Origin of the sequence: Niallia taxi (genome assembly GCF_004005475.1) — a bacterium.
Classification (GTDB): domain Bacteria; phylum Bacillota; class Bacilli; order Bacillales; family Cytobacillaceae; genus Niallia; species Niallia taxi.
The window spans coordinates 1-100,161 of the sequence record NZ_RZTZ01000015.1; the positions used below are offsets into that span (position 1 = coordinate 1).

Below are 100,161 nucleotides of genomic sequence, written 5' to 3' on the forward strand. Positions count from 1 at the left end.
ATTATATGTACGAATATAACTATAAAAGATTCCAAAAACGACTCAACCAGTGTGCTCCGGTTGAATACCGAGTCACACTGGCTGCATAGTCTTTTTTATGGCTGTCTACTTGACAGGGGTAAGACCAGGTTTATGGGGGTCTTTTTTTAGGGGCTTAGATTTTTAAAAGTAATTGTCTATTTCATCTTGATACATTTGATTGTATGCACTTGTTGCATCAGACTCCGAGTGAAAGAGTGCATCATCATCTTCAATCGTATGAAATGTATCGTTTAAAAATAATGCTAGTGCATTAGGGTCTTTTGGATGCTGCACAATTTCTGCTGGCTTCACATTGGAAACCGATGGTGTATGTGGGTTATGGTAGATAACATATACTTCGTCACCAAGTTGAAGGTCTTTTGGGTCTACTGTGTCCATAGTTAGTCTCCTTTTTATTAAGAGTTTTCTCGTTGTTGTCCGATTTCTTTTTCGGCAATGAAGCTGTTGGCTGATTCAAGTCTGGCGAGCTCGTCGACTGAATCTCCGCGATCGTTTGTACGAAGGTGTTGATTTATTTCATTTTCTTGCGTTTTTTTCATGTTATCTTCTCCTTTAAAAACAGTGTTTGTAAGTAGAAGGATATTTATGATGGAAAATGACAGCAAAAAAGCAGCTATCGTTTATAGCTGCTTCTAAAAACCTAATTAGTAAGGTGCTTTTTAGTTAAAGCTGTCTGCTAGTTCGTCAACTAATGTGCCGACATAGGCAACGGCTTTTTTGATTGCATCTGGTTTTGACATATCCACACCTGCATCGTTCAGCAATTGTAGTGGAGTTTTTGTTCCGCCTGCACGGAGGACATCGAGCCATTTTTCGACTGTTTCTTGGCCGTTTTCGCGAATGCTTTCTGCGACTGCTGTTGATGCTGTTAAACCTGCAGAGTATGTGTATGGGTATAGTCCCATATAATAATGAGGCTGGCGCATCCATGTCATATGGTCCTGCTCTGTAATTTCAACAGAATCTCCCCAGAATTCCTTTAAGATATTGCCTTTAACATCATTAAAGACGCTTGCTGTTAATGGTGTACCTTCTTCAGCGAGCTTATATATTCTGCGTTGGAATTCACCTTCCAGCAAATGTGTAACAAAATTATGATAATAAGTGCCCAAGAGCTGAAGAATTGTCCAACGTCTCATTCTATTGTCATCAGTACGTGCAAGCAGATAGTCTGCAAGCAGCATTTCATTCATAGTTGATGGTGCTTCAATAAAATAAGTTGATGGTCGTGTATTTACGATTCTTTGGTTTTTGTTTGCCAAGTAGAAATGACCTGCATGACCAAGCTCATGTGCCAGCATAAATGCACTTCTCATTGTATTGCCCCAAGTGATTAAAATAAATGGGTGAGAGCCATATGGGCTTGAGCAAAAAGCACCTGTGGATTTCCCTACATTATCAGCTAAGTCAACCCATCTTTCTGTTAACGCTTTTTTCATGATTTCCGAATATTCTGGTCCCATCACCTTCAGGGCTTCCAAAATAGTTTCACTAGCTTCCTCATAAGTTGTCTTTGGGTTGAAGTCAGGATCTAATGGTGCCTTTAAGTCACAGAAAAGCATCTTATCTAGCCCTAATTGCGCCTTTTTCAAATCAGCAAATTTTCTCATTATCGGTGCAAGCTCGTTAAAGATGACACTGATTTGATTATGATACATTTCTGTTGTTACTTCCTGTGGCTCCAATAGCATATCTGTGACGGAAGCATAACCGCGAATATTTGCAATGGTCACTTGTTTTTTTACTTCTGTGCTGTATGCTGCAGCGATTGTATTATTATAGTTAGATAAACTATCTGTGAATGATTTATAAGCTTTTCTTCTAATGGAAGGATCTGGAGAGAACTCATATACATCCTCAAACAAGGCGAAGGATACAGGTAACTCGTTGCCTTTCTCGTCTTCAATCGGAGCGAAGCTCATATCTGCCAATTTACTGTTTTGATACACTAAATAAGGAGAGGCGTGAATTTGTCCTAAAGATGCAAGTACTTTTTCTGTTTCACTCGACAATGCATACTTTTTAGCGGACAGAATTTTTTTAATATTTCGTTTATATACCTCGAGCTCTGGTTCTTCCGCAAGAAATTTCTCTATTAACTCTTCTGGCATCTCGAGAATTTCAGATTGAATGAAGGAAAGAGTACCGTTTACTTTTGCGTTTAATGCAGCAAAAAGGGAGGAGTTCGCTTGATTTTCAGGATTTGTTCCATCTTCTGATTGCTTTAAGGACGCATATGTACTAATTAGAACTAGCTTCTCAAGTAACGTTTCTTGAGCCTTCAAGCATTCAAGGAGGGTGGAACTGCTGGTATGCAGTTTTCCTTTAAAATTTTCAAATGCAGGAATGCTGCTTTCCGCCTGTGTCAGCGCTGCTTTCCACGCTTGTCCATCAACAAAAAGGTCTTCTACCTTCCATTTCAATGCATCTGGCACATCTTTTCGAAATGGCCTTGTTTGTTTTGTGATTTGCAATATAATTCCTCCCCAATTATGGTATTTAGTGATACGAAATGATTATATCACATTATTTAGAATAGTAAGTATTTATTTGATTTAGAAACTTTAAGCATATTAAACATTATTAATTAATCAGAAAGGACCATTTCCATGGAAAGATGGGGAAAAACACTTTCATCTATATTACATTTCCATTACAATCATAAGTGTTGTTAAATTGTCATAAACTTTTCATTTTTAATTTTTAAAATGGTATGGGAGGATCAATTTTGTATAACTCCATTCTAGTATTCATTAGCATAATATTAATTTATATGGCTAGTTACACTTCATTCGATTTGTTTCAACTCGTTAAGGCGTCTGAAAAGAATAGCCGGTTTTTATTTTTAGCGAGCACTTTTTCGCTAGGCTTTGGTTTTTGGGTTATGAGCTTTGTTATTTTGATGGCCAATAATATATATGCAACAGCAACCTATGATATCCCAATTGCAACATTATCTATGTTAATTGGAATATGCTTTGCCGGTATGGCTTTTTATTCTATGCTGGACAAAGAGAATAATAAGCATCGGATTTATGTTAGCAGTTTGTTTTTCAGCTTTTCGATGCTGTCAGTATTTGTATTAGGGCTGTATTCAATCGGAAATTCCGTTCAAGCAGAAAATATCCCTGCCATTATTATTAGTTTTCTATTATTATTTAGTGGCTTTTGTTTTTCCGTTAAATTATCTTTTTATCCTAATAAAAACTCTAAGATAAAACAAAGTATTATAAGACCATTTTGCAGCTTCATCATCACAAGTGTTTGTTTTGTCAGTCATTTGATTCTCATGTTCGGCATGACACCAATCGAATATGATCCATCTCATTACGATGACAGCTTTATCGTATATGTCGTTTTATTTATTACCATCTTGATACTTGGTGGACTAATAGGAACAAGTACATTGATACGGGAGAAGCTGGCAGTAAATGATATAAATGTTCGGGACATGCAGCATGCTTTAGATGAATCGTCCATTGTAGCCTTCACAGACAAAAATGGCATGATTACATATGTGAATGATAAATTTGTCGAGATATCTAAATACAGCCGTTCTGAATTACTTGGGCAAAACCATCGCATCATTAATTCCGGCTACCACTCACCAGAGTTCTTTAAGGAATTGTGGAAAACCATTAGCTCCGGGAACATTTGGAAAGGGGAAATCCGCAATAAAGCAAAGGATGGCAGTCATTATTGGGTGGATACCGTCATTGTTCCATTTATGAACAAAAAGGGTGAACCATATCAATATGTATCTATAAGAAGAGATATTTCAGAACAGAAACAGGATCAATTAAGAATAAAGGAAATGGTTCAGGAGGTAAGCGATATAAAGTTTGCTCTTGACCAATCGAGCATTATTGCCTTTACAGATAAGCGTGGAATCATCTCAAATGTGAATGATAAGTTTTGTCGCATATCAGGATACACTTCGGAAGAATTAATCGGACAAACACACCGAATTGTCAATTCTGGCTATCATTCAGCCGCTTTTTTCGAAGAGCTGTGGAATACCATATCTACCGGAAATGTTTGGAAGGGAGAAATTCGTAATAAAGCGAAAAACGGCTCCTACTATTGGGTAGATACCACCATTATTCCTTTCATGGATAAGCAAAACAAACCTTTTAAATACTTAGCAATCAGAAATGATATTACGGAAAAGAAACGGACAGAGGAAATTCTTCATCGTCAAGATAAGCTTGCTGCTGTCGGTCAGCTTGCTGCAGGCATAGCTCATGAAATTCGGAATCCATTGACGTCCATTAAAGGGTACACAGAATTTTTGAGTATGGATGAAACAGGTAAAGACAGGCAGGAATTGTTTTCCATCGTTCTAGAAGAGATTGAGCGTGTCAATTCAATCGTTGAGGAGTTTATGGTGCTTTCTAAACCAACAGCTGCGAGTTTGCAGAAAAAGGAAATCATTCCGATTATCACTAATGTACTTTCTGTTTTGGATTATCAATTAAGAAAAAGCAAGATAACAACACAGTTAACCTTTGATGATAGTGAGTCATTAGTAGAGTGTGATGAAAATAAGCTGAAGCAGGTTTTTCTTAATTTCATTAAAAACGCTGTGGAGGCAATGCCAAATGGCGGGAACTTACTAATAGCTGTTAAATCCTCTGAGGAGATAAAAGTTGAAATCAAGGATAATGGAGTCGGGATGACAGAAGAACAGCTCCAAAAAATAGGTGAGCCATTCTTTACAACAAAAAATGATGGAACAGGTTTAGGTTTACTTGTTAGTTTTAAGATTATTGAGAGCTTTAAAGGGAAAGTATATATAGAAAGTGAAAAAAACAAAGGTACATCCTTCCATATTTCATTTCCAAAAGCCAATAATACTCTAGGTGAATGAACCTATTAATTTCAATATACTTCCAAAAGGGTAAGAGCAAGGATATATAATTTTATACTATTCTGACAATTAGACTTGTAACTGTTAAGGCTTTGTCATATTAGTAATGGAATTGGTATCTCCTTGTTCTTTTTATTTGCGCATTTCATGTTAAGATAATACCCGTTAGCTTGTTTAAGCTAGTTAGGAGGTAAAAAGTAAATGAAAAAATTATTATCATTTATTGCATGCGCAACAATTGCCACTTCCATTGCGACTGAAGCGAAGGCGGCAGAAGTCACAGTTAAAGAGGGAGACACACTTTGGAGCATATCCAAAGACTATGATGTTTCCACAGAAGACATAAAAACTTGGAATGACCTTAATTCTGACATAATTAAAGTAAACGATACATTAGATCTCCAAGTGGAGAAAACGCATAAAGTTAAAAAAGGCGACACGCTTTGGAGCTTAGCGAAGGATAACGACAATACAGTTGATGATTTAATGAAGTGGAATAAACTCCCTTCTGAAAAAATCTATGTTGGTGAAGAACTGATTGTCGATAATGGCATCGAGAAAAAAGATGCTGACAGCGCAGTGAAAGAAGAAAAACAAGAAGAAAAACAGGAAAAAAAGGCAGTGAAAACAGCTTCTGCACCAGTTGAAAAAGACGATTCCGGCAATGCAGAAACAGTTACTGTTTCAGCTACAGCCTATACAGCGGACTGTAAAGGTTGTTCTGGTATAACAGCAACAGGTATAGATTTGAAGGAAAATCCTAATAAAAAGGTCATTGCAGTAGATCCAAAGGTCATTCCACTTGGTTCAACCGTATATGTTGAAGGCTACGGAAAAGCAGTAGCAGGCGATACTGGTGGAGCAATTAAAGGAAACAAAATTGATTTATTTATGTCTTCTGAAAAAGATGCTTTAAACTGGGGAAGAAAACAAGTTGAAGTCAAAATCATTGACTAATAAAGCACAAAAAAAGGATAGCATGCCGCTATCCTTTTTTTGTGCTTTATTTCTTTTCCTTCTCATTTGTTTTAACAAAAAATTTTTGTACGGGAATAACCATCGATTTTAAATTGTCCTCGAACTTTGCAGCTAAAAATTCGATTCTTTCAAAAATAACTTCTTTTAAATAATCCATTTGTCTCGACAATTTGCTGATTTTCCCATCTGTATCCTCGACTTTTTCTAAGATAGTCTGTTGGAATATTTCTTGAAGCTCTAATTTTTCTTCGATTTGCTGCTGTGTTTCTTCTGTTTGATTTATTTTTTCCTGTAAGGCAGCTGTGGTTTGTTTAAAATCCTCGAGGGTTTCTGTAAGATTACTGATTGCTTTATCCTGAAATACGAACTGATCGAGAATGGCAGTATGAACATTTTGCTCATCTGAAAGCTTTTGGGCATTTTCTTTTGCTAATTTTTCTGCAGTAAGAGCAGATTGAAGAACCGCCTTTAAATGATCCTGATTATTTTTTGTTTCTTCTAGAACCTGATCAGTAACGTTTCCCTGAATGTAAAGTAATTCCTCGAGCTGCTGCAGCTTTTCTGCTTGTTCTTGCGTATTATTATTAGCTTGCAAATAAATATCCTCTAATTTCATCCGCAGCATTTCGTTTTTTGCATGTTGTGCTGCCATATATGCCTCTAAATAGTTGTACTGGAAAACAGATTGCGAAGTAGCTGCCGTTATATTTGTCTCTGGCAAGTAAACGGGTGAACTTTGTTTAAGGTCAGGCAAATTATTTCCTCCTCTTTTTTCGTATCATTACAGCTTATGAACAAATGTTAAAAAAGGTTGCAAGTGGAATAGTCTGAATAAAAGGCTTGGACTAAACTAGAGACCAAGATGTCCGATATAAAGATGTACTATTTATATTGGGAGGTAACATATGTCTTTAAAAAACAAGATGATTGGCATAACAAGCGTAATCATCATTGTGCTTATAGCAGCATCCAGCCTTTTGCAGTTTGTTGAAACAAATAAGCTAAAACAAAATACAGAATTAGTTATACAGCAGTTGGAATCAAATTCAAAAAAGGATGTAGAATCAAAACTGACTGGGCTGTCAACGGAAATTTCTCAGCATGTTATGGTTTTGGAGCAGCAATTAGATGAAAGTATGGCTAATGCTGCATACACACTCCAACAGATTGATGCACAACGCAATGTTTCAAACGAAGATTTGAAACAAATTGCCAAACAAACAGAAATGACCGATTTCTTATTGACCAATGATAAAGGGGTGTTCACCCATTCCACGGATAAGGCTTCCATTGGTTTTAACTTACTTACCTTCGATCCAAATGTAAAAGGACTTATAACTGGTGATATGAAAATGTTGGAGGGACCTTTAACAATTAAGAAAGAAAATGGAGAGATTTTTAAATTCACCTCTATTCCGAGACTTAACGGGAAAGGAATATTGGAAGTCGGACGTAATGCAGAAGTATTTGAAGACTCTCTTTCTAAATTCATTCAGCAGGGTAATGGTGTTCAATCCATATACTTGATTAGTAGCAGCAATGTTGTATTAACAGAGTCGTTGAAAACAGGGCAGGAATCTGTTCTTAAAAAGGGTTCCACAACAAAAGATGACACAATCAAAAAAGTGGTTGATTCAAAAGAACCGACATTAAACATGGAAGACAAAAAAGCTGAAATTTATTATCCAATCATCGTGGACGAAGAAGTGAGATATGTACTGCTTGCACAGGTAGATACCACATCCTATTTCCAAAATGCAAAAATTGCGAGTGGGACATTAAATGATGTTCAAGACAGCTTAACAAAAACAAATATAACGTCCATTTTCTTGTCATTAATACTATCAGCAGTCCTAATTGCTGCATTAGTTTACATTATTAGAAGAAGCTTAAAGCCGTTAGATGATATTAATCTGCAAGCACAAAATATCGCTCAAGGTGATTTGCAAAATGAGAAGGTTCTGATTCAGTCAAAGGACGAAATTGGGGAGCTTGCATCATCCTTTGGTATGATGACTGAGAACTTGCGAGGAGTTATTCACAAGGTGAGAGCAGCTGCAGAACAGGTTGCTGCCTCAAGTGAGGAGCTCTCTGCAGGTACAGAGGAAATGAACGCAGCGTCAGAGCATATTTCTGCAACAATCCATGAAGTAAACCACGCGATGGACAAACAAGTTTCAGAATTAGAGGAAACAGACAAATCTGTGGCAAGCATGTTAAACTATGTCCAACATATAGCTGTGAGCTCAGACAGTGTAACAAAAAGATCTGTTGAGGCGTCAGCTAAAGCAGCTAATGGAAATAAGGCAATTGGCACAGTTGAGACACAAATGGATAGGATAAGTAAGCGTGTGAAAGAGTCAGCGACTGTGATTACAGAGCTTGGAAGCTATTCAAGTGAAATAGGTGAAATTTCTCAAGTAATAACAGCGATTGCCGATCAAACAAACTTGCTTGCATTAAACGCAGCCATTGAAGCGGCGAGAGCAGGTGAACAGGGCAAAGGCTTTGCTGTTGTGGCAGAAGAGGTTCGCCATTTGGCAGAACAATCCTCTGACTCAGCAAGTAAAATCAGTGGGCTTATCGGCAGAATTCAAAAAGAGACAGCTAAAGCTGTGGAATCAATGAATGATGCAACGGCCGAAGTGGACGGCGGCATTGTAGTAGTGAAGCAAACGGGAGAAATCTTCGGTGAAATAGAAACTGCTGTTGATGAGGTCAGTGAACAAATCACTTCTGTATCACAATCTGTTAAAGAACTGAATAACGGCATGGAAAAAATCGTTCAGGCAATTAATCTTGTTAAGCAAATGGCAGAGCAAACAGATCAAGGAACACAAAACGTATCTGCTGCAACAGAAGAACAAATAGCATCCATGCAGGAAATATCAGCATCAGCCATAGGTTTAAGCAAAATGGCAGAAGAGCTGATGCTGGTAATAAATAAATTTAAACTGTAAAAAGCTTAAAATAGAAGCTGAGACATACGTATGTAAGTCCAAATAAAAACCAAACTATCTTATCATATTGATTAATAGTTTGGTTTTTTGTGTTTCTGTTTGAGAACAATAATCATTGTAGCAGAGGACGCTCCGAATGCTTGGGAAGTAGAGATAATTTAAACCCACAGACGAAGATGCCTTCTGAAAAAAGTATGCGGTTACAATAAAAGGAAACAAATTAATGAATAAGTCCAAGATTCTTGTTCAAGGGTATATGAAATAAACTTATAATTCATGTTTAGGAAATAATGGAATGAAACCGATGCAAACGAAGGAAGATTAGTATATTCAAAGAGGAATTACACATTTTATTTCTAATAAAAAAACTTATGTAAGCAGCATTTTTCTGTATGTATAAAACGGGTTAGCAGAATAAAGATAGTATAGGAGGGGAGTTCATTAACTAAGCAAAGTGGATAAGAAGAGCAAGATGTTTGCTCCTCTTCATTTGCTTTTTGTTACATGAACGGAGGGATGCCTTTAGTAAATTCAGAGATAATTGTAGTGATGGACTGAATGTCCTGATCATCTATGTTAAATGCCGTTTTTACCTTGTTTTCAAGCTCTTTGCTGACATTTCTTTTGCCAACTTCTACAAGGGCAATCAAAGCAAAGCTACAATTGACAACCTTGGCAAAGTCTCTTTGTGTCATTTCGTAGTTCTTTCTAATAAATTTAATAATTTCTTTGTTCATAATGTTCACCTCGGTTTTACAAGCAAATACGATGAACCAGGTGTTCGCCGCCTGATTCAAAAGCAAAATTGGATTTTTAACTATTGTCATCTATCTTATATCGGATAGATTGCTACATTCATAATAAAAAAACTAAAGAAATTATTCAAGGAGTATTTAGAAACTGTAAATAAAATAACTTAAAATGGTCTTTTTTGAAAGAGAAAATAATAAAATTTGTGTAAATTTATTCTAATGTTGTATAATTCACTTGGATAAAAATAACATTTTATATAAAAAACATGGATGGTGGTATGTTGCTAGTTTTATATTTAATCTGCGCTTATTTAGTTGGTAATCTCTTATTTGGTTTTATAGTAGGCAAAATGCAAGCTGGAGAGGACATTCGGGCAGAAGGAAGCAAAAATCCTGGAGCGAGGAATGCTGGAAGGCTTTATGGGAAAAAGGCTTTTGTGCTTACATTTCTAGGAGACGCCATGAAAGGAGCGGCAGTCATCATCATCGGTCGCCTGCTTGGCTTTTCAACAGCTGTCCAGCTTTGCGGCTTGCTGTTTGTTTGTATTGGTCACATAAAACCAGTCTTATTTCAATTGAAAGGAGGGAAAGGGATTTCCACATTAATTGGAGGATTGCTAGCTGTTAATTTTTGGTTTGTTCCTATTATTATTATCAGCTTCTTCCTATTTTATTTATTATATAAAGGCTTTACAGTACCTGGGCTATTAAGTCTGCTTGTTTGTGCTGGCGCGTTATTCTTTATCGAGAAGGAGTTTATGCCAGGGATAATTGCCCTGCTTGTAGTGACTATAGTGATATGGGCACATAAACTTCATTGGAGACAATTTCTGTTAATAAAAAACTAACATAACGTTCATGTTGACTAATTGCTTGGAGAGGGGTTCTTTATATGGCGAAAGCATCGTCCTATCTTTTTAAAATTGCTTCACATCCACAGGAATTCGAACAGATATTTAGGTTAAACCATGAAACATTTGCAGAGGAAATTCCACAGCATGAGAAAAATGAGCAAGGGCTGTTAGTAGATGCTTACCATGAACATAATACATATATTATTGCTTTGAAGGAAAAAGAGGTAATCGGAATGATTTCCCTTGCGGATAATCGTCCATTCTCCTTAGATAAAAAGCTTGGGGATATTGGTGATTACCTCCCTAACCAAATGAACATCCATAGACTTTGTGAAATACGGCTGCTGTCTGTAAAGGGAAAATACCGGAAAACAAAGGTGTTTATCGGCTTACTGCGAATGCTGCATCATGTTTTTAAGGAGAAGGGGTATGAGGGAGCAGTCATAAGCGGAATTTTGCGAGAAGAAAAGCTGTATCGACATATCGGTTTTATTCCTTTTGCACATCAGGTAGGAAGTGCGGGAGCGATTTATCAGCCGATGTATATAACGAAGGATCATATCCTCTTGACAGAGAAGCTTCTCCCATCACCTGTATCGTTTTTGCCTGGGCCTGTACGTGTTTCAGAGGAAATTCTCCAGACTCTCGGACGCCAAGCCTTCTCACACCGTGATGCTGCCTTTATGGAGCTGATAAGGCGAGTTCAAGCATCGCTGACACAAATGACGCAAGCGAATTTTGTACAAATTATGATTGGTACAGGAACACTTGCTAATGATGCTGTCGCCGCGCAGCTGGCATTATTAAAAGGAAAGGGACTTGTTTTAAGCAACGGAGAATTCGGTGAACGCTTAGTTAATCGAGCAAAAAGGTATCAATTACAATGCCGAATAGTAAGAAAGACTTGGGGTGAGCCTTTTACAGAAACAGAGCTTGCTGCTGAGCTAGATTCAGAAATTGATTGGATATGGTATGTACACTGTGAAACCTCAACAGGCACTGTCAACGAGATTGAAAGGATAACGAGGATGATTGGCGGCAAACCGATAAAACAGGCTGTGGATTGTATAAGTACAATAGGAGCACTGCCTGTCGACCTTAAGAATGTATACTTAGCAACAGGGGTGAGCGGCAAAGGCACTGAATCAATTTCAGGCTTAGCGTTCGTGTTTCATAATCATGAGATTCAACCAAATGAACATATTCCGCCGTATTTAGATTTAGGGTTATACTACCTGCATGATAGTGTACCTTACACCCATTCATCCTCCTTGCTAAGTGCCCTTGAACAAGCGCTCACCAAGGATTTTACGAAAAAATACAGCGATGTTGCTAACATGTATGCATACACTTATAAAAGATTAACAGACTCACAGTTCGAATTATTACCAAAAGAACAGCAACATTCCTCTCCGATCATCTCCATTCTTCTTGATAAGCAGATATCAAGTGTTGAAATTGGGGAATGGATGAGAAGACAGGGCTATTATCTGCATTATCAAAGTAGTTATTTACAAGAACGAAATTGGATTCAAATTTCCATGTTAGGAAATGTATCGCTTGCTGAAATACTCGATATGCTCGATTTATTTGAGTCGATGTGTTTATATTTACGGAATTTACAGGATGAAATCACCGAGGCATTGTTGGATTAAAGATAAACCAACTTGAAGATTTGTATAATTTAGCTAATTTTGAATAAATTTATTATTCATATATGACAATGACTTTTTTTATTTAGGAAGATAATATTCTTTAATAACAAAAGATGTTATATTTATTAACATGAAAGGTTTTTTGATTATGATCATGAAACTGTCGGGAAATTAACCAGTCGTCAAACAGTTGTATGCTGCAATATTAAGGAGGTCTTGTTAGATGTCATCAGATGAGTATTCTGTCTTAGAAACTATTGTAGCAAGTGAGCCAGGTGGCTATTTAGCAACAATTATTGATGTTACAGGTTCTGCCTATCGAAAGGAAGGAACAATGATGTACTTTTCTGAAAATAATCAGGAAAGGGGTTTATTAAGCGGCGGTTGTGTAGAGCAAGATATAGTAGCAAGAATGGAGATTTGGGAAACAGGAATATCTTCTGCTTCCGTCCATTATGATATGCGCTCAGAGGATGATTTATCATGGGGGCAAGGAGTTGGCTGTGACGGAAGCATTACGGTTTTGATGGAAGAACTCGATGATAAAGCTTTGAATACTATTAAAATCGTAAAGAAATGGTTGGATAAAGGCCTAACAGTTGAACATATAAAGGTGCTTAAAGAGGATTTAAGTTCTCAAGCCTCCTTATTTAAGAATGAAACAGGAGAACGGATTGGTAATTGGGAAACTGTTAACCTTGCCGCGATTCCAGAAAAAAAGCTTATGCAAAAAAGTGATGGTGGTTATTATTTTCGGCAAACCTTTCGGGCACAGCCGCGCCTGATTATTTATGGTGCTGGTCCTGATGCAAGACCAGTTGCTGATATTGCTAAAAAAGCAGGTTTTCATGTTATAGTAGCTGATTGGCGTCCGGCTTTATGTATGAAGGAGCATTTTCCTGATGCCGATATGCTTGTTATTGGCAATCCTGTAGAGCTATTGGAAGATATCAAGGCAGGGTGTACAGATTATATTGTAATCATGACACATCACTTTCAAAAGGATAAAGAGCTAGTAAACTATTTGCTCGAGAGGGAATATGCCTTCGCTGGTATTTTAGGATCTAAAAAGAGAGCGGACCGCTTGTTGGATCAAAAAACAAAACCAGTCTGGCTCCATGCTCCTGTTGGACTCCCTATAAATGCAGAAGGACCAGAACAAATTGCCATTAGTATCGCAGCACAGTTAATCACTGTTAAAAACAGCATAGTTTGCACTTCAGGGCTAAAAGGATGAATGTGATTTACTTGGCAGCAGGTCAAAGCAAACGAATGGGCTGCAAAAAAATTACCATGCCAGTTAACGGAGAAGCCTTAGGTATGAAAGCACTGCGAACAATACTTACTATACCATCTGCTTATGTGTTTATTGTTGTGAATAAGCAAGATGCATTGGAATGGATTTCCGCAGATATTAAAGAAAGGCTTTTAAAAGGCTGTGGTGAAATTGTTATAGCAGAGGAAGCAGATAAAGGTCAGTCATATTCATTAATGGCAGGAATCAGGCAAGCAATGGAGCATAGAGCTTCCAGTGTAATGATTTGTTTGGCTGATCAGCCCTTTATAACAACAGATTTGCTGCGGCACATTAGTTCTGCGCCAATAGAGGGAGAGCAAAAATACGTCGCTTGTGTCCATAATGGCGAAATAAAACCGCCAGTAGTTCTTTCATCGTCCTTATTTCAACAGGTCCTTTTATTGACTGGTGACATGGGCGCAAAAAAAATTTTACAGAAAAAAGACGTAAAAGGAACAGAACTTTCCATAACAGATGAAGAGTTATTTATTGATATTGATACAATCGAGGAATACAAGCAATTTTGTGTGAAAAGGGAAGGAGGGACAAAAGATGAGTAGCTCACAAAATGTAGAGCAGCCAATTGTTGATATACCCGTTACTTTAGAAGAGGTATTTTCGTTACAAAGAGAAGAAAGTGTATTTGTTGCAGGTGGAACTCTTTTGCAATTAAATTGGGAATCAGGCCAGCATAAACCTAATCATTTAATAAGCTCCCATAAGCTTGATAGATTAAAAGGAATAACAGAGGAAACGTTAAACGGTGAAAACTATTTGCGAATTGGCTCATCTACCCTTCTGTCTGCGTGTATTTCTGATATAAATATTCAGAAAAGAGCGAAAATTATAACGGAAGCATGCGCAAAAATTGCTGCGCCTGCTGTGCGCAATAGAGGGACAATAGGAGGAAATGTCTGCAGCAGAGTCGGAGATTCCATCCCTGCACTGCTTGTATTGGATGCTAAGCTTGAGTTTTTTAATGGTACTTCCACCTACATTATTACGATGACAGAATGGCTGCAGGAAAGCCAATTGGCAGGACCACCTCTTTTACTGAGTATTCTCATTCCGTGTAATAAGAGCGGGCAGAGCTGTTCGTTTTTTCAAAAGATAGGCAGAAGGGAAAGCTTTACGGCAGCCATCGTTTCTACTGCGGGCTTTATGAAGCTAAGAAATGAAATCATCACAGATATCAAGCTTGCGATTGGAGGAGGAGCTCATCTCCCGCAAAGGCTGGCAGACGGTGAGGCTTACTTACTTAATAAAGATTGGAAAAAAACGAATTGGCAAGAGTTTCGAGCACTACTTGAAACGAGCTTCCAATCATATTCTGATCCCTTTATTACTGACAGCTACAGAAGAAAAGCAGCTGCCAACATGATCACCGCAAAGATTCTTCAAATCCTAAAAAACGACAAGGGAGGTGAAGCTAAAAGATGCATTTAACGAGAGAAAGCTCAGGTGAGAGATGGAAGGCGAGAAGGGATGGCATCCAAAAGGTGACAGGAGAATTAAAGTATCTTACAGACATGTCATTTCCGAACATGCTGTTTGGAACAGTGTTGCGCAGTGAACATGCTTATGCAAGGATAACCAGTATCGATACGACAGAGGCCAAAGAACTTCCTGGTGTAAAAGCCGTTTTAACAGCTGAAGATATTCCTGGCTTAAATGGCTTTGGAATTGTGATACAGGATCAGCCGGTATTTTGTGATGATGTGGTCAGATATGTTGGTGATGCCATTGCGGCTGTTGCAGCAGATACGTTTGAAATAGCAGAAAAAGCGGCAGCTCTCATTAAAGTTGACTACTCCCCGCTTCAGCCGATTACAGACCCTGAAGACAGTTTGAAGGAGGAAACAGTTAAGCTGCATGATAATGGAAATCTACTTCATAAGGCGGTTTTTGAAAAAGGCGGAAATATGGAGGCAGCTTTTGCAGCTAGTTCTTATATTTTAGAAGAAGTTTACTATACTCCAAGACAAATGCATGCCTATATGGAGACAGAAGGCGGAGTCGCAGTCCCTGAAAAGAATGGGATTTGTGTTTATGCACCAACACAGCATGGATTTAAAGACCAGAGTCAGCTTGCGAGAATATTAAATATCCCCGAAAGCAGGATAAGGGTTGTATCAAGTCCAATTGGAGGTTCGTTTGGCGGTAAGGACGAATTAAACATCCAGCCATACATTTGTCTGCTTGCAATGGTGACAGGGCAGCCTGTGAAAATTCACCAGTCAAGAAGAACTTCTGTTAAGGCAGGCTTAAAACGACATCCAATGAAAATAACCATGAAAACAGGTGTTGATAAGGAAGGGAAAATCCTTGCCCATAAGGTGCGGATTTTGGCGGATACAGGTGCTTATGCCACATTAGGACCAGCTGTTCTTGATTTCTCTGTTGAGCACAGTGCGGGTCCTTACATGATGGAAAATATACAGGTAGAAGGCTATTCTGTCTACACGAATAATGGTGTTGCTGGAGAATTTCGGGGTTTTGGCGGCAATCAAGTCACTTTTGCTCTTGAAAGCCAAATAGAAAAAATCGCAGAAGCCGTAAATATGAGCAGTACGGAGCTTCGCAAAAGGAACTTGCGAAAAACAGGAGATCCTGGCCCAGTAGATCAGCCAATTGTCCCTACTGCAGGTGCCCGGCATGTTTTGGATGAAATTCTGAAATCACCTATTTTGCAGGAACGCTCTGGCTTAGTGGATGAAAGTCGGCCATTTGTTCTAAAGGGAAGGGGCTACAGTATCACGATGCATGGCGGTGGTCTTGGTTATGGGAGATCAGATCCCTCTGGTGCGAGGTTATCGTTAAATGAAGAAGGAAAGCTCGACATTTCTTTTGGGTTTGAGGAATGTGGTCAAGGCCTGCTGTCCACGATTGAAATGATTATGACAGAAGCGTTCGGCTGTTCTCCTGATGATATTGACATAACGATTGGCGATACAGCAAAAGTTCCTCATTCCGGTTCCTCTACTGCCTCAAGAGCTACAAATATGGTCTGGACCGGCATAAAAAAGCTGAAAGGTGAATGGACGGAACAATTACTTTCCTTTGTTTCTGAAAAATCAAGTGTTGAGAAAGAATGGTTGAAGACAGGTGTTGGCGGTGTGTGGAAGTATAGCGAAAAGGAGACTGAAACACTTGTAATGACATATAAACAGATTGCAGACACAATAGAAAAACGCCCGCAGGTTACTGTTAGCTATCACTTTCCAACAACGTCAAAAAGCATAGATGGTGGCCATTATCTTTATACCTTTGCAGGAGCAGCTGCTGAAGTGGAGATCGACGCGTTGACTGGCAGAGTCTATGTGAGCAGGCTTGACCATACTATTGCTGCTGGTCCAGTTGTTAATCCAATGGGTTATTTAGGCCAAATTGAAGGTGGAGGCAGCATGGCACTTGGTTTTACAATCATGGAGGATGCTGTAATGGAAAACGGCAGGTATATGACAGAAAATTTTGATTCCTATTTAATTCCCACTATTCTAGATATTCCAAAGCAAACAAATGTCACAGCAATTGAGCATTTAGAAGCTGGAGATGACTTTGGACCAAGAGGTGTCGGCGAAATAGGCACGGTTGCTGTCGCTCCTGCGATTGTAGCGGCGATTCATGATGCTACGGGTCATTGGGTTAATAAGCTCCCTATTAGCTCAGAGGAAATAATGGGATATGCCATGAGTAGAATAAATAAGGATGTCACACACGAATGGATGGGAGGAAACTCTTTATGAAGGAGCAGCTTAAAGCAGAGAAAAGGATCAAATTTCATGTGAATGGACAGTTGGTCGATATTGCTGTTCCTGCAACATACCGGCTCGTGGACATTCTGAGACAGGAGTTAAGCTTGACTGGAACGAAGGTTTCCTGTGAAGTAGGCAGATGTGGTGCGTGCTCTGTCATATTGGATGGAAAGCTTGTTAATTCCTGCCTAGTCATGGCCTATCAGTTAGAGGATACAGACATTCAAACAATTGAAAGTGTCAGCACAGAAGCCTTGCATCCAATCCAAGAGGCCTTTTTACAAGGAGGTGCACTACAATGTGGGTACTGCACACCTGGGATGATTATGGCATTAAAAAGCCTGTTAGCTGAAGAACAGCAGCCAACAAGAGAAGAGGTGCTACAAGGCCTTTCGGGTAATTTATGCAGATGCACAGGCTATGAAGGTATTTTGCGGGCGGTTGACATCTTGCATAATACGCAAAAATAACAGCTGACAGAAGGAAAGGCGGAAGCTTATGTATACATTAGAAGAAATAAATAAAATGGATAAGGAACAGTTTATAGCAAGAATCGGCTGGGTTTTCGAGCATACCCCATGGGTTGCGAGTAAAGCATGGGATTTATTTCCTGCCATACATTCACTTAATCAATTACATGAGGTGATGGTGCAGGTAGTAAAGGAAGCATCAAAGGACGAACAACTGAATTTAATTCGAGCACATCCTGATTTAGGCGGCAGAATCAAAATGACAGATTCCTCTGTGAAGGAGCAGCAGGGAGCAGGTCTGGATCAGTTGTCAGAAGCGGAATTCGAAAGCTTTCTGCTGCTAAATAAGGAGTATCGACAAAAATTTGATTTTCCTTTTATTCTTGCTGTAAAAGGGCATACGAAAGACACTATTTATCAGGAAATGGAAAGACGGATGAAGCATTCAATAGATGAAGAGTTTGCTACAGCCTTATCACAAATTTTCAAGATTTCTTTCATAAGGCTTGAGGGTATCGTGAAGGATGCACTTGAAGCATAAAGCGGTGAGGAGGCAGGAGATGAAGACAGGAATAACAACACATGTATTAGACTTGGTTCAGGGATTACCGGGAAGTAATATACTTGTAGAATTGTGGCAGTACAAAGATTTGGAGCGATTGCTTCTATCGAGTGCCAATACAAATGCAGATGGCAGGGTGGAACAACCACTTTTGGACGAATTGATTCCTGGAGAATTTGAATTAGTATTTCATCTAAAAGACTATTGGCAGTGCACGAAAACAGCTAATGTTTTATTTGAAACTGTACCAATTCGGTTTATTGTGAAGGAGGGAGAGACCCATTATCATATACCACTACTTTTGTCAGCATGGGGTTATCAGACATATCGAGGAAGCTGAAAAATCCACAACAATAAAAGTACAGCATTTTTTAAAGAGAGGATGAAGCTCATGAAAATGTTTGATGTGGTAATAAAGAATGGGAATGTTGTGCTTGAAAATGTAGTGGAAATGGTAGACATTGGCATTAAGTCTGGAAAAATAGTAGAGATAGCGAAAGAAATAGATTGTAATAATGCAGCAGAACTTATTGATGCTGCTGGCCTGCATGTTTTTCCTGGGCTTATAGACACACATGTTCACTTCAATGAACCAGGCCGAACCGAATGGGAGGGCTTTGAGACAGGCAGTAAAAGCTTGGCAGCTGGCGGAGCAACTACTTTTTTTGACATGCCTTTAAACAGTCATCCACCAACTATCGACTTGGACGGCTATGAGCAAAAGGATGCTTTAGGGAAACAGAAAGCTCTTATTGATTATAAGCTTTGGGGTGGCCTTGTTCCGCAAAATATCGAGCGGTTGGAAGAGTTGCATGTCGCTGGTGTCATAGGGTTTAAGGCATTTATGTCCAACAGTGGGATAGACGATTTTCAAGCTGCAGATGATAAAACATTGTATGCTGGAATGAAGAAAATAGCAGCGCTTGACAGTATTCTTGCAGTTCATGCAGAAAGTGACATCATTACAGAGGAATTAGGGAAGCTGGTTGAAAACGAGGATGGTTATTCCTTTTCAGCATCTCGGCCGATTTATTCTGAATTAGAAGCAGTAAACCGCATTCTCTCCTATGCAGAAGCAACGAAATGCAAGGTTCATATTGTACATATAAGCAGCAGTGAGGTGCTAAAACCAATAATTGCTGCTAAAAAACGGGGAGTTGACGTGTCTGTGGAAACTTGCCCTCACTACTTATCACTGACCGTCGATGATTTGGATAAACTCGGGGCAGTTGCCAAATGTGCACCGCCATTAAGAACAGCCCAAGAAGTGGAGGGGCTATGGCAGGCTATTAAAGCAAAAGCAATTGACATAATCGGCTCCGATCATTCGCCTTCATTAGAATCGATGAAAAAAGGCAAATTATCTGACGCTTGGGGAGGAATCTCAGGCTGTCAGTCGACATTATCTGTTTTACTAGAGGAGGGCTATTGGAAAAGGGAGGTAGATCTGTCGATTATCGCTAGCCTCACAAGTAGTAATCCTGCTAAACGCTTCGGATTGTACCCACAGAAAGGAAAAACTGAAGTTGGAAGTGACGCAGACTTTTGCTTAGTCGATTTAAAAAAGGAATATACATTAAAAAAAGATGATCTTTTTTATCGAAATAAACAAAGCCCTTATATTGAAAAAACATTTAGGGGAAAAGTGACGAGAACTATTCTAAAAGGTAGGACGGTCTATGAGGAACTAGTTTAGTATGTTCATTGCTTGTATGTAAGAAATCTTACTGAAAAAGAGTGCTATGCGCTCTTTTTTTATTTTGGTTTTGAAAAAATGCGATTAGTAAAAGACGAACTATATTTGATAGTATTTAAAAAATGTTCGTAATTTTTCTAAAAAACCCTTGAAATATATAGCTGATTTACGGTATTATGCTCAATAAAGGAACGAAAGTTTGAGGGGGATGATTTAATGTTCGGAGCTCCGACTTCCAAACATACGAAAAAAATAATGCTTCTTGGTGCAGGAGAATTAGGAAAAGAAGTAATTATAGAGGCACAAAGGCTAGGAGTAACGACCATTGCTGTTGACCGCTATGAAAATGCGCCGGCAATGCAGGTTGCCCATCGGTCATATGTGGTAGACATGCTGGATGGACAAGCATTGAAAGAAGTCATTATTAGGGAAAAACCGGATTTTATCGTACCTGAAATTGAAGCAATCGCTACAGAAATGCTTGTCGAATTAGAAATGGAAGGCTTTAACATCATTCCAACAGCTAATGCCGTTCATCTGACAATGGACAGAGAAGGAATCAGAAGATTGGCGAGTGAGAAATTAAATGTGCCGACAGCTAAGTATGAGTTTGCAGATAGTTTGTTAGAATTAGAGGATGCAGTTGCAAAGATTGGTGTACCTTGTGTCATTAAACCGCTTATGAGTTCCTCAGGAAAAGGACAAACCATTTGCAAAAGTCCAGACGAAGTTGAAAAGTCATGGCAGGAAGCGGTAGAAGGCGGACGAGGCAGGAAGACTAGGGTTATTGTCGAGGAATTTATCTCCTTCACTTCTGAAATCACGCTGCTTACCGTTCGTTCCGTTAATGGAACTCACTTTTGCCCGCCGATTGGCCATATTCAAAAGGATGGTGATTATATAGAATCGTGGCAGCCGCATCAAATGTCAGCAGACCAGCTTGCGCAAGCTGAATTAATCGCCAAACAAATTACGGATTCCCTTGGTGGATACGGCCTATTCGGTGTAGAGCTTTTCCTTACAGACAATGGTGTATATTTCAGTGAGGTTTCACCGAGACCACATGACACTGGGATGGTGACGATGGCCACACAGGAGTTGTCTGAATTTGCACTACATGTACGTGCTGTGCTGGGGTTGCCAATTCCGCACATCAGACTAAATTCACCAGGTGCGAGCAAAACGCTTAAGGCTGTAGAAGATAAAGTCGATTACGAAATTAGTGGTGTGGAACAAGCACTAGCTTCGCCTGACAGCCAAATCCGGATTTTTGGGAAACCAAAAGCAACGGTTGGAAGACGCTTAGCTGTTCTTCTCCAAAAAGGAGAAACAGTAGAGGAAGCACTTGAAAATGCTCGTAACGCTGCCTCAAAGCTCACTATCTTCTATGGTAATTAAACTAGGACATATATTCATCTATGAAAAAACGACAACTTAAAGCAGGGAGACTACTATGAAAACTAAAAATCGCTGGTTAATTGCCCTTTCAGCAGTGGGTATCCATATTTCAATTGGATCTGTTTATGCATGGAGTGTGTTTACAAAGCCTTTAGAAGAAACGTATAATTGGAGCTTAACAAGTATTTCTTGGACTTTCAGTATCGCTATTTTATTTCTAGGTCTTTCCGCAGCTTTTTTAGGACATTTTGTGGAGAAGTTTGGACCAAGAGCTGCAGGAACACTTTGTGCCATATTGTTCGGAATTGGCATGGCAGGTTCAGGCTTTGCTGCAAGTATCGAATCCTTACCGCTCCTTTATATGATGTATGGTGTTTTTGGTGGAATTGGTCTTGGAGTAGGCTATATTACTCCTGTATCGACCTTGGTAAAGTGGTTTCCCGATAAGCGTGGTTTAGCAACAGGTTTAGCTATAATGGGTTTTGGTTTTGCTTCAATGGTGAGCAGTCCAATCATGAATAAGTTAATCGGAACGGTTGGAATACCTTCGACTTTTTATATTTTAGCAATTGTATATTTTGTTATCATACTAGCTTCTGCTCAATATTTAGCACCGCCACCACAGGATTATGTGCCTGCAGGCTACCAAAAAGCTCTTGAATCAGGTAAGTCTATAACAAAAACAGACTTATCACAGCTAACAGCAAATGAAGCAATTAAAACAAAAAGATTCTGGGCTTTATGGGTTATGTTGTTTATTAATATAACATGTGGAATTGCGATCCTCGCTGTAGCATCTCCGATGGGTCAAGAGCTTGCTGGAATGTCTGTTACAGGTGCAGCTCTTTTAGTTGGCATCATGGGTGTCTTTAATGGAGTTGGAAGAATAGCTTGGGCTTCAGTCTCTGATTATATCGGGCGTCCAAACGTATATACATTGTTTTTTGCGATTCAGATTGCTGCCTTTTTTGTTTTGCCTCATTTACAAGAGGCAGTATCGTTCTCTATAATAGTATTTATCATTATGTCTTGCTACGGTGGAGGCTTTGCATCCATTCCTGCCTATATTGGAGATATGTTTGGAACAAAGCAGCTTGGTGCCATTCATGGGTATATATTGACAGCATGGTCTGCAGCAGGTATAGCAGGTCCAAGATTCGTCTCATGGATAAGAGATACAACAGGCAGCTACGGCGAAACATTAACTGTATTTTCATGTATGTTTATCGTATCTCTTGCAATCTCTTTATTAATCCGTCTGGATATTAAAAAAATTAAACTAATGAACAAAGAAATTAACGGAGGCAATAGTATTTAATAGGTTGGGGGCTTCCCCTGACCTTTTTTTAGTTTATCCTCCTATGAATGGAGATTTGTAAGAATGGAAAACTTTAACGCTCAGTTTGTCATATCCTTCCTTATTATTGCTTTAGGCTATTGCTTAAAGAAGTGGAATATTTTAAAGGAAAAAGACGGAGAAGCAATGGCACGGCTTATTTTTAATGTAACATTGCCAAGTTTAATCATTGTGACCTTTCACAGTATTACCATCGATTCCTCGCTAATGATGCTGGTTGTACTTGGGTTTGTGTATGGAATTATTGTAGCAATTTTAGGGTTGTTTATTTTCAGGAAAGAAGAAAGACGGAATAAAGGGATGCTTGGCATGCTTATTCCAGGGTTTAATATCGGATTGTTTGCTTACCCATTAGTGCAAGGAATATGGGGCGAGGTAGGTATAAAGTACTTCGGGATGTTTGATATCGGTAATGCCATAATTACGTTTGGTGTCAGTTACTTAATCGGCAGTTATTATGCGAAAGAGGATGTAGTGCTTAACTTTAAGCATGTAGCCGGAAAAATGGGCAGGTCGATTCCTTTAATGACATATGTAATCATTTTTATCATTAATCTTACAGGCTTGTCCTTGCCGGGTACAGTCATTGATATCACTTCCGTTATATCAAAAGCCAATATGCCGCTTTCCTTGCTGCTTCTTGGAATCTATTTAAACTTCTCCTTCCAAAAGAGCTACTGGAAGGGAATCGGTAGAGTTCTTGGTATCCGCTATGGGGTCGGGTTGTTCTTTGGATTATTAGGATTCTTTCTTTTGCCTGTTGATGACATGTTTCGCTATACCGTATTAATCGCACTAATCCTGCCAATGGCCACATCTGTATTACCTTATAGCGTCGAATTCAAATACAATCAAAGATTCGTCGGCACAGCAGCAAACCTGTCTATCTTGATTAGCTTTGTCCTGTTGTGGGTTATTGGCAATATGATTGTTTAACAAAAAAAGAGGCTGGGACAAACAAAAGATAAGCTTTCTAAACACGAATAATAGAATTACAACTAAATTTGAAAAATGAAGGTTGTGTCTAAATAGAATGTTGAGTTAAAGTGAGTTCGTTTCATTGCGCTGCACCCACTCGCTTTCCGCGGGGGCTCATCCTTTCCTCTATTTCCCTTAGTAGTCGAGTGGCCTCCGCTTCATTCCACTAAAATTTCTAATTTTTTGTATTTAAACTAGAAACAAAAAACCGAACTATTTAATCAATAATTGATTAAGTAGTTCGGTCTTTACGCTGGTTCACATACTTATGTCCCAGCCTTTTTTATTTCGTTATAAAATTCTCCGTATAATACGGCTGTTCATCTTCATTGAAAGCTACACCTACACCTAAATAGGTGAATCCTTCTTGCAGGATATTCTCTCTATGTCCGAGAGAATTCATTAAACCTTCATGTGCGAAAATACTGCTGTATTGACCATAAGCAAGATTTTCGCCAGCCATTGTGTATTTAATGCCATCATCAAGCATGCGGTCAAAGGGAGATTCACCATCCAAGTTTGTATGGTCAAAATAATTATTAACAGCCATATCCTCACTATGCTTTTTGGCAGTTACCTTCACATTATCCTCCCAAGTCAAAATACCTAATTTATTATTGACCCTGCTTGCATTCGTTAAATCAAACAGCTGGTATGCGAAGCCTTCCTCGAGCTCTTTACTTCCATCTGTATAAAAGTCCTTTTTGCTGTCTTCTAATGTTTCGGTAACAATCTGCATGGCCGTAACCGTATTATTCTCATGTTTATCGAAGAAAACAGTGACATAATTGCCATCTAGTTTAAATACCTCGTAATCTCTGTCATCTGGAAACTTATAGCGGACAAACCCTTTTGTCAGCTCATCAAGAGGATCGCCTAACGTCTTCAAGACACTGTCCTTACTGCTGCCGCTTTTTATACCATCAGTAGATGAAATCAAATCCTGATTCGTATAAAGTGCAGCTACTTTATTATTCGAATCATAACCGACCATCACAAAATTTTGATAGTTTTCATGATAGGTATTCCATGATATTCCGTACTCATTCAAAGACACACGCTGCGGCTTACCTTGACTTTTCTCAACAGATTCCTTTGTATCACCCATTTGGATATTATAAATCGAGAATGTTTGCTCGGAAGGAGTTTCTAACTGAGGTTTTTCTGCCTGCTTTGTTTGCTGGTCAGATTCAGCAGAAGTATTCCAGTCAGGAAGAACATCTTGTGTGTCTTGAAAAAGCTCTCTACCTTGTGTGATGAGATTTTCAAAAAAATCTGCAGCATCCTGTGCATTCACTTCTGTTTTCATATGATCAATAGCTGAAGGAACAGATTCAGCGCCTGTTTTATGTTGTATATATTGCACACCGGCATAAACGATTAAACAAAGTAATGCCAGCTTAAAAAGTCTTCTCAACATATTTCCCTCCATTCATTTACATGATTGCCGTATTTAAGAAAAAACATAAGCAGAATATTAATTATTCGCCTTATAAAGAGTATAAAAACTCGTAAAAGAGGGGAATGGTTCATTAAAAGTATAGCATTTTCCTTGAACTGATTCACCTTTTGACAAAAGGAAAAATCTTCTTGTTTCTATCTTTGCAAATATGTTTCAACAAATTAATCGTGTAATATCGCTGTAATTTACACGTAATGGGCTAGGAGAGAAAAACATGCTATAATGGGGATGTAACAAAAAGCATGGATATGGTTTCCAAGCTATAAAGTGCTCCATATTAGTGATGCAGGATCGTTTTAAATGATTTTTTGTTTAAGATTAATTTTGAAAGGGCATTACTAACGTGAATAGTACTAAAGGAGGCTACAATATGCATTTAGTTAGGGCCGATATTGATCAGCTTTTGCAGGATACGCTCGATATGGCAAGCGGTATCAGTAAATGGGACATCAAGAACATTGAGATTGATGATCTATTAGAAGATACAAAAAACTGGAATTAAATTTATTCTTATAAAGTCTAAATCACTTTTGAAAAGACGATGCTTCTTTTCCGAACTGATTTAGATTTTTTTGTGAATAAAACAATTAACTTAATTTATAAAATATTTAGAATAATTGCAGGAATTTTTCTTCGTTTGCCGAAACAATAAGATGAGTAAAGAATAAAGGAGATGGAATAGTTGGGGACAAGCGATTTAAATGCCATTCAAGCAAAAACAAAGGAAATTTTGGAGGAATCCTTTGCGATTTTAGAACAATATTTGCAATTGGAAACAGTATCCGCACAAAGTAAGGCGATTCCGAAAACAGTAGCTTATATTTCTTCTGTAATACAAGACTTTGGTGGTGAAGTGAAAGTGTTAGATGACCTTGGAGGAAACCCCGTCGTTTATGGATTTTTTCCTGCTGGGGAAAAAGGCGATGCCTCCAAAACACTTTTATATTACAACCATTATGATGTGCAGCCAGCAGAGCCGCTTGAGGAATGGGTAACAGAACCATTTTCACCTGCTGTTTATGACGGTAAGCTGTTTGCAAGGGGTGTTTCTGACAATAAAGGAGATACTATTGCAAGGCTGACTGCATTAAAGGTCCTCCAAGAAGCAGAAGGTGGCTTGCCTTGTAATGTGAAGTTTTTGATTGAGGGCGAAGAGGAAATCGGCAGTCCTAATTTAACTCCTTATTTAGAGAAGTATGCAGAACTGTTTGAAGCAGATGCATGCATTTGGGAATTTGGCGGAAAGGATGAACAAGAGCGAATCAGCATGGTTGCCGGTATTAAAGGAATGGCTTATATGGAGCTGACAGCTATTGGTGCAGATATAGATATGCACTCTTCCGTTGGTGCATATGTAGATAATGCGGCATGGAGACTTGTGCATGCGTTAGCCTCCATGAGAAATAAGCAGAATGAAATTATTGTGGAAGGCTTCTATGATGGCATTATCCCACCGACAGAACTAGAAGAGGAAGTGGTTAAATCATTGCCATTTAATGGGAAGGCTGTACAAGAACTCTATGGACTGAAAAGACCGTTAATAACAAATGGTTTGGGACAAGACCCTCGTTATGCAATGGTGTTTGAACCAACGATGACAATTTGCGGGATGGAAAGCGGCTATACAGGTGAAGGAGCAAAAACGGTGTTACCGAAAAGTGCAAAGGTAAAGCTTGATTGCCGTCTCGTTCCAGGACAGGATCCAAATCATATTTTGGAGAGTGTTGAAAATCACTTGAAAAAGCATGGTTTCCATGATGTGTCCGTAAAGTTAATCAATGGTCAAAAGGCATATCGTTCCGATTTCAGTCATCCATTTATCAGCCATGTAAAAAACACTGCGAAAGAAGTGTATAATCGTGATGTAGTGCTTGCACCAAATTCAGCAGGCACTGGTCCAATGTTTGACTTTGGCAGGGTGCTGAAGCTGCCGATTGTCAGTACAGGAGTGGGCTGGGTCGGAAGCAAGGCTCATGCACCAAATGAAAGCATTCGCTTGAAGGATTATGAAGAAGGTATTATATATATGGCTCAGATGCTCAAAGGCTTTCCAGCAGCTTTAGAAGCAGAAAAGTTAGAGCTGTAAAAATCGTATACAAGAAATATATGTGTGCCCTTTAGGCTAGCATATATTTCTTTTTGCTTTATGCGTGTTATTGACTGACTAAATGGAAAACTTTTAAAAAAATATCAACCATACCTCTTTCCCTCCTGAAAAGTTGCGTTATAATAGATAGAAATAATAATTTACATATGAAGGAGTTTTTCAACGTGAGTGAACAAACAATCACAGTAACATTAGCGACAGAAAAAAAACCGAAGCCAGATCCGTCTAAACTGGAATTCGGGAAAGTATTTACAGATCATATGTTCATGATGGATTACACTGTAGAGAATGGATGGCATAATGCACAAATCCTGCCATACCAACCAATCACGTTAGATCCTGCTTCAGTTATTTTCCACTATGGACAAGCAGTATTCGAAGGTATGAAGGCATATTTAACAGCAGAAGACAAAGTATTATTATTCAGACCTGAAAAGAATATGGAGCGTCTTAATAAATCGAATGATCGTCTTTGCATTCCTGAAATTGACGAAGAATTTGCCCTTGATGCATTAAAGCAGCTGATTAACGTGGATAGAGAGTGGATACCTACTGGTGAGGGAACATCTCTTTATATTCGTCCATTCGTAATTTCTACACAACCATTCTTAGGGGTTGCTGCTTCAATCAGTTATAAATTTATGATCCTCCTTTCTCCAGTAGGATCATACTACAAAGAAGGGGTAAAACCTGTAAAAATCTTTGTTGAAAACGAGTATGTTCGTGCAGTTGCAGGTGGAACGGGATCAGCGAAAACAGCTGGAAACTACGCATCAAGCTTAAAAGCACAACAAATCGCTACACAAAAAGGTTATTCTCAAGTTCTTTGGCTTGATGGTGTCGAAAAGAAATATATTGAAGAGGTTGGGGCGATGAACGTCTTCTTCAAAATTGGTGATGAAGTAGTAACACCTGTACTAAACGGAAGCATCCTTGAGGGTGTAACGAGACGCAGTGTTCTTGACTTGTTGAAGCACTGGAATGTTCCAGTGGTAGAACGCAAAATTTCTGTTGAGGAAATTTTCGAAGCTTCAAAAAATGGCGAGCTGAAGGAAGCGTTCGGAACAGGTACAGCAGCAGTTATTTCTCCAATTGGTGAGTTCCTTTGGAATGAAACATCCATTACTTTGAACAACGGAGAAACAGGCGAGCTTGCGAAAAAAATCTATGATACTTTGACTAATATCCAAAACGGAAGAGAAGAAGATCCGTTTGGCTGGACAGTGGAAGTTTAATTGATAAAAAAAGATGGTGCTTTTCATAGCACCATCCTTTTTTTTATGAAGTTGGTGTTTCCCTGTATAAAGGAAGTGTGCAGCACCGGAAAGCTCCGCCAGATTTAATGATTTCTGTAATATCCACTTCAATCACAGTAAAACCCCGCTTGCGTAGCTCAGCATTAACCCTATTATTAACAGGCAAGCTAATTACTTTATTGTGGCCAATAGATAATACATTTGTGCCAAGTGTCGCTTGTTCTTCCTTTGTTACCTCAATAAGAGAATACCGCTTTTTCAACAGCTCTAATTTTTGCCTTTCAATTTCTCCTGGATAAATCAACGCATCGTTTGGCGACAGGATATTAAAGACACAATCTAAATGCAAAAAGCTGTCAGTGAATGGAATATCAATGACTTCATAATTCGGTAGCAACGTTTTTATATGCTCGATTGATTTCTTGTTGGTACGATTGCTGACACCAATATAAATAGTGGATCCATCGATAAGAACATCTCCGCCTTCAATTTTGTCACTATTTAATTTTGTAAAGGAAATTTCCTGTTCATTCAGCCAGTTTAACAATACATGCTCCTCGCCCTTACGAACATCATGTCCCATTTTAGCAACAAAAGTATGATTGCCTAATGTAAACCCAATATCCCTAGTAAAAACCTGTTCAGGAAACTGTTTTTCTGCAGGCAGGAGCACTACTTCAATGCCTTCCTTTTTCAAAACGTCCACAAATGCCTGATGCTGCTCAGATGCTAATTTAGTATCGATATTTTCTTTTAAATATTGCTTTTGAATGTCATTAATCGGTTCTTTAATTGTCATATATAATGGAGATGTTAAAATCACTTTTTTCAATGGGTCATATTCATTATGGCTCCCAATTAAGAATTGATCATTTTTCATAGTATACCCTCCATTATTTTAAAAGTATTTTCAGCATGCTGACATATAACTTTATTTTAACAAATCAAGCATTTAAAATAAATTTTTCAACTGCTTTCGCAACACCGTCATTATTGTTTGTATCTGTCACGTAATCGGCAATTTGCTTAATATCATCTGGTGCGTTGCCCATAGCAATGCCAAGGCCGGCGAATTCAATCATAGCAGCATCATTATAGCTGTCACCCATTGCAATTACTTCTTCCCTTTTGATGCCAAGACGGTCAATTAAAATAGATAAGCTAGTTCCTTTCGTCACACCTTTTTCGGTGAATTCAAGGAAAAACGGTTTAGAGCGCATAACGCTTAATTGCTCAGAAAGCTCTGTCTGCAATACTTTCTCCACATTTACTAAAATATCCGCTTCCTTTACCATTAATACTTTAACAACAGGATCTTTTATGTAATCAACAAAGTTTGGTACGGTTTTAATCGGTAACCCAGTAATTTGTGCTTCAATTTCTGTAAATGGGTTATTTTCTTCCGTAATAATAGTATCTCCTACATATGTATGAAGCCAAACCTTTTCCCTTTTACTCAATTCAAATAATTGGTGCACAACCTCAGGAAGAAGTGTACTGCTGAAAATTTCTTCATTTGTTCTGCAATTTGTAATCTTAGCACCATTAAAAGAAAGAATATAGCTTCCGTAATCAGACAAATGCAATTCCTTTGCCGTCTCCCACATTGCGTAAGTTGGTCTGCCAGAAGCAAGGACTACCTTAACGCCTTGTTCTTGCGCTTTGATCAGCGCTTTTTTTGTTGCTTCAGAGACTGTGTGATCATCCTGAAGTAATGTGTCATCCATGTCTAGTACAATCATTTTATATTTCATTGTTTTCTCCTCAAAAAAGTTTTTTCTACATATTAAGAATACATGAATATGTATGGATATTATAGTTGAAACGTGGATTTTTTTCTAATTTGAAAAAGGGATAAATTACCTTTAAAAAGTATTTGAATTATCAGAAAATTGTTGTTATACTATAAAAAAGCAAAGGGGTTGATTCAAATGGAAAAGTATTTATTAAATGCACCACAACAGTCTGAGGGAAATGTTGTTGATTCTTTATTAGCTGAGATGGTCTTGGAGAAAGCCCTTTACAATTTCCGGAAAGAGAAAATTGAAAAACAAATTGATGAAACATTGATTGCTGGGGATAAAGAAGAGTTCTTACGTTTGACGGAGGAACTGAAAAAATTATCTTAATAGTCGCATTCTATACAATACATTATATATGAAAGCATGGCTCACTTAAAAGTGGCCATGCTTTTTTGTTACGAGAATAAAAATAAAAAGGACACCATAAATGGTGTCCTTACGTTATTGAGGCAATAAACTGCGCTCCACATAGCGCATTAAATGTTCATTGACTTATTCAATAGAGCTCATCGCAAGAATTAATATATCATAACTATTTAATGAAAGCAATTGATTATTTTTTCAGAATAATCAATTGCTGTTAATAGTTAGAAAAGTACTAACATGTAAGCCCTTTTTACGGTATAATTTTTATATACTTTTTTAGAGTAGAGGGTGGATAATAGATGACAAAAATGTCCCAAGTTGCTGCATATATAGAAGAACATACAAATGTCCTTGCTCTTGAAATAGTAGAAGGTGTTCTCGACAGCTTGGATATAAGCATTTCAGATGAAGAGAGAAACAGTGCCATTATAATGTATAAGGAATTCTTAGGCTTTTTTGGTCAATCGTTAGCAGATCAAAAAACAGGAGTGCCTAATGATTTACTAGCGTGGAGCAAACAGAATGCAGAACAGCAACTGTTATCAGGTGGAAGAATATCAGAAATTGTTATTAGATACCAGCCAACACGGAGAATATTCAATCAATTATTGACAGATTTGAGCAGTGAATTTGGACTAGAGTTGCATGAGAATGCTTCATTAATTAACAAGGTTAATGAGCTGTTGGATATTAGTTTAAATGAAACAGTATCCACTTATGAATGTCTGTCAGAAAGCTATCGTCAACAAACACAGCAGGAAATGGCGGAGCTTTCAGCGCCGGTTGTGCTTGTCAAAGAAGGTGTCGCTGTTTTGCCGCTTATCGGCATCATTGATTCTTACCGTGCTGCCTATATTACGGAAAAAGTAGTACCGTATATTGGGAAATTACAGCTGGAATACTTGATTACCGATTATTCTGGTATAAAAAATATTGATACAGAAATTGCAGCATATCTAAATCAGTTAGGAGAAACTCTTTCCTTGCTTGGAATAAAGGTAATTGTTACAGGCTTACGTCCTCAACTTGCGCAAACGGTTGTTGAAACAAAGATGAACTTAGGCGCAATAAAGGTGTTTCGCAATTTAAAACAAGCGCTGGAATATTTACAATAACTGCATTTGTTAAGAATATATTTTATTTAAAAAATAAATTAGCCCCCCTTGTTTAACAAGGGGGGCTTTTTGTATTTAAAAACTCGAGCTCAATTGTTTGACGAATTGGATAGGGAAACTATAAGATGACATTACTTCATTTTTTTTACCTGTTACAGGCAATACTAGATAGGTGCATAGGAAGTGTTTTCACGTAAAATTATTATGTGAATATAATTACAAAGGAGTGTTTATTTTGAGTAATCAATACGAAAAGCTGTTTAGCCCGTTGAAGCTGAACAATAAATTAGAGCTGAAAAACCGTCTAGTGATGGCACCGATGACTAACTTTTCATCTAATGAAGATGGCACTGTTACAAAGGCTGAGCTTGATTATTATGCAAGACGTTCTAAAGGTGTTAGCATGGTCATCACTGCTTGTACATATGTTACAGAAAACGGCAAGGGCTTCCCTGGAGAATTTGCAGCATATTCAGATGAATTTATCCCAAGCTTAAGAGAGCTTGCTACAGCAATCAAAAAGGAAGGATCAAAGGCGATTCTTCAAATTTTCCACGGCGGCAGATCATGCCCTCCAAACCTAGTGCCTAATGGTGAGCTTGTGAGTGCAAGTGATGTAGCACAGGAAAATAATGTGGCACCAAGACCTTTAGAAGAAACAGAGATTGAAGAAATCATTGCTGCTTTTGGTGAAACAACAAGACGTGCTGTAGAAGCAGGCTTTGATGGAGTTGAAATTCACGGGGCAAACGGCTATTTGATCCAGCAATTTTATTCTCCACACACAAATAGACGTGAGGACAAGTGGGGCGGCACTGTAGAAAAAAGATTGGCATTTCCACTTGCAGTAGTTGACGCTGTAAAAAAAGCCGCTGAAAAAGCGACAAATCCGTTTATTGTTGGCTATCGTTTCTCTCCAGAAGAGCCAGAAACACCTGGTTTGACTATGGAAGATACATTTACACTTATTGATGCACTTGCAGACAAAGAGCTTGATTATATTCATGCTTCCCTAATGGAGTTTGCGTCAGAGCCAAGAAGAGGAGCGGACACAAGCAAATCAAGAATCGAATGGATTGTTGAGCGTGCAAATGGGCGTGTTCCTGTAATTGGTGTTGGAAGTGTTTATACTGCAGAGGATGCAAAAAAAGCGTTTGACACAGCAGATATCGCATTGCTTGCGATTGGCCGTGAGCTTATTATCGATCCAGATTTTGTTCAAAAAATCGAACAAGGCAAAGAAAATGAAATTGTTTCTGTTTTGGATAAAGATAAACAAGCAGAGCTGGTTATCCCAGATCCACTATGGAATGCAATCATAAACTCTCCAGGCTGGTTCCCGGGAGTATAACGAATCAAGGCTCCCGGCTGAAACTCCGGGAGCTTTTTCCTTTAAATAATACATTGCTATTGGTAAATCTGCATAAAATAAGAAACTAAGGCTATTTTTAAGACAAGATACGCTGCTAATCCATCTATTGGTAAAAAGTTAGTGTTCTTTTTGGACAGAAGCAATGCTATCCAGTATCATGGAAGAAATAATATTATTTAAGGAGGATGCAAATGAATTCTTTTAAAGATCGAAATGAGGTTAAAGAAGCAGAAAAATGGAATCTTGGTGATCTCTATGAGACAGAACAAGAGTGGAAAAAGGACTTGCAATTTGTGGAGGAAAAGGTAAAAGAGATTGCAGGGTTTAATGATAATATTAAGGATGCCGCAGGCTTGCTTGCATACTTAAAACTTTCAGAAGAAATCGGTTACATATATAGGAAGGTTTACGCTTATGGGATGCTCCTTTTAGATACAGATACGAGAAATAATAATGCCCAAAGCCTTGTTGACCAAGCAAGAAGCGTTGGACAAAAATGGAGCAGTGCAAGCTCGTTTTTTATGCCATTTCTTTTAAGCCTTGAGGAAAGTCAATTAAAGGCATACATTGATGCAGAAGATGGGTTGAAGTATTTTGAAAAGGACTTATTAGAGTCTTTCTCCTATAAAAAGCATGTGTTGAGCAAAGAGAAGGAAGAAATATTATCAGAATTAGGAGAATCGCTGTCAGTGCCAAGCCAGGTGTTTGGAATGATTAATAATGCCGATATAAAGTTTGGTGAAGTGACAGATGATGATGGCAACAAAATAGAGCTGACAAGAGGTATGTACTCTAAGCTAATAGAAAACGAAGATAGAGAAAAAAGGGTAGAAGCCTATAAGGCATATTACCAGCCATATGTATCCTTGAAAAATACGATTGCAGCTACCTTTTCGTCTGCAGTCAAAAACAATGTGAAAACCTCGAAATTGCGCAATTATCCATCAGCATTGGAAAAAAGCTTGTTTGGTGATAGAGTTCCAAAGGAAGTCTATGAAAACCTAATTGCTGCAACGAGAGATAATCTTCAATATATGGACGAATATATGCAATACCGCAAGAAAAAACTGGGTGTCGATGAACTGCGTGCATATGACTTAAGCGTACCCCTTGCAGGAGATGCTGCCAAGCAGGAAATTTCGTTTGATGAAGCATTTGATATTATGCTGAAAAGCTTAGCTCCACTTGGTGAAGAGTATATTTCGGTATTAAAAAGCTTTAAAGAGAAGCGGTATTTTGATGTAAGAGAAACACCAGGAAAAAGATCTGGAGCTTATAATTTAGGTGTTTATGGAGTTCACCCATTTATTTTGCTGAATCACCGTGATGACCTTGACAGTCTTTTTACATTAACGCATGAATGCGGTCATGGAATGCATTCCTACTTGAGCAATAAGCATCAGCCGGCAATAAGTGCAGGCTACAGCATTTTCGTGGCAGAGGTTGCTTCAACGGTTAATGAAGTCTTACTGATTCGCTATTTGTTAAAAACAGAGACAGACCCGCAAAAACGAGAGCATTTATTGAACCACTTTATTGACAGTTTTAAAGGCACGTTTTTTACACAAGTAATGTTTAGTGAGTTTGAAAAAGAGGTACATGAAAAAGCAGAAAAAGGCGAACCGCTAACTTTAGATTTCTTTAATGAAACATATGAGTCACTTTTTAAAGCTTATAACGGCAGTGAGCTAGTGCTTGATGAAGAAGTGAAGTATGGGTGGTCGAGGATTCCTCATTTTTACCGTCCATTCTATGTTTATAAATATGCTACCGGTTTTGCTTCTGCGATTACAATTGCAGATAGACTTTTGGAAGGAAAACAGGAAGATCTTGAACAATATTTAGAATTCCTGAAAAGCGGAAGCTCTGATTTCCCGTTGGAATTGCTGAAGAAAACAGGTGTTGATTTAACTTCGCCTGAACCAATCAATCATGCCATGTCCATTTTCCATTCACTAGTGGAGGAAATGACGAAAAAATCGTGATGATTATTGGAAAGCCGTATACGAGTGTATACGGCTTTCTTTAAAGGTTGCATAAAAATTAATGGAATTGCATAAAATTTTTATTGGTATTTTTCGAGAATGGAGAAAAACTCAATTACAAATTGATAAAATGTTTGCACAGACGGTGGCAGTTCGCGGTTTTTCGGGACAATAATACCGACAGTCCTGCTGATTGCCGGATTTTCAATCGGCATTTTTTCCGTGAATTTTGGAATGTTTTCATAAAAGCTGCTTTCTGGCAGCAGTGTAACACCCATTCCAGCAGACACCAGCCCTTTAATTGCATCTAAATCTTCTCCCTCTGAGCTGACATTCGGCAGAAAACCTTCTTGTTTACACGCATCATAAGCAATTTTTTGTAAAATATATCCCTTCGGAAACAAAACAAATGCTTCATTCCGTAAATCCTTTAATCGCAGTGTCCTTCGTTCAGACAAAGGGTGATTACTTGGAAGGAGTGCAAAGATTTTTTCTGTAAATAAAATATTACCTTTTAAATCAAAATCATCTGTCGGAACTGGTCCTAATAGTGCTAAATCCAAATCACGATTTTTAACGGCATCAATTAAAAAACTGTAAGAGCCTTGTCTCAATTGAAAAGTAATATTTGGATGTCTTTCTTTAAATGCAGATATAATGGTCGGCAGCAAATAGCTGGCAAGGCTTGTCGGAAAACCGATTTTTATAGAGCCTCTTTCCGGATCTAAATAGGCATCGATTTGTTCCTTTGCATTGTCCACTGCCTTCATAATAGCAAGAGAATGAGTTAGAAAAATTTTACCAATTGAGGTTAACTTTACATTTCGTCCTTCCCGTTCAAACAGAGGGACACCTAGTTCGTCTTCTAGATTGGCAATCTGTCTGCTTATTGCTGATTGGGCAACATGAAGGCGTTCAGCTGCTTCTGATACATGCTCTCTTTCTGCTACTTCGATGAAATATTTCAGCTGTCTTAATTCCATTTTTTAGGATTCTCCTCCAATTCATCTCATTATTAGATTACTTCTATCCAAATAATATATTGTATATATGAATTTGCATAGTATAATTGGGTTATCTGAAGAAAAAAAAGTGTTAGAAAATCTGACAGGGGTGGTTGAAATGACGTACAACCAATTAGCTAAAGCACAAGGTCTATACCGACCTGAATTTGAACATGATGCGTGTGGAATCGGGTTATTTGCTCATATTAAGGGGATGGCAACTCACGACATCGTTTCAAAAGGACTAAGCATGCTTTGTAAACTAGATCATCGCGGCGGTCAAGGTAGCGATCCGTTAACAGGAGACGGCTCAGGATTAATGGTTCAAATACCAGATGCTTTTTTCCGCAAGGAGATAGTGGATTTTGAATTGCCTGAACGAGGACAATATGGTGTCGGAATGGTTTTCTTTTCAAAGGATGATCCAAACAGACATGAAATTGAGAATAAAATCAATGAATATATTGAGCTTGAGGGCCAGGAGCTTCTCGGGTGGAGAACAGTACCTACAGATGTCAGAAAAATCGGAAAAGTCGCTCAAAAGAGCTGTCCAGTTATTCGACAAGTATTTATAAAAAATAATAATGGGTTAGAGAAGCTTGGTTTTGAACGCAAGCTTTATATTATCCGTAAATTGTCTGAAAATTGGGGCAAGACTGAAGAAAGAGACTTTTATTTCGCAAGTCTTTCCACAAGCACAATCGTATATAAAGGGCTTTTAACATCAGATCAGGTGGAAACATTTTATCTTGATGTGCAAGACCCGGAATTTGTTTCTGCATTCTCAATCGTTCATTCACGTTTCAGTACAAATACATTCCCAAGCTGGGAAAGAGCCCATCCAAACCGCTATTTAATCCATAATGGTGAAATAAATACACTGCGCGGTAACTTTAATGGGATGAAGGCAAGAGAGCAGCAATTCGTTTCCGAAGCTTTCGGTGATGACCTGCAAAAGATACTTCCGATTTTGGATGCAAACGGAAGTGACTCATCCGTATTTGATAATGCTTTAGAATTCTTTATCCTTTCAGGACGCAAGCCGGCACATGCAGCAATGATGCTTATTCCTGAACCTTGGACAGAGAACCCGCATGTAACAGGTGAAAAAAGAGCATTTTATGAGTTTCATAGTGCAATGATGGAGCCTTGGGATGGACCAATGGCAATCACATTTACAGACGGAAATCAAATCGGAGCAATCCTTGACCGAAACGGCTTACGTCCAGCACGTTATTATGTAACAAAAGATGATTATATTGTATTTTCTTCTGAAGTGGGTGTTATCCCTGTAGAAGAAGAAAATATTCTTTATAAAGACCGTTTAAGTCCAGGTAAGATGCTGTTAATCGACTTAGAGGAAGGCAGAATTATTTCCGACGAAGAGTTGAAAGGACAAATCGCAACAGAGCATCCTTATGAACAGTGGCTTTCAGAGGTTGTTAAACTTGAAACACCAGAAAAAGAAGAAGCAGAAACTTTCCAAGACTTACTGATAAGACAGAAGGCTTTCGGTTACACATATGAAGACATTCAGAAGAACCTTTTACCAGTTGTATTGGAAGGAAAAGATCCAATCGGTTCAATGGGTAATGATACACCGCTTGCTGTGTTGTCTGATAAATCTCAATCATTGTTCAGCTACTTCAAGCAGCTGTTCGCACAAGTAACTAATCCTCCTATTGATGCTATCAGGGAGCATATGGTTACATCCACATTGACATGGTTAGGAGCTGAGAGTAATCTCTTGCATCCAACCGCAGAAAATTGCCATCGCATTCAGCTGCAGGGGCCAATCCTTTCTAACGGGGAAATCAGTCAATTAAAAGCAAATAAGCTTAATGGCTTTACTGCACAAAGTTTTTCGGCAATTTTTACAGAAAATTTAGAAGAAAGTCTACAAGCAATATTAAAACAGGCTGAAGCTGCGATATCAAATGGTGTGAGCTTGCTTGTATTAACAGATAGAGAAATGAATAAAGAGCAAAAGGCAATTCCTGTTCTTTTGGCAGTCAGTGCACTGCATCAGCATTTAATTGATAAAGGGCTTCGCTCTAAAGCTAGCATTATCGTTGAATCCGGAGAAACAAGAGAAGTTCATCACTTCGCCAGCCTAATTGGATTTGGAGCAGATGCAATTAATCCATATTTAGTGTATGCGACATACCAAAAGGCAATAGAGGACGAATTACTCAACATCTCCTATGAGGAAGCTGTATCACGCTATAATCAAGTTATTACTGAGGGTGTTGTTAAAGTAATGTCCAAAATGGGCATCTCAACAGTGCAAAGCTATCGCGGCGCACAAATTTTTGAGGCTGTCGGAATTGGTCAGGAAGTGATTGATAAATACTTTGCAGGAACAGTATCGCAATTAGGCGGAATTGGTATGGAAACAATCGCTAAGGAGGCAGCAGATAAACATAATGCTGCATATACGAACACTTACGATGAAAGCTTAGATTCTGGAAGTGAATTCCAATGGAGAAAAGGCGGAGAGCACCATGCCTTTAACCCGAAGACCATTCATACATTGCAATGGGCATGCAGAAGAGCAGATTACGGCTTATTTAAGCAGTATTCTGATGCAGCTAATGAAGAAAGACTGAGCTTTTTAAGAAACTTGTTTGCCTTTTCTTCCAATCAAAAATCGATTGCACTGGAAGAAGTCGAATCGGTTGAATCAATCGTCAAAAGATTTAAAACGGGGGCAATGTCCTTCGGTTCATTAAGCAAGGAAGCGCATGAAACATTGGCAATTGCTATGAACCGTCTTGGCGGAAGTTCAAACAGTGGTGAGGGTGGAGAGGATCCAGCTCGCTATGAATTAGATATGAATGGCGATAATAGAATCAGCGCAATTAAACAAATAGCATCAGGCCGTTTTGGTGTAAAAAGTCATTACTTAATTAATGCAAGAGAACTGCAAATTAAAATGGCACAAGGGGCAAAACCTGGAGAAGGCGGACAGCTTCCAGGCAATAAGGTGTACCCATGGGTTGCTGATGTGAGGGGTTCAACTCCTGGTGTTGGTTTGATTTCACCGCCGCCGCATCATGATATTTATTCAATTGAGGATTTGGCTCAGCTTATCCATGATTTAAAAAATTCGAATCGTGATGCTCGTATAAGTGTCAAGCTTGTTTCTAAAGGTGGAATTGGCACAATTGCTGCAGGTGTGGCAAAAGGTGCTGCAGATGTCATCGTTGTGAGCGGCTATGATGGTGGTACTGGTGCATCACCAAAAACTAGTATTAAGCATACGGGTCTTCCTTGGGAGCTAGGGTTAGCAGAGGCTCATCAAACATTGATGCTGAATGGATTAAGAAGCAGAGTTGTCTTGGAAACAGACGGCAAGCTGATGACAGGTAAAGATGTTGTGCTTGCAGCATTGCTGGGTGCAGAGGAATTCGGTTTTGCAACTGCTCCGCTTATCGTTTTAGGCTGTGTTATGATGCGTGCATGTCATTTGGATACTTGCCCTGTCGGCATTGCGACACAAAATCCAGATCTTCGATACAAGTTTGCTGGCGACCCAGATCATGTAGTGAACTTCATGCGTTTTGTGGCAGAAGAGGTTAGAGAGCTTATGGCTCAATTAGGCTTCCGCACTGTTGATGAAATGGTAGGAAGAACAGACGTGTTAACTGTCGGTGAAGCAGCGAAGAACCACTGGAAAGCGAAGGATTTAGATTTGACTAAACTTCTTTACCAAGTGGAAGGACAAAGAACATTCCAAACACCGCAAAATCATAAAATTGACGAAAGTATTGATATGAGAAAAATCCTTCCTGCAGTGGAAAAAGCAATCCACAGCGGGGAAGCAATCGATTTGCACTATCATGTGCGTAACACAGACCGTGTTATCGGGACGATTGTCGGAAGTGAAATTTCCAAGAAATACGGTGAAAAAGGGCTTCCAGAGGATACAATCAATTTGCATTTATCTGGTTCTGCTGGCCAGAGCTTAGGTGCGTACATTCCAAAAGGATTGACAATCCGCTTGAACGGCGATGTGAATGATTATGTAGGAAAAGGTTTGTCAGGCGGAAAGATTTCCATTACTACACCATCTGTTGAGTCGTTTTCAGCACAGGATAATGTTATTGCAGGAAATGTGGCATTTTACGGTGCAACTAGCGGTGAAGCGTTCATTAATGGTAAGGCAGGTGAACGTTTTGCTGTCAGAAACAGTGGTGCAAGCATCGTTGTTGAGGGTATAGGCGATCACGGATTGGAATATATGACTGGTGGAGAAGTAGTTATCCTTGGAGAAGCAGGCAAAAACTTTGGTGCAGGTATGTCTGGTGGAATTGCTTATGTACTTCCAAGCGATAAAAACAGCTTTGAAAAGCTTTGCAATATGGAAATGATTTTGCTTGAGGACTTGACAGAAGCAGCTGAAAAGGACAGAGTAAAGTCGCTAATCAAAAAGCATGCAGACGAAACAGGCAGCTTCGCTGCAAAGCAAGTGTTAGGCAATTGGGAGAAATATATTCACAAGTTCGTGAAAGTAATTCCGAAGGACTACAAGCGTATGATGAATCAAATCCAAGCAGGAATTAATCTAGGATTATCTCAAGATGAAGCGGAAATGAAGGCATTTGAAAGCAACTCAAACCAAGGCAAAAAAAAACAGCAAACTACTAAAATGACAGTAGCAGTTCGGTAAGAAAGGAGAGATACAATTGGGTAAAGCGACGGGGTTTATGGAATATAAAAGAGAGGAAGCGGAAGAACGGTCTCCACTCTCCCGCATTAACGATTTTAAAAAGTATTCTGCTCCTTTCTCAGACGAGGCGCTAAGCAGACAGGGCGCAAGATGTATGGATTGTGCAACACCATTTTGCCATATCGGGATGGAAATCGGAGGAAGCACCTCCGGTTGCCCGATTCATAATTTAATACCAGAGTGGAATGATCTTGTTTATAGAGGCAGATGGAAGGATGCACTTGACCGTTTGTTAAAAACAAATAATTTCCCTGAATTTACAGGAGCAGCCTGTCCGGCACCATGTGAAGGCTCATGTACTGTTGCCATCTCAGATCCTGCAGTAGCAATCAAAAATATTGAAAGAACGATTATTGATAAAGGGTTTGAAAACGGCTGGATTTCACCAAGAATTCCACAAAAGCGCACAGGCAAAAAAGTCGCAATTGTCGGAAGCGGTCCTGCTGGTCTGGCTAGCGCTGATCAGCTTAACCAGGCTGGCCACTCTGTCACAGTGTTCGAACGCTCTGACCGTGCTGGCGGTTTACTGATGTATGGGATTCCAAACATGAAATTGGAGAAAAAGGATGTAGAAAGAAGAGTCAATCTTTTGACACAGGAAGGTATTGATTTCGTTACAAACACAGAAATCGGCAAGGATATCACAGCAGAAGAGCTTAAGGCTCAATTTGATGCAGTAATCCTATGTACTGGTGCTCAAAAGCAGAGAGACTTAAAGATAGAAGGCAGAGAATCAGATGGCGTTCATTTTGCGATGGATTATTTAACACAATCAACGAAAAGTCTGCTTGATCCAAGTGTCGGAACTCCAGAAATCAATGCAGAAGGTAAAGACGTAATTGTTATCGGCGGCGGTGATACTGGGGCAGACTGTGTTGCTACAGCTCTTCGTCAAAAATGTAAAACAGTAGTTCAGTTCGGTAAGCATCCACAATTAGGATTAGCACGCGCTACTGAAAATATGTGGCCTGCTTTCCCGCATGTGTTCACATTGGATTATGCTTATGAGGAAGCACAGCAGAAATTCGGCAGAGATCCAAGAGAGTACAGCATCCAAACAACAAAATTAGTGAGTGATGAAGAAGGAAAACTGAAGGAGCTTCATACTGTGCAAATGGAAAAAATCAGACAAGAAGACGGCAGATTCCTTTTTAAAGAAGTACCAGGAACAGAAAAAGTTTGGCCAGCACAGCTAGTGTTTATTGCAATCGGCTTTGAAGGTCCTGAACAGCCTGTACTTGCGCAGTTCGGTGTAGATACATTAAATACGAGAATTGCTGCTAAATATGGCAATTTCGAAACAAATGTAGAAGGTGTATTCGCAGCAGGTGACGCAAGAAGAGGGCAAAGCTTAATCGTTTGGGCAATAAATGAAGGCAGAGAAGTTGCATATAAAGTAGATCAATATTTAATGGGCGCTTCATGCTTACCAACAGTTAATGCTTAACATAGAAATGGTATCCCTTAATTGGGATGCCCTTTTTTTTATAAAAAAGCATATTTTTTTCCGAAAAAGGGTAAAAAATTGAAAATGTGTTTATCCTTTTTCATCTTAAGTATATAATAGTAAAAAAATTAATGGCAGTCCTATATATGTATCAATGATTTATGTATTTTCTACAACGATAACAACATAATTGTAGGTGCTTGCTTATAAGGGGAGTGTCGACTTTTGAGAGATGTAAAACTAACAGATATTTTTAACCACCATATTGCGCAAAAGTATATCACCCGTTCAGGCCTGGCACATGCTCTTGCTGTTGCCTATCATGCATTTGAATTGGCTAAGGAAAAAAAGGTAGATGTTGATATTGCTGCAAAAGCAGGATTTCTTCATGATATTGGTCATTACACTTGGTATAAGGATGGAAAATGGGATTATCAATTGTATAAAAAAAATGATATACATCCCATAAAAGGGGCTGAAAGGGCACATAAACTGCTGATCAGGCTTGGTGAAAATCCAGTCAAAGCAAAGGAAATTGCCCTCGCTGTCCTGTTTCATACTGACAGCTTCCTGCCTGGAGGAAGTGTTACTTTAACTGCGCTGCAGCAGATCGTTAAAGCAGCAGACGAAAAAGACGAAGAGCCAGGCGGGCATCATCATTATCGTACTGTCAGTCTTAAAAAAGCACTCGATAGTCTTAAGGTGCTTGATGAAAAAATAGATAAGCATTTAGCGCAAGAATAATGGTTAAAAAAAGCGGCAGAGACATAGGCGGAAATGCCTTTTTCTCTGCCGCTTTGTCCATTTTTTGTATAAAGCATGCCTGTTCATAAAATAATAATGATAGATCTAACGAACAGGAGATTTATTATGACCGCTAAAGTAATTCTATATATAAGCTTGTTTTTACCATGGTTTACGTTGCTGTTTGCCAAAAAGCAGCGCATAAAAAAATATATACCAGTAATTATTCTTACTTGCTTATTAATGACAATCATTTTTCAAATAGCGTATCAATACAACTGGTGGGTGATTCATACATATATCGTTCCATGGGGTTATATGATAGACGTTAGCTTTGCATATGGACTTTTTCCAGTTGGTACGTTTTGGATTTTTTATTTCACAAGTGGGCGCTTCATTTTATTTACAATTACAAATTTGCTTATGGATGCTATTATGGCGTATGTCGTGTTACCATTGCTTATGAAGCTAGGCATTGCAGAGTACAAGCTGATTGCAAGCTGGCAGTATTTTTTAATCATGTATGGAATTTCCTATATTATCTATGGCTATCATATTTGGCAAAAGAAGATTTACAAAGAAGACGCTTAAGTCTTCTTTTTTATTTTCCGATATATATTTGATGCTATAATTAATACTCAATACTGAATGTAATAGAAGGGAATACAATGACAAGTACCTCTAAATATATAAAAGAATGGCAAACAGCCCTTCAGCAAGAAATTAATTATCTTAAAAAGTTTTCTAGTTCAAGGATTGCTTTGTTTAATGGACAGTTCCTGCAAACAGCGGAGGACTATACATATTATTTTGAAAGCATAGCTTTTGTAAAAATACCTATTGGTTCTTCAGTCGTCCTGCACTGGGGAACGGCAAAAATAAATGGCCGTATTTTGTCCTCTGATGGAAAAAGCTTAATAGTTCAAATTGATAAAACAATCGGAGATCATGTGACAGAAGCATTTGTTAGCCACGACCCGTGGGAGCTTCTCGAACAGTTGATGATCCGCTTTGATACGATAAAAGAAAACAAGACGAAAGTTTCGCGAATTAGCAGGCTCATGAATCCTTCCATGCTTGCTAAGCACCCACAGGAAATAAGTAAGAATCATGTTCATGAGCTTTCATTAAGAAGCAAATATAATCCAGTAACCTTTGTATGGGGTCCGCCCGGGACTGGAAAAACCTATACATTAGCACGGGTTGCTTTGCAGAAATATTGGAAGGGTAAAAGAATTTTACTGCTTTCTCAAAGTAATCAGGCAGTTGACGTTCTTATGAAGGAAATTACTAGCACTGCAAAAAGCAAGGATCGGTTTAAGCTTGGTGATATTCTTCGTTATGGTGGAAATGGTGGAGAAGTGGAGCTTGCAGAGGAAAAGATTACGACAAGTGCACTGCTAGATGAGAAGGATAAAGGATTAGCACTTCAAAAGCAAGAATTGCTGGATGAGAAAAATAAGCTGAAAAAGGACTTAGCCAGATCCTTCAGTAGCAGAGATTCACAAAGTCTTCTCACAATGGAAGAACAACTAGCAAGAGTAATGGAGAAAATTCGAAAAAGAGAGCTTCAATTTGTTAAAAAGGCAATGGTCGTTGGCACTACATTGGCTAAAGCTGCGACAGATGCAACCATATATGAGGATAATTATGACCTTGTTTTGCTTGATGAAGCATCCATGGCATATGTCCCGCAAATAGCCTTTGCCGCCTCGCTCGGAAAACGAATGATTGTTTGCGGTGATTTTAAACAGCTTCCGCCAATTGCTGCTAGCAGAAGTGAAGCGGTGAATAAATGGCTGAAGGAAGACATCTTTAATGCATCTGGTGTTGCTGACAGTGTGGCATCAGGCAAGCTGCACCAGCACTTGCTATTACTGAACGAGCAGAGGCGTATGCACCCGTCTATTTCTTCTTTTACAAATAAGCATATTTACCATTCCCTTGTAACAGATCATCCAACAGTAGCTCGCTCAAGAAAAGCCATTACAGAAAAAGCGCCGTTTCCTATGGAAGCAAATATCCTGATGGATACAAGCGGGTTTGGCCATTATAGTGGCTTTGAAAAAGGAACAAAATCAAGAACAAATCTTTTTCATATTCTTATAGCATTACAGCTCATGGCCGAAGCATGGAAAAGCGGGATAAAAAGCATTGGATATGTGACACCATACAGAGCGCAAAGTGAGCTTATGGATGCCGTTGCGTCTGAGCTGTTTCCAAAGCAAATGGCTGACAACAGTTTTCTTGTTGCGACAGTCCATCGATTTCAAGGCAGCGAAAGGGATATGATTATTTTCGACAGTACAGAAGGTTATCCACATGAGCGTCCAGGCATGCTGCTGCTCGGTAAAGATAGTGAGCGATTATTGAACGTAGCTGTCACAAGATCAAAGGGAAAATTTATTCATATTGCCAATTGCGATTTTCTTAGAAAAAGAGTTGGCAGAGACAAAGCTGTCAGAAAGCTTGTTGAACATCAGCTCGCTGAGAATTTATTAGTGAAGGAAGCGGAAATCGGTACTTGGGTTAAAGCAAGCCACCCTTATGTAAAATGGCAGCATGCCAGAAATGTAAAAGATATCTCACAAGATATTAAGCATGCAAAAACAGTATGTATTGTTATGCCTGAAAATAGTAATCCGCCAATTGAATGGCTGCAGCTTCTTGATCATGTGGCAGAATATCCAAAATGCAAAATATATGGACAAGCCAAGTGGGCAAAAACAAGAGGAGCTAAAAGCTTACCTTATGATGGCGGGTTCCCTTTCGTCATCATTGATGAACAAATTGTGTGGATTGGTCATCCCTTGCAGCTTGTGCCAGGGGCGAAGCCACCGTCGATTGCCGTCAGAATGGAGTCAAAACAGCTTGCCGCCTATTTACTTAAACAGCTATCTTAATATTTTTTGATGGACTGTTTACAGCGTTGACGGAAACGATGTATCATTTAAAGGTAGTTGTAATCATAGGAGGGGTATAAATGACGTTAAAAGACACACTTGCACAAGTTTTAACAAGTGATGAGGCAGTCAGTAAATCAATGGAAACATATGACAGTGAAGGATATATCATAATCGCAGACAAGGAAGAACAGCAGCAGGTTCTTTCCAAATTAGAAGAAAATGATTTTTATGTGTATGACGAACAATTTATAGACGGAGTATACCGAATATACATTGAGTTGTAATAAAAGGCAGGCAATCATTTAGCTTAAATTTGTTTATTTATATCTCTTTATGTACAATTAATTCGTCAAGTATATTGGAGGTGTAAATAATGGAAAGAAAACAGAAATTCCTAAAAAACAAATTTTTGCTTGCCTGCTTGTTGCTGCTAACATTGATGCTTGCAGCATGTGGTACAACCAATGAAGCGGAAGATTCAAAAAGCTCTTCCACCAACTCGCCTACGATAGAAGTTAGTCCTGTTGTGACGATTACAATGGAGGACGATTCCAAGATCGAAATCGAGTTATATCCAAAAAAAGCGCCTAATACAGTTAACAACTTTGTCTCTCTTGTACAAAAGGGCTATTATGATGGTCTAACATTCCACAGGGTTATTCCAGATTTCATGATTCAAGGTGGAGATCCTGAGGGCAACGGTACAGGTGGACCTGGTTATGCAATTGAAGGTGAATTCTCTGAAAATGGATTTGACGACAATGATTTAAAGCATGAAAGAGGCGTCATCAGTATGGCAAGGTCAGGTGATCCTAATTCAGCAGGTTCTCAGTTTTTCATTATGACAAAAACGACTGCAAGTCTTGATGGTCAATATGCTGCTTTTGGTAAGGTTACAAGCGGAATGGATGTTGTGGACAAAATCGTTGCAGTTGACAGAGATGCTAATGACAAGCCGAAGCAAGATGTCATCATGAAAAAGGTGACTGTTGATACGAAGGGTGTCACTTTTCCACAGCCGCAAAAGGTAGACGATTGATTGTTTGTTTTTTAGGACAAGCAATAACATTTTATTTCTAGTAGGGAATTATGGTATGATGAATTGAACATTGTCCTAAGCAAAACACAATACATATGGGACAAGATAAAAGGAGATGTTTATAATGGCAGAAAAAGGATACATATTGATGCAAAACGGAGAAAAGATCGAATTCGAACTTTATCCAAATGAAGCACCAGGAACAGTTGAAAACTTCACAAAGCTTGCTAAAGAAGGCTTTTACGATGGTTTGACTTTCCACCGCGTTATCCCAGGCTTCGTAAGCCAAGGTGGAGACCCAAATGGTAATGGTACAGGCGGTCCTGGTTACACAATCAAATGTGAAACACAAGGAAACCCTCATACACACCAAGAAGGTTCATTATCAATGGCACATGCTGGTAAAGACACAGGCGGCAGCCAATTCTTTATCGTACATGACCCACAACCACATTTAAACGGAGTACACACAGTATTCGGTAAAGTAACATCAGGAATCTCTGCTGTTAAAGCAATGAGAAACGGCGATGTTATGGATAAAGTAGTAATTGGCGAATAATTACTGATTAATAGAACAAGCCCCTATGGACGAAAGAATCCAGAGGGGGGTTGTTCTATTTTAGCTAATCTTTAATATTTTACGCATCCATCATTTCCTATTGATGTTTAAAGAAGCAAGAAATGATCTACAATATACTGCACGATGAGCGGCCTATAAATCGCCTCAATACCTTGCATTTCGGCAAGCATCTGCTGCTGGTATTTATTTGTACCTGATTCAGAATGAGAGCGGAACTGTGTCAATGATTCATCCAAATAGACAATATGAACCCCTTTAGACAATAAGCGAAACCACATTTCATAATCATGTGTATATACCATAGCAGGGTTAAAGTCACCAAATTCTTCAAAAATGCTTTTTTTGATTAATATTGTGCATCCGTTTATTGGATTAGAGTATAAATAACCTTCATAAACTGCTTTCATGCTCGAATAATTAGCACCATTCGATGGGACTTGTACATTATTGTTACTGTCGATAATATCATAATTTGTAAAGCTTGCGTCTATTCCTCGTTCTTGCATAAAGGCCATTTGCTTGCTAAGCTTTTCTGGTTTAAAAAGGTCGTCAGAGCTAAGCCAGGCTATATACTCACCAGTTGCTTCGGCAATCCCTCTATTTAAAGCAGTTGCAGTACCACCATTTTCTTTGCGGATATACTTTATTCGTGACCTGTACGGCATAATTTTTTCTCTGTATTTAACAGAGCCATCATCAACTAAAATCACTTCTACATTCGGATAGGTTTGATTTAAGGCACTCCTAATGGATTGGTCTACATAAGCGCAATTATAAAAAGGGATGATGATTGATATTTTCGGATACAACATGCTTCCTCCTTCTGTTTATTCCTCTGCTTTTTTCTTTTCATTAATAGTAATATATGAATATTCCTTCCTTGCTGTATAGGTAAGTGTTTAGCCAAAAATAATCATTGAGCCAGGTTTTTTCTACCTAATATGACAAAAAAGAGGTCAATTTGGAGCGCTTTTCCATATCTTATTAGAAGCATGTGGAAAAAATTAAAGATACGAAGGGATGCGGGAAAACAACAATGAATATTCTTTTTGTCTATTATGTGCCTAGCGGCGGAGTGGAAACTTTAAATCGTCAGCGTTCTGCTGCGCTAAAACAGGCGGGGATACACAGCCATTTCCTTTATTTCCGCAAAGCAAGGGACTTGGTTAATGACCATGAGGGACCTACATTTATCACAGATGATGATACAGAAATAAAAGCAATATTAGAAAAAGGCAACTACGACTTGATGGTAATCATCTCAGACTATAAATCGATTCCTCGCTTTCGGAATTTCGGATACACTGGACCTATTATTCTAGAGATACAAGGGTATGGCCCAAAGCATGTGGCTAGAACGGAAATGACAAACGCAGTTCCATATGTGACAACACCAGGAATTGGGCTGCTTAATCCTAAAACACCTCATATTTCTCAAATTTTCAGTGAGTTATTTCCAGCTATACCAACCTTCCAATTTAATAATTGTTTCGACAGTAATAAATTCACATATAAGCGCCTGCCAAAAGCGGATAAACCTATTGTTGCCTGGATTGGTCGGCTGGAGGACAATAAAAACTGGAGAGAGTTTCTGCAGATAGGTAAAAGACTCTTGAACGATGTGAATAAAGGTATTCAGCTTTATATGTTTGAAGATCCTACATTATCTACACAAGAGGAGAGGGCAGCCTTTCAGCTTTTAGTGGATCAGCTCCAGCTTGCTGAGCATTTGACTATATTGCCGAATATCCCAAATGAAAAAATGGCAGATTATTATTCGATAATTGGCGATTCAGGCGGTTTTCTATGCTCTACATCCAAGGTGGAAGGTGCACCTTATTCTGTGCTCGAAGCATTCAGTTGTAGATGTCCAGTACTTACAACAGACTCAGATGGAGTGAGAAGTTCGATCATTCATAATGTGACTGGAAAATATTATCCCCTTGGAAATATTGATGCGGCATGTAAGCAAGCAAAGGAGCTGATGTACTACACAACCGTGAGGGAGCGTATCCGTACAACTGCTTATCTGCATTTAACACGCGAATTCAGTCCAGAACAGTACTGCCGGAATTTTGTTTCTATGATGAGTCATTTTGGTGTTAAAACACAGAATTAGAAAAATAATAAGTAACTCCTAAAGAAAGTCGTGCATTTTCATGCACGACTTATTTTATCCTTGGAAATAATTGAGCATATCAGCTAACGAAAGTGTTAGTGACCTTTCCTGCTGCCAGCCTAATTCCTTTAGCTTAACAGGGTCTATCAGAGGAGTAGTATCGGAAACATCAGATTTAACTGATTTTATTTCAATGGTCCTTCCTGTTAATTGTTCCAGATGTTCCAAAACCTTTCCTAACGAATGGTTAACTCCTGTTGTTATATCATACACTTCTCTACTTTTTCCTTTAAGCAAAATATATTCATATGCAGACACTGCATCGCGAACATCGATAAAATCCCTTGTTGCATTACTATTTTGTACAGTAATAAATGGTTTTCTCTCATCTTTGACAGATTCGAGAATCTGTTTAACAAAAATAGCACAAACACCGTTTGAATTACCAGGACCAATCAAGTTTGTTGGTTTTGCGACCATAATGTCCAGATTATACAGATGAGCCCAAGATAGTGCAATCGTTGTTTGGATTGTTTTGCTTAAACTGTAAGGGTGCGGGATAGCGGAAATATCCTGAGGATTGGTCTGCAGGGCTGAACCAACAATCAGCATTTTACAGTCTGGCTTGTGCTTTGCTGCTGCTTGAAGCAAATAGGCTGTAGACATCGCGTTAATTTCCAGTGTTTTAATAGGATTATCCCACGAATCACCGACATGGTTTTGTCCTGCTAAATGCAGCAAGTAGTCTGGCTTGCACGTTTTCATTAATTTTTCTGCATCCTGTTCGTTAGCTAAATCACATAGCAGGAGCTGGTTGATGCCAGGAATGAGGGTATTTTTTTTTGCTGCTCCATAGACATAATAGCCTTTTTCCGCAAAAAATCTGCAAGCGTGGATTCCTGTAAACCCGCTCGCACCGGTAATCAAAATTGTTTTATTCATTTTCTATCATCCACGTTTTCATTTCCTGTAGCATATCCAAGTAAGAAGGGGGATCATAAATATAATCAGTTCTAGTATTTACAATTGTTCTGTCTAGTTTGTTCTTCTTGTCAGGAAGGATTTTCACATCATCTTTGTCAAATACGGTTTGAAACAGCTTTAACAATTCAAACTTTGAAATTTTTTCTTTTACACATAAATGATAAAGACCTGTTACCTTATTCTCAATCATCTTTTCCGTTGCTTTTGCCAGCTCTATTGTTGTTACTCCATTCCAATATACGTGTTCATATCCTTTTATTTCACCAGTTTGCTTCATGAACCATAAGAAGAGACCAATTCCATTATCTTTTTGTTCAGGACCAATTATCGAAGTTCGGATAGTCAGGTTTTCATCATCTTTAATTTCACCGTATTGCTTTGTTTTGGAATATTGTGTAGTCCCATCTGGAATACAGTCCTCTGTATAATCTCCTTCATCACCGGAAAACACGCAATCTGTGCTGATATGAATTAGCTTTCCGCCGTTTCTTTTCGCAAGTTTGACGAGCTGATGCGGCAAAAAGCTGTTCACTTGCATGGCAATAAAAGGATTTTTCTCGGCATCTTCGTTCAAGATGCCGATACAGTTAATGATGATATCTGGTTTTATAGAGTCAATAATTTTCTCTAATGTAATCAGATCTGTCACTTCAAGATAAATACAATCTTTATCTTGCTTATCCCTTGATGTGTAATAGACTTTATATTTCGGATTTTTTTTGAAATATTCCACCATTACATGTCCTGCCATCCCTTTGCCACCAAGGACTAAGAGCTTCATTTAGATAAGACCGCCTTTCGATAGCATATCCTTGATTTCCTCTTTGCTGATTAAGCCGATGCTGGAATTATATTCATCCAGGTCAACAGGAGAGCAATCTGCATAATGCTCTTTTAACCCATCAATATGAATGGATGGCAAGATAACATAATATTCCTCATCATAAATGCATGTTGTAGTGCACTCATATTTGGAAAGCAACAGCTCGTGAATTTTCTCCCCTGGGCGGATTCCGAGTATTTCTGTCTTAACATTTTCTACTTGTGAAAGCTCAACAATTACATCTGCTAAGTCGATAATTCGGCATGCAGGCATTTTCATGACAAAGATTTCGCCGCCATAGCTTTCAAAGGTAGCTTTAAATACCAACTTGATTGCTTCTTGTACTGTCAAAAAGAATCTTGTCATTTTAAGATCTGTGATGCCGACCGTCTGTTTATCCCGAATTTGCTTTTTGAAGACATGTATAACACTTCCATTTGTTCCGAGCACATTACCGCCACGAATGCAGACAAATTTCGTATCTGTATTAAGTGTGTTCGCATGAATGATTAGTTTTTCTCCCATCGCTTTTGATAAGCCGTAGAAATTAGAAGGGTCAGAAGCTTTGTCTGTTGAAATATAGACGACTTTGTGGACATTTTGTGCAATCGCGGCATCTATGACATTCTGTGTACCGATGACATTTGTTTTCAATGCTTCGAGGGGCTGGTGTTCACAGATTGGCACATGCTTTAATGCTGCTAAATGGAATAAGTAATCGACATTTTGGCATGCATCCATTAACGTTTCTTTTTCTTTAATGTCACCAATAATAAAATGAAGCTTAGGATGATTGTCAAACTCTTGTTTCATCATGAATTGTACCGATTCATTCCTAGAAAAAATGCGGATTTCCTCTGGATTCTCACACAGCAGCTGCTTCACCAGCTCATGTCCCCATGAACCTGTTCCACCTGTAATTAAAATCTTTTTATTTTCAAACAACTTCCATTCCTCCCAATACGATTTTTACTATTTTATCTGAAACATTCACATGGTCATAACCATCAGGGAAAGACCATTTTCTTGATTGATTAACCATTGACTTTACACAGCTTATAATCTGTTCACCATTCAGGCCAGAAAGGATATTACTTCCACATTCAATTGTTTCCATCCGCTCTGTAGTTTTGCGAATTGTTACAGTCGGAACATGGAACAAGCAGCATTCCTCCTGAACAGTTCCACTGTCAGTAAGCACACAAAGAGCGTTTTTTTCCAACTTCACAAAATCAAAAAATCCAAATGGCTCATAAAATTCAATTAAAGGATCAATTTTAAGCTCTTTGTTTTGTTCTATACGAGCTCTTGTGCGAGGATGTATGCTGCATATTATCCTTTTTTTATACAATTTAGCTATTGAATTGATGCCAGTAATAATTTCCTTTAACCGATCTTTATTATCGACATTTTCTGCTCTATGTGTTGTTACAAGGAAATAGTCTTGCTCTTTAAGAGATAGTTTATCTAAAATGCCGCTGGAATCGATTCGTTCGCCGTAATGAAGCAATACCTCATAAATGGGATTTCCAGTCACAAGAATTCTGTTTGATGGAAATCCTTCCTGCAGAAGATTCTGCTTGCTTTGTGGCGTGTAAGGTAAATTAAAGCTAGAGACACTATCAATTAGTTTCCTGTTTTTTTCTTCTGGCACATCCAGATCAAAGCATCTGTTCCCAGCTTCCATATGATAGACAGGAATGCCCATTCTTTCGGATAAGATAGAACTTAAACCACTGTTTGTATCGCCGAGTACCAACACTTTATCCGGCTTCTCTTTGTTCAATATCAGTTCTAATTCTTTGAAAATGACGGCAAGCTGTTCTCCCAACGACTGATGCTTTTCACTTAGCACATAATCTGGCTTTCTAATTCCCATTTCGAGAAAAAATATTTCACTTAAAGACGAAGTGAAGTTTTGTCCTGTATGCACAAGGATATGTTCATCTGCCAATTGATCGAGTTTGCCGATTATTAAACTAAGACGGATGATCTCTGGCCTTGTCCCCAATATAGTCAATACTTTCATTTCTCACCTCTCGTAAAGCCTGTAATGAAGAATCTCTATAACATATGCATGTCCGTCCTGCATGTTCTAGGCAACCATCCTTTTTAATAGAAAAAATATGAGAATGAATCTTATATTTTTACTAATAAAAAGCTCCCCACTAATGGGGAGCTTAAACCGAGAATCTACTAAATTGCGATTACTTCGTTAACCGTAACTTGTCCTAAATAATTTCCAGTGCCTGCTGCGCCTGATGTTACTGTTGAAGTAATAGTCAGAACTGCGTTAGTGCCAAGAAGCTGCAATGCAAGCAGGGCATCGCCGGAGGCAATTTCTACACTTAAAGGACCACCTGCATTCACAACGTTTGTAAACACAGGTATTGTTGCAATAACAATGCCTAATAGGTTAACGACCTCTAAGACTCCGCTAACGATGACTGTTTCCGTTCCAGAAAAAGCATAGTTAACGCTGACTGGTAAAGCGACATTTAAAAGCCCCAATGGAAAAGTAAATCTGCTTACGAAGGTTACTGTTTGGTTCGCTGCACTATTTGGTGCCCAAATATAAGCATTGCTTCCGTCAATGAATGGGGCAGTAGCAGATGGTGTTACCACAACTGGTGTTTGTGGGAATGTTCCGCCAGCAGTATTTGCGACAATCGTAGTATTGGCTGGAGTTGTAAAACTTTGTAAAACGATTGGCATTTCTTCACCTCCTATTTTTTAATCTATCCTTTAGTTATTTAAGCTTTAGACAATTGTTTGAACGGTGATTTCACCTAAATAACGCCCTGTGTTAACAGGCTCGTAAGGAGTCGTGATAGGTGCTGTCACAACAGCATCAATTGTAATGTTTATTGTTCCGCCAAGAATACTTGCTGCAAGTAGAGTATCAGCTGCAATTGTGCTTACATTTAAAGGGTTTCCTAAGTTTGTATCACCTGAAAATAAAGGAATTGTAAGGACAATCACTCCTAATACATCGAGCACTTGCAATGTTCCCGTAACTGATACAGTTTCGTTTCCAGCATACGCATAAAATACTGTTAATGGCAAAGCTATACCCAACAGCGGAGCACCTAATGAAAAGACACTGCGGAATGTCACAGTTTGTCCCGATACACTGACAGGAGACCAAATGTAGGAGCTGTTTCCATCAACTAACGGAATTTGAGGCCCTACAGTTACTACAGGTCCAGGAGCTGTAGCGGAATCTGCAATTCGGACAGTGTTAGCTGTGTTTGTAAAGGCTTGTAATGCAATAGGCATTTATTTCACCTCCTTTCAAATATCTCGGAAGTTACAAAATAGCATATGTGCAAAATACAAAGAAGTTTGGACAAATATTATGGGTAAAATATGGATTTTTTTGAAAAGTACCGCGATTTTACAGGTAACAGCCTATACTTGTTTTATTTCTTGAAATATGAATAAAGAGACAAAGAGGAAAGGGGTTGTATATATGAAAATCCTGCTTGCGACATACTGGATCGTTCCACATGTCGGAGGAGTATGGAATTATATGAACCAATTAAAAAGACGACTTGAGGCATTAGGGCATGAAGTAGACTTATTAGGATACGGAGAAATGCATAGATACACCTATTTTGTATCTGAAGAAAAAAAGATTTTTAATGACGATTTACAAGAACAAATAAATAGCCGTTTACAAAGTATGCAGCATAAACCGTATATGGCAGATCCTGTTGTCACTTATTGTGAAAAACATCGGATAGGATATGAAATTGCCATATCTAGTCTTAATTTGCAGAAGTACGATATCATTCATACTCAGGATGTGTTTTCAGCAACAAGCTTTGGCAATTTGAAGTTAAGTGGCCCTAAGTTAATTGCAACATTGCATGGTTCAGTTGCACATGAAATGAAAGATCATCTTCTCTATGAACATGTTACGGCAACTTCACAAATTGGCTGTACGTATTTCGATGAATTGGAGTATTTAGGAGCGACTGCTGCTGAGATTACAATTGTTGCAAACAATTGGCTTAAAGAAATTCTCATAAGCGAATTCCATGTGCCAGCAGAGCAAATGACTGTATTACATTATGGATTCGATATAGAAGCCTTTTTAAACAGAATTGATCCCCAAGATAGGAGCATTACAAAACCACTTGGAAAGCAAGTTATTCTTTTTACCGGAAGATTAGTTGCACTAAAAGGTGTACACATATTAATAGAAGCATTAAAACAACTTAAAGGTTCTTTATCCAATTGGGTATGCTGGATTGTTGGAGAGGGAGAGAAGCTTAATGAGCTCAAGCTTCAAGCAGCAAATGCCGGACTAGAAGATATGATTGTATTTTTTGGAAAACGGGAAGACATTCCGCAGCTTCTGTCTAGAGCAGATGTCTATGTTCTTCCAAGTATGATTGAAAATCAGCCATTATCTGTTATTGAAGCACAAATTGTCGGCAAACCTTGTATTGTAAGCGATGCAGGCGGGCTCCCTGAAATGATTACTCATGGGTTTACAGGATTGATCGTTCCTAAAGGGAATGTAGAAGAGCTTCGGAACAGTCTTTATATGCTTTTAGTAAATAAGCAGTACCAAACGTTCCTTGGAGTCAATGCTAAGCAATGGGGACTAAAGCATTGGTCTTTAGAAACGGGAGTCGAGAATTTATTAGGGATTTATCGTTCAGCAACCAATCTATAAGACTTTTTTAAAATTATAGAAAAGGAGAAGAGTTGATAAACATGAAAATATTATTAGCCACCTATTGGCCAATCCCCCATGTTGGCGGGGTCTGGAACTATATGGAACAACAAAAAAGAGAACTTGAAAATCTAGGTCATGTGGTAGATTTGCTTGGCTTTAATGAGGATACAAGTGTTGTATATATTTACAATAAAGATAAGGTAATTGAGAAAGAAAAAATTATGCCATTGCTCGAAGCGAAGCTTAATGAAGAAGCATATCCAGAGATACATGCAAATGCGCTCGTGAAATACACTGAATTTCAGCGCTATGTTTTTGAGCTTTCAGCGGCCTATCTTGGACTTGCAGAATATGATGTTATACACACACAAGATGTGATTGCAACTGCAAGTATTGCAAGAGTACTACCGGAGGGCACGGTGTTAGTTGCAACACTTCATGGTTCGGTGGCGCATGAAATAAGGCACCAGCTGACAGGAATGCATAAATCGCCGACTTCTTTTATGGCTCGTGCCTACTATGATGAATTGGAAAGAATTGGTGCTACTGCTGCATCCTACACAATTGTAGCAAATAATTGGATGAAAAAAATTCTGACAGAGGAATTCCAAGTCCCAGAAGAGCAGATAAAGGTGCTTCACTATGGCTTTGATACAGATACATTCCTTTTGGAATCCAAAAAGGTTAACGAATCGCTGCTGATTCCTGAGGATAAGACAATCATTACCTATACGGGGCGACTTATAGAAATGAAGGGCGTGCACCACCTGATTGCTGCCTTAGGAAAACTTAAGGAAGACAGGGACGATTGGGTTTGTTGGATTATTGGAGAAGGCGATAAACAGAAGGAATTGGAAAAACAAGCAATCGAACTTGGATTAGAGGACGATGTGTTTTTCTTTGGAAACAGAAGCGATGTCCCATATTTATTATCCCAGTCAGATATCTATGTTTTTCCTAGTCTATTGGAAAATCAGCCACTATCTCTGGTGGAAGCACAAATTGCCGGAAAGCCTGCTATTGTTAGTGATGCAGGAGGACTTCCTGAAATGGTAGAGGACGGGGTGACAGGACTGATCTATCCAGCTGGAGATGTGGATGCATTATACGGTCTGTTACAGCTGTTGTTAAATACTCCTAACTTCCAGTCAATCATCGGAAATAATGCGAAAATATGGGGATTGGATTATTGGTCTTTATCTAAAGGAGCCAAAAGTATTTTAGAAGTATATGAGCTTGCGTTAGCAAAAGGGAGGGAGGAAAGACGATAATGAAGTTTCCTTGGAAACAGAACATCCATAAAATTCTCCCTTCTGTAAAAAAGGAAGAGAAGGACAAGACGAATCATTATCATAATGAGGACAATCCAAGTAATGATAATAATGATTCGAGTGATATGAAAACGCAGCAACCTCTGCAATGGCGTCAACATCAACACTGGCAGAATTATCAGAAGTGGTTCGAGCAGCAGCGAGAGCGGGAGCAGCTTAGAAAACAGGAACTGCAACGAAGGTTAGAGCACCAACAAAGAGTAGCGGAGCAACGAAGGGTAGAAAAGCAACGGTGGATGGAGAAGCAGATAAGGCTTAAGGAAGAGCACAGACTTAAGGAGCAGCAAAGACGGCAGGAACAGCAAAAATGGCAGGAACAGCAAAAACTAGAGGAGCAGCACAGGCTAGAAAAACAGCAAAAATTGGAAGAGCAGCACAGGCTAGAAAAACAGCAAAAATTGGAAGAGCAGCAAAGGCTAGAGGAACAGCAAAAACTGGAAGAGCAGCACAGGCTAGAGGAACAGCAAAAACTGGAAGAGCAGCACAGACTAGAGGAACAGCAAAAACTAGACGAGCAGATACGAATCTGGGAAAAAATCAATAGCGAACTTCCCGCTGACTACAAAATACCGAATGAAAAGTCAATATCTGTCTTTCAGCCGATGAAGATAGAATCGTATCAGCATTTATTTATCAGAAATACCTCTGCAAATACCAGTCAAAACCCGTTGTTTATTGATAAACAAATAATGGATCAGCTTTGTCAGGCGCTACCTCAAAATTATTTGCTTCCTAATGTTCGTACATTAGAAGTTTTCTCAACGATGTCAAGTGATGTCTATAAGTCTCTTTTTGTTGAAAAGTCAGAAGCAAAACAGTATTTTGTGGACCGGTCACTATTTGATCCGATTGTTGGTTCTTTACCAGGCGATTATCAGCTTCCTAACTCCCGTATGATTAAAATATTCGATGAAATATCAAGTGATAACTATGATGATTTGTTTGAAAAAAAGGGTCAGACAAAAAAAGCATTTGTTGATAGGCAATTTATAGATGGGATAGCATCGAAAGTGCCAGTTGATTACAAAATTCCCGATGCAACAGCAATTAACAATATGTCAACGGAAAGAATATGAGCTTTAGCGAATGGTTTGTCGCCATTCGCTTTTTTCTAAGCTAATCAATAAAGTCCATTTTTTGCTCCGTATGGTCACCCGCCATATACACAGCATACTCAATTATCATAAGCTATTAAAAATGAGTAGAGGAGCAGAAGGATGAAAGTAGCAGTTACTGGCGGAGCAGGATTTATCGGCTCTCATTTAACAGATTATTTATTAAAAGCGGGATATGAAGTTCATATACTGGATAATTTTTCATCAGGCCATTATTACCATGACCATCCAAATGTGATTGTACATGAAGTGGATATTCGCAGTGAAAGGGCTCAAGCAATTATAGCAGAAGAAAAACCTGAATTTGTATTCCACTTAGCAGCACAAGCAGATGTTACACGGTCGATAAATAATCCATGTGAAGATGCAGACATCAACATCAATGGTACTATTAACATTTTAGAAGGATGCCGAAAAGCAAAGGTAAAAAAAATTATTTTTTCTTCGACATCTGCTGTGTATGGCAATCTTCAAAAAGCAACGATTGATGAACAAGATCATACGGCACCTATATCTTATTATGGGTTATCCAAATTATCTGCTGAAAAATATATTCAACTTTATCAGGAATTATACGGATTGGATTTCACCATCCTGCGCTATGGAAATGTATATGGTCCAAGACAGACTGCCAAAGGGGAAGGTGGCGTCATTGCCGTTTTTATGGATAGGATAAAGGAAGGAAGCTGCTTGAAAATCCATGGAGATGGTAAACAGACAAGAGACTTTGTATTTGTTGAAGATGTTGTGGATGCAAACATTGCAGCGATGAAAAACGACCGTAATGATATTTTTCATGTGAGTACAAATAAGCCGACATCCATTATTCAACTTGCTGAAATACTGTTAGAACTTCATCCGGACAGCCTTGAAACAATGCATGTTACAAGCCGAACAGGTGATATAAAACATAGCTGTCTTTTAAATGGAAAATGCTGTGAACAGCTTGGATGGATGCCGAAGTACAGTATAAGTGAAGGCTTAAAAAGAACGTATCATTATTATAACAGCTAACTAATAACAACCCACTTTTGTTTAAGAAGCCAATCCCAAAACTTCATCCGATTTTTCCACATAAACTGTAAGACTGTCTTTCATCAGATGCTTGGCTCTATGAGTTTTCATTTTGATAATGGCACGCAAGTGTTATTAAAAGGAGTAAGTACATGAAGCTTAATGAAATTAAAGGTGAGTATGATGCTGTTTATAGTTTAGGTGAAAACTGCCTTCCAGCCATGAAAATGAGACAGTTTCATCTCAGGCCATTTGCCGGTCCACTAGACTGGGTAGGGATACAGTATGTGCATAAGGTAGCTAAGCTAATCCGCACATATTTTACTGATTTTCTAGCAGAAGAGAACCTAGTCCCAACTGGATATGCTTCAGACTCCGATTTGCTTGTGTATGATATTGAAAACATCATCAGCTTTAATCATGATTTTAAAACAGATAGAAATACGCTTGATAATCTGATGGATCTGCCATTTGTAAAGGAGAAATACTACAGAAGGATCACCAGGTTCATTCAGAGTGTACAAACTGATAACCGTATCTTATTCATTCGGACAGTAGCATCCATTGAAGAAATAATTGAGCTCCAATCCGCACTTCGGGAGGTTGTTAAAGGAGACTTTACATTATTAGTCATTAATCATTATCCTATTACCGAACTTATTGAGCAAGAATGTTATATTGAAAATGTATGTTCGATATGCCTGCCAAATGAAGATATATGGGATGGGAATAATCATCACTGGCAACAAATTTTCAATGGAATTTCAATTCGTCCCAAATGAATGCATGAAAAAAGGAGATTTTGAATATATGAGCGTACAAGAAATGAAAGGAACGTATGATGCTATTTTCAGCTTAGGAGATTTGTGCTTGGCAAGCATCCAATTGCGTAAATTTAATTTGCGCCCATTTGCTGGTCCACTAGACTGGATGGCTTCCAACACCCTTCCAGATGTTACTAGATTGCTAGCTAACAGATTTTCTGGATATATGGAACTTCACAATCTGAAAGCAACAGGAGAGTATTCAACAGGCATCAACTCTACTGATCCACACTTGGTCATCACAGATACCGCTTACAACATTGTATCTAGCCATGATTTCAGAGCAGACAGCAATACATTCACAAACTTCCCCGAATATTCAAAGGTTAAACAGAAGGTAGATCGACGTGTTGCAAGAATGCTGGAATACTTTGAAAAAGGGGAACGTTTGTTGTTTGTCAGGACAGAAGCATCATTTTCAGATACACTGCAGCTGCAATCCGTCTTATCCGATCTAGTAAAGCATCAGTTTCATATACTTGTCGTCAATCATAATAACAGACAGGATATGGAAGTGAAAAATTGGCCAATCAAAAATGTAACGGTAGTGGAAATGCCTGTATACGAAAAGTGGACAAACAATGATGACTATTGGGAAGGTTTGTTTGAAAACATTTTTGTAAAAGATGTTCAAGAATAAAGAACGCTCCATATTACTTGGGGCGTTTTTTTTACTTAAAAGTCGTCATCAATAAAGGAATTTTTTCTGTGCCCCATTATCGAAAACATATTGTAAATTTGTGAAAATGGAGAAGCAATATAGTAAACTAAATCGGCGAAATATAATAATTTTACGCACTCAAATAAATTATAAAATTAAAAAACAAGCATTAGAAATACTAAATAAACTAAAAGAATTCCATATTAACACCAATTTTATAAAACGGAAATAAGGCTGTTTTACTGTGATGGAAAAAAACAAAATCAATATTTATTAGAGGTAATTTTTGATATCTCGCCAATCCTTTAATACAATATTAGTATAGAAATAAAGGAAAGAAGGAGACAGCCATGAAATTTTTAAATCAGGTCGTTATTGTAACTGGAGCAAGTAATGGGATTGGCAGGAGCATTGCAGAGCATTATTTAAAGGAAGGAGCTAAGGTTGTTTTTGCAGATATTGATGAAGCTGCCTCAATGGAGATTATTAATGCCTCTAATTATTCAGAAAATGCAGCTTTTATTAAAACAGATGTAAGACAGGAGCAAGATATCATTCAATTAATGGAAAAGACGCAGCAGCAGTTTGGGGAAATTGACATATTAATAAATAATGCTGGAAAGGCTCTGTTTAAGTCCATTTATGAACTAACCTTGGATGAATGGGAAGATGTCTTACATACAAATTTGCGAAGTGTATTTTTATGTTCACGAGAAGCAGCAAAAATCATGAAACAAAATGAAAATGGTGGCTCTATTGTAAACATGTCTTCGACAAGGGCATATATGTCTGAACCGAATACAGAAAGCTATAGTGCAAGCAAAGGCGGAATTATGGCCATTACGCATGCATTAGCGAATAGCTTGGCCAATGATCAGATTGCTGTTAACAGTATCGCGCCTGGCTGGATTGAAACAAAGCACTATGAAGATTTAAGGGCTATTGATCATGAACAGCATTTATCGAAAAGAGTAGGCAAGCCGGCAGATATTGCAAGAGCATGTCTCTTTTTAACAAATAGAGACAACAATTTCATTACAGGCACTAATCTAACAGTAGATGGTGGAATGACTGTAAAGATGATTTATGAAGAAGATTAAGATGCAGCTTAATCTAATACATATACTGATGATGGGAAAGGAAAGTGGAAGTTATGATAAATAATTTTGATGAGGTAGTTAATCGGAGGAACACGTATTCAGTCAAATGGGATGGCGGAAAAATGATTAAGGAGATGGGTCTTACGGAAAGATACGACGAAGACACTATTCCTTTGTTTACAGCGGACATGGATTTGCCTGTGCCAAATGCATTAGTCAAAGCATTGCATAAAACAGTGGACAACAGGATTTACGGCTATTCGATTTTTCCTGATGAATACTATGAAGCGATTCAATATTGGTTCAAAAAAAGACATGACTGGGAAATAGAAAGAGACCATATTGTATATAGTCCTGGGACAGTGCATGCAATGAATATGGCTATTCGCGCCTTTTCCGAACCAGGTGAAGGTGTCATCATTCAGCGTCCGGTATATCCACCTTTTACTTCGGCTATTGAAGGAAACGGAAGAACAGTTGTTAATAATCCGCTTCAATGTGATGAAAATGGCTACTATACCATCGACTTTGCAGATTTTGAAAGAAAAGCAAGTGATTCTAGCACAAAAATGTTCTTATTATGCAATCCTCATAATCCAACAGGAAGAAACTTTCGTAAAGAGGAATTACAAAGATTAGCAGATATTTGTAAAAAGCATGATGTTTTAATTATTGCAGATGAGATTCACGGTGATTTAATTAGAAGTAATGAGCAGTTTATCCCAATGGCGAAAATAGCAGATAACGATTTGCTTATCACCCTTACAGCTATCAGCAAGACCTTTAATGTAGCAGGTCTCCATTGCACAAATGCGATTATTCCTAACTTAAAGCTTCGTAAACAATTTTTGAAAACAATGGGCTATCAAATGGCTTCACCATTTACCATTTCAGCGCTCATTGCCGTGTACCGAGAAGGAGAGGAATGGCTGGAGGATTTAAAAGCATATATTGATGGCACAATGGAAATGGTCAAGAAGTTTATCGACAAAAACATGCCGAAAGTGAAGGTAACGATACCTGAAGGAACCTATATTATGTGGATGGATTTTTCTGCGTATAATATAACGCCAGAGGAGGTTCATGACAGAATATATAATAGAGCCAACGTCCTGCTCGAAGATGGAAGCATGTTTGGTGAAGAAGGAAAAGCATATCAGAGAATCTGTATTCCATCACCAAGATCTATTATCCAAACTGCCTTGGAAAGAATGGCAAAGGAATTTGAAGATTTGCAGTAAACAATATGTCCTTTGAGCAGTGTGAGTTAATACGCATTGTTTAAGGGGTGTATAAAAAATGAAAAAAGGCAACGCTTTCCGTCTAGTTCAAAGGATTGCAGTTGTCTATTTTTAGGAGTATAATGTTCTCATTATCAATTTTTAATATAATGATATGGGGGCTTTTTGATTGGACATTTTACATCAAATACTTTCTACTTACGCTTCATTCTTTGATGGAGAGATGTGGGTTAAAGTATTATCAGACCCTGTTTCTTGGGGATTAATTGGTTCACTTGTCATCCTTGAAGGACTTCTTTCAGCAGACAATGCACTAGTGCTTGCTATCATGGTTAAGCATCTTCCTAAGGACAAGCAAAAAAAAGCACTCACATATGGACTGATTGGAGCGTATTTTTTCCGCTTTTTATTCATCGGACTCGGAGTGTATTTAATTAAATTTACTTGGATTAAAGTAATTGGTGCTGCTTATCTTGCTTGGATTGTTATCCAGCATTTCTTCCTTAATAATAAGGACGAGGAAGCAGGCGGCATAAAAAAAGACAGCTGGACTGTACGTATGTTTGGAGCCTTCTGGGCAACTGTCATTTCTGTTGAATTGTTAGACTTAGCCTTTTCAGTCGACAGCATTCTTGCATCACTAGCTGTTTCAGATGAAATTTGGATTTTGCTATTGGGTGGTATGCTCGGCATTTTAATGATGAGAACAGTAGCAAAGCTGTTCCTAGTCTTAATTGATAAGGTGCCTGAACTAGAAAATACAGCATTTGTGCTTATCGGCATTATTGCCTTGAAAATGTTTGCTAGTATTTTTGGCTTTGAATTGAATCATTACGTTTTCTTTGCGATCTTGATTCTTGCGTTTATCATTACATTTATCATCCACTTCATTAACAAAAACAAAAAATTGTCTGAAGAAGTGGCCTCAACAAAGGAATAAAAGTTTGCCCTGTTCTGAATAAGGACAGGCTTTTTTTATGTAACAAAGTGTCACTTTGTATATTTATTAGCATAGCTTGATGCAACAAACGAATCCGGTTTTATTTTTGGCTCAATTCCAGTTGATTCAATCCGAGCAACCATCTCATTAACAAACTCACTCGTTCTATTTCTTGAACCGCTGCCAATGTCGATATGACCCTCCATGGAAAAAGTGGCTCCATTATAAATGAAGGGAAGAACGATATCAATCATTGTATTTTTTCTGTCCTCTGTAAATAATGAGACAACTTCCTCTGTTAATGTTGTCTCATAGGAAATCTTTTCATGCAATGCTAACATCTTTCTTGGAACGATTGTCTTTCTAATACAAGCCCATGCTCCTTTGCCTTTATTTTGGATGACAATGCCAGTTATAAAGGTTGTATGCTGCGGGTGAACCTGTGAATCTGTGCCTATCATCAAGCGGTAATTTCCCCGAGGGTTTCTTGCCATAAAGCTAATAATACGTTGAAATACGACATCAAATGTCATAGAGTTTTCTTGAAGATTTTGAAATGTCCTATCTGCCCAACTTTTCTCCGCCATCATAGCCCCTCCTTCAAACGTCTCAACATAAGAAATGAAGTACTGTCTATACCTATTGTATGAACACTCTTAAAAAATAGCACCAAGCAATCTGTACTCCTAGTATATGCCTTGCTTATTGTACAGAGTGAGTAAACGCCTAAAATATGTAAAAAAATACGTATTGAAATAGTAACAACCGATTAAAACGAGAAAATGCTGGGCTTTGAGGTAGTTAAATGGAGGTTTTCCATTACACTAGTTAAATGACTAATGTGCATACATCAACACTATAGTCTATTAACTATAAATTTAAATACCAACGTAAAGAATCTAAACATAATCTTTACATTAAACCATGAATGAAGGAACACATACCAAATATAATGAAGAACATATGGGGGTGATTTATTATACGTGAAGACAAAACCTATACATATTAATGTACTTGGAGTAAGCACTTTTATTTGGTAAACAATGATAAGGAGTGATGAAATGGATACGAGTTCACACATCATCATGGGCTTAGGATTAGCTGCACTCGCTCACATTGATCCCGCTGTCGCTAATTCTGCTGCTTTGTCCCAAGCAGTGTTATTCGGTACAGTAATTGGTTCAAACGCTCCAGACTTTGACTATATTTATCGCATGAAAGGAAAGGGCAGTTATATCCGCAATCATCGTTCCACATCCCATTCTTTGTTTGCATTACCACTTTGGAGTATTGCGGTTTCCGGTATTATTTATGCCTTTTTGCCAGAAGCATCGTTTCTCCATTTATTTTTGTGGACGTTCTTAGCAGTCATTCTTCATGTGTTTTTTGATTTATTTAATGTACATGGAACCCAAGTTTCACTTCCATTCACCAAAAAATGGATTGCGTTTGACTCGCTCCCATTAGTAGATCCTACTATTCTAGTAGTACATTTATTTGGATTTTCCCTTCTGCCATTTTTTCCAATGGATGAGGTGTTTTTAACTATTTATCTTTTTATTTTCCTGTACCTAGCTGTTCGAAGCATTTCCACAGTGTTAGTAAAAAGAAATTTGCATCTTCATTTTCAAAACTCTATTCGCATTAAATTGATTCCTCGTATTTCCTTATTTCATTGGGATGTCATTATCGAAACGAAAGACGATTTTTTATTTGGCGTTTTCGCAAAGGGCAGTCTTACAATTGATCATTCTCTAGTTAAAAAAATTGCATTCCCTGATTTAGTGTCAGAAAGCAAAAAACATCCACTTGTTTCAGATTTTCTATCAAGTACCCAATACGCCTACCCTTTTGTACTAAAACGTAAAAATGGCTACCTAGTCTATTGGAAGGATCTTCGATTTCGCACAAATAAGTTCTTTCCTATTCTTACCATCATTGCAGTATCATCCGACCATAAGATGAATGAAGGTTTTATCGGCACATTATACTCCTTAAAACAATACAAGCAGGTCATCAAACAATTAAAAAATACGGCATCTTAAAGAAGGGCTGAGTTTATGGAAAAGAAATTACTGATTATTTCTTCTGATATTACAGGACATGGTCATAAAAGTATTACAGAATCATTATGCGAAAAAGTCCAAACTTATCAAAATGTCGAAATCTTTGTAGTAGATGGATTTTCTCTTGGTAAACGATTGCTTTTAAAAATCGGCCAATCCTACGGGCCTATCATCAGAAATTCAGAGCATCTTTGGAAGATGATTTGGAGGTTATCTGCATTAAAACCCCACCTAGTTGACAATTTTATCGAATCACTAATTAGGGAAAACTTTCTCAAATTACTAGAGGAAATACAGCCAGATATGATCTTATCTGTTCATCCTAACTTTAATGGCTCCATCTTAAATATTTTAGAAAAGCAAAAAATCCAAATCCCATTTTTCACGCTTATTGCAGACCTTGTGAACATTTTTCCACTTTGGGCAGATAAGAGGGCCCATTACATCATTAGCCCTACATATGAGGCACAAAATAAATGTATTGAATTTGGAATTCCAGATGAGAAAATAAAGGTTGCGGGCTTTCCAGTACGTTCGCGCTTTTTTCCAAAATGTAATGCGCGCAGGCTTTATAGGGAAGGACAGTCATTAACATGCTTGATTATGAGTGGTGGTGAAGGTGTAGGCAATATGAAAAAAATAGCAGAAAATCTCTTGGATCATTTCGAGTGCCACGTTAAAATAGTAGCTGGGAAAAATGCAACACTCAAAACAAAGCTTGAAATGTCACTGAAATCCAAATATGGCGATCGCGTCGAAATTTATGGGTTTACAAAAAACATTCAAGATTTGATGCTAGCATCTGATATTGCATTCACAAGAGGAAGCCCGAATGTTATGTTTGAGGCAATTGCCACAAATACGCCACTTATTATTACAGGTGCGTTACCTGGTCAAGAAGAGGATAATCCAAGCTTTGCCGAGAACTCTAATTTAGGAGTAGTGTGCAAAAAACCAAAGGAAATAAAAGATACATTAACCAATTTACTCGAAAATAATGGGGCAAAGCTAAATGAGATGATAATAAGTCAACGGAATTTTATTAATACAAAGGCTGCGGAGGACATTCTTCAATTTATTTTAGAGGCTGGGGAACCGTATTATGAAGAAGCAAAGGAAAAGCTTTCCTAAATGAATCTCAAATAGCTAACTTAAAAGGTCGTTGAAGAATTACCTTATAAGTTAGCTTTCTTATGTTATGTACCTGTTAGACCATGTGCATCATAATATTTTTAAAGACAAGCTCAGGCTGTTCCTCTGTAATTAAATGGCCGGTTTTTTTATAAGTAATTAACCGTGCATCTGGTAAATCACGAACAAGTCGTTTGCCGATCTCCAATGGAACAACTCGATCTTCCTCACCCCAAATTAATAGTGTGGGAACATGAATATCTTGAAGCTGGTTTGGCAATAAATCCCCTTCGCGATGACGAAGAAGACGGATTAAAGCTTTATAAAATCCTTTTTCACTCAATGGTTTGCCGAATTCTTCAATCATTTCATCATTGATTAATGTTTTGTCAAAAAACACATTATTTAAATGATGTCTAACCCCTTTTTTTTGCACATAATAATAGGCAAGTTTATCAAATAACGGTAAATAGGAAGTGTAAATAAGCGCTTTTCTCGCCCGCTTTAAGTAACCAGAGCTGCATAATAAAACTAATTTGCTTACTCTCTCAGGAGCGAGTAAAGCCATATTAAGAGCTATTTGACCTCCCATAGAATGTGCTACAATAGAAAAATTAGCGTATCCAAACTGATTCATACATTCTAGCAATAGCTTCGCGTAGTTTTGAAAGCTATAAATGAATGAGGTGGACTTATCACTTTTTCCAAAGCCAGGAAGGTCGATGGCGATGACAGAATAATGCTTCTGCAAAAAAGGGATAACTCGGCGGAATGTATAGGTTGAGGACGCAAACCCGTGGATAAGAACAATCGGTGGTTTTTCATTTATTAGGTATTCACAATACAAGTTAATACCAGCGACATTAAGATAAGTTTGTTTTAATTCACAATAGGTCATACGTTCTCCACTCCTTTTTGAATGAATAATGTTTTTATTATTAAACAATTCGGGCGAGAGGATACAAAAATTTCTTATGAATTTACTGCGAATTAGTTATACTAACGAAAGGTGAAATTTAAAGTATTAGTAAAATTAAAAATGACGACATTAGCAAAAAAAATGTTGCGAATATAGGTTTAAAAACAGGTAAAATGGTGTATATATGCAAGGTGAATATACATAAATAGAGAAAAAGAAAATGAGCGTATGAAGGGGATTAAGATGAGCAATAATTCGTCCATAAATATTGGTGGTTTAAACTTTGAATGGGAATTAGAAAAAGGCAGATTTATATTTGAACAACAAGATTCCGTCCTTTTTTGGATTTCCAGTGCAATGAGAACTTTTTTTGATACAATTGAGGAAATTTCCGGTGAGGAGGCATCCACCTTAGTATTTGAAGCTACAGGCTTTAGACAGGGGCTTGTTGTAGGTGAATACTTTGATAAGATGAAGGATGTGGATGTGAAGGAAGCAGCTACACTCATAACAGCTACATATGCATCTGCAGGCTGGGGCTTAGCAGATATCCTTGACTTGGATTTCACAAACAAAACATTAACAGCACATATAAAAGACAGCTGGGAACATAAAATAAACGTTGAACAAGGCAAGAAAAAAGGCGGTCATTTTTTAGCTGCACATTATGCAGGGATTTTCACAAAATTATTCGGTACAAATATTTGGTGTAAGATAGTGCAGGAACAGCTTGAGGGCTATGAATACAGTATCATTGAGTATTTCCCTTCCAATATAACTGTATCTGACAATATCCATGAACTGGCGCGAAAGAAAGAATCAGAACAAATATCTCAATTGGAGCAGGTTGTGGAGGAAAAAACAAAAGAGCTGAAAGACCTTGTTAAAAGAATCTCCTCTCCAATTATACCAGTCCATGATGACATCGTGATTGTTCCGCTACTTGGCAAGTATGATGAAGATCGTTCAGAATTACTTGTAACAAATACACTGAATAATTTGCCTCAATACAAAGCAAGCTATTTAGTTTTAGACTTAACTGGCTTGGACCGAGATATTAGTCAGCATACAGCAAGTCTTTTAGAAAAAATCGGTTCAGCAGCTAACCTAATTGGCATAAAAACAATTTTAGTTGGAATATCACCAGAACTGAGCATCGTCGTATCACAGGCACACATTAACTTATCACAATTTGATTGCTTCCAAACATTAAAGCACGGTATTCATTATGCTTTAGGACAGCTTGGCAGAAAAATTATTTAAAAAAGAAACTCCTTATCTCGTCGATAAGGAGTTATTCTTTGTGGACAGATGTATAGTAGTTTACATAATATAATTATCTTAAACCTCAAAGTGCGTATGTAATCCAAGTAAGATGGACAGCGAATATACTAACATATAATAGAAGTGGAATAGCTAGTATCATCCTCCAGGTCTTCACATGCTTCGTTTTAAAATTAGCAGCGAGAATAAACAGGAAAATGGATAAAGCGATTTTACAGCATAAAAACAAATAAGGAGACAGCTCCCAAATGGAACTCATTAACGGATTTGCTTCGCCAATCAGCTGGAGCTGCATTCCGATATATGTCAATATTCCATCAGCTAAATTTAAAATGCCAATTGTCCAAAAGAGAATCTTTATTGGAAACACCTCATATATAAGCTTTCGACAGCTTGTTATTTCTACTAATTATCCCAATAAATTGCAATAAATTAAATAGGTCATAACACGCAGATGCTAACTTAATTACTTTGTAGCAGTTTTGACTGCATTACCGCGCATAATATCTCTTATGTGCGGTTTTTTAAGGAATATAGTATAATAAATAATAGATAAAAGTCGAAGATTGGTGGTTTATTAGAGATGGATAATCGTTTATTGGCTGAATGGTATGAGGAAGAAGTCACTATCTTTAAAACAGAAATGGATAATAAAGACTACAGTACGTTTACAATGGAGAACTATGTACGCGATATATACTTGTTTTTAGAATTTATGACACGTAAAAAACAAGAAAAAGTAGAATTGAATGATGTGAAGAAGCTACATATTACCCTTTTTATGAATGAATTGAAAACGAAGCGAGGCAATAGTGCCACATCAAGGAATAGACGACTGACGGCATTAAGATCGTTTTTTAAGTGCTTGATGGATTACGAGCTACTTCATAAAAACATTGCTGCTGAATTAGAAAGTGCAAAGGAACAAAAAGGGAAATTGCCGAGTTATTTAGAAAAGGATGAGCTGAAGGCATTTTTTGATATGATCAGTATTGTATCGCAAAAGCAGCATCAAAGAAGAAATAAGGTGATGATGGGCTTGATGGCTTTTGCTGGCTTGCGCGTTTCCGAGATACATATATTGAATATCTCCTCGATTCAAACTGGAAAAAGAGGACTGCAGGTGTTAGGGAAAGGGAATAAAACGAGATATATTCCGTTGCCTATAAAGCTTTATGAGGAGTTAATGACTTATATAAAGGAAGATAGAATTCTACCGATGCGAGGAAATGAGGACGCCTTGTTTATCTCAAGACGAGGAAAAAGAATTTCTAGAAGACGGATACAGGAAATAACAGAGCGAATCTGCGACAGTATTGAACAGGAATACCCAGAATACAATTGGAAGCAAAAGTCTATTTCCAGCCATAAGCTGAGACATAGCTTTGCAACACACCTCGTGAGGGACGGAAGAGATATTCGTACCATTCAAGAGCTGTTAGGACACACCAATTTAAACACAACCCAAAAATATACACATGTGTCTGATAATCAAAAGGAAAAAGCAATGGAAATGGAGTTGTCAGATTACTTTTATTAAGAAACAATAATTATATTATGTAAACTAATTAAAAATCCTCTTGGCAAACATACTTTCTTCCTATATGAATATGCATAGTAATAGACATGAAGAGAAGGAAGTGTGAGCAATGCCTAGTAAAAAACATAGTGTAGTTGTTAAAGCACCGCTTGAAAAAGTCTGGGATTTTGTCAGGTCGATGGATAATTGGGCTCCGTTAGTTCCTGGTTATATTCAGCATCAGATCATCTCTGATTTAGTTTCAACATGGGAGTTTAAGACAGATATCGGCTTCATAAAGAAAAAAATATCTTTACGAATTGATATACTGAAATGGGAGGAGCCATCTCAAGTTTCTTTTAAGCTGACAGGAATAAATGAAAAATTTATCGGGAGTGGTTATTTTTCAGCACAGCAGGTTGGAGAAATGCAAACGAAAATGACTGGTTACTTAGAAATTAACGCATTTGGTACATTTGCCCCGATGGTTAATAGTGTGCTTGAGCCGAAATTAGATGAAATTACGCAGGAATTAACAATAGAGGTTTGTAAAGCAATTGAACAAAGGTAATTATAATTATATTATGTTAACTAGAATTATAGCTTCTGACTGACAAGCTTATGATAAAAGCTTTCTAAGTAATTCATCCCTATTTACCATATTTTTCATCTTTTCTTTGTGAGAAAAGCACTAGGAAAAAAGGTTTAATGACGCTATAATATAGGTAACTAAAATATATCTGAAAAGGGCAAACTTGTTGAAAAGCAAGGACGCAAAGCTATGGGCCTAACCGTTTATAAAAACGAATGGCTGCCAGGCTGCCAGACTTCTCCTTTGGATTGGTCTAGGCTTTTCTAAAGGAGAAGTATAAGAATGAAGAAACTAGCAATTTTAATTTTGGTGGTGGGCTTAATGCTACCTTCTATCCATACAAATGCTGCTGCAAACAGCAAAACAAATGCAACCTGGATCTGGAATCCATGGGCACTAACAACCGCAGCCGGACAAAATAAAGTCATTAATTTTCTTGTGAAAAATAGTGTGACAGACGTCTATCTGCAAATTGACCAAGAGGTTGAACGGAAAACATATCAACAGTTTATTGCTAAAGCAACTACAAACAATATCAGTGTTCATGCATTAGACGGTGCTTCGAAATGGGCATTGGCAGGCGGACAAGCATATGCGGACAGCATGTTTACTTGGCTAAAGAATTACCAAAAGAACAGTGCTGCTAATCAACGCTTCAGTGGTGTACATCTTGATGTTGAACCGTATATATTGACAGAATGGAACACAGACAGAGATGATGTTGTACTAGCTTATCAGAAGCTAATTAAGCGTAGTAGTCAGTTAAGCACTAATTTAAGCTTAGAATTAAGTATTGATATGCCATTTTGGTTTGATGAAATTACATTTGCCAACACATATGGAAAAAGCAATCTTGCAAAATGGGCAATTAAAAACACAGATTCTGTCACAATTATGGCATACCGAAATACAGCAACAGGTGCAAACGGCATTAATTCACTTGTGAAAACAGAAGTACAGTATGCGAAGGATGCAGGAAAAACAATCAATATTGGTGTTGAAACTGGTGAGTCAGAAGAGGGATCCAATATCAGCTTTTATGAAAAAAGTAAAACATATATGAAAAACGAGCTTGCAAAAGTAGCAAAAGCATATCCGCAAGAAAATGTTAATCTTGCTGTCCATTATATTGATACATGGATGCAAATGAAGTAAAAAAGGACCTTAATAAAGGTCCTTTTTCTTATTTATCCTTTTATATTTGCAATAATTCTGCCGCGGATTCCGCCTTGCAGAATGGTTGGCAAAAGCTCTGGAAGTTCATCTAGTGAAACCTCTTTGGCGATAAATGGAGTTAAGTCATCGATTTTTAAGTCGGAGGCAACTCGTTCCCACACTTTCAGCCTTGTCTCCATCGGACAATAAACCGAGTCTATACCTAATATATTAACGCCTCTTAATATAAACGGATAAACGGATGTTGGCACATCTCCGCCACCAGTTAAGCCGCTAACAGCCACAGAGCCGTTATATTGCAGTTTGCTTGCGATAGCTGCTAATGTAGCTCCACCAACAGGATCGATTGCCCCAGCCCATTCCTGCTTATCTAATGTCTTTAGATTGCCATTATAAACCTCATCTCTGGCAATAATGCTGCCAGCACCAATAGCTGTTAAATATTCATGCTCCGATTCCTTGCCTGTACTAGCTTCCACGTTATAGCCGAGCTTTGCAAGCATCGCAACACCGAAGCTTCCAACACCGCCTGTTGCTCCTGTTACAAGCACTTTCCCATTTTCAGGCTTCAAGCCATTTTCTTCTAGGCGCAATACCGATAATGCAGCAGTGAAGCCAGCTGTTCCAATAATCATCGCTTCTTTTAATGAAAGACCTTCTGGAAGCGGCACAATATAATCTGCCGGGATATTTGCGTATTGACTATAACCGCCACTGTGAGATACACCAATTTCATAGCTGGTTGCAATCACTTTATCTCCCGTTTGGTAACGATCATCGTCCGATTCGACAACAACACCTGCTAAATCAATACCAGGGATATGTGGATAGGAACGAACGATTTTTCCGTTTGGCACACTCGCGAGACCATCTTTATAATTGATTCCAGAATAATGCACTTCTATTAATACATTGCCTTTAGACAGCTTGTCTAAGTTTACTTGTTCTACACGCAAAGAAAAATCTTCGTCTTGTTTATTTACTACAACTGCTTTAAATGTATCTATCATTATGTTCACCTCGGTGTCATCTTATCATTTTTTTTTGTGCATGGTCAAAATATCCAACTTGGCTATATACGAATAATACATGTTATTAGCATGGAACGCCACTATAGGGTGACTGAACATCATACATTGCCAAGGAAGCAGCTGCTTATTTTTATACACTACGAGTCGAGTGATCTTAGGCCTATCTTGGGTTTGAGCATAAAATAGAGGAAGCTATCTTTCGATTAATTATCCACACGTATTTCCCTTTTTCTTAAAGGTTTCAATAACCTCTTAAAAATGTATTTTTTGTGTCAAATTAAAATGTTAGGTAATACTAACTGAAAAAAGGAGACATCTACATGAAAATAGCAAGTGATGTTTATGGATATAAAACAGCTATCGCCAATATAGCACTAGTAGGAGGATTAGGGAAGGACAAGCAAGATTGGGTATTGGTCGATGCAGGCATACCATATTCCGCTAAATTTATTTTGCAATATGCTAAATCATTATTCGGTAAAAAAAAACCAATAGCAATCATCTTGACACATGGCCATTTTGATCATATCGGTGCATTGGAAACATTGCTGCATGAGTGGGATGTGCCGATATATGCCCATAGCGAGGAAATGTCCTATTTAACGGGAGAAGAGGTTTATCCAAGACCAACACCATTTGTTGTGAAGGGCGTTATGTCGTTTTTGTCGCCGTTTTATCCTCGTGATGGTATTCAGCTACATTCTAACCTGAAAGTACTACAGTCAGGAGAAGAGCTGAATTTCATGGAGGGGTGGGAGTGTATCCATACACCAGGACACACAAAAGGCCATATATCCTTATACAGAAAAGAGGACGGACTGCTGTTGGCTGGTGATGCCTTCGTTACTGTTAAACAAGAATCCTTATTCGCGGTATTAACACAGAAAGAGGAGCTGCATGGACCACCAGCGTATTTCACTCCAAACAGAGCGGAAAGCAGAGAGTCTATCATGAAGCTGGCAAAACTGGAGCCGAGCATTATCTATACAGGACATGGCAAACCACTTTATGGGAAAGAACAGATTGCCAAAGGACTTTATCGACTCATCCGCCATTATGATGTAGGCTTTGCAGAATCACCAACTATAGTATAGTAAATATTTTTAATGCCATTTCTAGCATTGACTATGTAAGATAAACGGAACTAGCGTGCAATCATTTGAAATATTGCATACTAGTTCCGTTTTTTTGGCTTGTAATGGATAAAAGGAGAGAGAGTTTTCGTTTTGTCCGTGGGTAAGTGATGAACATAATATAAAGGTATTATAATAGATAGAAAAATGACTAGTCTTTTAATTTACTTACTTTTTCATAAAGTATTTTCATGGAAAGATATATTACTTTATTCACTGCGTTATTCATGTTACTCTATTAATTTAGTAGAACATATAGTTAAGGAGCAATACGAATGAAGCTAGTAACATGGAATGTTAATGGAATTAGAGCTTGTGTTAAAAAGGGCTTTTTAGATTTTTTTCATGAAATAGATGCTGATATTTTTTGTATACAAGAATCGAAGCTGCAAGAAGGGCAGATTCAATTAGATTTAGAGGGGTATCATCAATTTTGGAATTATGCGGAGCGTAAAGGGTACTCGGGAACGGCTGTCTTTACTAAACAGAAGCCGTTAAGTGTCAAATATGGTATAGGTGAGGATTTTGAAGAGCTGGAAGGACGCGCGATTACTTTAGAGTTTCCTGAATTTTATTTGCTGAATGTATATACGCCTAACTCTAAACGAGATTTAAGCCGCTTGCCATATAGAATAGAATGGGAAAAGCAGTTAAAGATGTATATTCAAGCACTTGATGAGAAGAAACCAGTCATTTACTGTGGAGACTTAAATGTAGCCCACCAGGAAATTGATTTAAAAAATGCTAGATCTAACCTTGGAAACTCTGGGTTTACAATGGAAGAGCGAGGCGAAATGACAAGCCTACTTGAAGCAGGATTCATTGACAGCTTCCGTTATCTATATCCAGATAGAGGAGATGTATACACATGGTGGTCATACATGGCGAAGGTCAGAGAGCGGAATATTGGTTGGAGAATCGATTATTTCATCCTTTCTGAACGCTTGAAGGACCTGCTTGTCGATACAGAAATACATTGTAATGTGTTAGGAAGCGACCATTGTCCAGTAATGCTGGAAATTAATATGTAAGTAGAGGCTCAAGCTGTGTATCGCTTGAGCTTTTTCTTATGAGCAAAAATTTCGGTAATACATATTGACTGTTCATCAGTTTAGCAGTAAACTGAAAATATAAGTTAAGTACTAAACTGAGAAATGACAAGGTGAATGAACAATGAAAACCAAAAGGAATACAAGGCTAGGTGTCTTATTATGGTTCCGTTTATCTAGGTTTTATAACAAAAGCAACAGAAAAAGCAATCAGCATTTAAAGGAATTTGGGTTAAATGTCGCCCAGCTCGATATGATTGCCCAAATAGGTCAAACTAATTCCATCTCACAGCAGGAGCTTGCAGACAAACTGCTTGTGTCAAAAGGAAACATAACACAGCTCCTGAAAAAAATGGAGGAGCAGGGTTTGATTGAAAGAAGGCAGGAATGGAAAACGAAATACGTTTCCTTGACGGAAAAAGGCCAAAACCTGTATCGTGATGCCATTCCTAAACAAGAGGAGTTTCAAGCAGCACAGTTTGAAGCATTAACAGAAGCAGAAATGAAGCAGTTACTTGGACTGCTGAAAAAAATTCAGAAATAGAAAGAAGGAAAAAAACAATGATGTTTAAAGGTATCCATCATGTTTCAGCAATGACATCAAAAGCAGCACAAAACTATGACTTTTATACAAGGGTATTAGGCATGCGTCTAATTAAAAAAACAGTTAATCAAGATGATACATCTGTTTATCATTTATTTTATGGGGATGAAAAAGGTAATCCAGGCACAGAGCTTACTTTCTTTGAAATTCCGAACCTTGCTCCAAACAGAGAAGGTGTGAGTAGTATTTCAGCACTGTCGCTGCGTGTTCCGAGTGATGATTCCTTACAATATTGGGTGGAGCGATTTGATGAATTGCAAGTTTCTCATGGAGAGATAATGGAGCGTGCTGGGCGTAAGGCGTTGGAATTCCGTGATTTTGAAAGTCAGCGCTTCTTCCTCGTGTCAGATGAACATAATGAAGGCGTTAAGGCAGGTACACCATGGAAAAAAGGACCAATTCCATTAGAGCATGCCATTGTTGGACTTGGACCAGTGCAATTGACAGTGCGTAAACCACAGCCAACAATCCGTGTTTTAACAGAGATTATGGGTTTTCGTGCTAGCGGCCAATTTTCTTCTCATCTAGAAAATCAGCCAGATATTCTTGTTTTTGAAACAGGTGAAGGTGGCAGTGGTGCAGAGGTTCATGTTGAGGAAAGAACAGATCTGCCGGTACAGCGTCTTGGCAGAGGCGGAGTTCATCATGTTGCTTTCCGTGTTGATGATGAGGAAGAGCTGTATGAATGGATAAATAAAGTAAATGAATCGAGATTTCAAAACTCTGGTTTCGTTGACCGCTTCTATTTTAAATCTCTTTATTTCAGAGAGCCTAATGGGATTTTATTTGAGCTTGCGACAGACGGACCAGGCTTTGATACAGATGAGCATATCGACCATCTTGGTGAATCGTTGGCACTGCCGCCGTTCTTAGAGCCGCAGCGAGCAGAAATTGAAGCGAGACTTAAACCCCTCGACACATCACTTGACCAATAATTAAGCGGGGAGGCAATAGGACCTCCTCTTTTTTGCATGCAAAAAGCTGTCTATTGGTAGGTCTTATGTTTATAATACTAAGAGAACAGTACTAAGGGGGAAGACGAAAATGAAATGTGTATCTATTGATCTGGACGGCACACTTTTGGATGACCAGCACCAGATTTCCGAAAAAAATAGACAAGTAATTCAACAAATGAAGGATAATCATATAGAGGTTATTTTAAATACAGGAAGACAGTATGCCGATGTTATTAGAGTTGCAGGTGTAGCTGAGCTAAAGCTGCCTATTTTCTGCTTAAATGGAAGCATGATGTATTCAGAAAGCGGTGAGCTTCTTTATGAAACAACGCTTGCAGAGGATTTATATTTTGAGCTTTTAGCTAAATTAAAGCCGCTTAATGTTGGCATTCTTGTGTATACGAATAAAGGAGGATTCCCTGGTACATTGCCTTCATTAAGAGGGAAATCATGGGATGAAATTCAGCAAATGTTTGACAGTCAGGACTATGAAGGTATTGTTGCACAAGAAGACATTAAGATCTATAAATTAATTGCCGTCGTTAATGAAACAGAAATTGATAAGATTGATACGGTAAAAAACACTCTTAAAGAGATTTCTAGTGTCTCCTTTTCATCCTCTTTTCCTAATAACTGTGAGATAACATCAAGCACTGCTCAAAAAGGGAAGGCAATAAGACGCTACGAAAACATGAAAAAAATCGTTTTTGATGAAATATATTCATTTGGTGATGGAGGAAATGATGTAACACAATTTGAAGTATCGACTAGATCATTCGCCATGGAAAATGCACCGGACGAAATAAAGAAAAGAGCGAGTGATATAACAAAGAGCAACAACGAGGATGGGGTAGCATATGCTGTCACTGAAATCCTGAAGCTCGTTTAATTCTTGTATTCCTAAAAAGGAGCAAAGGCATAATAGTCTTTGCTCCTTTTTAATTATAAGAGTTTTCTTAAGAACACTTGCTATTTTACCGATAAAAAGCCAAAATAAAGGATGGTTAGCTATTGTTAAGCTGACTAAGTAGAAAGTAGGGATATTAATTGACAGATTTTAAAAGCTTAGGAATTAATGATACGATTATAGATCATTTACAAAAAAGAGGAATAACAGAGCCTTCACCAATCCAAAAAAAGGTTATACCTTCCATAATAGACGGTAAAGATGTTATAGCTCAAGCACAAACAGGGACAGGAAAAACATATGCATTTGCCTTGCCAATTGTTCAAAAACTAAAAAAAGACGCAGACTATATACAAGCATTGATTGTCAGCCCGACAAGAGAGCTTGCGATTCAAATCTCTGCTGAAATAGAGAAAGTAAAGCCTGATTTTGCAGAAGTATTAACAGCATACGGCGGTCAGGATGTGGAAAAGCAGCTTCATCGAATGAAGGACAATATTTCCATTGTTGTCGCAACACCAGGAAGGCTGATAGATTACATGAAAAGGGGTCAAATAAAGCTTGACCGCTTAAATGTCATTGTACTTGATGAGGCCGACCAAATGCTTCACATCGGATTTTTAGAAGAAGTGAAATACATAATGAGACGTACGCCAAAATCAAGGCAGACGCTAATGTTTTCTGCGACTATTTCTGATGATATTAAAATGCTTGCCAAGAAATACATGATAAATGCTGAGTACATGACAGTAGAGAAAAAACAAGGGCCAGCTGCAACGGTTCAGCAATTTTCTATGCATACAACAGACAGAGCTAAGCAAGGAACGTTAATGACTCTTATAAAAACGTACCAACCATTTATGGCTGTTGTATTTTGCCGAACGAAGCGAAGAGTGAGCAAATTATATGAAGTTCTCCGAAACAGTGGCTTAGATTGCCGGGAGCTGCACGGTGACCTTTCACAGGCAAAACGAGAGCAAGTGATGAAGGACTTCCGCAATGCTAAATTTCCGATATTAATTGCAACAGATGTTGCTGCAAGAGGATTAGACATTGATGGCATTACACATGTATTCAACTATGACATTCCTGCAGATGCAGAAAGCTATGTGCATAGAATTGGTCGAACAGGCAGAGCTGGTATGGAGGGCGCAGCCATTACCTTCTATTCTTCAGATGACCGTGAAACATTGGATATGATAGAGCAGGAGCTTGGCATCACGATAACAAAGATGCAGCAGCTGAAAAAAACGGATGACAGCTCAGAGCAAGCTGCTAAAACAAAAACGGACTATACTAAACGTAAACCTGGCTTCCGATCATCTCAGAAAGCAAAGGCTGGACAAGGCAGAAAAAAACAGCATTCAGGTGAACCAAAAGGGAAGCAGGACAGGAATGCTAGCAGCAAGGGCAAGGATGGAGCAAAGCAGGAAAGAACGTTTAGCAGCAATAAAGGCAAAAGAAACACAGGCAGTGCGATTTTTAAGCCAAAACATTCAAAAAAGAAATAAGTACGGCATAAAGGAGTTAGACTAAATTGATAAACAAAAATATGAAGAAATATCTTGAAAGTAAGCCAGAGAATGAAAAAATTGCTGCTCTTCCAGTAGAAAAAGCTTATTTACTGGAGAGCGAGCTTGCAGCTGAAGAAGGCATCGTCATTGTATCATTACCAGAAAAACTAGGTGAATTCTACATGGAGCTTGCTAATAAAGAAAGTGACGAAACAGTAAAAGAAGCTTTGCCTGCTTCCTTTCTAGAAGAAAAAATTTCTCTGCTGAAAACCAATCTCGACGAATATTTATATGTGGAAACAGATTTGTTTGACATGATTCAAGTAGACGGGCTGACATTGGAGGTTGATTCTGTTTTCCGCAAATATGACGGACTTTTCGGCTTCCGTGCTCCTAAGAAGCAAGAGCAGGTTATCCGTTCTTACTTTTCAAATAAGCTAGGCAGCGAAACACCATATAGCCTTATGTTTAATAATCAAGATGGTCTATGGGATGTGAACCTTCCGATCGAATATATAGAAGGATTTACAGAGGAATTGAGTGTAGCAGCTGTATTAGAATTGTTTTACAGCTTTATGTTTACCCTAGGTAGTTTGTTAGACGAGAAATAAGTGAGGAGAATAGCATGGGAGATTCAATTATACGCACAGAAGTAGACAACACTGTATTTACTTGGGATAAAGACAAAGGGATTTTTTCTTTTGATGGAGCTCAGTCTGTGCTGTTTTGGGACTCTGCCATTGAATTATTCATTAGTACAATCATTGAGGTTTCAGGCAATGATGTATCAAATACTGTCCTTGAAGCGACTGGATTTCGGATGGGAGAGCTAGTCAGCAGCTATTATAAGGACAGGATTGATACTAGAGATGTGATTGAACAATATATGGATATATATCGAAATGCCGGCTGGGGAAAAATCAACGTCACGCATTTCTGTCTCGATGAGAAAAAGGTCATTCTCCAGCTTAAGAACAGCTGGGAGCATCGCATCTATCAATCTATGAAAAAAGAGCAGGCAACCGTCCTGCTTCCAAGCCATTGGGCAGGTGTGCTTACAGCTTTGTTTAAAGAAAATATGTGGTATAAGGTAAATAAGTCACAGCTTAATGGTGATGAATTTGACGAGATTGAAATTTATCCATCCTCCATTACGCCAAATGATAACATCCATCAACTGGCGCGCCAAAAAGAGCAGGCATATATAAATCAGCTTGAACAAAAAGTAGAAGATAGAACACAGGAGCTTTCAGAGCTGGTAAAGCACCTATCTACACCAATCATGCCTGTCATGAAAGGGATTTTGGCTGTTTCTCTTGTTGGGAAATTTAATGATGAGCGCTTTGAGGGATTACTTCAAAAAACGTTATTTGCATTTTCCAAGCAAAGAGCAACCTATCTGCTGCTTGACATGACAGCAATTAGTGACTTTGACGAATATATCATTTTCCGTTTACAAGGTTTGGTTAAGGCAGTTGCCCTTTTAGGGGGAGAATGCATTCTTGTCGGCATTAGTCCGGCATTAGGTGTGCAAATTATTAATTCAGGCGTTGATTTACAGTCCATTCCAACATTTTCAACATTAGAGCAAGGTATTGAACATGCTATCGATAAGCTTGGGTATGAAATAGTTAAAAAAAGCTAAGCTTTAAGTGAAGAGGCTGGGACAAAACAAAAGATAAGCTTTCTAAACACGAATAATAGAATTACAACTAAATTTGAAAAATGAAGGTTGTGTCTAAATAGAATGTTGAGTTAAAGTTAATTCGTTTCATTGCGCTGCACCCACTCGCTTTCCGCGGGGAGGAAGCTGAGCCTCCTCGTCTTCGCCTGCTGGGTCTCATCCTTTCCTCTATTTCCCTTAGTAGTCGAGTGGCCTCCGCTCCATTCCACTAAAATTTCTGATTTTTTGTATTTAAACTAAGAACAAAAGACCGAACTATTTAATCAATAGTTCGGTCTTTACGCTGGTTCACATACTTATGTCCCGGCCTCTTTTTTTATGCATGAAAAGCTATGGGCAATCAGAATATAAAGGGAAGAAACTAACCTTTGGAGGTATGCACATGCCTGAATTACCAGAAATGGAAAATTACAAACGTAACCTTAATCAGCTCCTGCAAAATAAGATGATTACAGATGTCATCATAAACAGAGAAAAATCGGTTAATGTCACACCAATTGTATTTATTGGCGCCGTTCGCGGTACTACCATACAGGCTGTTGAGAGGCGGGCAAAGCATCTGTTGTTTCGGTTAAGCAATAATAAGGTGCTGCTGCTGCATTTAATGCTTGGGGGCTGGATGTATTATTCAGAAGAAAAGGATAAGCCAAAACGAACAGTGCAGGTACAGCTGTCCTTTGGAGAGAAACATCTTTATTTCATCGGTTTAAGACTCGGATACCTTCATCTATACACGGAACAGGAAGTGGAGCAGGAATTGGCAGATTTAGGACCAGAGCCCTTAGCTGCCAGCTTTACGGAAGCACAGTTTTTAACGTATATAGAAAAAAAGCGAGGCATGCTGAAGCTAAAGCTGGTCGATCAGCATTTCTTGTCAGGAATCGGCAATTGTTATTCAGACGAAATATGTTATGATGCGAGGCTGTTACCGGATAGAAAATTGGAGGATTTAAGTAGCGACGAGCTGTCGGCTCTCTATACATCAATCCGAACAGTTTTACCAGAGGCAACAGAGATTGGCGGTTATATGGAGCATCCGCTTTACGTCGGAGATACTAAAACAGGAGCCTTTAATGATAAATGCCGTGTGTATGACTGTGAAGGCCAGCCTTGTCAAAGATGTGGCAATAAAATTGTGAAAACAGAAATCTCTTCCAAGAAAACCTTCTTTTGTCCAGTTTGTCAGCATTAATTGTCTAAGCTCCTTTTTTTCTGTCCATAATAGTTCTTTACATATGCCTTAGATAAAGGGGTGGGTTTGCTTTTGAAACGACAAAAACTTGTCTTGCTGCTGATTATCCTTGGAATACTTGTCGTACAGCTGAATGGAACAAAACCATATGAGCTCGAAGTACATGCACAAGGAAACACAGAAGATGTAGAAGCAGAATTAAATAAGCTTCTCACATCCATGCCTAAGCTAAAAGGGAGTCTTGCTGGTATAAGCATCCGTGATCAGAGCAGCGGACAGGTTGTTTATGAACAAATGGCTCATACAAGATTAGCGCCTGCTTCTAATTTAAAGCTGTTAACAGCTGCCGCTGCACTGTCTGTATTAGGGAGTGACTATACCTTTGACACAGTGATTTATACAGACGGAAAGCTTGTGAATGGAGTTTTATCAGGAGATTTGTACGTAAAAGGCAAAGGCGATACCACTTTACTTCAAAGTGACCTGGAGAATATCGCTAAGTCATTACATGATAAAGGAATCAAGAAAATCAATGGCAGCATCATTGGTGATGCAAGCTGGTATGATGATGTTCCTTATTCCATTGATTTGGCTTGGAGTGATGAATCCACCTATTACGGAGCACCTGTTTCTGGATTGACGATGTCACCTGATAAAGAATATGATGCAGGCACAATTTTGATTAAAGCAAGTCCTGGGGCAAATGCAGGCAATCCAGCAAAGCTGACAATTAAGCCATCGGTCTCTAATCTGGATATTGCTAATCGTACAAGCACTGTTAATAAGGACGGCAAGGAAGATATCCAGTCTGTAAGGAAGCATGGTGAAGATTCGATCACAATTAAGGGGGATATTCCGGTAGGAAGCGGCGCAACGAAAAGCTGGGTTGCCATTGAAAATCCTCCTGAATTAGTACTTAATGTGTTCCAGCAAGCATTAACAAACCAAGGTATTACCTGGACTGGTGAAGTAAAGGAAGGGATTACCCCAGAGCTGTCAACACCCATTCATGTTCATAAGTCCCTGCCATTGTCAAAAATAGTAGTTCCATTTTTGAAGCTAAGTAATAATACAATCGGGGAAACATTGTTAAAGGAATTAGGAAAAGTCGAAAAAGGTGAGGGTAGCTTTGAAAAGGGTGTTGCAGTACTTAAGGAACAAATGAAGAAATTCGGATTGGATACGAGTGGCATGCTAATTCGGGATGGTTCGGGTATTTCTCCAATTGATTTGATTACGGCAAATGATTTGTCTACATTGCTTTTCTGTATTCAAAAGGAAGCTTGGTTTTCTGATTATGAAAAAGCGCTCCCTGTTTCCGGTAATAAAGACAGAATGATTGGCGGTACTTTACGCAATCGTCTGCAATCGGAAAATACATTAGGGAAAGTGAAAGCAAAAACCGGGACTTTGTCAGCAGTTAGTTCCCTTTCCGGGTATGTAGAAAGTAAAAGCGGTAAGAGCTATATCTTTTCTATCATGCTGAATCATCTTATTGATGAAAGCTCTGGTAAAATGATGGAGGACCAAATAGTCGAATTATTGGCGTCACATTGAATAAAGCGTGAGAGCATATGCTCTCACGCTTATTTGCGCCCAAAATCAGCTTTTATTTCACCGTGTATGTGTGTTTCCCATTTGATGATTTTGTTTTTGTATGTATTTGCCTTCAGCCAAGCTTCAGCTCGTTCAATCATTTGCCACAGTTCCTCTGTACGATGATCACGTTTAAGGCTTGTGTTCGCTTTTTTGTTACGTACCCATGAAAGTGCAGTCATGCTGTCACTATATATAGTTGTGTCTTTTCCAAGTTTTTTCAGCATCACCAATGCGTGAACAATTCCCAAAAATTCCCCAATATTATTTGTGCCAAAAACAGGACCATAGTGGAATATGCGTTCTCCAGTCAATGTGTCCACACCCTGATATTCCATCATGCCAGGATTTCCGCTGCATGCCGCATCAACAGAGATGCTGTTTTCGTCAATTGGTGCAGCAGTGCTGCTTTTCAGGGCTGAAGCACCCGATTTTCCGTTTGAGACAGAACGGCTGGCTGCACCTTGGTTATATGCTTGCACCGCTTCTGATTGTGTAGGAAAAGACTTAAAGGCCGCACCTTGAAACCCTTTTGTTTGCTTTTCACATTCTGCCCATGTCGTATAAATACCTGGCTTTCGTCCATTCCACACTACATAATATTTTTGTTTAGCCATTGCTTCGCCTCCACATTTTCAATCCATTCCTATCATATCATAGCTGGCGAAAAAAAGAACGGACTGTCTGTGACAGCCAGTCCTTAAAAAATGTAAATGCGATTAATTGGCCACTCCAGATTGACGCTCAAGTAATCCTTGTAAATACTGAGCTAGCTGCAGCATGCCGAAAATCCCTGCTTCCTTCTCTGCATCGGCATTATAATTAGTATTCGTGTTAATGTCATACGTATAAAGAGTACCATTCTTGTCCTTCATGAATTCAATTCCGGCAACATAAATGCCTTGTGCTTGAAGGAATTGCTCATATTTTTCGATAATTGGTTCATGGAAGTCTTTTTGAATGGAAAAGCTTGGCTTTTCCTCTACTTGTTCGCCAACAGGGCAGAAAAGATCATTGATTTGGCAAGCATCAGCAGGGCAGAGCTCAAAACCGCCTGCCGTGTCGACTTTAACGGCATAAACAAACTTTCCGCCAACAAACTCACAGCGCGTGATGCTTTGATCTGGTGATTCAATATATTGTTGAATTAAGGTAATCCCATCAACAGGCTCCTCGAATTCTGGTCCGTACACATATCTTTCCAGCTCCTCAATGGAATGGAATAAGCGAACACCTAAGCCTTTTCCTGCGCGGTTATGCTTCGTGATAAAGGAAGGGTCACCAAGCTTTTTTGCTGCTTGGATAATTTGTTCACTGCCAGTTGCCACGAGCGTTTTTGGTGTTTGGATGCCATGCTTGAATAAAGCGGCATACTGTGCTGCTTTACTTACTTCCAGTCGTAAAGCACCTGTTCCATTAACAACCGTTCTTCCGTAGGATTCAAGCCATTCAAGGACAGCACCAGTATATTCTGCTGCATAACGATGTCCTCTCGTATGCGAGGATGCGCTCATTCGGCTGTAGAAGATTCCTTCAGGAGGAGCTTCCGATAAATCGAAATTACCTTCAGATAAATCCCATTCTTCAAAGGGAATATGAAGCTCCTCCAGACGCTTCGTTAAATGAACAGTCCATTCACTGTTTTCATGGATAACATATACTTTGCTCATTATTTGCTCACTTCTCTTTCTATTTTTAATGATTCTACAAGCGGCATAACTTGTTCAGAGAACTTTTTCATCTCTTCTAGCTGTGGAGAGAACTGCAGCAACAGCAGGTTAATGCCAGCATCCTCATACTCCAGTATCTTTTTGGCTATTTGCTCAGGTGTCCCGATCAGACCAGGTCTAAGTCCTCTGTTAGAAACAGAATAATCTTGCAATTTAATTTGCTGTTCAAGCTGTGATTTATTAACAAAGTCATCGAACCCAGCATAAGCAGAGGATTCCTTAACATCTGTTATTCTAGCAAGCTCTTGTTCTGCTTCTTCTTGAGTATCACGGCAAATCACATATGCTGCCATTCCGAAGGAGGCAAAAGGATCCTTGCCAAGTTCTGCTCTTTTGTCTTGCATATCCTTTATTTTAGCTGAAATCTCGTCTACTGTTCCGCCATGCATCACATATGCATCACAATTTTCAGCGATGACTGCTTTGCCTTTTGGGCTTTCACCACCAGCATAAAGAATTGGATTTGGCTTTTGAACAGGCTTTGGAGCAAGCTTCGCATCTTTTATATCATAGAACTTACCTTTAAAGCTAAAAGATTCTTCCGTCCATAAACCTTTTAAAATAGCTAAAAATTCCTCTGTGCGTTCATATCTTTCATCATGCTCTGTAAAGATTCCGCCATACTGCCTTGCTTCTTCCTCCCACCAAGCAGAAACAACATTCAAAGTAAACCTGCCATTACTGATATGATCGATATTGGCAGCCATTTTAGCCGCAATAGCAGGGTTGTGGAAGCCAGGACGAATTGCTGTCATGATTTCTATTTTTTCTGTCACGGCAGCAAGAGCAGCAGCCGTTGACCATGCTTCAATGGAGTCGTGTTCAGGACCTTTTATATCATTTAAGTATAATTCCGCAATTAAAGTCGTATCATAGCCCCATTTTTCTGCACTTTGAATGACCTTTTTTGCGTAATCAAATGTTGGAGGCATGTTCTCATCATCAACATTTCGCAGCCATCCGCCAAAAATAGGTAGCCAAAATCCAAATTTCATGTACATTCTCCTTTTAGGACACTAAAGTTTTTTGAATATTATTAATGTTATTATAGAGGTATACTAACTGTCAATATACTTGAATCTATAAAACCTATAAATATACTCAGTATTTATAAAAAAGGAAATAGAGCATAAATATCGGAGGAGACATTTATACAAATTTTACGATAAAAGAGTAAAATTTGTATTACCAAACATAATACATAAAAAGGGGGAATTCGTTTGTCTTGGTTACTTTTTGCTATACTTTCTGCAGTTTGCGCTGCTTTAGTTGGGATATTCGGAAAAGTAGGTCTGCAAAATATTGATTCCAATACAGCTACAGCCGTTCGAGCAATTATCATGGCCCTTTTTCTTTTAGTTGTTGTTGCTATAGAAGGCAATCTTCATAAAATCCCAACAATAATATCTGACAAAAAGAACTTCCTTTTTATTGTACTCAGTGGTATTGCAGGTGCAACATCGTGGCTGTTTTATTTTCTCGCATTAAAAACTGGTAAGGTGACACAGGTTGCACCAATTGATAAATTAAGCGTAGTATTAGCAGCAGTCATCGCCATTATTTTTTTAGGGGAAAAAATCAGTTTCCTAAACGGAGTAGGAATTGGCCTTATTACTGTTGGAGTCATTTTAGCAGCGCTGCACTAATTTCTTGCTGAAGATTGATAAAGGTTGTTGCTTGTCTGTTTAGGGAACGCCGCTGATTTAATAATAATCCTTTTCAAAACAATAGCATCTTTTAAGTAACAGGAAGAACAGCCTTCCTGTTTTTTTTAGATAAAAGTGTATGAGCACTCAACAAAACTCATAATTATGCCGATAGAAAGAGAAAATGGGTACTAAATGGAGACCCACAAAGAAACAGGGATAATGAAAGATAGGTGAAACCAACAATGGTCTATAAAAACAGTCAAACGAAATGGATCATTACCCTTTGTTTATTTGTTGTTCTATCAATGCTTGTAAATATCTTTTACCACTATTTGCATCATACTGTATTTATTATTCTGCATACGATCATCAGTCTCGTAACAATATTTTCGCTGCTGGTATTATTAAAGAATATTTCAATAATCATACTAGAATTGAGAAATAGCAGTATGAAGCTTCAAACCATTTTTGAAACAATGGATATGGCAATTTGGTATCATGATTACAAGACAGGAACACTTCTAATTACTTCTGGTATGGAAAGGATTTATGGCAGATCGATTGCTGAATTCTATCAAAATAATGATTTATGGAAAGAATCTGTTCATGAAGACGATTATCATGTAATAGAAGAAAGACTGGAAGCATTGAAATCAGGAGCCGAAGTCACAAGTATTTACCGAATTGTTAAGCCTGACGGCGAAATTCGCTGGATTAAAGACAAAGGTATACCAGGACTTGATGGCAATGGCAGAAGGACAGAGTTTACAAGTGTTTTTTTTGATATAACAGAGAGTAAAGAAAACGAGGACCGCTTCAGCACGCTTGTGGAGATGTCACCAGATATAATTGCTGTAGTCAGCAACTATGAACTGCTCTATATCAATTATGCAGGAAGCAAGCTTATTGGCGCTGTCAGCCCTGCTGAGCTTGTCGGTAACACTGTTTATGATTTGCTGTCGAGGGAAGACTATGAAAAAATTGATAGCGAATTTTCTATAAATGGTGCCAAAAATTTAAGAGTAGAAGTTCAAGTTAAAACATTACAGCAAAAAATTATTGATGTGGAGCTGTCCTGCATGCCAATTATGTTTGCAGGAAGGCATGCGGTGCTTGTTGTCGGACGTGATATTACTGAACGAAAAAAATCGGACAACTTAATTAAGCAATTAGCCTATCATGACACGTTAACAGAGCTGCCGAACAGGTACAGCTGTATGGTTCATTTGCATGAACGCCTTCATAGTCCTGCCGTCGATTCCTTATACGTATTGTTTTTAGATTTGGATCAGTTTAAGCGAATCAATGATACAAGAGGACACTCTACCGGCGATATAATATTGAAAAAGGTAGCCAATACTCTTAGCTTATCACTGAAAAACAAAGATTTTGTCGCACGGCTTGGCGGTGATGAATTTGTAATAATTCTCGAAAATGCAAATTTGCAGGAAGTGAAGCAAAAGGCAAATAGTATACTAGAGGCCTTCAACCAGCCGCTTATAATTAAAACAGAGGAATTTTTCGTTACACCAAGCATAGGCATCAGTAATTATCCAGCAGATGGTAAGGATCAGGAAACTTTAATTAAAAATGCCGATGCTGCAATGTATTTAGCAAAGGAAAATGGAAAAAATAATTATCAATTTTATTCACACGCACTCGAGGAAAGTGGCGCTCGAAAAATGATGCTGGAAATGGAGCTAAGAAAGGCGATTAAAAAGCAGGAGCTTTCTTTGTATTACCAGCCGCAATTTAATATTCTTACAGGGGAAATATTCGGTGTCGAAGCATTACTGCGCTGGAATCATCCGAAATTCGGCTTTGTTTCTCCGGCAGAGTTTATTCCAATAGCAGAAGAAACCAATTTAATCGTGCCGATTGGCGATTGGGTTATCAAACAAGCAGCCCAGCAAATGAGGGCATGGAATAAGCAGGGCATTAATAATATAAAAATGTCGATTAATATTTCAGCAAGACAATTTCATTGTTCCGATTTTGCCGAAATTATAGGCGAGCATGTCGACAAATATGGTTTAAATACAAAAATGATTGAACTGGAAATTACAGAAAGCACCTTGCAAAATATGGATTTATCCTTAGAGATACTTCATAAGTTAAAAGCATATGGTTTTAATATTTCAATTGATGACTTTGGCAAAGGCTATTCGTCATTAAGCTACTTAAAGCATTTACCGATTGACACGATTAAAATTGATAAAACCTTCGTTGATGATATTACAGACCCAGTTCACAAAGGTTCTTTAGTTAAGGCTATCATCGATATGGGGCATAATATGAACTTCTCCGTTATCGCTGAGGGAATCGAACAAAAAGAACAACTGGAATTTTTAAAACAAAACAATTGTGTTCTTGGTCAAGGCTTCTATTACAGCAAACCTCTGCCAAAAGAGGACATTGAAAAAATGCTGCTGGAACAGCTAGAAAAACATTAACTAAAAAAGAAGGACTGGAAGCAACGATTCCAGTCCTTTTTTATATTACCTAAACTTAGGTTGGTGATTGTTTCCAGTCTTTTTGTGTAGTATAAGTATATAGAAGCATGCTTAAACAAGCATGTAAGTTTATTTCCTTCTGATAAGGAAATAATGAAGGAAAACGATATTAAAAGAGTTGGTGATAAAGGATGCCATGTAAAACGGTAGAAGAGTTAGAAGTTATATTAGAAGAAGCAAAAAGCTACACAAAGGAAGGAAAAGTTGCTGATTACATACCAGCGTTAAGCAAAGCAAACCCAGATAATCTGTCGATAGCGGTTATATACCCGAACGGCACTTGTTATTCAGCCGGTTGTATTAAAGAAAAAATTACGCTGCAAAGCATTTCAAAGGTACTAACACTTGCACTGGCGCTGATGGAGTCAGGGGAAGATACTGTGTTCCAAAAAGTCGGCTATGAACCGACAGGAGACCCCTTCAATTCAATTGTAAAGCTGGAAATGAGTAATCCGTCCAAGCCATTAAATCCGATGATAAATGCAGGAGCACTTGCTGTAACTAGCATGATAAAAGGCAGCTCTGTTCAAGAACGGTTTGACAACATCCTTGAATTTGTGAAAAAGCTAGCTGGTAATGATGATATCAGTTACTCAGAAGAGGTAGCAAGATCAGAATATGAAACCTCTCATCTAAACAGAGCTTTATGTCACTTCATGAAGCAGCATGGCATTATTAATGAGGATGTTGAAGAGCTGCTAGATCTATATACGAAACAGTGTGCGATTGAAGTAAATTGTCTCGATTTAGCTCGAATTGGCATTATTTTCGCCATGGACGGAGTAGAGCCAGGTACAAACAACAGAATTATGCCAGCACATGTTGCCCGAATTTGTAAGACCTTTATGGTTACATGCGGCATGTATAATGCATCAGGCGAGTTTGCTGTACGTGTTGGCATCCCGGCAAAAAGCGGTGTTTCTGGCGGGATTTTAGGAGCTGTTCCTAATCGTTTCGGCATTGGTATTTCTGGACCTGCTCTTGATGATAAAGGAAATAGTGTTGCCGGCTTAAAACTGCTTGAAATTTTGGCGAAAAAATATTCACTGAGTATGTTCTGATCAACCTATCCCACTATAGCTTTCTTTTATTACGCTTCCTATACTTGTGGTTATTTTCAAACAGATAGGGGTAATATAAGACTATTTGAAAGTGCACTTATTTTTCGCACAAATAGGGGGATTACGAACATGAGCTTAACACCTGAACAACGCATTGAATTGCATGGCTTTAATAATTTGACAAAATCACTGAGCTTCAATATGTATGATATTTGCTATACAAGAACAAAGGAAGAACGGGAAAGCTATCTTCAATACATTGATGAGCAATATAATGCAGATAGATTAACAAGCATTTTAAAGAATGTGGCGGAAATTATCGGTGCACATGTTTTAAATGTGGCGAAACAGGATTATGAACCACAGGGAGCAAGTGTGACACTGCTAGTTTCTGAAGGTCCTGTGGCAGAGGCTCCTGAGGATGTATTTGAAGAATCTCCTGGTCCACTGCCTGGTTCTGTTGTAATTCACCTTGATAAAAGTCATATCACTGTTCATACTTATCCAGAATACCATCCAGATGAAGGAATCAGCACATTTAGAGCAGACATTGATGTTTCTACATGTGGAGAGATATCTCCCTTAAAGGCACTTAACTACTTAATCCATTCCTTTGATACAGACATTATGATTATTGATTACAGAGTCAGAGGATTTACACGTGATATTCATGGCCATAAATTGTTTATTGACCATGATATTAATTCCATCCAGAATTATATTCCATTAGAAGCGCAGAAAATTTTCGATATGATCGATGTGAATATTTATCAAGAAAATATTTTTCATACAAAATGCAAGCTGAAGCAATTCGACTTAAATAATTATTTATTCGGTTATACAGCAGATGAGCTTAGTGAAAAGGAGCAAGCAGACATAACCGAAAAGCTTACTGTAGAGATGAATGAAATTTTTTACGGTAAAAATATAAGCGGTTCATAAAGAAGACAGGCGATAATGTCTGTCTTTTTTATTTTGTTTTTGTATAAATATGCTTAAAATATAATTTTTAATCATTTTATAATGTTAATTTCTAATAATTTTGGTAAAATAGTATCATTATAGGGAGAAGGGAAAGGTTTAGTTGAAACAAACAATCATTGACACAATTGAACAACATAAAAAAACATTCGAGGAAATTAGTATATATATAGGGGAAAACCCAGAGCTTGGACATGAAGAATTCAAGGCTAGTGCTATTTTAATTAAAACATTATTAGATCATGACTTTGAGATCGAAAGAGAGTTTTGTGGTCTGCCAACTGCCTTTCGGGCGGTATTTGACAGTGGAAAAGAAGGTCCTGTTATCGGCTTTATGTCAGAATATGATGCACTCCCAGAAGTCGGACATGCATGCGGTCATAACCTGATTGGCACAATGGGAATTGCAGCAGGAATCGGTCTAAGCAAGGTGCTTGCTGAAATTGGCGGCAAGGTAATTGTATATGGAACGCCTGCAGAGGAAACAAAGGGCGGCAAGGTAACAATGGCAGAGAAGGACATCTTTTCAGAGCTTGATGTGGCTATGATGGTTCATCCGCTTGATAATAATATGAAAAGCGGTGCATCACTTGCAATGGATGCCATTCAATTTGAATTTTTCGGGAAAGCAGCACACGCAGCTGCAAGTCCGCATATGGGCATTAATGCATTGGATGCCGTTATCCAAACATTCAACAGCATTAACGCACTGCGCCAGCATGTAACCTCAGATGCTCGTATTCATGGTATTATCCCAGAAGGCGGAAAAGCAGCGAATGTTGTACCTGATTATGCTGTTGCTCAATTCTATGTTCGTGCTGCCAAAAGAGAGTATGTTAATGAACTAGTTGAAAAGGTGAAGAAGTGTGCAGAAGGTGCTGCCCTGCAAACTGGTACAACATTTAAAGTATCAAACTATGAATTCTCTTATGATGATATGATTTCAAATGACACACTTTCAGAAGCTTTCACAAACGAACTAGTGTCACTTGGTATTCCTGTTGAGGAAATCTATGAACAAAGAGATGGCTCTGGTTCTCTTGATATGGGGAATGTAAGCCAAGCAGTGCCGTCTATTCATCCTTATATTAAAATTTGTAACGAAGCGTATGCATGCCATACACATGAATTCAGAGAGGCAGCGATGACAGATCAGGCAAGAGAAGCAATGATTGTCGGCGCTAAATCGATGGCGTTAACTGGGTATGAAGTATTAACAAACCCGGAATTACTGCAAAAGATTAAAGCTGAATTTAATTCTATGAAATAATACAAAACAATCCCCGGCAACTTGCCGGGGATTGTTTTTTTGCTAAGAGACACTCTTCAACTGTTTTCCTTTTTTATATAAATGTGTTGCATAGAAAATAATGCATAGTGTTGCTGAAATTAATGTGCCATGGAAAATCCACACCATTATTTTTAAAGAGCTTGCCTCAAGCACAACAGGTGCGACAACAAAGCCGAGGGCAAATCCAAGCGATTTTAACAGCATGCCAACACCGAAAATTCTTCCCCTAATATGATTAGCGGTTTTTTGCAGAATGACAGCATGCAGGGTTGTAAAGGTTGCATCAAAAATCCCTGTAAAAAAGGCAAAGGCAAGAATAAGCCAACTATTACTGTTTGAAAAGAAGGTGATAAAGCCTGCTGACATGAGCATGGCCGAAAAAAAGGCTGCATAATAAAGACTTCTATCATCGTTAAATTTGATTTTCGGGATAATCATGGTGGAAAAAACAGAGCCGAGTCCCCATGCTCCCCAAATCAGACCATAAAATAAGCTTTGCTTCTCCTCGCTAATCATTTCAGCCAGAAGGGGAATCCCTAAGTTATGGGAAGCTCCGGCAAAGGACCCTATTAAAAAAACAGCATTAACTAATAACAGCATTGGAGCTAATAAGATAAAGGCATTAACTTCCTTCAGATCCTTGCTGAGACTTGAGAAGGTTTTTTTTACGCTTTCAGCAGCAGAGGTTGAGTTTTTTTGTGCAGTGGATGTTTGCCATTTCATTTTCAGTAAAATTAATGCAGATAAAATATAGGTAACGGCATCTATAATCAACGTCCATTTATATCCAACCACATTCGTTATTATTCCAGCACCGATAAATCCGAACACTAGACTTATCGATGTCAGCCTAGCTATCAGTGCGTTAGTTTGGATTACTTTGTCCTCACCAAATATTTGCGGGATTTCTGCACTATAGCTAACCGAAAACAGGCTAGTAGTGAAACCAATCAAAAAGCATACTGCAATTATCATGACAGGATTAGGAAAAAACAACAGTAACAATATGATGGCAGCTCGTAAAAAATCAGCAATTATCATAATCTTTCGTCTGTCAAATCGATCTGCAAGAACCCCTGAAAAAACGCTTGATATCAAGCCTCCAATTGTGCGAAATGCCATTGTAGCAGCAAGCAAGCCAGTACTCCCGGTTGCAGCGTACATTAAAACATTTATAGCAATTAAATCCATATATGTTCCTAAATCTGAAAATGCCTTCACGTATAAAAAAATCTTCTTATTCATTGCTGCTCCTTTATCGTCTGTTATTTTTGATTATTCTGTTTTTTTATTGTAAATGCATTATTAATATTTCGCAATACGAAAAAACGCCATGAAAAAAATTTTCTAATTAACTGGCTAAATGCTTTAAAAAAAAGAAATTGGGGTACTTATTAGGCATAATCATAAATTACAAGGAGTGTATATATGGAAAACAAGACGATTATGCAATTTTTCGAATGGCATTTAGATGCAGATGGAAACCACTGGAAGAGATTAAAGGAAAGAGCAAGTGAACTGAAAGAAGCAGGAATTGATGCAGTATGGGTTCCGCCTGTGACAAAAGGAATTACACAGGATGATAATGGCTATGGCATATACGATCTTTACGATCTAGGGGAATTCGATCAAAAAGGCACAGTCCGTACAAAATATGGAACAAAGGAAGAGCTGCTTGAAGCGATACAGGCTTGCCATAATGTCGGCATTTCTGTGTATGTCGATATTGTCATGAACCATAAAGCTGGAGCAGATGAATTAGAAACCTTTAAGGTTGTCGAAGTGAATCCAGATAATCGGGAAGAAGATATTTCAGAACCGTACGATATTGAAGGGTGGACGAAATTCACTTTCCCTGGCAGAAATGGGCAATATTCTGATTTTCAATGGAATTACACCCACTTTAATGGCACAGATTATGATGCTAAGGAAGAGAAGGAGGGTGTATTCCGTATCCTTGGTGAGAACAAGTATTGGAATAATAATGTCGATAAAGAGTTAGGAAACTATGACTTCTTAATGTTCTCCAATATTGATTTTAACAATGAAACGGTCAGGGAAGAGATGTTTAAATGGGGAACATGGATAAGTGAAACACTTTCATGCAATGGCTTCCGCCTGGATGCTATCAAACATATTAATCATGAATTCATTAAGGATTTTGCTGTTAATTTAAAGAAAGAAAAAGGCGATGATTTTTACTTTGTCGGCGAGTTTTGGAAGGGCGAAATCGATGAATGCAAGCAATTTTTAGAGGAGATGGATTACACTATTGACTTGTTTGATGTTCCGCTTCACTATAAGCTACATACAGCATCCATACAAGGCAGTGAGTTTGATTTATCAACAATATTCGATGATACCTTAGTTAAACTTCATCCGATGAATAGTGTCACATTTGTCGATAATCATGACACACAGCCGAATGAATCGTTAGAATCATGGGTGGAGGATTGGTTTAAGCAGATTGCCTATAGCTTAATTTTGTTGCGAGAAGACGGCTATCCTTGTGTGTTTTATGGAGATTATTATGGAATAAAAGGGCCTGTGCCTGTTGATGGCAAACAAATGGCCATTGATCCCCTTCTTTACGCAAGGAAAAAGAAAGCGTACGGACAACAGGATGATTATTTTGATGACAAAAATGTTATCGGCTGGGTTAGACATGGTGATGAAAATATCGAAAAATCAGGCTGTGCTGTCGTCATTTCAAATGATATGGAAGGCAGTAAGCGCATGTTTGTTGGCACGGAGCGCGCTGGCGAAACGTGGGTTGACCTGACAAACACAAGAAACGAAGAAATTGTTATTGAAGAGGATGGCTTTGCCGATTTCCTAGTTAATGGACAGAGTGTATCTGTTTGGGGACTGCCTAACTAATATAGCAGAAAAAAGGAACGGTTTTAACCGTTCCTTTTTTCTAGTAAAATAGCTTACTAAGTCCTTGAAAGGAAAAGTAAACACCGAATAATAAAAGCGTCACGCCTGAGATAATGGAGATTATTCTTAATGTATTTTTATTAAGAAATCTCCTAAAACCAGAGGTAAGTGCCGCAAAGGTAACATCCCAAATGGTAAGTCCGATAAAGATCATAGTGCTGTATAAAAGCAGCATGCCTGTACCATTTTCTGCTGCTGTTTTTGCTAAAACAGATCCATAGATTCCAAGCCAGAACAGAAAGGACAAAGGACTTGTTGCAGATAAAATAAACCCAGTCATAAAACATTTAAATAAGGAATCTTTCCCTCTTATATCATCCAGTTTAATAGAATTTGCACTAATAATGCCTTCAACGCCTGTATAAATAAAGATAAATCCTCCGAAAAGCCAAAGAAAAACCTGGACATAAGATAATTCTAAAAAATTCACCATGCCAAGATACACCATCAGCATGAAGATTGCATCCGCGACCATAGAGCCAATGCCGACAACCCACGCATGCCAAAAGCCATTTTTGATTCCCTTGTCGAGCCGGGCTGAATTAACAGGACCTATTGGCGCAGCTAACGTAAACCCTAATAAAATATAGCCAAGTAATATGCTAAGGCTCATTATTCTCCCTCCATCACAACTGCTTGTACATCCAAGTCTATGTTTAGCAAAAAGCAAATATGTTTCAATGGTTTAGAAAGTTCCATTGACACGTACAGCAAATTTGTAAAATGAAGTACTCATCATATGTTTTTATCTGACAGTCTGCTATTCTAGTAATAAATAAATAGAAAGTGGTGGAGACATGATACGATTTGGCATTGTTGGTTCCAACTGGATAACAGAGAGATTTATTAAAGCAGGAAGACAGCATGAACAATTTTTAGTAAGCGCTGTCTATTCTCGATCAAAGGAAAAAGCGCAGGAATTTGCAAAAAAGCAGCAAATTAAGCATACATTTTATAATCTGGATGAAATGGCAGCATCTACAGAAATCGATGCAGTATATATTGCTACACCGAATAGCCTGCATTGTGAACAGGCAATACTGTTTATGAATAATAAAAAGCATGTTATATGTGAGAAGCCATTTGCCTCCAATCGTGAAGAAGCAGAAAAGATGATGGCAGCAGCAAAGAATAATGGTGTGTCATTAATGGAAGCGATGAAATCAACACTCATGCCAAATTTCCTTGCTGTGAAGGAAAATATTCATAAAATCGGAAAAATACAATCCTATTTCTCTGCAAATTGCCGATTATCTCCCTTTTATGAGCAATATAAAAATGGTGAAATGCCTAACCTCTTCAATCCAAAGCTATCTGGTGGAGCGTTAATGGATTTAGGTGTTTACACTGTTTACCCGATTGTTGAATTGTTCGGTGCACCGAAATCTATTGCTGCCTTTGGGAATCTTTTGTCTACTGGTGTTGATGGAAATGGCCAAATTACACTTGAATATGATGGTTTTAGAGCGAATGTATTGTTCTCCTGCATATCTGAATCGACTTTGCCGACAGAAATCCAAGGAGAAGCTGGCACGATGCTGATTCATCATATATCCAGCCCGAAAAAGACAGAGATACTAATTGCTAATGGAACAACAGAGGATATCAGCGAATCCGAGCAGTTAGAACCGATGTACTATGAAATCAAGGAATTTATAGAAACAATTCAATCAAATACCCTTGAATCACCTCGCAATACATGGGCAAAGACTTTACTAACAATGGAAATATTGGATGAAGCAAGAAGGCAAATGAAAGTAACAATGGCAGACAAAAGCTAATAAAAGGAGCTGAATCTGGGCTAATGTATGAATTAAAAACAAAGGAAACAGAAAATAGTGTGATTGAATTTATTGAAGCAATCGATAGCGTAAAAAAAAGAGAAGACGCTTATAAATTAGTGGATATTTTTGCGGAAACAACCAATTATTCTGCAAAAATGTGGGGACCAAGCATTATTGGGTTTGGAGCTTATCATTATAAATACGCGACAGGACACGAGGGGGATGCACCATTAGTAGGCTTTTCACCAAGAAAGGCAAAAATCAGTCTTTATTTTGCTCCTGGGGAACAAAAAAGAGAGGAATTATTAAAACACTTCGGCAAACACACCACTGGAAAGGCTTGTGTATACATAAATAAAGTCGCAGATATTGATACAGATGTTTTAAAGGAGCTAATTACATCCTCTGTCAAATTCCTGCAAGAAACATATCCTGAATAAGGAACAATAGAACAGAAATAAAGAAATCACCACATACAATTGTTAGGAAGGGGATATATTTTACTAATAAAGGATGTTAGACTATAATAATAACGTTTTAGTGGATGAATTAATCAACGTTAGATGAAACAAAGAGGAGAATTATATGATTGTTAAAAATGAGCAAGACATTAATGGATTAATGGAAATTGGGAAAATAGTCAGCTTAATTAGGGAAGAACTATATAGAAAAACGGTTCCTGGCATCACGACAAAGGAATTGGATGAACTGGCAGGAAAATTATTTACAGAGAATGGCGCTGTGTCAGCACCTCAGGACATGTATGATTTTCCAGGCTATACATGTATTTCTGTAAATGATGAGGTGGCTCATGGAATCCCAGGAAGCCGCGTTATCCAGGAAGGTGACTTAGTAAATATTGACGTTTCGGCAAGCAAAAACGGTTATTTCGCAGATACTGGAAAGTCTTTCGTTGTCGGCAACGGAGACCCTAAATTAGTGAAATTATGTGAAGTAGCACAAGAAGCGTTTGAAGAGGGACTTAAATGCTTTAAACCAGGCGCTAAAAAGAACAGAATCGGAAAATTTGTTTATAATACGGCTAAAAATCATGGATTTACGGTTATTAAAAACCTGACTGGCCATGGTATCGGCACATCCTTGCACGAAGAGCCAGATCATATCCTTAATTATTTTGATTCATGGGACAATGACCTGCTAAAAGAAGGAATGGTTATTGCCTTTGAGCCATTTATTTCGACTAGTGCTGAAGAGGTGTATGAAGAGTCTGATGGCTGGACATTCAAAACGAAAAACAAAAGCTTTGTAGCACAATATGAGCATACCGTAATCATTACGAAAGATAAGCCTATTATTACAACACTATAAAATAAAGCCAGCAGAAATGATAAAGTGTACCCTTTGTAAAGGACATTTAAAAAAAGCCTAGGCAGTTTTAAGAAGATGATCTCTGTATTGAACAGGGGTCATCTTTTTTAAGTTCCACTGATATCTATAGTAATTGTAATAAATCAT

At 38.3% G+C, this 100,161-nt stretch carries 93 protein-coding genes and 1 riboswitch; of the genes, 67 read left to right on the top strand and 26 right to left on the bottom strand.

The window, feature by feature from the left end; translation table 11 throughout:
* The first annotated feature begins 5 nt into the window (after positions 1–5).
* A complete protein-coding gene (locus tag EM808_RS29850) occupies positions 6–89 on the top strand; it encodes a hypothetical protein (RefSeq protein WP_412973749.1) in 84 nt (27 codons plus the stop codon).
* Positions 90–162: 73 nt separating this feature from the next.
* Here EM808_RS29850 and EM808_RS23600 read toward each other — a convergent pair whose 3' ends face one another.
* From EM808_RS23600 to pepF (EM808_RS23605), 3 genes are all read right to left on the bottom strand, one after another.
* The gene (locus EM808_RS23600) at positions 163–420 is read right to left on the bottom strand and encodes a transcriptional regulator SplA domain-containing protein (protein WP_127741453.1); all 258 of its coding nucleotides are present in this window, start codon (positions 418–420) and stop codon (positions 163–165) included.
* A 17-nt stretch (positions 421–437) separates the two neighbouring features.
* Positions 438–581 (bottom strand): hypothetical protein, encoded by a 144-nt coding sequence (locus EM808_RS28780; RefSeq protein WP_164849768.1) that lies wholly within the window; start codon positions 579–581, stop codon positions 438–440.
* A 120-nt stretch (positions 582–701) separates the two neighbouring features.
* Positions 702–2,516, bottom strand: a complete 1,815-nt coding sequence (pepF, locus tag EM808_RS23605; RefSeq protein WP_127741455.1) for an oligoendopeptidase F — start codon at positions 2,514–2,516, stop codon at positions 702–704.
* 254 nt (positions 2,517–2,770) lie between these two features.
* Here pepF (EM808_RS23605) and EM808_RS23610 point away from each other — a divergent pair, with 254 nt between their 5' ends.
* Together EM808_RS23610 and EM808_RS23615 are read left to right on the top strand one after the other, a co-directional pair.
* Positions 2,771–4,912: a PAS domain-containing protein gene (locus EM808_RS23610; RefSeq protein ID WP_235856701.1), complete on the top strand. Its 2,142-nt coding sequence runs from the start codon at positions 2,771–2,773 to the stop codon at positions 4,910–4,912.
* Positions 4,913–5,113: 201 nt separating this feature from the next.
* A complete protein-coding gene (locus tag EM808_RS23615) occupies positions 5,114–5,869 on the top strand; it encodes a 3D domain-containing protein (RefSeq protein ID WP_127741459.1) in 756 nt (251 codons plus the stop codon).
* Between the two features lie 46 nt (positions 5,870–5,915).
* Here the strand turns inward: EM808_RS23615 and EM808_RS23620 are convergent, their stop codons facing one another.
* A complete protein-coding gene (locus EM808_RS23620) occupies positions 5,916–6,644 on the bottom strand; it encodes a hypothetical protein (protein WP_127741461.1) in 729 nt (242 codons plus the stop codon).
* Between the two features lie 151 nt (positions 6,645–6,795).
* On the opposite strand from EM808_RS23620, the gene EM808_RS23625 reads away from it, so the two are divergent.
* Positions 6,796–8,850 (top strand): methyl-accepting chemotaxis protein, encoded by a 2,055-nt coding sequence (locus tag EM808_RS23625; protein ID WP_127741463.1) that lies wholly within the window; start codon positions 6,796–6,798, stop codon positions 8,848–8,850.
* 500 nt (positions 8,851–9,350) lie between these two features.
* On the opposite strand, the gene EM808_RS23630 is transcribed toward EM808_RS23625, so the two are convergent.
* Positions 9,351–9,587, bottom strand: a complete 237-nt coding sequence (locus EM808_RS23630) for a helix-turn-helix transcriptional regulator (RefSeq protein WP_127741465.1) — start codon at positions 9,585–9,587, stop codon at positions 9,351–9,353.
* A 293-nt stretch (positions 9,588–9,880) separates the two neighbouring features.
* Here EM808_RS23630 and EM808_RS23635 point away from each other — a divergent pair, with 293 nt between their 5' ends.
* From EM808_RS23635 to EM808_RS23695, 13 genes are all read left to right on the top strand, one after another.
* Positions 9,881–10,450, top strand: coding sequence for a glycerol-3-phosphate acyltransferase (locus EM808_RS23635; RefSeq protein WP_164849769.1), 570 nt, complete (start codon positions 9,881–9,883; stop codon positions 10,448–10,450).
* A gap of 44 nt (positions 10,451–10,494) precedes the next feature.
* The gene (locus EM808_RS23640) at positions 10,495–12,111 is read left to right on the top strand and encodes an aminotransferase class V-fold PLP-dependent enzyme (RefSeq protein ID WP_127741469.1); all 1,617 of its coding nucleotides are present in this window, start codon (positions 10,495–10,497) and stop codon (positions 12,109–12,111) included.
* A gap of 223 nt (positions 12,112–12,334) precedes the next feature.
* On the top strand, positions 12,335–13,348 hold the full coding sequence (locus EM808_RS23645; protein ID WP_127741471.1) for an XdhC family protein: 1,014 nt from the start codon (positions 12,335–12,337) through the stop codon (positions 13,346–13,348).
* Complete coding sequence (locus EM808_RS23650) at positions 13,345–13,968, top strand: nucleotidyltransferase family protein (RefSeq protein ID WP_127741473.1); 624 nt, start codon at positions 13,345–13,347, stop codon at positions 13,966–13,968. The genes EM808_RS23645 and EM808_RS23650 overlap by 4 nt, the downstream gene beginning before the upstream one ends.
* Positions 13,961–14,854: an FAD binding domain-containing protein gene (locus EM808_RS23655; protein ID WP_127741475.1), complete on the top strand. Its 894-nt coding sequence runs from the start codon at positions 13,961–13,963 to the stop codon at positions 14,852–14,854. Before EM808_RS23650 ends, EM808_RS23655 begins: the two co-directional genes overlap by 8 nt.
* Positions 14,845–17,154, top strand: coding sequence for a xanthine dehydrogenase subunit D (gene pucD / locus EM808_RS23660; protein ID WP_127741477.1), 2,310 nt, complete (start codon positions 14,845–14,847; stop codon positions 17,152–17,154). The genes EM808_RS23655 and pucD overlap by 10 nt, the downstream gene beginning before the upstream one ends.
* Positions 17,151–17,633, top strand: coding sequence for a (2Fe-2S)-binding protein (locus EM808_RS23665; protein WP_225314776.1), 483 nt, complete (start codon positions 17,151–17,153; stop codon positions 17,631–17,633). Before pucD ends, EM808_RS23665 begins: the two co-directional genes overlap by 4 nt.
* Before the next feature lie 28 nt (positions 17,634–17,661).
* Entirely contained in the window at positions 17,662–18,174 is a 513-nt protein-coding gene (gene uraD, locus EM808_RS23670) for a 2-oxo-4-hydroxy-4-carboxy-5-ureidoimidazoline decarboxylase (RefSeq protein ID WP_127741481.1), read from the top strand.
* Positions 18,175–18,193: 19 nt separating this feature from the next.
* The gene (uraH, locus tag EM808_RS23675) at positions 18,194–18,535 is read left to right on the top strand and encodes a hydroxyisourate hydrolase (protein WP_127741483.1); all 342 of its coding nucleotides are present in this window, start codon (positions 18,194–18,196) and stop codon (positions 18,533–18,535) included.
* Between the two features lie 51 nt (positions 18,536–18,586).
* The gene (locus EM808_RS23680; RefSeq protein WP_127741485.1) at positions 18,587–19,891 is read left to right on the top strand and encodes an allantoinase; all 1,305 of its coding nucleotides are present in this window, start codon (positions 18,587–18,589) and stop codon (positions 19,889–19,891) included.
* A 216-nt stretch (positions 19,892–20,107) separates the two neighbouring features.
* Positions 20,108–21,289, top strand: a complete 1,182-nt coding sequence (gene purT, locus EM808_RS23685; protein ID WP_127741487.1) for a formate-dependent phosphoribosylglycinamide formyltransferase — start codon at positions 20,108–20,110, stop codon at positions 21,287–21,289.
* A gap of 55 nt (positions 21,290–21,344) precedes the next feature.
* Positions 21,345–22,607, top strand: a complete 1,263-nt coding sequence (locus EM808_RS23690; RefSeq protein ID WP_127741489.1) for an L-lactate MFS transporter — start codon at positions 21,345–21,347, stop codon at positions 22,605–22,607.
* Positions 22,608–22,670: 63 nt separating this feature from the next.
* A complete protein-coding gene (locus EM808_RS23695; RefSeq protein ID WP_127741491.1) occupies positions 22,671–23,582 on the top strand; it encodes an AEC family transporter in 912 nt (303 codons plus the stop codon).
* Positions 23,583–23,907: 325 nt separating this feature from the next.
* Here EM808_RS23695 and EM808_RS23700 read toward each other — a convergent pair whose 3' ends face one another.
* Positions 23,908–25,044 (bottom strand): CAP domain-containing protein, encoded by a 1,137-nt coding sequence (locus EM808_RS23700; protein WP_127741493.1) that lies wholly within the window; start codon positions 25,042–25,044, stop codon positions 23,908–23,910.
* 412 nt (positions 25,045–25,456) lie between these two features.
* On the opposite strand from EM808_RS23700, the gene EM808_RS29600 reads away from it, so the two are divergent.
* The 3 genes from EM808_RS29600 (at position 25,457) to EM808_RS23710 (ending at position 28,428) form a co-directional block, all read left to right on the top strand.
* On the top strand, positions 25,457–25,588 hold the full coding sequence (locus EM808_RS29600) for a hypothetical protein (RefSeq protein WP_259347255.1): 132 nt from the start codon (positions 25,457–25,459) through the stop codon (positions 25,586–25,588).
* Positions 25,589–25,792: 204 nt separating this feature from the next.
* The gene (locus EM808_RS23705; RefSeq protein ID WP_127741625.1) at positions 25,793–27,172 is read left to right on the top strand and encodes a M20/M25/M40 family metallo-hydrolase; all 1,380 of its coding nucleotides are present in this window, start codon (positions 25,793–25,795) and stop codon (positions 27,170–27,172) included.
* 185 nt (positions 27,173–27,357) lie between these two features.
* Entirely contained in the window at positions 27,358–28,428 is a 1,071-nt protein-coding gene (locus tag EM808_RS23710; RefSeq protein ID WP_127741495.1) for a branched-chain amino acid aminotransferase, read from the top strand.
* Between the two features lie 43 nt (positions 28,429–28,471).
* Here EM808_RS23710 and EM808_RS23715 read toward each other — a convergent pair whose 3' ends face one another.
* Positions 28,472–29,329, bottom strand: coding sequence for a dimethylarginine dimethylaminohydrolase family protein (locus EM808_RS23715; protein WP_127741497.1), 858 nt, complete (start codon positions 29,327–29,329; stop codon positions 28,472–28,474).
* Between the two features lie 64 nt (positions 29,330–29,393).
* Entirely contained in the window at positions 29,394–30,203 is an 810-nt protein-coding gene (locus tag EM808_RS23720) for a Cof-type HAD-IIB family hydrolase (protein ID WP_127741499.1), read from the bottom strand.
* Positions 30,204–30,380: 177 nt separating this feature from the next.
* Here EM808_RS23720 and EM808_RS23725 point away from each other — a divergent pair, with 177 nt between their 5' ends.
* The 4 genes from EM808_RS23725 (at position 30,381) to pepF (EM808_RS23740) (ending at position 35,089) form a co-directional block, all read left to right on the top strand.
* Positions 30,381–30,578 carry an IDEAL domain-containing protein gene (locus EM808_RS23725; protein ID WP_127741501.1) on the top strand — a complete coding sequence of 66 codons (198 nt, stop codon included), beginning with the start codon at positions 30,381–30,383 and terminating at the stop codon, positions 30,576–30,578.
* A 338-nt stretch (positions 30,579–30,916) separates the two neighbouring features.
* Entirely contained in the window at positions 30,917–31,732 is an 816-nt protein-coding gene (locus tag EM808_RS23730) for an STAS domain-containing protein (protein ID WP_127741503.1), read from the top strand.
* Positions 31,733–31,964: 232 nt separating this feature from the next.
* On the top strand, positions 31,965–33,083 hold the full coding sequence (locus EM808_RS23735) for an NADH-dependent flavin oxidoreductase (protein ID WP_412973756.1): 1,119 nt from the start codon (positions 31,965–31,967) through the stop codon (positions 33,081–33,083).
* 206 nt (positions 33,084–33,289) lie between these two features.
* A complete protein-coding gene (pepF, locus tag EM808_RS23740) occupies positions 33,290–35,089 on the top strand; it encodes an oligoendopeptidase F (RefSeq protein WP_205685894.1) in 1,800 nt (599 codons plus the stop codon).
* A gap of 80 nt (positions 35,090–35,169) precedes the next feature.
* On the opposite strand, the gene EM808_RS23745 is transcribed toward pepF (EM808_RS23740), so the two are convergent.
* Positions 35,170–36,072, bottom strand: coding sequence for a LysR family transcriptional regulator (locus tag EM808_RS23745; protein ID WP_127741509.1), 903 nt, complete (start codon positions 36,070–36,072; stop codon positions 35,170–35,172).
* Between the two features lie 139 nt (positions 36,073–36,211).
* Here EM808_RS23745 and gltB point away from each other — a divergent pair, with 139 nt between their 5' ends.
* The 8 genes from gltB to EM808_RS23785 all read left to right on the top strand — a co-directional run bounded on the left by gltB (position 36,212) and on the right by EM808_RS23785 (position 47,520).
* Positions 36,212–40,765 (top strand): glutamate synthase large subunit, encoded by a 4,554-nt coding sequence (gene gltB / locus EM808_RS23750; protein WP_127741511.1) that lies wholly within the window; start codon positions 36,212–36,214, stop codon positions 40,763–40,765.
* Between the two features lie 16 nt (positions 40,766–40,781).
* The gene (gene gltD / locus EM808_RS23755) at positions 40,782–42,272 is read left to right on the top strand and encodes a glutamate synthase small subunit (protein ID WP_127741513.1); all 1,491 of its coding nucleotides are present in this window, start codon (positions 40,782–40,784) and stop codon (positions 42,270–42,272) included.
* 225 nt (positions 42,273–42,497) lie between these two features.
* Positions 42,498–43,016: an HD domain-containing protein gene (locus tag EM808_RS23760; RefSeq protein WP_127741515.1), complete on the top strand. Its 519-nt coding sequence runs from the start codon at positions 42,498–42,500 to the stop codon at positions 43,014–43,016.
* Positions 43,017–43,142: 126 nt separating this feature from the next.
* Positions 43,143–43,607, top strand: a complete 465-nt coding sequence (locus EM808_RS23765; protein ID WP_127741517.1) for a hypothetical protein — start codon at positions 43,143–43,145, stop codon at positions 43,605–43,607.
* 77 nt (positions 43,608–43,684) lie between these two features.
* Entirely contained in the window at positions 43,685–45,919 is a 2,235-nt protein-coding gene (locus EM808_RS23770; protein ID WP_127741519.1) for a DEAD/DEAH box helicase, read from the top strand.
* A gap of 80 nt (positions 45,920–45,999) precedes the next feature.
* Positions 46,000–46,206 carry a hypothetical protein gene (locus EM808_RS23775; protein ID WP_127741521.1) on the top strand — a complete coding sequence of 69 codons (207 nt, stop codon included), beginning with the start codon at positions 46,000–46,002 and terminating at the stop codon, positions 46,204–46,206.
* Positions 46,207–46,295: 89 nt separating this feature from the next.
* Positions 46,296–46,961, top strand: a complete 666-nt coding sequence (locus EM808_RS23780) for a peptidylprolyl isomerase (RefSeq protein WP_127741523.1) — start codon at positions 46,296–46,298, stop codon at positions 46,959–46,961.
* 124 nt (positions 46,962–47,085) lie between these two features.
* Positions 47,086–47,520: a peptidylprolyl isomerase gene (locus EM808_RS23785; RefSeq protein WP_127741525.1), complete on the top strand. Its 435-nt coding sequence runs from the start codon at positions 47,086–47,088 to the stop codon at positions 47,518–47,520.
* 107 nt (positions 47,521–47,627) lie between these two features.
* Here the strand turns inward: EM808_RS23785 and EM808_RS23790 are convergent, their stop codons facing one another.
* Positions 47,628–48,353, bottom strand: a complete 726-nt coding sequence (locus EM808_RS23790) for a glycosyltransferase (RefSeq protein WP_235856702.1) — start codon at positions 48,351–48,353, stop codon at positions 47,628–47,630.
* A gap of 182 nt (positions 48,354–48,535) precedes the next feature.
* On the opposite strand from EM808_RS23790, the gene EM808_RS23795 reads away from it, so the two are divergent.
* Positions 48,536–49,660, top strand: coding sequence for a glycosyltransferase family 4 protein (locus EM808_RS23795; RefSeq protein ID WP_328168595.1), 1,125 nt, complete (start codon positions 48,536–48,538; stop codon positions 49,658–49,660).
* 54 nt (positions 49,661–49,714) lie between these two features.
* Here the strand turns inward: EM808_RS23795 and EM808_RS23800 are convergent, their stop codons facing one another.
* The 6 genes from EM808_RS23800 to EM808_RS23825 all read right to left on the bottom strand — a co-directional run bounded on the left by EM808_RS23800 (position 49,715) and on the right by EM808_RS23825 (position 54,746).
* Complete coding sequence (locus tag EM808_RS23800) at positions 49,715–50,602, bottom strand: NAD-dependent epimerase/dehydratase family protein (RefSeq protein ID WP_127741527.1); 888 nt, start codon at positions 50,600–50,602, stop codon at positions 49,715–49,717.
* The gene (locus EM808_RS23805) at positions 50,595–51,425 is read right to left on the bottom strand and encodes a dTDP-4-dehydrorhamnose reductase family protein (protein WP_127741529.1); all 831 of its coding nucleotides are present in this window, start codon (positions 51,423–51,425) and stop codon (positions 50,595–50,597) included. Before EM808_RS23805 ends, EM808_RS23800 begins: the two co-directional genes overlap by 8 nt.
* On the bottom strand, positions 51,426–52,412 hold the full coding sequence (locus EM808_RS23810; protein ID WP_127741531.1) for a polysaccharide biosynthesis protein: 987 nt from the start codon (positions 52,410–52,412) through the stop codon (positions 51,426–51,428).
* Complete coding sequence (gene wecB, locus EM808_RS23815) at positions 52,405–53,496, bottom strand: non-hydrolyzing UDP-N-acetylglucosamine 2-epimerase (RefSeq protein ID WP_127741533.1); 1,092 nt, start codon at positions 53,494–53,496, stop codon at positions 52,405–52,407. The genes EM808_RS23810 and wecB overlap by 8 nt, the downstream gene beginning before the upstream one ends.
* A gap of 167 nt (positions 53,497–53,663) precedes the next feature.
* Positions 53,664–54,182, bottom strand: coding sequence for a hypothetical protein (locus EM808_RS23820; protein ID WP_127741535.1), 519 nt, complete (start codon positions 54,180–54,182; stop codon positions 53,664–53,666).
* Between the two features lie 45 nt (positions 54,183–54,227).
* Positions 54,228–54,746 (bottom strand): hypothetical protein, encoded by a 519-nt coding sequence (locus tag EM808_RS23825; RefSeq protein ID WP_127741537.1) that lies wholly within the window; start codon positions 54,744–54,746, stop codon positions 54,228–54,230.
* 193 nt (positions 54,747–54,939) lie between these two features.
* On the opposite strand from EM808_RS23825, the gene EM808_RS23830 reads away from it, so the two are divergent.
* The 9 genes from EM808_RS23830 to EM808_RS23870 all read left to right on the top strand — a co-directional run bounded on the left by EM808_RS23830 (position 54,940) and on the right by EM808_RS23870 (position 64,383).
* Complete coding sequence (locus EM808_RS23830; protein ID WP_127741539.1) at positions 54,940–56,154, top strand: glycosyltransferase family 4 protein; 1,215 nt, start codon at positions 54,940–54,942, stop codon at positions 56,152–56,154.
* A gap of 41 nt (positions 56,155–56,195) precedes the next feature.
* Complete coding sequence (locus EM808_RS23835; protein WP_127741541.1) at positions 56,196–57,428, top strand: glycosyltransferase family 4 protein; 1,233 nt, start codon at positions 56,196–56,198, stop codon at positions 57,426–57,428.
* Positions 57,428–58,564 carry a hypothetical protein gene (locus EM808_RS23840; RefSeq protein ID WP_127741543.1) on the top strand — a complete coding sequence of 379 codons (1,137 nt, stop codon included), beginning with the start codon at positions 57,428–57,430 and terminating at the stop codon, positions 58,562–58,564. Before EM808_RS23835 ends, EM808_RS23840 begins: the two co-directional genes overlap by 1 nt.
* A gap of 141 nt (positions 58,565–58,705) precedes the next feature.
* Entirely contained in the window at positions 58,706–59,617 is a 912-nt protein-coding gene (locus EM808_RS23845) for an NAD-dependent epimerase/dehydratase family protein (protein ID WP_127741545.1), read from the top strand.
* Positions 59,618–59,769: 152 nt separating this feature from the next.
* Positions 59,770–60,399, top strand: coding sequence for a DUF1796 family putative cysteine peptidase (locus EM808_RS23850; RefSeq protein ID WP_127741547.1), 630 nt, complete (start codon positions 59,770–59,772; stop codon positions 60,397–60,399).
* Between the two features lie 28 nt (positions 60,400–60,427).
* Entirely contained in the window at positions 60,428–61,081 is a 654-nt protein-coding gene (locus EM808_RS23855) for a DUF1796 family putative cysteine peptidase (protein WP_164849770.1), read from the top strand.
* A gap of 371 nt (positions 61,082–61,452) precedes the next feature.
* Positions 61,453–62,202, top strand: coding sequence for a glucose 1-dehydrogenase (locus EM808_RS23860; RefSeq protein WP_127741551.1), 750 nt, complete (start codon positions 61,453–61,455; stop codon positions 62,200–62,202).
* Between the two features lie 53 nt (positions 62,203–62,255).
* A complete protein-coding gene (locus EM808_RS23865; RefSeq protein ID WP_127741553.1) occupies positions 62,256–63,443 on the top strand; it encodes a MalY/PatB family protein in 1,188 nt (395 codons plus the stop codon).
* Between the two features lie 169 nt (positions 63,444–63,612).
* Positions 63,613–64,383 carry a TerC family protein gene (locus tag EM808_RS23870; protein WP_127741555.1) on the top strand — a complete coding sequence of 257 codons (771 nt, stop codon included), beginning with the start codon at positions 63,613–63,615 and terminating at the stop codon, positions 64,381–64,383.
* Positions 64,384–64,433: 50 nt separating this feature from the next.
* Here EM808_RS23870 and EM808_RS23875 read toward each other — a convergent pair whose 3' ends face one another.
* A complete protein-coding gene (locus EM808_RS23875) occupies positions 64,434–64,970 on the bottom strand; it encodes a ribonuclease H-like YkuK family protein (protein WP_127741557.1) in 537 nt (178 codons plus the stop codon).
* 474 nt (positions 64,971–65,444) lie between these two features.
* Here EM808_RS23875 and EM808_RS23880 point away from each other — a divergent pair, with 474 nt between their 5' ends.
* Positions 65,445–66,428 carry a metal-dependent hydrolase gene (locus EM808_RS23880; RefSeq protein WP_164849771.1) on the top strand — a complete coding sequence of 328 codons (984 nt, stop codon included), beginning with the start codon at positions 65,445–65,447 and terminating at the stop codon, positions 66,426–66,428.
* Between the two features lie 15 nt (positions 66,429–66,443).
* The gene (locus tag EM808_RS23885; protein WP_127741561.1) at positions 66,444–67,580 is read left to right on the top strand and encodes an MGDG synthase family glycosyltransferase; all 1,137 of its coding nucleotides are present in this window, start codon (positions 66,444–66,446) and stop codon (positions 67,578–67,580) included.
* A 76-nt stretch (positions 67,581–67,656) separates the two neighbouring features.
* Here the strand turns inward: EM808_RS23885 and EM808_RS23890 are convergent, their stop codons facing one another.
* Positions 67,657–68,478, bottom strand: coding sequence for an alpha/beta fold hydrolase (locus tag EM808_RS23890; RefSeq protein ID WP_127741563.1), 822 nt, complete (start codon positions 68,476–68,478; stop codon positions 67,657–67,659).
* Between the two features lie 264 nt (positions 68,479–68,742).
* Here EM808_RS23890 and EM808_RS23895 point away from each other — a divergent pair, with 264 nt between their 5' ends.
* Positions 68,743–69,762, top strand: coding sequence for an STAS domain-containing protein (locus EM808_RS23895; RefSeq protein WP_127741565.1), 1,020 nt, complete (start codon positions 68,743–68,745; stop codon positions 69,760–69,762).
* Positions 69,763–69,847: 85 nt separating this feature from the next.
* Here EM808_RS23895 and EM808_RS23900 read toward each other — a convergent pair whose 3' ends face one another.
* Positions 69,848–70,153, bottom strand: a complete 306-nt coding sequence (locus tag EM808_RS23900) for a DUF5658 family protein (RefSeq protein ID WP_251663611.1) — start codon at positions 70,151–70,153, stop codon at positions 69,848–69,850.
* 213 nt (positions 70,154–70,366) lie between these two features.
* On the opposite strand from EM808_RS23900, the gene EM808_RS23905 reads away from it, so the two are divergent.
* From EM808_RS23905 to EM808_RS23915, 3 genes are all read left to right on the top strand, one after another.
* Positions 70,367–71,323, top strand: coding sequence for a tyrosine-type recombinase/integrase (locus tag EM808_RS23905; RefSeq protein ID WP_127741569.1), 957 nt, complete (start codon positions 70,367–70,369; stop codon positions 71,321–71,323).
* A gap of 109 nt (positions 71,324–71,432) precedes the next feature.
* Complete coding sequence (locus EM808_RS23910; protein ID WP_127741571.1) at positions 71,433–71,873, top strand: CoxG family protein; 441 nt, start codon at positions 71,433–71,435, stop codon at positions 71,871–71,873.
* A gap of 167 nt (positions 71,874–72,040) precedes the next feature.
* Positions 72,041–72,129, top strand: a riboswitch (cyclic di-GMP riboswitch).
* 47 nt (positions 72,130–72,176) lie between these two features.
* Positions 72,177–73,049: an amidase gene (locus EM808_RS23915; RefSeq protein ID WP_127741573.1), complete on the top strand. Its 873-nt coding sequence runs from the start codon at positions 72,177–72,179 to the stop codon at positions 73,047–73,049.
* Between the two features lie 32 nt (positions 73,050–73,081).
* On the opposite strand, the gene EM808_RS23920 is transcribed toward EM808_RS23915, so the two are convergent.
* Complete coding sequence (locus tag EM808_RS23920) at positions 73,082–74,080, bottom strand: acrylyl-CoA reductase family protein (protein WP_127741575.1); 999 nt, start codon at positions 74,078–74,080, stop codon at positions 73,082–73,084.
* Positions 74,081–74,421: 341 nt separating this feature from the next.
* Here EM808_RS23920 and EM808_RS23925 point away from each other — a divergent pair, with 341 nt between their 5' ends.
* The 10 genes from EM808_RS23925 to dacB all read left to right on the top strand — a co-directional run bounded on the left by EM808_RS23925 (position 74,422) and on the right by dacB (position 84,697).
* Positions 74,422–75,195, top strand: coding sequence for an MBL fold metallo-hydrolase (locus tag EM808_RS23925; RefSeq protein ID WP_127741577.1), 774 nt, complete (start codon positions 74,422–74,424; stop codon positions 75,193–75,195).
* A gap of 314 nt (positions 75,196–75,509) precedes the next feature.
* Positions 75,510–76,265 (top strand): exodeoxyribonuclease III, encoded by a 756-nt coding sequence (locus tag EM808_RS23930; RefSeq protein ID WP_127741579.1) that lies wholly within the window; start codon positions 75,510–75,512, stop codon positions 76,263–76,265.
* A gap of 142 nt (positions 76,266–76,407) precedes the next feature.
* A complete protein-coding gene (locus EM808_RS23935; protein ID WP_127741581.1) occupies positions 76,408–76,827 on the top strand; it encodes a MarR family winged helix-turn-helix transcriptional regulator in 420 nt (139 codons plus the stop codon).
* 17 nt (positions 76,828–76,844) lie between these two features.
* Entirely contained in the window at positions 76,845–77,822 is a 978-nt protein-coding gene (locus EM808_RS23940; RefSeq protein WP_127741583.1) for a ring-cleaving dioxygenase, read from the top strand.
* A gap of 109 nt (positions 77,823–77,931) precedes the next feature.
* The gene (locus EM808_RS23945; RefSeq protein WP_127741585.1) at positions 77,932–78,732 is read left to right on the top strand and encodes an HAD family hydrolase; all 801 of its coding nucleotides are present in this window, start codon (positions 77,932–77,934) and stop codon (positions 78,730–78,732) included.
* Positions 78,733–78,890: 158 nt separating this feature from the next.
* Complete coding sequence (locus EM808_RS23950; RefSeq protein WP_127741587.1) at positions 78,891–80,261, top strand: DEAD/DEAH box helicase; 1,371 nt, start codon at positions 78,891–78,893, stop codon at positions 80,259–80,261.
* A 26-nt stretch (positions 80,262–80,287) separates the two neighbouring features.
* Positions 80,288–80,875: a hypothetical protein gene (locus tag EM808_RS23955; RefSeq protein ID WP_127741589.1), complete on the top strand. Its 588-nt coding sequence runs from the start codon at positions 80,288–80,290 to the stop codon at positions 80,873–80,875.
* 14 nt (positions 80,876–80,889) lie between these two features.
* Positions 80,890–81,909: an STAS domain-containing protein gene (locus EM808_RS23960; protein WP_127741591.1), complete on the top strand. Its 1,020-nt coding sequence runs from the start codon at positions 80,890–80,892 to the stop codon at positions 81,907–81,909.
* A 421-nt stretch (positions 81,910–82,330) separates the two neighbouring features.
* Entirely contained in the window at positions 82,331–83,140 is an 810-nt protein-coding gene (locus tag EM808_RS23965) for an Fpg/Nei family DNA glycosylase (RefSeq protein WP_127741593.1), read from the top strand.
* A gap of 72 nt (positions 83,141–83,212) precedes the next feature.
* Positions 83,213–84,697, top strand: a complete 1,485-nt coding sequence (dacB, locus tag EM808_RS23970; RefSeq protein WP_127741595.1) for a D-alanyl-D-alanine carboxypeptidase/D-alanyl-D-alanine endopeptidase — start codon at positions 83,213–83,215, stop codon at positions 84,695–84,697.
* Positions 84,698–84,726: 29 nt separating this feature from the next.
* Here the strand turns inward: dacB and EM808_RS23975 are convergent, their stop codons facing one another.
* The 3 genes from EM808_RS23975 to EM808_RS23985 all read right to left on the bottom strand — a co-directional run bounded on the left by EM808_RS23975 (position 84,727) and on the right by EM808_RS23985 (position 87,461).
* A complete protein-coding gene (locus EM808_RS23975) occupies positions 84,727–85,353 on the bottom strand; it encodes a ribonuclease H1 domain-containing protein (RefSeq protein ID WP_127741597.1) in 627 nt (208 codons plus the stop codon).
* Between the two features lie 102 nt (positions 85,354–85,455).
* Entirely contained in the window at positions 85,456–86,406 is a 951-nt protein-coding gene (locus tag EM808_RS23980; protein ID WP_127741599.1) for an ATP-grasp domain-containing protein, read from the bottom strand.
* A complete protein-coding gene (locus EM808_RS23985) occupies positions 86,406–87,461 on the bottom strand; it encodes an LLM class flavin-dependent oxidoreductase (RefSeq protein WP_127741601.1) in 1,056 nt (351 codons plus the stop codon). Before EM808_RS23985 ends, EM808_RS23980 begins: the two co-directional genes overlap by 1 nt.
* Positions 87,462–87,686: 225 nt before the next feature.
* On the opposite strand from EM808_RS23985, the gene EM808_RS23990 reads away from it, so the two are divergent.
* From EM808_RS23990 to EM808_RS24010, 5 genes are all read left to right on the top strand, one after another.
* Positions 87,687–88,112: an EamA family transporter gene (locus EM808_RS23990; RefSeq protein ID WP_205685895.1), complete on the top strand. Its 426-nt coding sequence runs from the start codon at positions 87,687–87,689 to the stop codon at positions 88,110–88,112.
* Between the two features lie 245 nt (positions 88,113–88,357).
* The gene (locus EM808_RS23995) at positions 88,358–90,568 is read left to right on the top strand and encodes a sensor domain-containing protein (RefSeq protein ID WP_127741605.1); all 2,211 of its coding nucleotides are present in this window, start codon (positions 88,358–88,360) and stop codon (positions 90,566–90,568) included.
* Between the two features lie 191 nt (positions 90,569–90,759).
* Positions 90,760–91,689 (top strand): glutaminase A, encoded by a 930-nt coding sequence (gene glsA / locus EM808_RS24000; protein WP_127741607.1) that lies wholly within the window; start codon positions 90,760–90,762, stop codon positions 91,687–91,689.
* A gap of 129 nt (positions 91,690–91,818) precedes the next feature.
* A complete protein-coding gene (gene speD, locus EM808_RS24005) occupies positions 91,819–92,631 on the top strand; it encodes an adenosylmethionine decarboxylase (RefSeq protein WP_127741609.1) in 813 nt (270 codons plus the stop codon).
* Between the two features lie 142 nt (positions 92,632–92,773).
* On the top strand, positions 92,774–93,940 hold the full coding sequence (locus tag EM808_RS24010) for a M20 family metallopeptidase (protein ID WP_127741611.1): 1,167 nt from the start codon (positions 92,774–92,776) through the stop codon (positions 93,938–93,940).
* Between the two features lie 42 nt (positions 93,941–93,982).
* On the opposite strand, the gene EM808_RS24015 is transcribed toward EM808_RS24010, so the two are convergent.
* A complete protein-coding gene (locus tag EM808_RS24015) occupies positions 93,983–95,206 on the bottom strand; it encodes an MFS transporter (RefSeq protein WP_127741613.1) in 1,224 nt (407 codons plus the stop codon).
* 183 nt (positions 95,207–95,389) lie between these two features.
* Between EM808_RS24015 and EM808_RS24020 the strand changes: the two genes are divergently transcribed.
* On the top strand, positions 95,390–96,841 hold the full coding sequence (locus tag EM808_RS24020; protein ID WP_127741615.1) for an alpha-amylase: 1,452 nt from the start codon (positions 95,390–95,392) through the stop codon (positions 96,839–96,841).
* Positions 96,842–96,881: 40 nt separating this feature from the next.
* Here the strand turns inward: EM808_RS24020 and EM808_RS24025 are convergent, their stop codons facing one another.
* A complete protein-coding gene (locus EM808_RS24025) occupies positions 96,882–97,514 on the bottom strand; it encodes a LysE family transporter (protein WP_127741617.1) in 633 nt (210 codons plus the stop codon).
* 184 nt (positions 97,515–97,698) lie between these two features.
* On the opposite strand from EM808_RS24025, the gene EM808_RS24030 reads away from it, so the two are divergent.
* The 3 genes from EM808_RS24030 (at position 97,699) to map (ending at position 100,014) form a co-directional block, all read left to right on the top strand.
* On the top strand, positions 97,699–98,682 hold the full coding sequence (locus tag EM808_RS24030; RefSeq protein ID WP_127741619.1) for a Gfo/Idh/MocA family protein: 984 nt from the start codon (positions 97,699–97,701) through the stop codon (positions 98,680–98,682).
* Between the two features lie 23 nt (positions 98,683–98,705).
* Entirely contained in the window at positions 98,706–99,125 is a 420-nt protein-coding gene (locus EM808_RS24035; protein WP_127741621.1) for a DUF1801 domain-containing protein, read from the top strand.
* A 145-nt stretch (positions 99,126–99,270) separates the two neighbouring features.
* On the top strand, positions 99,271–100,014 hold the full coding sequence (gene map / locus EM808_RS24040) for a type I methionyl aminopeptidase (protein ID WP_127741623.1): 744 nt from the start codon (positions 99,271–99,273) through the stop codon (positions 100,012–100,014).
* Between the two features lie 57 nt (positions 100,015–100,071).
* Here map and EM808_RS24045 read toward each other — a convergent pair.
* The coding region (locus tag EM808_RS24045) for an IS3 family transposase (RefSeq protein ID WP_164849538.1) at positions 100,072–100,161 on the bottom strand (90 nt) is incomplete at its 5' end.

Bases quoted from the DNA above. Each gene is read 5' to 3' on its own strand.
- EM808_RS23875 (WP_127741557.1), bottom strand. From the start codon at position 64,970: ATGGCGGAGAAAAGTTGGGCAGATAGGACATTTCAAAATCTTCAAGAA.
- EM808_RS23730 (WP_127741503.1), top strand. From the start codon at position 30,917: ATGACAAAAATGTCCCAAGTTGCTGCATATATAGAAGAACATACAAAT.
- EM808_RS23890 (WP_127741563.1), bottom strand. From the start codon at position 68,478: ATGACCTATTGTGAATTAAAACAAACTTATCTTAATGTCGCTGGTATT.
- wecB (WP_127741533.1), bottom strand. From the start codon at position 53,496: ATGAAAGTATTGACTATATTGGGGACAAGGCCAGAGATCATCCGTCTT.
- EM808_RS23920 (WP_127741575.1), bottom strand. From the start codon at position 74,080: ATGATAGATACATTTAAAGCAGTTGTAGTAAATAAACAAGACGAAGAT.
- EM808_RS23905 (WP_127741569.1), top strand. From the start codon at position 70,367: ATGGATAATCGTTTATTGGCTGAATGGTATGAGGAAGAAGTCACTATC.
- EM808_RS23655 (WP_127741475.1), top strand. From the start codon at position 13,961: ATGAGTAGCTCACAAAATGTAGAGCAGCCAATTGTTGATATACCCGTT.
- map (WP_127741623.1), top strand. From the start codon at position 99,271: ATGATTGTTAAAAATGAGCAAGACATTAATGGATTAATGGAAATTGGG.
- EM808_RS23630 (WP_127741465.1), bottom strand. From the start codon at position 9,587: ATGAACAAAGAAATTATTAAATTTATTAGAAAGAACTACGAAATGACA.
- EM808_RS23780 (WP_127741523.1), top strand. From the start codon at position 46,296: ATGGAAAGAAAACAGAAATTCCTAAAAAACAAATTTTTGCTTGCCTGC.
- EM808_RS23940 (WP_127741583.1), top strand. From the start codon at position 76,845: ATGATGTTTAAAGGTATCCATCATGTTTCAGCAATGACATCAAAAGCA.
- gltB (WP_127741511.1), top strand. From the start codon at position 36,212: ATGACGTACAACCAATTAGCTAAAGCACAAGGTCTATACCGACCTGAA.
- EM808_RS23800 (WP_127741527.1), bottom strand. From the start codon at position 50,602: ATGAATAAAACAATTTTGATTACCGGTGCGAGCGGGTTTACAGGAATC.
- EM808_RS23650 (WP_127741473.1), top strand. From the start codon at position 13,345: ATGAATGTGATTTACTTGGCAGCAGGTCAAAGCAAACGAATGGGCTGC.
- glsA (WP_127741607.1), top strand. From the start codon at position 90,760: ATGCCATGTAAAACGGTAGAAGAGTTAGAAGTTATATTAGAAGAAGCA.
- EM808_RS23865 (WP_127741553.1), top strand. From the start codon at position 62,256: ATGATAAATAATTTTGATGAGGTAGTTAATCGGAGGAACACGTATTCA.
- purT (WP_127741487.1), top strand. From the start codon at position 20,108: ATGTTCGGAGCTCCGACTTCCAAACATACGAAAAAAATAATGCTTCTT.
- uraD (WP_127741481.1), top strand. From the start codon at position 17,662: ATGTATACATTAGAAGAAATAAATAAAATGGATAAGGAACAGTTTATA.
- pepF (WP_205685894.1), top strand. From the start codon at position 33,290: ATGCAAATGAATTCTTTTAAAGATCGAAATGAGGTTAAAGAAGCAGAA.
- EM808_RS29850 (WP_412973749.1), top strand. From the start codon at position 6: ATGTACGAATATAACTATAAAAGATTCCAAAAACGACTCAACCAGTGT.
- EM808_RS23790 (WP_235856702.1), bottom strand. From the start codon at position 48,353: ATGTTGTATCCGAAAATATCAATCATCATCCCTTTTTATAATTGCGCT.
- EM808_RS24015 (WP_127741613.1), bottom strand. From the start codon at position 95,206: ATGAATAAGAAGATTTTTTTATACGTGAAGGCATTTTCAGATTTAGGA.
- EM808_RS23850 (WP_127741547.1), top strand. From the start codon at position 59,770: ATGAAGCTTAATGAAATTAAAGGTGAGTATGATGCTGTTTATAGTTTA.
- EM808_RS23785 (WP_127741525.1), top strand. From the start codon at position 47,086: ATGGCAGAAAAAGGATACATATTGATGCAAAACGGAGAAAAGATCGAA.
- EM808_RS23895 (WP_127741565.1), top strand. From the start codon at position 68,743: ATGAGCAATAATTCGTCCATAAATATTGGTGGTTTAAACTTTGAATGG.
- EM808_RS23965 (WP_127741593.1), top strand. From the start codon at position 82,331: ATGCCTGAATTACCAGAAATGGAAAATTACAAACGTAACCTTAATCAG.
- EM808_RS23820 (WP_127741535.1), bottom strand. From the start codon at position 54,182: ATGCCAATCGTTTTACAAAGTTTTACAACTCCAGCCAATACTACGATT.
- EM808_RS23615 (WP_127741459.1), top strand. From the start codon at position 5,114: ATGAAAAAATTATTATCATTTATTGCATGCGCAACAATTGCCACTTCC.
- EM808_RS23995 (WP_127741605.1), top strand. From the start codon at position 88,358: ATGGTCTATAAAAACAGTCAAACGAAATGGATCATTACCCTTTGTTTA.
- EM808_RS23840 (WP_127741543.1), top strand. From the start codon at position 57,428: ATGAAGTTTCCTTGGAAACAGAACATCCATAAAATTCTCCCTTCTGTA.
- EM808_RS23980 (WP_127741599.1), bottom strand. From the start codon at position 86,406: ATGAGCAAAGTATATGTTATCCATGAAAACAGTGAATGGACTGTTCAT.
- EM808_RS23715 (WP_127741497.1), bottom strand. From the start codon at position 29,329: ATGAAAAATGATCAATTCTTAATTGGGAGCCATAATGAATATGACCCA.
- EM808_RS23725 (WP_127741501.1), top strand. From the start codon at position 30,381: ATGGAAAAGTATTTATTAAATGCACCACAACAGTCTGAGGGAAATGTT.
- speD (WP_127741609.1), top strand. From the start codon at position 91,819: ATGAGCTTAACACCTGAACAACGCATTGAATTGCATGGCTTTAATAAT.
- EM808_RS23765 (WP_127741517.1), top strand. From the start codon at position 43,143: ATGACCGCTAAAGTAATTCTATATATAAGCTTGTTTTTACCATGGTTT.
- uraH (WP_127741483.1), top strand. From the start codon at position 18,194: ATGAAGACAGGAATAACAACACATGTATTAGACTTGGTTCAGGGATTA.
- EM808_RS23945 (WP_127741585.1), top strand. From the start codon at position 77,932: ATGAAATGTGTATCTATTGATCTGGACGGCACACTTTTGGATGACCAG.
- EM808_RS23770 (WP_127741519.1), top strand. From the start codon at position 43,685: ATGACAAGTACCTCTAAATATATAAAAGAATGGCAAACAGCCCTTCAG.
- EM808_RS23975 (WP_127741597.1), bottom strand. From the start codon at position 85,353: ATGGCTAAACAAAAATATTATGTAGTGTGGAATGGACGAAAGCCAGGT.
- EM808_RS23680 (WP_127741485.1), top strand. From the start codon at position 18,587: ATGAAAATGTTTGATGTGGTAATAAAGAATGGGAATGTTGTGCTTGAA.
- EM808_RS23635 (WP_164849769.1), top strand. From the start codon at position 9,881: ATGTTGCTAGTTTTATATTTAATCTGCGCTTATTTAGTTGGTAATCTC.
- EM808_RS23700 (WP_127741493.1), bottom strand. From the start codon at position 25,044: ATGTTGAGAAGACTTTTTAAGCTGGCATTACTTTGTTTAATCGTTTAT.
- EM808_RS23960 (WP_127741591.1), top strand. From the start codon at position 80,890: ATGGGAGATTCAATTATACGCACAGAAGTAGACAACACTGTATTTACT.
- EM808_RS23645 (WP_127741471.1), top strand. From the start codon at position 12,335: ATGTCATCAGATGAGTATTCTGTCTTAGAAACTATTGTAGCAAGTGAG.
- EM808_RS23885 (WP_127741561.1), top strand. From the start codon at position 66,444: ATGGAAAAGAAATTACTGATTATTTCTTCTGATATTACAGGACATGGT.
- EM808_RS23720 (WP_127741499.1), bottom strand. From the start codon at position 30,203: ATGAAATATAAAATGATTGTACTAGACATGGATGACACATTACTTCAG.
- EM808_RS29600 (WP_259347255.1), top strand. From the start codon at position 25,457: ATGCATTTAGTTAGGGCCGATATTGATCAGCTTTTGCAGGATACGCTC.
- EM808_RS24035 (WP_127741621.1), top strand. From the start codon at position 98,706: ATGTATGAATTAAAAACAAAGGAAACAGAAAATAGTGTGATTGAATTT.
- EM808_RS23825 (WP_127741537.1), bottom strand. From the start codon at position 54,746: ATGCCTATTGCATTACAAGCCTTTACAAACACAGCTAACACTGTCCGA.
- EM808_RS23665 (WP_225314776.1), top strand. From the start codon at position 17,151: ATGAAGGAGCAGCTTAAAGCAGAGAAAAGGATCAAATTTCATGTGAAT.
- EM808_RS24020 (WP_127741615.1), top strand. From the start codon at position 95,390: ATGGAAAACAAGACGATTATGCAATTTTTCGAATGGCATTTAGATGCA.
- EM808_RS23930 (WP_127741579.1), top strand. From the start codon at position 75,510: ATGAAGCTAGTAACATGGAATGTTAATGGAATTAGAGCTTGTGTTAAA.
- EM808_RS23935 (WP_127741581.1), top strand. From the start codon at position 76,408: ATGAAAACCAAAAGGAATACAAGGCTAGGTGTCTTATTATGGTTCCGT.
- EM808_RS23625 (WP_127741463.1), top strand. From the start codon at position 6,796: ATGTCTTTAAAAAACAAGATGATTGGCATAACAAGCGTAATCATCATT.
- EM808_RS23805 (WP_127741529.1), bottom strand. From the start codon at position 51,425: ATGAAGCTCTTAGTCCTTGGTGGCAAAGGGATGGCAGGACATGTAATG.
- EM808_RS23835 (WP_127741541.1), top strand. From the start codon at position 56,196: ATGAAAATATTATTAGCCACCTATTGGCCAATCCCCCATGTTGGCGGG.
- EM808_RS23880 (WP_164849771.1), top strand. From the start codon at position 65,445: ATGGATACGAGTTCACACATCATCATGGGCTTAGGATTAGCTGCACTC.
- EM808_RS23985 (WP_127741601.1), bottom strand. From the start codon at position 87,461: ATGAAATTTGGATTTTGGCTACCTATTTTTGGCGGATGGCTGCGAAAT.
- EM808_RS23915 (WP_127741573.1), top strand. From the start codon at position 72,177: ATGAAGAAACTAGCAATTTTAATTTTGGTGGTGGGCTTAATGCTACCT.
- EM808_RS23910 (WP_127741571.1), top strand. From the start codon at position 71,433: ATGCCTAGTAAAAAACATAGTGTAGTTGTTAAAGCACCGCTTGAAAAA.
- EM808_RS28780 (WP_164849768.1), bottom strand. From the start codon at position 581: ATGAAAAAAACGCAAGAAAATGAAATAAATCAACACCTTCGTACAAAC.
- EM808_RS23830 (WP_127741539.1), top strand. From the start codon at position 54,940: ATGAAAATCCTGCTTGCGACATACTGGATCGTTCCACATGTCGGAGGA.
- pucD (WP_127741477.1), top strand. From the start codon at position 14,845: ATGCATTTAACGAGAGAAAGCTCAGGTGAGAGATGGAAGGCGAGAAGG.
- EM808_RS23845 (WP_127741545.1), top strand. From the start codon at position 58,706: ATGAAAGTAGCAGTTACTGGCGGAGCAGGATTTATCGGCTCTCATTTA.
- EM808_RS23745 (WP_127741509.1), bottom strand. From the start codon at position 36,072: ATGGAATTAAGACAGCTGAAATATTTCATCGAAGTAGCAGAAAGAGAG.
- EM808_RS23860 (WP_127741551.1), top strand. From the start codon at position 61,453: ATGAAATTTTTAAATCAGGTCGTTATTGTAACTGGAGCAAGTAATGGG.
- EM808_RS23925 (WP_127741577.1), top strand. From the start codon at position 74,422: ATGAAAATAGCAAGTGATGTTTATGGATATAAAACAGCTATCGCCAAT.
- EM808_RS23690 (WP_127741489.1), top strand. From the start codon at position 21,345: ATGAAAACTAAAAATCGCTGGTTAATTGCCCTTTCAGCAGTGGGTATC.
- EM808_RS24030 (WP_127741619.1), top strand. From the start codon at position 97,699: ATGATACGATTTGGCATTGTTGGTTCCAACTGGATAACAGAGAGATTT.
- EM808_RS23775 (WP_127741521.1), top strand. From the start codon at position 46,000: ATGACGTTAAAAGACACACTTGCACAAGTTTTAACAAGTGATGAGGCA.
- EM808_RS23855 (WP_164849770.1), top strand. From the start codon at position 60,428: ATGAGCGTACAAGAAATGAAAGGAACGTATGATGCTATTTTCAGCTTA.
- EM808_RS23640 (WP_127741469.1), top strand. From the start codon at position 10,495: ATGGCGAAAGCATCGTCCTATCTTTTTAAAATTGCTTCACATCCACAG.
- EM808_RS23600 (WP_127741453.1), bottom strand. From the start codon at position 420: ATGGACACAGTAGACCCAAAAGACCTTCAACTTGGTGACGAAGTATAT.
- EM808_RS24025 (WP_127741617.1), bottom strand. From the start codon at position 97,514: ATGAGCCTTAGCATATTACTTGGCTATATTTTATTAGGGTTTACGTTA.
- EM808_RS23695 (WP_127741491.1), top strand. From the start codon at position 22,671: ATGGAAAACTTTAACGCTCAGTTTGTCATATCCTTCCTTATTATTGCT.